Annotated in this window: 84 protein-coding genes and 4 pseudogenes (2 of these 88 only partly in view); 61 read left to right on the top strand and 27 right to left on the bottom strand. The window is 70.0% G+C overall.

Annotation, left to right across the window (positions count from 1 at the left end; translation table 11 throughout):
• A protein-coding gene (fxsT, locus tag OHS70_RS05060) for an FxSxx-COOH system tetratricopeptide repeat protein (RefSeq protein ID WP_328394089.1) crosses the window boundary here: on the top strand, positions 1–633 show its end. The gene continues 1746 nt to the left of window position 1, outside the view; only the last 633 of its 2379 coding nucleotides appear in the window; its start codon lies beyond the left edge, outside the window; it ends in the stop codon at positions 631–633.
• A gap of 1181 nt (positions 634–1814) precedes the next feature.
• Here the strand turns inward: fxsT and OHS70_RS05055 are convergent.
• Positions 1815–2765, bottom strand: a complete 951-nt coding sequence (locus OHS70_RS05055; RefSeq protein ID WP_328394087.1) for a helix-turn-helix transcriptional regulator — start codon at positions 2763–2765, stop codon at positions 1815–1817.
• 65 nt (positions 2766–2830) lie between these two features.
• Here OHS70_RS05055 and OHS70_RS05050 point away from each other — a divergent pair, with 65 nt between their 5' ends.
• The gene (locus tag OHS70_RS05050) at positions 2831–3205 is read left to right on the top strand and encodes a VOC family protein (RefSeq protein WP_328394085.1); all 375 of its coding nucleotides are present in this window, start codon (positions 2831–2833) and stop codon (positions 3203–3205) included.
• Positions 3206–3733: 528 nt separating this feature from the next.
• On the opposite strand, the gene OHS70_RS05045 is transcribed toward OHS70_RS05050, so the two are convergent.
• The gene (locus OHS70_RS05045) at positions 3734–4297 is read right to left on the bottom strand and encodes a hypothetical protein (protein WP_328394083.1); all 564 of its coding nucleotides are present in this window, start codon (positions 4295–4297) and stop codon (positions 3734–3736) included.
• A gap of 693 nt (positions 4298–4990) precedes the next feature.
• On the opposite strand from OHS70_RS05045, the gene OHS70_RS05040 reads away from it, so the two are divergent.
• Positions 4991–6031, top strand: coding sequence for a hypothetical protein (locus OHS70_RS05040; protein WP_328394081.1), 1041 nt, complete (start codon positions 4991–4993; stop codon positions 6029–6031).
• 407 nt (positions 6032–6438) lie between these two features.
• Here the strand turns inward: OHS70_RS05040 and OHS70_RS05035 are convergent, their stop codons facing one another.
• The gene (locus tag OHS70_RS05035) at positions 6439–7404 is read right to left on the bottom strand and encodes an alpha/beta hydrolase family protein (protein WP_328394079.1); all 966 of its coding nucleotides are present in this window, start codon (positions 7402–7404) and stop codon (positions 6439–6441) included.
• 166 nt (positions 7405–7570) lie between these two features.
• Between OHS70_RS05035 and OHS70_RS05030 the strand changes: the two genes are divergently transcribed.
• Positions 7571–8167, top strand: a complete 597-nt coding sequence (locus OHS70_RS05030) for a TetR/AcrR family transcriptional regulator (RefSeq protein WP_328394077.1) — start codon at positions 7571–7573, stop codon at positions 8165–8167.
• A 212-nt stretch (positions 8168–8379) separates the two neighbouring features.
• On the opposite strand, the gene OHS70_RS05025 is transcribed toward OHS70_RS05030, so the two are convergent.
• The gene (locus OHS70_RS05025) at positions 8380–9333 is read right to left on the bottom strand and encodes a C40 family peptidase (RefSeq protein WP_328394075.1); all 954 of its coding nucleotides are present in this window, start codon (positions 9331–9333) and stop codon (positions 8380–8382) included.
• A gap of 413 nt (positions 9334–9746) precedes the next feature.
• Between OHS70_RS05025 and OHS70_RS05020 the strand changes: the two genes are divergently transcribed.
• The 6 genes and pseudogenes from OHS70_RS05020 to OHS70_RS04995 form a co-directional block, all read left to right on the top strand.
• Positions 9747–10181: a hypothetical protein gene (locus tag OHS70_RS05020; protein ID WP_328394073.1), complete on the top strand. Its 435-nt coding sequence runs from the start codon at positions 9747–9749 to the stop codon at positions 10179–10181.
• 210 nt (positions 10182–10391) lie between these two features.
• Positions 10392–10883 carry a hypothetical protein gene (locus OHS70_RS05015; protein WP_328394071.1) on the top strand — a complete coding sequence of 164 codons (492 nt, stop codon included), beginning with the start codon at positions 10392–10394 and terminating at the stop codon, positions 10881–10883.
• A gap of 1254 nt (positions 10884–12137) precedes the next feature.
• The gene (locus OHS70_RS05010) at positions 12138–12935 is read left to right on the top strand and encodes a polysaccharide deacetylase family protein (protein ID WP_328394069.1); all 798 of its coding nucleotides are present in this window, start codon (positions 12138–12140) and stop codon (positions 12933–12935) included.
• A gap of 859 nt (positions 12936–13794) precedes the next feature.
• Complete coding sequence (locus OHS70_RS05005; protein WP_328394067.1) at positions 13795–15681, top strand: AMP-dependent synthetase/ligase; 1887 nt, start codon at positions 13795–13797, stop codon at positions 15679–15681.
• A 966-nt stretch (positions 15682–16647) separates the two neighbouring features.
• Positions 16648–17289, top strand: coding sequence for a DUF6461 domain-containing protein (locus OHS70_RS05000; protein ID WP_328394064.1), 642 nt, complete (start codon positions 16648–16650; stop codon positions 17287–17289).
• 31 nt (positions 17290–17320) lie between these two features.
• Positions 17321–17944, top strand: a pseudogene (locus OHS70_RS04995) (hypothetical protein); the annotation flags it as partial.
• Positions 17945–18346: 402 nt separating this feature from the next.
• Here OHS70_RS04995 and OHS70_RS04990 read toward each other — a convergent pair.
• Complete coding sequence (locus OHS70_RS04990; RefSeq protein ID WP_328394062.1) at positions 18347–19240, bottom strand: LysR family transcriptional regulator; 894 nt, start codon at positions 19238–19240, stop codon at positions 18347–18349.
• A 355-nt stretch (positions 19241–19595) separates the two neighbouring features.
• On the opposite strand from OHS70_RS04990, the gene OHS70_RS04985 reads away from it, so the two are divergent.
• From OHS70_RS04985 to OHS70_RS04900, 18 genes are all read left to right on the top strand, one after another.
• Entirely contained in the window at positions 19596–26345 is a 6750-nt protein-coding gene (locus OHS70_RS04985; RefSeq protein ID WP_443062564.1) for an SDR family NAD(P)-dependent oxidoreductase, read from the top strand.
• On the top strand, positions 26338–30768 hold the full coding sequence (locus OHS70_RS04980) for a beta-ketoacyl synthase N-terminal-like domain-containing protein (RefSeq protein ID WP_328394060.1): 4431 nt from the start codon (positions 26338–26340) through the stop codon (positions 30766–30768). Before OHS70_RS04985 ends, OHS70_RS04980 begins: the two co-directional genes overlap by 8 nt.
• Positions 30765–31067 carry an acyl carrier protein gene (locus OHS70_RS04975; RefSeq protein WP_328394058.1) on the top strand — a complete coding sequence of 101 codons (303 nt, stop codon included), beginning with the start codon at positions 30765–30767 and terminating at the stop codon, positions 31065–31067. The genes OHS70_RS04980 and OHS70_RS04975 overlap by 4 nt, the downstream gene beginning before the upstream one ends.
• Positions 31068–31074: 7 nt before the next feature.
• Positions 31075–31890, top strand: coding sequence for an alpha/beta fold hydrolase (locus OHS70_RS04970; protein WP_328394056.1), 816 nt, complete (start codon positions 31075–31077; stop codon positions 31888–31890).
• Positions 31887–33056: a glycosyltransferase gene (locus tag OHS70_RS04965; protein ID WP_328394054.1), complete on the top strand. Its 1170-nt coding sequence runs from the start codon at positions 31887–31889 to the stop codon at positions 33054–33056. The genes OHS70_RS04970 and OHS70_RS04965 overlap by 4 nt, the downstream gene beginning before the upstream one ends.
• Positions 33053–34912 (top strand): class I SAM-dependent methyltransferase, encoded by a 1860-nt coding sequence (locus tag OHS70_RS04960; protein WP_328394052.1) that lies wholly within the window; start codon positions 33053–33055, stop codon positions 34910–34912. Before OHS70_RS04965 ends, OHS70_RS04960 begins: the two co-directional genes overlap by 4 nt.
• Positions 34913–34917: 5 nt before the next feature.
• Positions 34918–35814, top strand: coding sequence for a galactokinase (locus OHS70_RS04955; protein WP_328394050.1), 897 nt, complete (start codon positions 34918–34920; stop codon positions 35812–35814).
• A gap of 606 nt (positions 35815–36420) precedes the next feature.
• The gene (locus OHS70_RS04950; protein WP_328394045.1) at positions 36421–38937 is read left to right on the top strand and encodes a heavy metal translocating P-type ATPase; all 2517 of its coding nucleotides are present in this window, start codon (positions 36421–36423) and stop codon (positions 38935–38937) included.
• Positions 38938–38958: 21 nt separating this feature from the next.
• Complete coding sequence (locus tag OHS70_RS04945; protein ID WP_328394043.1) at positions 38959–39594, top strand: WD40/YVTN/BNR-like repeat-containing protein; 636 nt, start codon at positions 38959–38961, stop codon at positions 39592–39594.
• 28 nt (positions 39595–39622) lie between these two features.
• Positions 39623–39823, top strand: a complete 201-nt coding sequence (locus tag OHS70_RS04940; protein ID WP_328394041.1) for a hypothetical protein — start codon at positions 39623–39625, stop codon at positions 39821–39823.
• 6 nt (positions 39824–39829) lie between these two features.
• Positions 39830–39985: a hypothetical protein gene (locus OHS70_RS04935; protein WP_328394039.1), complete on the top strand. Its 156-nt coding sequence runs from the start codon at positions 39830–39832 to the stop codon at positions 39983–39985.
• A 527-nt stretch (positions 39986–40512) separates the two neighbouring features.
• Positions 40513–40920 carry a DUF6153 family protein gene (locus OHS70_RS39000; protein ID WP_443062730.1) on the top strand — a complete coding sequence of 136 codons (408 nt, stop codon included), beginning with the start codon at positions 40513–40515 and terminating at the stop codon, positions 40918–40920.
• Between the two features lie 123 nt (positions 40921–41043).
• Positions 41044–41670, top strand: a complete 627-nt coding sequence (locus OHS70_RS04925) for a DUF305 domain-containing protein (protein ID WP_328394035.1) — start codon at positions 41044–41046, stop codon at positions 41668–41670.
• Between the two features lie 265 nt (positions 41671–41935).
• Positions 41936–42229 (top strand): heavy-metal-associated domain-containing protein, encoded by a 294-nt coding sequence (locus tag OHS70_RS04920; protein ID WP_328394033.1) that lies wholly within the window; start codon positions 41936–41938, stop codon positions 42227–42229.
• A gap of 95 nt (positions 42230–42324) precedes the next feature.
• On the top strand, positions 42325–44592 hold the full coding sequence (locus OHS70_RS04915; RefSeq protein ID WP_328394031.1) for a heavy metal translocating P-type ATPase: 2268 nt from the start codon (positions 42325–42327) through the stop codon (positions 44590–44592).
• 385 nt (positions 44593–44977) lie between these two features.
• On the top strand, positions 44978–45589 hold the full coding sequence (locus OHS70_RS04910; RefSeq protein ID WP_328394029.1) for a class I SAM-dependent methyltransferase: 612 nt from the start codon (positions 44978–44980) through the stop codon (positions 45587–45589).
• Complete coding sequence (locus OHS70_RS04905) at positions 45586–46143, top strand: saccharopine dehydrogenase NADP-binding domain-containing protein (RefSeq protein ID WP_328394027.1); 558 nt, start codon at positions 45586–45588, stop codon at positions 46141–46143. Before OHS70_RS04910 ends, OHS70_RS04905 begins: the two co-directional genes overlap by 4 nt.
• A 32-nt stretch (positions 46144–46175) precedes the next feature.
• Positions 46176–46634 (top strand): hypothetical protein, encoded by a 459-nt coding sequence (locus OHS70_RS04900; RefSeq protein ID WP_328394025.1) that lies wholly within the window; start codon positions 46176–46178, stop codon positions 46632–46634.
• Between the two features lie 127 nt (positions 46635–46761).
• Here OHS70_RS04900 and OHS70_RS04895 read toward each other — a convergent pair whose 3' ends face one another.
• Entirely contained in the window at positions 46762–48009 is a 1248-nt protein-coding gene (locus OHS70_RS04895) for a DUF418 domain-containing protein (RefSeq protein ID WP_443062563.1), read from the bottom strand.
• A gap of 172 nt (positions 48010–48181) precedes the next feature.
• The gene (locus OHS70_RS04890; RefSeq protein ID WP_328394021.1) at positions 48182–49486 is read right to left on the bottom strand and encodes a hypothetical protein; all 1305 of its coding nucleotides are present in this window, start codon (positions 49484–49486) and stop codon (positions 48182–48184) included.
• 586 nt (positions 49487–50072) lie between these two features.
• Between OHS70_RS04890 and OHS70_RS04885 the strand changes: the two genes are divergently transcribed.
• The 9 genes and pseudogenes from OHS70_RS04885 to OHS70_RS04845 all read left to right on the top strand — a co-directional run bounded on the left by OHS70_RS04885 (position 50073) and on the right by OHS70_RS04845 (position 57051).
• Entirely contained in the window at positions 50073–51278 is a 1206-nt protein-coding gene (locus OHS70_RS04885; protein ID WP_328394019.1) for an MFS transporter, read from the top strand.
• Positions 51279–51492: 214 nt separating this feature from the next.
• A pseudogene (locus OHS70_RS04880) lies at positions 51493–51657 on the top strand (IS481 family transposase); the annotation flags it as partial.
• 32 nt (positions 51658–51689) lie between these two features.
• Positions 51690–52976, top strand: coding sequence for a hypothetical protein (locus OHS70_RS04875; RefSeq protein ID WP_328394017.1), 1287 nt, complete (start codon positions 51690–51692; stop codon positions 52974–52976).
• 199 nt (positions 52977–53175) lie between these two features.
• Positions 53176–53625, top strand: a pseudogene (locus OHS70_RS04870) (sulfite oxidase); the annotation flags it as partial.
• Between the two features lie 22 nt (positions 53626–53647).
• Entirely contained in the window at positions 53648–53824 is a 177-nt protein-coding gene (locus tag OHS70_RS04865; RefSeq protein WP_328394015.1) for a hypothetical protein, read from the top strand.
• 209 nt (positions 53825–54033) lie between these two features.
• Complete coding sequence (locus tag OHS70_RS04860; protein WP_328394013.1) at positions 54034–55092, top strand: NAD-dependent epimerase/dehydratase family protein; 1059 nt, start codon at positions 54034–54036, stop codon at positions 55090–55092.
• Positions 55089–55766, top strand: a complete 678-nt coding sequence (locus OHS70_RS04855) for a glycosyltransferase family 2 protein (protein ID WP_328394011.1) — start codon at positions 55089–55091, stop codon at positions 55764–55766. Before OHS70_RS04860 ends, OHS70_RS04855 begins: the two co-directional genes overlap by 4 nt.
• Positions 55763–56386 (top strand): TIGR04282 family arsenosugar biosynthesis glycosyltransferase, encoded by a 624-nt coding sequence (locus OHS70_RS04850; protein ID WP_328394009.1) that lies wholly within the window; start codon positions 55763–55765, stop codon positions 56384–56386. The genes OHS70_RS04855 and OHS70_RS04850 overlap by 4 nt, the downstream gene beginning before the upstream one ends.
• Positions 56383–57051, top strand: coding sequence for a methyltransferase domain-containing protein (locus tag OHS70_RS04845; protein WP_328394007.1), 669 nt, complete (start codon positions 56383–56385; stop codon positions 57049–57051). Before OHS70_RS04850 ends, OHS70_RS04845 begins: the two co-directional genes overlap by 4 nt.
• A 36-nt stretch (positions 57052–57087) precedes the next feature.
• Here OHS70_RS04845 and OHS70_RS04840 read toward each other — a convergent pair whose 3' ends face one another.
• The gene (locus tag OHS70_RS04840; protein WP_328394005.1) at positions 57088–57567 is read right to left on the bottom strand and encodes a hypothetical protein; all 480 of its coding nucleotides are present in this window, start codon (positions 57565–57567) and stop codon (positions 57088–57090) included.
• Complete coding sequence (locus tag OHS70_RS04835; RefSeq protein ID WP_328405413.1) at positions 57567–58682, bottom strand: molybdopterin-dependent oxidoreductase; 1116 nt, start codon at positions 58680–58682, stop codon at positions 57567–57569. The genes OHS70_RS04840 and OHS70_RS04835 overlap by 1 nt, the downstream gene beginning before the upstream one ends.
• A 213-nt stretch (positions 58683–58895) precedes the next feature.
• On the opposite strand from OHS70_RS04835, the gene OHS70_RS04830 reads away from it, so the two are divergent.
• On the top strand, positions 58896–60302 hold the full coding sequence (locus OHS70_RS04830) for a glycosyltransferase family 87 protein (RefSeq protein ID WP_328394003.1): 1407 nt from the start codon (positions 58896–58898) through the stop codon (positions 60300–60302).
• Here the strand turns inward: OHS70_RS04830 and OHS70_RS04825 are convergent.
• On the bottom strand, positions 60188–61570 hold the full coding sequence (locus OHS70_RS04825; RefSeq protein ID WP_328394001.1) for a BBE domain-containing protein: 1383 nt from the start codon (positions 61568–61570) through the stop codon (positions 60188–60190). The genes OHS70_RS04830 and OHS70_RS04825 overlap by 115 nt on opposite strands.
• Positions 61571–61632: 62 nt before the next feature.
• Between OHS70_RS04825 and OHS70_RS04820 the strand changes: the two genes are divergently transcribed.
• Positions 61633–61758, top strand: a complete 126-nt coding sequence (locus tag OHS70_RS04820) for a hypothetical protein (RefSeq protein WP_328393999.1) — start codon at positions 61633–61635, stop codon at positions 61756–61758.
• Between the two features lie 574 nt (positions 61759–62332).
• On the opposite strand, the pseudogene OHS70_RS38995 reads toward OHS70_RS04820, so the two are convergent.
• Positions 62333–62575, bottom strand: a pseudogene (locus OHS70_RS38995) (leucine zipper domain-containing protein); the annotation flags it as partial.
• A gap of 317 nt (positions 62576–62892) precedes the next feature.
• Between OHS70_RS38995 and OHS70_RS04810 the strand changes: the two are divergent.
• The 3 genes from OHS70_RS04810 to OHS70_RS04800 all read left to right on the top strand — a co-directional run bounded on the left by OHS70_RS04810 (position 62893) and on the right by OHS70_RS04800 (position 66155).
• Positions 62893–64005: a sugar ABC transporter substrate-binding protein gene (locus tag OHS70_RS04810; protein ID WP_328393995.1), complete on the top strand. Its 1113-nt coding sequence runs from the start codon at positions 62893–62895 to the stop codon at positions 64003–64005.
• 69 nt (positions 64006–64074) lie between these two features.
• Positions 64075–64869, top strand: a complete 795-nt coding sequence (locus tag OHS70_RS04805) for an ATP-binding cassette domain-containing protein (RefSeq protein ID WP_328393993.1) — start codon at positions 64075–64077, stop codon at positions 64867–64869.
• Positions 64866–66155, top strand: a complete 1290-nt coding sequence (locus OHS70_RS04800; RefSeq protein WP_443062562.1) for a sugar ABC transporter permease — start codon at positions 64866–64868, stop codon at positions 66153–66155. Before OHS70_RS04805 ends, OHS70_RS04800 begins: the two co-directional genes overlap by 4 nt.
• A gap of 259 nt (positions 66156–66414) precedes the next feature.
• Here the strand turns inward: OHS70_RS04800 and OHS70_RS04795 are convergent, their stop codons facing one another.
• Together OHS70_RS04795 and OHS70_RS04790 are read right to left on the bottom strand one after the other, a co-directional pair.
• On the bottom strand, positions 66415–68949 hold the full coding sequence (locus OHS70_RS04795) for a WD40 repeat domain-containing protein (RefSeq protein ID WP_328393991.1): 2535 nt from the start codon (positions 68947–68949) through the stop codon (positions 66415–66417).
• Positions 68950–69425: 476 nt separating this feature from the next.
• Positions 69426–70397, bottom strand: a complete 972-nt coding sequence (locus OHS70_RS04790) for a helix-turn-helix transcriptional regulator (protein ID WP_328393989.1) — start codon at positions 70395–70397, stop codon at positions 69426–69428.
• On the opposite strand from OHS70_RS04790, the gene OHS70_RS04785 reads away from it, so the two are divergent.
• Complete coding sequence (locus tag OHS70_RS04785; protein WP_328393987.1) at positions 70396–70575, top strand: hypothetical protein; 180 nt, start codon at positions 70396–70398, stop codon at positions 70573–70575. The two genes, OHS70_RS04790 and OHS70_RS04785, sit on opposite strands and share 2 nt — an antisense overlap.
• A gap of 44 nt (positions 70576–70619) precedes the next feature.
• Here the strand turns inward: OHS70_RS04785 and OHS70_RS04780 are convergent, their stop codons facing one another.
• The 6 genes from OHS70_RS04780 to OHS70_RS04755 form a co-directional block, all read right to left on the bottom strand.
• On the bottom strand, positions 70620–71249 hold the full coding sequence (locus tag OHS70_RS04780) for an ABC transporter permease (protein WP_328393985.1): 630 nt from the start codon (positions 71247–71249) through the stop codon (positions 70620–70622).
• Between the two features lie 210 nt (positions 71250–71459).
• A complete protein-coding gene (locus tag OHS70_RS04775) occupies positions 71460–72821 on the bottom strand; it encodes a carotenoid oxygenase family protein (RefSeq protein WP_328393983.1) in 1362 nt (453 codons plus the stop codon).
• 68 nt (positions 72822–72889) lie between these two features.
• Entirely contained in the window at positions 72890–73330 is a 441-nt protein-coding gene (locus OHS70_RS04770) for an SRPBCC family protein (protein WP_328393981.1), read from the bottom strand.
• 60 nt (positions 73331–73390) lie between these two features.
• Positions 73391–74893 (bottom strand): MFS transporter, encoded by a 1503-nt coding sequence (locus OHS70_RS04765; RefSeq protein WP_328393979.1) that lies wholly within the window; start codon positions 74891–74893, stop codon positions 73391–73393.
• A gap of 274 nt (positions 74894–75167) precedes the next feature.
• On the bottom strand, positions 75168–75593 hold the full coding sequence (locus OHS70_RS04760) for a contact-dependent growth inhibition system immunity protein (RefSeq protein ID WP_328393977.1): 426 nt from the start codon (positions 75591–75593) through the stop codon (positions 75168–75170).
• 463 nt (positions 75594–76056) lie between these two features.
• The gene (locus OHS70_RS04755; RefSeq protein WP_328393975.1) at positions 76057–76542 is read right to left on the bottom strand and encodes a hypothetical protein; all 486 of its coding nucleotides are present in this window, start codon (positions 76540–76542) and stop codon (positions 76057–76059) included.
• Positions 76543–76882: 340 nt separating this feature from the next.
• Here OHS70_RS04755 and OHS70_RS04750 point away from each other — a divergent pair, with 340 nt between their 5' ends.
• Positions 76883–78067, top strand: coding sequence for a cytochrome P450 family protein (locus OHS70_RS04750; protein WP_328393973.1), 1185 nt, complete (start codon positions 76883–76885; stop codon positions 78065–78067).
• A gap of 124 nt (positions 78068–78191) precedes the next feature.
• On the opposite strand, the gene OHS70_RS04745 is transcribed toward OHS70_RS04750, so the two are convergent.
• The 6 genes from OHS70_RS04745 to OHS70_RS04720 form a co-directional block, all read right to left on the bottom strand.
• Complete coding sequence (locus tag OHS70_RS04745; protein WP_328393971.1) at positions 78192–78737, bottom strand: hypothetical protein; 546 nt, start codon at positions 78735–78737, stop codon at positions 78192–78194.
• 361 nt (positions 78738–79098) lie between these two features.
• Entirely contained in the window at positions 79099–79290 is a 192-nt protein-coding gene (locus OHS70_RS04740; RefSeq protein ID WP_328393969.1) for a DUF6381 family protein, read from the bottom strand.
• Positions 79291–79375: 85 nt separating this feature from the next.
• Positions 79376–80083, bottom strand: a complete 708-nt coding sequence (locus OHS70_RS04735; protein ID WP_328393967.1) for a LysR substrate-binding domain-containing protein — start codon at positions 80081–80083, stop codon at positions 79376–79378.
• Positions 80084–80150: 67 nt separating this feature from the next.
• Positions 80151–81284 (bottom strand): ABC transporter substrate-binding protein, encoded by a 1134-nt coding sequence (locus OHS70_RS04730; RefSeq protein ID WP_443062561.1) that lies wholly within the window; start codon positions 81282–81284, stop codon positions 80151–80153.
• Positions 81285–81429: 145 nt separating this feature from the next.
• Positions 81430–84321: a SpoIIE family protein phosphatase gene (locus tag OHS70_RS04725; protein ID WP_443062560.1), complete on the bottom strand. Its 2892-nt coding sequence runs from the start codon at positions 84319–84321 to the stop codon at positions 81430–81432.
• A 484-nt stretch (positions 84322–84805) separates the two neighbouring features.
• Positions 84806–85453 carry a GAP family protein gene (locus OHS70_RS04720; RefSeq protein ID WP_328393963.1) on the bottom strand — a complete coding sequence of 216 codons (648 nt, stop codon included), beginning with the start codon at positions 85451–85453 and terminating at the stop codon, positions 84806–84808.
• A 470-nt stretch (positions 85454–85923) separates the two neighbouring features.
• Here OHS70_RS04720 and OHS70_RS04715 point away from each other — a divergent pair, with 470 nt between their 5' ends.
• The 11 genes from OHS70_RS04715 (at position 85924) to OHS70_RS04665 (ending at position 98851) form a co-directional block, all read left to right on the top strand.
• The gene (locus tag OHS70_RS04715; RefSeq protein WP_443062729.1) at positions 85924–86757 is read left to right on the top strand and encodes a maleylpyruvate isomerase family mycothiol-dependent enzyme; all 834 of its coding nucleotides are present in this window, start codon (positions 85924–85926) and stop codon (positions 86755–86757) included.
• A 33-nt stretch (positions 86758–86790) separates the two neighbouring features.
• A complete protein-coding gene (locus OHS70_RS04710; protein WP_328393959.1) occupies positions 86791–87297 on the top strand; it encodes a hypothetical protein in 507 nt (168 codons plus the stop codon).
• 119 nt (positions 87298–87416) lie between these two features.
• On the top strand, positions 87417–87908 hold the full coding sequence (locus OHS70_RS04705; RefSeq protein ID WP_328393957.1) for a cupin domain-containing protein: 492 nt from the start codon (positions 87417–87419) through the stop codon (positions 87906–87908).
• 417 nt (positions 87909–88325) lie between these two features.
• Positions 88326–90203, top strand: a complete 1878-nt coding sequence (locus tag OHS70_RS04700) for a cellulase family glycosylhydrolase (protein ID WP_328393955.1) — start codon at positions 88326–88328, stop codon at positions 90201–90203.
• Positions 90204–90431: 228 nt separating this feature from the next.
• Complete coding sequence (locus OHS70_RS04695; protein WP_328393953.1) at positions 90432–90968, top strand: class I SAM-dependent methyltransferase; 537 nt, start codon at positions 90432–90434, stop codon at positions 90966–90968.
• A complete protein-coding gene (locus OHS70_RS04690; protein ID WP_328393951.1) occupies positions 90920–91840 on the top strand; it encodes a hypothetical protein in 921 nt (306 codons plus the stop codon). Before OHS70_RS04695 ends, OHS70_RS04690 begins: the two co-directional genes overlap by 49 nt.
• Positions 91780–92463 carry a formylglycine-generating enzyme family protein gene (locus OHS70_RS04685; RefSeq protein ID WP_328393949.1) on the top strand — a complete coding sequence of 228 codons (684 nt, stop codon included), beginning with the start codon at positions 91780–91782 and terminating at the stop codon, positions 92461–92463. Before OHS70_RS04690 ends, OHS70_RS04685 begins: the two co-directional genes overlap by 61 nt.
• On the top strand, positions 92460–92723 hold the full coding sequence (locus OHS70_RS04680; protein WP_328393947.1) for a hypothetical protein: 264 nt from the start codon (positions 92460–92462) through the stop codon (positions 92721–92723). Before OHS70_RS04685 ends, OHS70_RS04680 begins: the two co-directional genes overlap by 4 nt.
• Positions 92720–93997, top strand: coding sequence for a hypothetical protein (locus OHS70_RS04675; RefSeq protein WP_328393945.1), 1278 nt, complete (start codon positions 92720–92722; stop codon positions 93995–93997). The genes OHS70_RS04680 and OHS70_RS04675 overlap by 4 nt, the downstream gene beginning before the upstream one ends.
• A gap of 585 nt (positions 93998–94582) precedes the next feature.
• The gene (locus tag OHS70_RS04670) at positions 94583–96466 is read left to right on the top strand and encodes a DNA/RNA helicase domain-containing protein (RefSeq protein WP_328393943.1); all 1884 of its coding nucleotides are present in this window, start codon (positions 94583–94585) and stop codon (positions 96464–96466) included.
• Between the two features lie 261 nt (positions 96467–96727).
• A complete protein-coding gene (locus OHS70_RS04665) occupies positions 96728–98851 on the top strand; it encodes a DUF2075 domain-containing protein (protein ID WP_328405407.1) in 2124 nt (707 codons plus the stop codon).
• A gap of 56 nt (positions 98852–98907) precedes the next feature.
• On the opposite strand, the gene OHS70_RS04660 is transcribed toward OHS70_RS04665, so the two are convergent.
• Together OHS70_RS04660 and OHS70_RS04655 are read right to left on the bottom strand one after the other, a co-directional pair.
• Positions 98908–99036 carry a DUF6408 family protein gene (locus OHS70_RS04660; RefSeq protein ID WP_328393941.1) on the bottom strand — a complete coding sequence of 43 codons (129 nt, stop codon included), beginning with the start codon at positions 99034–99036 and terminating at the stop codon, positions 98908–98910.
• Positions 99037–99327: 291 nt separating this feature from the next.
• Positions 99328–100617, bottom strand: coding sequence for a PIN domain-containing protein (locus OHS70_RS04655; protein WP_328393939.1), 1290 nt, complete (start codon positions 100615–100617; stop codon positions 99328–99330).
• A gap of 268 nt (positions 100618–100885) precedes the next feature.
• Here OHS70_RS04655 and OHS70_RS04650 point away from each other — a divergent pair, with 268 nt between their 5' ends.
• From OHS70_RS04650 to pglZ, 6 genes are all read left to right on the top strand, one after another.
• Positions 100886–101728, top strand: a complete 843-nt coding sequence (locus OHS70_RS04650) for a helix-turn-helix domain-containing protein (protein WP_328393937.1) — start codon at positions 100886–100888, stop codon at positions 101726–101728.
• The gene (locus OHS70_RS04645) at positions 101707–101892 is read left to right on the top strand and encodes a DUF397 domain-containing protein (RefSeq protein WP_328393935.1); all 186 of its coding nucleotides are present in this window, start codon (positions 101707–101709) and stop codon (positions 101890–101892) included. The genes OHS70_RS04650 and OHS70_RS04645 overlap by 22 nt, the downstream gene beginning before the upstream one ends.
• Before the next feature lie 188 nt (positions 101893–102080).
• Positions 102081–106718 (top strand): BREX system serine/threonine kinase PglW, encoded by a 4638-nt coding sequence (gene pglW / locus OHS70_RS04640; RefSeq protein ID WP_328393933.1) that lies wholly within the window; start codon positions 102081–102083, stop codon positions 106716–106718.
• Positions 106715–110332 carry a BREX-2 system adenine-specific DNA-methyltransferase PglX gene (gene pglX / locus OHS70_RS04635; protein WP_328393931.1) on the top strand — a complete coding sequence of 1206 codons (3618 nt, stop codon included), beginning with the start codon at positions 106715–106717 and terminating at the stop codon, positions 110330–110332. Before pglW ends, pglX begins: the two co-directional genes overlap by 4 nt.
• Before the next feature lie 57 nt (positions 110333–110389).
• Positions 110390–114262 carry a BREX-2 system ATPase PglY gene (pglY, locus tag OHS70_RS04630; protein WP_328393930.1) on the top strand — a complete coding sequence of 1291 codons (3873 nt, stop codon included), beginning with the start codon at positions 110390–110392 and terminating at the stop codon, positions 114260–114262.
• A protein-coding gene (gene pglZ, locus OHS70_RS04625) for a BREX-2 system phosphatase PglZ (protein WP_328393928.1) crosses the window boundary here: on the top strand, positions 114259–115343 show its start. Its footprint extends 1813 nt past the window's final position; only the first 1085 of its 2898 coding nucleotides appear in the window; it begins with the start codon at positions 114259–114261; the stop codon falls past the right edge of the window. The genes pglY and pglZ overlap by 4 nt, the downstream gene beginning before the upstream one ends.

The raw sequence follows: 115343 nt of genomic DNA, 5'->3' as shown, positions 1-115343 counted from the left end.
CCCGACCACCCCGAGACCCTGCGAAGCCGGAACAACCTTGCCAACACCATGCACGAATTGGGTGAGTACCGGGAGGCGGAACGGTTGCACCGACAGACTCTTCAGGACCGCATCCGCGTCCTGGGGCCCGACCACCCCGACACTCTGCGAAGCCGGAACAACCTTGCCACCGCCCTATGGGTCGTGCGTATGTACCGGGAGGCAGAAGACCTGCATCGGCAGAACCTGCAAGACCGCATCCGCGTCCTGGGACCCGACCATCCCGACACTCTGACGAGTCGCAACGGAATCGCCATGGCCTTGCACTTCCTGGGTGAGTATCAGGGTGCGGAACAGCTGCATCGGCAGAACCTGCAAGACCGCATCCGCGTCCTGGGACCCGACCATCCCGACACCCTGATCACCCGCTACAACCTCGCCAGCGCCCTGTTCAGGCGGGGCGAGTACCGGGAGGCGGAAGACCTGCATCGGCAGAACCTCGACGACTTCACTCGCGTCCTGGGTGCCGACCATCCCCACACTCTGGACAGCCGCCGTGGGCTGGAGCGGATCGTGGCCGCCTCGCGCACCAGCAGCCCACGCCGACTGCGCCGGCCACCACGGCCGCACCGCAGAACACCACCCACCCCGTGACCCGCCCGGCTAGCCTGTTCGACACGTCGACGGCGAGCACACGCCGCCCGTCGGCAGCCGCGGTCCCAGGCGTGGAGCGCGCCGTGCCCCCGCCGCCCGTCCGCGCACAGCAGCGCGCTGACGTCCCGCCCGGTCGACCCTCCGGACAGGAGGTGAAACAGGACGGGAAGCGGGTCGTGACGGAGAGCACGCGAGAGGCCTGGCTGTTACGTCCGCCAGCGGGCCTGACCGGCCGCTGCTGCCCCACGGCGACTACGCTTTCATCGGTCTGAGCACCGCGGAACAGGACTCCGCGCGGGAGATGTTCCTCCGTATGGTCGTCTCCGGGGACGACCCCACCGGCGTGCGCGGCACCGTCCGCAGAGTCGCTCTTGAGGAGCTGTCTGACCGCGGCGCACCGGGTCGCGCGGCATCTCTGCACGGCTCGATCAGCGAGTATCGTGCGTGCCGGGAACGGTAGTGCAGCGGGCGGGTGTGGGTAGGACGGCGCAACTCGATTGATGGGTTCCTGAAGACTGGCCGTGTCGTGATGGGCAGGAGCCAGTTCTCACAAGGAGACGGTGGGACCACCCGGAGGGTCTTGCAGCCCGAGACGTCCTTGGGCGATCACGACCGTATCGTTAGTGGTCGAATCGCCCCTCGGACACTCGCTGTCTCGCTATAACGATACGGATGCGAGGGCCTCGACCTTACGGTTGCGGTCCTCCCAGCTAGCCGCTTCCGGTCTCGGGGCACGGATGGAACGCCGAGCTCGGGCCCTGTTTCACCGCCCCGTGGCCCGCACCATTTGAACGGCTAGAGGCAAGCCCCGCGGGGTGATTTTCCGCCACCGGTCAGAGAGAAACCCAGCCGCAGCTTCGCCGCCGCCCAGCCGTGGGCGCGGCGACTCCAGGCTGCTGCCTGGACGGTCTCGACGGGAGGAAACCGGGTGCCTGCACGCAAGGTTGCGTAGGGGTGCCCAGGAGGGTGTGAGCCCTCTGGTGCTGGGATGCTGCTCCCGTGCTGGGATGGTCGGTATCAGACGCGTGATCAACGCGGTGCTGCGGGCGCTGAACTGGCGCCGAGCTGCCCTTCCTCGGAAGACGCCGAGCCCTTGTCGAACCGCCCTGCTACTGACTGCACCGTTTCAAGGTGAGGAGCGGTGAAGTCCCTCCGTCTCTTCGCCTTGATGTTCGTCGCTGTCAGCGATTGGCTGTCAGGAGAGCGTGGGCGTGGCGGATGAGTGCCTGGCGTACCTCGTCTGGGGACAGCACTGTGAGCGGTGTGGCCAGGCTGAGGAGGTAGGCGGCGAGGCGGTCGGTGCTGTTGCCGCCGATCTCGACCACGGTGGCTTCGGGGCCGTCAGGGTTGTGTGTGCCGATGGTGGGTGGGACTTTTTGCAGGGCGCGGTCGAGGGGGAGCGGAAGGCGGATCGTCGTGTATACGGGGTAGACGACGCTCGCGATTCCCCGGGAGACCAGTGCTGCGGCGTCGGGCGGATCGGTCAGGTCGGCTGGTTCGGTGGTGGGGCGTACGCTCACCACCCGGTCGGCGCGGAATGTGCGCCATTCCTGTTTGGTGACGTCCCGGGCGACCAGGTACCAGCGCAGGCCGGTGTGGACCAGGCGGTATGGGTCGACGGCTCGCACGGAGGCCCGGCCGGTGTGGTCCCGGTAGGAGAGGGTGGTGCGCAGTGCGCTGTGGCAGGCTCGCGCCAGTTCCAGCAGCAGAAGCGTGTCGATCTGCGGTTCGCCGGAGCGGGGGGTGTGTTCGAGTGTGCCGTCCAGTGTGTTCAGCTGGTCCGCGAGGTGTGTGGGCAGGCTCTGGCGGAGCTTGAGCAGCGCGGAGAGGGCGGCTTGCCCGGTGCCGAGGACTCCGCTGAGCGCGGCTTCGCGCAGGGCGACGGCGACGGCCAGGGCCTCCTCGTCGTCCAGTACCAGCGGCGGCATCCGGGCTCCGGGGCTGAGCCGGTAGCCGCCCCAGGGGCCGGGCGCGGATTCGACTCCGTAGCCCAGGTCCCGCAGCCGGGCGATGTCCCGGCGGACTGTGCGGTCGGTGACCGCCATGCGTTCGGCCAGTTCACGGCAGGTCCATTCGGGGCGCGCGGACAGCAGCGACACCAAGCGCAGCAGACGGGAGGAGGTCCTGATCACAGTTCGCCAGTGTTCCGTATGACCAGGACACGTCCTGTCAGGGTCGTGGCCTACGGTCCGGTCCCATGAGCACCCCCGAGATCCGTCTGCTTTCCTTCGACTTCGACTGTCCTGACCCAGCTGATCTGGCCCGCTTCTACGGCGATGCCCTGGACCTGCCCGTGCTGTACCGCAGTGACGACTTCGTCCTGCTGGGGCGGGAGGGAGCCCCGGGGCTCGGCTTCGTCCGCCAGGCCGGCTTCCAGCCTCCGGCCTGGCCTGATCCCGCTCACAGCAAGCAGGCCCACCTCGAACTGGGCGTCGACGATCTGGACGCCGCGCAGGAGCGAATGCTCGCCCTGGGTGCCGTCCTGCCTTCCTTCCAGCCGCGGCCCGACGTATGGCGGGTGCTCCTGGACCCGGCGGGTCATCCCTTCTGCCTGTCGACGCACGGAATCTGAGCCCGTCCCGCACCGCCTTCGGCTCTCAGCGTGCTGGTGGCGGAAGGCCGAGGGAGAGTCCGGTTCCGGTGAGGAACCCGTCAAGGACGTCGACGCGGTGGAGGCGGCGTGCACCTGGGCGGACGCATCCACCGTCGCGCCGGTGAGCCAGGTTCTCCGCTCCAACGTCAAGCCCGAAGACGTGGACCTTGACTCCTTCGCCACGGAGGTGGACGGCATCCGCAAGGACGTACGGGCAACCTGAGATCGCGGCCCCGACACCCCGCGCGGCGGCTTCCACGGCGACGTCGACGTCGAGGTGCGCATCTACGGCAACGGCGGCTGGGACTTCGCTTTCGACCAGGACGGGGGCGTCGGTCATGTCCATCGTCGCTCCGGCCTCCGAGGCCGGCGCCTCTCAGGTTGCCGAGGTTATCCGCGCCTTCATCCGTGGTGAGCCCGGCGATCCGTGTCCCTGGACAATGAAGTCAGCTGCTCGGCCAACGAATCCAGCCGCGTGACGAGTCCTCAGGAGCGGGAAGGGGTCCTTCAACGCCCAGCGGATTGCTCTTTCGGGTGCCAGTCCGCTTCAGACCAGTCGTCCTCCACGAACTCGTCGGGAACCTGCGCACAGGGGGCGTAGACGCTGATGAACAGAGTCGTGGTCGAGTTGTTCCACCGTACGTCGACCTGGTCGCCGCCTTCCGGGTTTTCGAATCGGAAGCCCAGTTGGCGGAAGGCTGCGCCTGCACGGTCGCCTTCGTGGGTGAGTTTCCAACCCTTCTGCACCAGCTGTCGGCGCACGCGTCGCTGCGCGTCTCGGGCGGTTGCTTCGGGGACGTCGGGCACGCTCCAATCGAGACCGAAGCTGCGGACGTCGCTTCGTGCCTCGTCAATGTGGGCGATGCTCCTCAGCCCGCGGTGGTAACAGGCACCGGTATCGACCCTGCCCGGGTCCGCGGCGTACTTTTCGGGCAGCGCGAAGCCGTCGTACACCTCGTCGGACCGGGCCTTGAGCCGTTGCGCGACCGCGTCGGGGTCGGCCGAAGGATACGGCGCGCCGTTCCACACGACGTTCCCCGCCACCACGGCAGCGACGAGCAGCGCCATCATCACGAGCCCTGTGACGGCATACAGGACGGACCGCCGGGAGGCCCCGGCTCTGGATACAAGGCTCTTGAACATGCATGTGACGGTAGGCGTCAGCATTGCGCGACGCATGAGTAGCCGTACCCAGGAGAGTTCTGGAGCACTCACGAAGGCGGGAGCCGAAGCGACCAAGGCAGGGAGCCACTGGCAGCGGCTTCTACGAGTTCGACGTCGCTCACGGCGCGGCCTCGCAGCGCCGGTGTCATGCGCAGAAGGCGGATCCCGGGTCCTGGCGCTGGGCGTTCTCATCGACCCGACGTCGGTGGGGCAGGGGATCCCGGACTTCTTACGGCAGCTCGGCAGCGGCTTTTCTCAGGCCAGCCGCTGTACAGGGTGCCGCCCTGCCGTACACGGACGCCTACGGGCGGTGAGCGAGGACGTTGTCGAAGCGGCAGGTACCGACCGGCTGATCCACGCCGAACTGGCGCGACACCTGACGCCCGAACCAAACACCCCGGCCAGGACGGAACACCCTTCCATGCGGGGCAAGAGTCCGACACCGCTTCGCCCGGTTGGCGTTCGAGAGAACCGGCCGGGTGAAGGCCTTGTCGTGTCCTAAGCTGCCTGAGGATCACTGAGTTCTGACAATGGATACGGGGGACAGGGGTGGACGGGGGGATGCCGCGGCCGCATGACGCCGAGGAATCTGCGCAATTCGTGGCGGTGATGCGTCAGTTACGCCAGTGGGCGGACGTGAGCTATCGCGAGTTGGAACGCCGGGCCGGGGCGGTGGGGGACGTGCTGCCGCGTGCCACGCTCTCCGGCGCGCTGAGCAGGCAGGAGCTGCCTCGGGAGGAGTTGCTCGCTGCCTTTGTCCGGGCCTGCGGCGGTGACGAGGCCACGGTCGAGGACTGGGTTAAAGTCCGCAAGCGTCTGGCTGTCGAGCTCGAGCAGCACTCCTCTGCCCTCATGCCCGCTGCGGAAGAACCGTCTGCCGCACAGAGCCTGCAGGGAGACCCGGACCCGCGCAGCGGCTCGGAGGAAGTCACCCCGGACGGTGCCGACCACCACGGCGAGGTTGCCGATGCGGACGCTTCGGGAGAGGCGGTCGAATCCGAGACGCCTGCTGCTCGTACGGAGGCTGTGGCGGGCGCGCCGCATCCGCTCGGGGTTGAGGGATCGAGGGTCGCGGAGCCTGTGGCTGACGCCGACGCGGTTTCCCCGGCCGCGGACTTGGTGCAGGAGGGATCCTCCGTTGCGCTGCCGGCAATGAACCCTGTCCGGGCGGGGCCGAGGGCGGCCCTGCGTGTTCTTCGGCGACCGGGCGTGGTCATTACGGCCGCTGTCGCGATCGTGCTTCTTACCGCTTCGGCCACCGGGATTCTGCGTTCGGGCGGCGACCAGGACGAGCCGCAAGTGGGCCGGTCGGGCGCTCCGGCAGCCACGGACTCCCCGTCGAGCACGCCGCGCCCTCCCGGGGATGGTGCGGCTTCCAGCGCCGCTGTCACCAAGCCTGTCAAGGACAAGCCGGCGCCGGGCGGAACGCGGGAGGTCTCGCCTTCGGTTCCGTCCAAGAAGACGACCGTCCCCAGGGACCCGGAGCCGGAGCGGAGTTCGTGGACCCCGGAGCCGGAGCCTTATGAGCCGCCGCCGGCCCCGTATGAACCGCCGTCCTCGACGAGCACACCGCCCCCGGGCGGTGGTGGTGATCCCTTCCCGGAGGAGACCTGCTGGGACGTCACCAACGACTGTTTGTGATCCGGGCGTCGTCCGGCCGGCTCTGTTCACGAGTACCAGCAGCAGTTGTTCGCCGGCTTGAGCAGTGTCCGCAGTCGGCTGCGATCCGAACAGTGCAGGAGTCTGGGCAGCGCCGCGGCAGCTGACTACGGCTGAGGGTCCTGGGTTCCGAGGCGCTACACACCGTGGCGGTCGGCTGCCCAGACACCGTCGTCGAGTTCCAGCCCGCTGACTGACCCCTTGCACCCCTTCAGCCTCGCGCGGCAGGGGGGCTTTGCTGCGCCGCCCCGTTCCTCGCGACTCCCGGGCCCGGGCATTTCACCACGTTCGGGCCGCGCGAGGGGCTGCGGCCCCTGCGCGGCCCAGACGCGGCGAGCTGAACGACGACGACGCGGGCTGTCCGATGCGGGACGTCGCCCGGGGCTGGGTTACTTGGCTTCGACTCGTCCGACGGGGTCGGGACCGGTCGTCAGCGTCTCGCGCGCGGTCTGCCAGGCGTTGTCGCCGGGGTGGAGCTGGGTGCGGAGGTAGGCCGCGGTGAGCCGGGCGAGGGCGGCGACCCGCTCGGGGTTCTCGTCGGTGGTCTCGGCGGCGTCGTATCCGGCGATCCCGCCGAGTCCGTGCTCCGCTTCGAACAGGGTGAGCAGGGTCTTGGGGCCGGGGGCGAGGGTGTAGGGGTCGGCGTGCCAGTCCGGCCCCATGTCCGTGAAGTGCCGGGGGTCGTCCTTGTCGCCGGCGACGACCAGGGCGGGTGTGGTCATGGTGGAGAAGTCGACGGCCCCGATGATCGGCCACTGCTCGGCCATGGGCCCGTTGAGGACGTCGCCGCCCCTGCCGGGCGCGGCGAGCAGTACGCCCGCCTTGATCCGGGGCTCGACGAGGTGCACCACGTTCCCGGTGTCGGGGTCGGTGAGTCCGGCGCCCAGCAGGAGGGCGGCGGTGAAGCCGCCGAGCGAGTGTCCGGCGAGGGCGACCTTGGTGGGGTCGATCCGTCCGGCGAGCTGCGGCACGGCGTTCTCGATCACGTCGAGCCGGTCGAGGATGTGGGGCATGTCCTCGGCGCGGGAGCGCCAGAAGTCGGGTGCGCCGGGGGCGTCGGCGACCAGGTGGCTCAGTGTCCTGGAGGTGAGGTGGGTGGGCTGGACGACGACGAATCCGTGGGCCGCCCAGACGTTGGCGAGCGGCGCGTAGCCGTTCAGCGAGGAGAGGTTGTTCGAGGGGCCGTGGCCGTGGGAGAGGAGGATGACGGGGAGGCCGGTTCCGGTCGCGGGTGCGGAGACACGTACCTGGAGGTCCACGGGACGTCCCGGTACGGACAGCACCACCGGACTGAAGGACAGGACCGGGACGGGCGCGCCCAAGGCGTCGGCGGTGGTGGCGGTGGATGTGCTCACGATGTGGGTTCCCTTTCGGTGGCACCTGCCGTCCGCGGTTTTGTGCGACCGGCGACGGACAAGGCGGTCAGGCGCGGCCGTTTCGGCTAAGCTGAAACGGAACGTCGCTCCATTTACTGTCCGGAGCAGCGCTCCGTTTTGTCAAGCGGTGTCGAAGGAGAACGTGATGCCCGCCGAGAGCCCCACGGGGAAGGCGCCGGCCAGAAGCGAGCGGGCCGACGCCCAGCGCAACCGGCAGACGGTGCTCACGGCTGCCGCCGAGGTGTTCGTCGCCTCCGGCGTCGACGCACCGATCCGACAGATCGCGGCCCGGGCGGGCGTCGGAATGGCCACGATCTACCGCCACTTCCCGACCCGGGCAGATCTCGTCACCGCGGTCTACCGCCACCAGATCGAGGCATGCGCCGAAGCCGGCCCGGACCTGCTGGCCAGCGCCGACTCCCCGCTCGACGCACTGCGCCAGTGGATCGACCTCTTCGTCGACTTCCTGGTTACCAAGCACGGACTCGCCGACGCCCTGCAGTCCGACAGCGACCGCTTCGCCACGCTGCACACCTACTTCCTCGACCGCCTGCTGCCCGTCTGCGCCCAACTGCTCGACGCAGCCGTCAACAGCGGTGACATCAAGCCCGGCACGCAGCCCTACGAGCTGATGCGCGGCATCGGCAACCTCTGCATCGGACGCGACAACGACCCCCGCTACGACCCCCGGCGCCTCATCGCCCTCCTGCTCCAGGGACTCCGGCAACCTCACGCGTCCTGATGTCGACGAGCGACACCGCAACCTGGTCCCTCCGCGACTTCCACGCAATCTGAGCGCCCGCCTCTCAGCAGCGGGTGACACCGGCAAGCAACAAGTGCCTCTGAGCTGGTGCTGTGATTTCTCATAAACATCGAACACGGCATCATCAGGACGCTGCTCAACGTCGTGAACATCCACTGTCGTAACTCGTGAATGAACAAAGCCAGCCGGCCTCATGTGGTGATGTGGCGGTAGGCGACGACCTGTGAGGCGGGCGGTAGCGGGGCGATCGTGACGGTGCTGCCGGTGCGGGGTGCGTGGACGACCTTGCCGTTACCGATGTAGAGGGCGACGTGGCCGCCGCCGTTGCTGATGACCAGGTCGCTGGGGAGGAGCTTGGCGCGGGTGGTGGCCTTGCCGGCGTCGACCTGGCCCCAAGTGGTGCGCGGCAGGTGCACCCCGGCCTTCTGCCACGCGCGCATCACGAGTCCTGAGCAGTCGTATCCGCGGGGCCCGGTGCCGCCCCAGATGTAGGGCTTGCCGACCTGGGCCTTGGCGAAGGCGACCGCTGCGGCGCCGCCCTTCGCAGGCCTCTTCTTGCTAAGGGTGTCCGTGTCCTTCGGTGCCGGCGCGGGCCGGTGGTGTGAATCGGCCCTCGGCTCGTGGCCGGTGGGGCTGGGCGTGGAGGGTACGCGCAGGGTGTCGCAGGCGTAGATCAGGGTCGAGGTGCCCAGGTTGTTCAGCTTCTGGAGGGCTTTGACGGTCGTGTCGTGCTCGTGGGCGAGGGAGTAGAGGGTGTCACCGGGCCGCAGCAGGACCTTCTTCACTCCCGTCGGCCTGGCGGCATCCCGGCCGGGGCGCGGCTCAGCCGGCTCGGCAGGCTTCTGCACCCGCTGCGACGGGAGAGTGGGCCGCGTCTGAGGCGGCTCGGGGGCGGCGGGGTGCTGGGGCACGAGACTCGCCGGCGGCCGCGACGCCGACGATGACCCGTTCGGTTCGTTCACGATCAAGCCTGCACCGAGCAGCACGAACAGCGCGAACAGCACCATCATGAACGGAAGGGCCCACCACACCTCCCGCTCGCCGCTCCTGCGCGGGGTACGGGTGCGGGGGCGCCTGTGGGAAACCGGGGCCCCTGCCCGCCTCGGTGCCTGCCTGCCGGGCAGGGTCAACGTCTGCTGAGCCATCACAACCTCCTTCAGAGGCCGCGGAGTTCGCGGCCCTCACAGGAGGCTCATCCGGCGTGAAGGTGTCCCGCCAGATCTTCCTGAGTCCGGGACAGTCCGGGTGCGTCCGCCGCCACCAAACCGCTCGGCGTGAGCAGCGAAACCTGCCCAGGACACCAGGGCTGACCAGCACAGACAACTCCGGACTGTCCCGTCCGCCGTGATCCGTTGCCTAGTCCTGGTTGGCCGGGCAACGCTTCTTCCACCGCCCCGCACCGCCGGGCGGCGCCCCAGTCGAAGGCGCCGTCACGCGCTGCCGGGCCGGCCCTGCCGCCCACTGGTGTCGACGACCGCAGGCAGGCGCAACCGCAGCCGAGGCCCACGGGAACAAGCTCGGCTCGATCCACCCGTCTCTCAGCTCAAGGAGATTCAGCATGCGTATCGCACGATCACGATCAACCCGGTCGCTGGCGGTGGCCGTTGCTGCCGCGGGCCTGCTGGCCGGCGGCGTCACCGCCGCTGCCACAGGTGTCTACACCACCGAAAGGGCAACCGACACGGTCGCTGTCGCGGCGGCGGAGCACTCGCAGAAGCAGTCCAAGATCATCGGAAGGTTCGAGGTCTGGGACACGTGCCCCTACCTCGTGACCCCGGGCGGCAAGCACTACTACCTGCCCGGCTACACCGTCGGCGGCAACGGCGCCCTGTACAAGAAGTCGACCGGTGGCTTCATCGCTCATCGGGGCTGGAAGATCCAGGCCAACGGAACCAAGTACTACAAGTCCCTGGACCGCCGCACCACGCTCTGCACGACCTGGGGCGACCAGTGGCGCATCAAGGCGAAGTCGATCTACGCCCTGCAGCACTGAGCCAGGCGGCAACCGGGGTCCCCGCCGCTGCGAGGGACCCCCGAGGCCGTCACCCCCGACCTGTCGCCACGGGGCGGGGACACGCCTTCACCGGCACGGCGTGACAGCAGCCCGAGCCGCCACCGGCACATCTCGGCTCGCGCCACTCATCCATGAACTGAAAGGCACATCAGCATGCATCTCACACGACCCCGTGTCTCCCGTCCGTTAGTGATCGCCGCGGCCCTCACCAGCACGCTTGGCGTGGCCACCGGAGTGACCGCATTCAACGGCACGGACAGCAGCTCGGCCCAGCGGACCACCGTGGCAAACGCCGCCAGCGAATCCCGCCCCAGCACCGCGGCACAGAAGAAGAGCGCGGCCGGCACCAAGGGCGACTGCCCCTTCAATGTGGAACGGCCCTTCGTACAGAACGGGCGGCTCTACGCGCGCGCCACCGTCACCTGCAAGACGAAGCACACCATCGTCTTGAACGTCTATCTGCGCCGCCCCACATGGATCGGCAGCACCCACATCGCCCACGGCAGGGTGCAGCTGAACAACTGGAAGGGCACCAAGTCCCTGACGACATCCATCGCCTGCAACGAAGTCAGTCCTCGAACGACCTACACAGCCGACGCGGTCCTGTACGACGTACGCTTCCTCGGTTACCCCATCGAGGTCGATGAAAAGGACAGCCCCGGCGGGGCCAAGGGCTGCTGACGCTGACGCACGGCACACTCCTGCGGGCTCGCCCTTTCACCAAGGGCGAGCCCGCACCCTTCGGTGCCACAGCCGCTGCCTGGCTCCCGGTGAGTCTCGCCCACCGGGAGCCAGGCTCGTTCACGGTCCAGGAGGCGAAATGAACTGCGCAGCCAGTATGGGGTCGGTGCGAACTCACCGACTGCCTCATCCACGCCGCCCTCCCCACCAGGCAGCTACACCGACGACATCGCGCTACTCCTGATGCGAACCCTGCCGACCGCCCCGTAAGCCGCCGCCACCTCGGCCCGGGCGCAGATCCAGGTGAGGTGTCCTTACGGGCCCGCCGCCGTACCGTTCTCAGGGCACGTCGACGATGCGGACTGCACGGCAACCGCCGGAGCTGGTGCCTGCGGTCAGCCCAGGAACAGGGCGAGGAACAGGCGCCACGGAGACGGAGCTCCACGGGTCGTCAGTGCCGTACCGCGCCGAAGTACCGCAACCACAGCGACTGATGGCGGGAGACCTAGACCCTCAATGGCCCGGAAGCGGCCGTAATGACCCTGAAGGACCGATCTATCTCGAGCCGGACTTGCTCACGCCGAGCCCGTTCCTCAGCCGTCAATCCACCGCCATCGGGATACCTCGTTCTCCCGGCATAGCGCGGACCACGGCAGCCGTCACGGCCCGACGTAACCCGCACCATCAAAGATCTCTGGCCGGACCACGAGGTGCCGTTGAAGGTGGACCACCAGATGTGGTTGTCAGGCTAGGCTCCGCGCCAGGCCATGTAGGCGGTGTCCGGCGCCCCGGCCGCGGCGACGGCGCCCTCCGGCGCCGCCCCCATCAATGCGCTCAACGCGAGCAGCGCGCCGACGCAGGCCATTCGTCGCGTGATGTTCTACGCCATGATCGTGTCTCGTCTCTCTTTCGTTTGTTGAGTGCTGACGGAGTGCGTCACAAGTGGCAGGGGGCCTGTTGACGTGTCACCGCACCCCGGGGTCTGCGGGCACCGGGCCAGGGTGTGTCGCGCGTGTGGCGGTCCTCCGGTCCGCGCACACGCTGCGTCTACCTGCCTTTCTGGCCATCCGCCTCGTACTTGGCCCTGCCGGTTACGGGGTAAGCGCTGGGACAGCGGGCGATCCTCCTTGCCGACGCCGAGAGGGGCGGCCCCGTCGACGGAAATGTTCGGGATCGGTAACGAGCGGATCCGTCACGTCGTCGCTCCCGTCCTCCCGGGTGCAAGTCAGGCGCAGGGGAGAGCGGAGAGCGGACATGGGGCGGCATCGAAGCCTGGGAATGAACGGTCGCATAATGGCGGCGGCCATCGGCGTGGCGGGGGTCGCCGCCCTGGCAGCGGCATGGACGACCCAAGCCGCCCCTCCCGCGACCGAGTCGGCCGCGCCTTCGAAGCCGAAGCCGATCGTGAGCCAGACCTCCGTTCCAGACCCCCAGCTCCCCGCCCCCACCGTCAGCATGGACATCGCGCACGCATCCGAGATGGGTGCCAAGGGCGTCAACATCACGATCGACGATGGTCCGGACCCGACCTGGACACCTGAAGTCCTCGCCGTGCTCGAGGACAACGGCGTCAAGGCGACCTTCTGCATGGTCGGAACGCAGGCCAAGGCTCATCCCGACCTGGTCAAGGCCGTGGTCGCGGACGGACACCGGCTGTGTGACCACTCCGTCTCCCACGACACGACGATGGGCACCGCGTCACGTGCCCGCCAGTCCCAGGAGATCCTGGACGCGGCGCAGATGATCAGCGAGGCCTCAGGGGGCGTCAAGCCGCTCTACTACCGTGCTCCGGGCGGCGCCTTCACTCCCTACAGCCGTCAGCTCGCCGCCTCGCACGGAATGCGACCCCTGGGCTGGAACGTGGACTCCAAAGACTTCAAGCAACCGGGGGCAGCCACGATGGTGGAGACCGTGAAGAACGAGATCTCCAACGGTCCCACCATTCTGTTCCACGACGCGGGCGGAGACCGCAGCCAGACAGTTGCTGCTCTGCGCCAGATCCTGCCGTGGCTCCGGCAGCAGGGATACAGCTTCGGCTTTCCGGTGCGATGAGACCGGCCAGTCGGACACCACCCCGTCCGTCGGTGCCCCGCCGGCGCTGAACAAACCGTCGCCCCCGTTCCGGGCCCGCTCCTGCCGCTGTCGGCCGGGGTGGGCCCGGTCGTGTTCCCACCCCCGTCTTTGTGGGGGGAACCGACGAAATGCGCTTCGTGAGGTGACGGAATGGCCTGGAACGGGTCAGCGGACCGGAGCCGCCGCCGCCCTGGGTGCGTCGTCGCAAATCCTACGGTGCGGTCGCGCGCTCACACACCGAGCACCACGTCGCGGGTGAGACGACTCCGGTCGGCTGGGCAGCTGGTGTTGCCTTCCGAAACGAGGAGAGGTCCGTCCCGTGACCGGTGCGCTCCGGACCAGCCCGAGGCTGACCAGCCCGAGGCTGAGGAGTGGACTTGCCGGATTCGGGGAGTGGAGGTGGACAGCGGTCTCCAATGCCGTCCGTCAGTGATCGGCAGAGCTTTACCTGCCCGATCCGAGCACCAGCATGTTCGAATCTGCGCAGGAACGCCTGCCGGCGCAGGCCGACGTCCTCGCCTTACAGGCCGGTGGCCGACGTCCACAGCCAGACCGGCTGCGTGAAGACCAGTCTGTCGATGCCGGACAGGTGTCCCCGGCCCCTGTCATCGCCCTGTACTCGGCTACCACGCCAGAGGATCACCTGTATGTCGCCGAGGCGCCGGAGCCCCGGCGAGGGAGGCTCCTTGTGCGCGTGCCCAAGGTTCGACATTGCGGCTTGTGCAGCGTCTTCCTCCCTTACGCGTCGGCGGGCTCACCCCCTACTCTGACCACTGCTTGCGAGTTACCTGTCAGTCAACAAGTCGTTTGATGGGCGCACCCGGGCCCGGAGGCCAATGTGAGTTCCGCGCAGTTCCCTCTTGAAAATCGCCCGGCTTCCGTGGCGCACCTCTTTCTCTCAAGAGTCGAGGCCACACCCGACCGGGAGGCTTACCGCTATCCCGCGCCGGCCGCCGACGGTGATCCCGGAACCGAGCAGTGGCGCTCGCTGACATGGGCGCAGACCGCTGAGCGCGTCATGGCGATCGCAGCCGGCCTGCTTGCCCTCGGACTGCAGCCCCAGGAAAGGGTGGCGATCTCCTCCTCCACCCGAGTTGAGTGGATCCTGGCCGACCTGGGCGTCATGTGCGCGGGCGGGGCGGCCACCGCCGTCTACCCCAGCACCAATGCCGACGAGACGGTGTACATCCTCTCCGACTCCGGCAGCCGGGCGATCTTCGTCGAGAACGCCGCCCAGCTGGCCAAGGTGGTCGCCCACGTCGACCGCCTGCCCGAGCTGGGCCACGCGATCCTCTTCGACCCTGAGGCGGACATCCCGCAGGTGGAGGGGCTGGAGGTGCTGTCCCTCGCTGAGCTGGAGAAGCGGGGCACGGCGTACCTCGAAGAGCACCCGGACGCGATCGAGAAGACGGTCCGGGCAATCGACCCGGAGCAGCTCGCCACCCTGATCTACACCTCCGGCACCACCGGCCGACCGAAGGGCGTGCGCCTGGTGCACGACTGCTGGTCGTACCAGGCCGTGGCACAGGAGGCCGGCGGGCTGCTGCGCTCCGACGATGTGCAGTTCCTGTGGCTGCCGCTGTCCCACGTCTTCGGCAAGGCCCTGATCTCCGGTCAGATCAGGACCGGCCACGTGATGGCCGTGGACGGGCGGGTCGACCACATCATCACCAACCTGCCTGCCGTACGCCCCACCCTGATGGCGTCCGCCCCGCGGATCTTCGAGAAGGTCTACAACGGCATCGCGGGAAAGGCGAGAGCCGAGGGCGGCGCCAAGTACAAGATCTTCCTCTGGGCGGCGAAGGTCGCCCGCGACTATGCCAGGGCCGGGCAGCAGAGCATGGCGGCAACCGGAAGACGCAGCGTGCCTCTGTCGCTCGCGTTGCAGCACGCCATCGCTGACAGGCTGGTGTACGGCAAGATCCGCGCGGCCTTCGGAGGCAATCTGCGCGCCAGCGTTTCGGGCAGTGCCGCACTCGCCCCCGATATCGGCTACTTCTTCTCCGGCGCCGGCGTGCACGTCCTCGAGGGATACGGTCTGACGGAGACCAGCGCGGGCTGCATCGTCAACCCCGCCGACGACAACCGGGTCGGCACGGTCGGCACACCGCTGCCCGGCACCGAGGTCCGCATCGCCGAGGACGGCGAGATCCTGTTGCGGGGCCCCGGCATCATGCGCGGCTACCACAACCTCCCCGAGAAGACCGCAGAGGTGCTGGAGAGTGACGGCTGGTTGCACACCGGCGACATCGGCGAGATGGACAAGGACGGCTTCGTCCGGATCACAGACCGCAAGAAGGACGTGTTCAAGACCTCGGGCGGCAAGTACGTGGCGCCCACCGAGATCGAAGGCCGCTTCAAGGCCGTCTGCCCGTTCGTCAGCAACATCCTGGTCATCGGCAACGGCCGCAACTTCTGCAGCGCCCTGATCACCCTGGACGAGACCGTGATCATGCCCTGGGCGGCGTCTCACGGCCTAGGCGGCCGCAGCTACGCCGAGGTCGTCTCCTCGCCACAGGTCCACGAGCTGATCGACGGCTTCGTTCAGCGGGTCAACGGCGACCTGCAACGGTGGCAGACAATCAAGAAGTTCTCGGTGCTGTCGCGCGACCTCGACATCGAGCACGGTGAACTCACCCCGAGCCTCAAAGTCAAGCGGCCTGTCGTGGAGCGCGAGTACGCCGAGGTCATCGAGGGGATGTACGACGGCTCGCGCGAGGCCTGATCTCCATCTGTCCGGTACGGCACTTTCCACAGCCGTACCGGACTCTGGGCTCACCTGTCCGAGAAGGGCATTCGGCTCGCCGGATACCAAAGCAGTCGTCCGGTGGGCATTGGGGCAACGGGGGGAGGCAGGGCCAGCACGGCCGGGGAGTTCCTCCGGCCAGGCGACGCGGAACACCAACGGCACCGCTGTGTACGGGCCCCCCGCGCGATCCGCGCGGTCAGAGGCGGGACTTGCTCACCGGAACGGGGGCGGAGGGACAACGGGCACCTCGACAGCTGCATCGGTCATCGGAACGACCGAGCACGCCCGTTGATCATGCTGCCGCACCGCGAAACTCCAAGATCCCCGACAGAGTCAAGCTAAGTCCGTACGCTGACAGTCGGCCTTGTTGTCGCCAGTGATGTCGCGGCCGGGGTACTGATCGGTGCCGGTACTGCCGATGGTTCAGCGATCTCCCCCGCACCCTTGCCTCACCGTGGCCCTCACCACGACCGGTACCGCCGGCGCCGCTGACGGACAGGCCGCACCGGCCCGTACGCCTCTTGCCGGGGCGGCGGACGAGACCGCGGACGGTGCTGCCGCCGCTACCGCCACGACCATGCAAAGCGCTGCCTTCGCCGCCGAGGACTTCTGCTCCCGGCTCGTCCGCCCCGGCGACCTGGCCCACCCGTCCGGCCTCGGGCAACGAGACCTGTCTGCGGCTCCACATCACCCAGCGTGCCAACAGCTCGGCGGGCGGGGTCCTCGGCTCTCTTCGTAAGTACCAGCGTCTCGTGGAGGGTGACCCGTTCCGTATCGAGTTCACGGCGTAGGACCCCACAGGGCATCCCGCCCCGTAAGCCGGTCCCGCTGCCTGAACCAGGCATCATGAACCGGGCTTTCCGCCGCGCCTCGCTCGCTGCGGGGAGCCCGGAAGGTTCGACCCCGGCAGACGATGCCAGGTGTGAATGACGGAGGCAGAACATGGAAGCAGGCACGGACGCGCGTTCGCTCGAGTGGGCGACGGCCTGGATGTGCATCACCTTCACACGAGGGCTGGGCCCCGAGGAGGTGTTCGCCCGGTACGGAGCCGATCCGGAGCAGGCGCGTCCGCTCGATGCGGACGAGGCCTCGGATCTTCCCTCGGGCGACTCCGGCGACGGAGCGGTTTCGCTGCTGCGATCCGGGAGGCTCGGCGACTGGGCCTTCTGTCTCGAGGAGGACGGTGTCATCGGATCCTGGAACGAACCGCTCGCGGAACTGTCCCGGGGCACCGAGACGTACAACGTGCTGACCACTGAAGGGCTCGACGTCTTCCAGTACTGGCGCGACGGCGAGTGCGTCGTGAACTTCGAGCCCGGCATGGAGCACACCCGGCCCGCGCGGACCGAACCCTGGTGGGACCGGGTGGCAGCGGCGCTCGCCGCGCACGAGGGTGAGGACGCCGGGATGGCGCCGGTGGTGGCCCTGGTCCTCGACCACCTCGGCATCACCCTGGACGACACCGCCCTCGCCGGGCCCTGGCCCAGCCTGACGCTCGCCGAGGACGACGCCCCCTCGGCACCGCGAGGCGACACCTATGCGGGCGAGGGACCGGTTCCGCCCCAGCCGCCGCTCGGGAACTGATCTCAGCTGATTCACACCATCGGGAGCCGGAATGAGTCGCGCCACCCCGCCGCGGCCGTTCGACGTCACCGCGCTCTTCCCTCAACTGGCCCCGCTGGCGCGCACGGCGACCCGGCTGCACCCCCGGCCGGGGTCGCCGACCGCGCGACAGCTCCGTCGGCGGGCCGCTGCTGTGGCCCGCCGACGAGCCGTGGCCGCACTGCGAAGGACCGCACGACAGCCGCGCGGCGCTGGTGGTCCACTCCCGGACGACATCCGGCTCCTGCGCCGCAACCGCGCCGCAGCCACCGAGCGGCTGCGCCTCGACCCCGAGGCACCCGAGTGGACCCCCGAGGACCTGGAGACCGAGAAGCGGATCAACGCGGGCCGCCCGTGGTTCGACGGCCCGATCCTCCTCCTCCCCGTGGCCCAGCTGTACACCCGCGACGTCCCCTTCCCCTGCCCGCCCGCCGCGGACCTCCTCCAAGTCCTGTGGTGCCCCTTCGGCCACCCGATCGACGAGGCGATCCACCCCAGGACCGCACTCTTCTGGCGCTCCTCCGCCACCGTCACCGACGTCCTCGACGCACCGCCCGAGCCGCCGATCGTCCAACTCGGCGACTACCTCCCGGAGCCGTGCCTGCTCTCACCGGAGCAGGTCACCGAGTTCCCCCACCGTTCCTCGACCGCGGGGACGTCAACGGACCGCGCGGGTCGTGGTCCTGGCCGATGAGCCGTACTCCTCCTGCGCCATCCGCGAACATCTGCGCGAGCCGCGGCATCCGCGAGGATGGTCTCGAGCCGTGCCGTCGCAGATGGTCCAGCAGCCTGCCGTACTCCACGCCTTTGCTGTCCAGCGTTCCCACCAGTGCAACCGTCGCCATGGCCTTCCATGCTCGTAGCCGTCGGCAGTCGCGGTAAGAAACAGATCTCGACACGGCGTCACAACGCCAAGAGCCTGGTCAGAAGCGGGCCGTCGGGGCGCCGAACCATCAGCAACGTCGAGCACTCCAGGCCCCAAGCGTGTACCGCCGGTTGGGCATGGGGCGATGCCCGGCAGGCACGAGGACCCGTCGCCCTATCTCGCGGGCTCCCGCACCGCTGCGTTGTGCCGGGCGTGCGAGAGGAACGCGCGGGCGGCGCGGCTGAGCGGGCGGCGCGGGTGCACGATGTCGACGGCACGCAGCAACGGCGTTGTGAACGACCGGACTTCCACGCGACTGCCGAAAGCCCGTAGGACCATGTCCCGGTACCAGATCAGCGAGCCACGACCGTCCGCGACGCCGGTCACCCACGCCGGCCGCTCGTCCGACTCGACCACCGCGACGGGCCGTACACCGAGCCGGCCGAACATCGCGTCGAGCTCCGCGCGAGCGCCGGTACCGGGCGTCGGCAGCACCATCCGCAGACCGTCGAGCATGCGGAACGGAACCGGATCGGGCAGCCCCGAGCCGGGCGGCGAGATCAGCACGATCTCCCGGTCCTGCAGACGGTGCGTGAACAGTTCTTTGTCGACCGGCAGGTCGACCAGCGCCAGCTCCGCCGCGCCGTCGGTCAGGGCCCGTACGAGCGCCTCGCGGCTGTCGTGCTGGAGCAGGCGTACGTCGATGGCGGGATGGCGCTCGGCGAAGGAGGGCACCAGGTCGGCGGCGAGATCCAGTGAGAGGGTCGGCGTCGCGGCGACCGCCAGCGAGGCGCGCGAGCAGCCCGTATGCGCCGGACGGATGTCCTCGATCGCCTCCACGGCGTCAAGGACCGTGCGGGCCAGCCGCACGACGCGAGCGCCTTCCGGCGTGAGCGTCGCGCCCGAGGCCGTGCGCTCGAGGAGCTCCACCCCTAAGTCACGTTCGAGCGACTGGATGGACCGGGAGAGCGCGGGCTGGGCGACGTAGACCGAGTGCGCCGCGGCCGTGATGGATCGGCAGTCCGCAACGGCGACGAGGTAACGCAGCTGCTGAAGTGTGGGGGTCATATGCGGACGGTAGCCCTGGGGTGTTGCAGGTGTAAGAGCGCGAATGGGAACAAATTCCCGTCAATACCGGGGAGTTGAGAGTAGTTCCACAGGCGACAGGCCATACCTCTGTGGCATGGCCGGCGGCTGAGCGTTGACTCTGACGGCCGACCGCCGCAGGATTCAACGCGGCATGGCGGGTTACCGCCCGGTACCGCCCTGACGAACAGGAGCCCGTACCTCCTGGGACCCGTCGCGGTGCGCCTTGTCATGCCTGCGTATCCGCGGTGCCGTGCCACCGGTACTCCGTGGACATGAGGCACATGCGCCACGTTCGCTCCCTCGCCCGGCCCTGCTCGGAACCCAAGGAGAGCCCGTGATCCCTCACCCCACCCTCCGGCACGCCGTACGGGATCTCGTCGTCGTGGTGAGCCCGTTCGAGGAGCCCGACGCGCGGATGGTCGCGGCCGCGGAACGTGCCGGCGCGCTGGGCATGCTCGACCTCGGCAGGGATCGTGAACGGGCACGGGCCGCCATGGACTCACTGCGGGGACGGGGGTACGGCGTACGAATACCGGCCGGATGCCTCGTCGCACCGGACGAACTGCCCGACACGGTGGACACCGTCCTGCTCGCCGCAGAGCACTGGCGCACCGGAACGACAGGGTGGGGGGCGCGCACGGCCACGCGCAGGGTATGGGCCGAGGTCGTCGACATCGCCGAGGCCCGTGCCGCCGTCACCGCCGGAGCGTCCGGACTCGTCGCCAAAGGACACGAGGCGGGCGGCCGCGTCGGCGAACTGACCACCTTTGTCCTGCTCCAACTACTCCTTGCCGACCCGGAGTTGACCGTGCCGATCCATGCGGCAGGGGGCATCGGAACACACACGGCCGCCGCAGCCGTCGCGGGCGGGGCCGCCGGCGTCGTACTCGACACCCAGCTCGCGCTCACCACCGAAGGCGTGAACGGACTGCCCGCCGACGTCGAGGCCGCGATCCGGGCCATGGACGGCAGCGAAACCACTGTCGTCGGGGGCCACCGCATCTACACCCGCCCCGATCTGGCACCCGTTCACGGCGAAGTCGCCGAACAGCTCGGCGCCCGCGGTCTGCGCACGCAGCCGCTGCCCGTCGGCCAGGACGGAGCCGCCGCCGCCCGGCTCGCCGCGCGCCACCGCACCACCGGCTCCGTCGTTCAGGCGGTGCGAGCGGCCATCACCGGCCACCTCGAAGCGGCCGTACTGGCCCGTCCGCTCCAGCCTCGCCGCGGCGAAGGCCATCTGCCCGTCGCCCAAGGGCCCATGACCCGCGTCAGCGACCGGCCCGCCTTCGCCTGCGCCGTGGCGCAGTCGGGCGGGCTGCCCTTTGTCGCGCTGGCCGTGATGAACGGCTCCGAGGTGCGCGAACTGCTCACCGAGACCGCCGCACGCCTGGCCGGCCGCGACTGGGGCGTCGGCCTGCTCGGCTTCGCGCCCGACGAACTGCGCCGCGAACAGCTCGCCGCCGTCGCCGACGCCCGACCCTCGTACGCGATCATCGCCGGCGGCCGGCCTGCGCAGGCCGCCGAGCTGGAGGCCGCAGGCACCCGGACCTATCTGCATGTGCCCTCACCAGGACTGCTGGAGCAGTTTCTCGCCGAAGGCGCGCGGCGGTTCGTCTTCGAAGGGCTGGAGTGCGGCGGCCACATCGGCCCGCGCGCCGCCTTCCCGCTCTGGGAGGAGCAGATCGACCGGCTGCTCGCGTGCCCGTACGCCGCCGAACTCGACGTGCTGTTCGCCGGCGGCATCCACGACGAGCGGTCCGCCGCGATGGCCATGACCGCCGCAGGCCCGCTGGCCGAGCGCGGAGCCCGGACAGGGGTCCTCATGGGCACCGCCTATCTGTTCACCGAGGATGCCGTCACCGCCGGAGCCATCCTGCCCGGCTTCCAGCAGGAAGCCATCGGCTGCGAGGCCACCAGCCTGCTGCACACCTCCCCGGGCCATGCGACCCGGTGCGCCACCACGCCGTACGTCGACGCCTTCACCGCCACGGCGGAACGGCTGCGGCAAGGCGGCGCGAGCCAGAGCGAGGTCTGGGCCGAACTGGAGAAGCTCAACCTCGGACGGCTGCGGCTCGCCAGCAAGGGCCTGCGCCGCACCGAGACGGGACTCGTGCCGGTGGACGAGGCCGTGCAGCGCGATGAGGGCCTGTACATGCTCGGCCAGATCGCCACCGCACGCACCGCCGTCACCACCGTCGCCGAACTGCACACCAAGGTCACCGACGGCGCAACACGGCTGCTCGAAGAGCGACTCGAGGAGCTGCGAGCGGGCGCGCCGACGTCCGGGCCCGAGGAACCGCTGGACATCGCCGTCGTCGGCATGGCCTGCCGCTATCCCGGCGCGGACGACCTCGCCGCGTACTGGTCCAACATCGTCGCCGGCACCGACTCCGTCACCGAAGTCCCGGCCGACCGCTGGGACCCCGAGATCCACTACGACCCCGACCCGGCACGCGCGGGGGAGCGCACCCCGTCACGGTGGGGCGGTTTCCTGTCGGCCGCACCGTTCGACGCGCTCGCACACGGCATCGCTCCCGCTTCACTCGGCAGCATCGAGCCGGTGCAGCTGCTCGCACTCGACGTAGCCGCCCGCGCACTGACCGACGCCGGATACGCGGGCCGGCGGCAGTTCGACCGCTCCCGCACCTCCGTCGTCTTCGGCGCCGAAGCGGGCACCGACCTGGCCGGGGCGTACGGCTTCCGCGCCCTGCACCCCGGCTATCTCGGCCGGCTGCCGCCCGAACTCGACGAGCAGTTGCCCAAGCTGACCGAGGACTCCTTCCCCGGAGTCCTCGCGAACGTCATCGCCGGACGCGTCGCCAACCGACTCGACCTCGGCGGCGCCAACTGCACCATCGACGCCGCCTGCGCGTCCTCGCTCGCCGCACTCGACCTGGCCTGCAAGCAGCTGCGCGACCGGGACAGCGACATGGTGCTCTGCGGCGGCGCCGATGTGCACAACAGCATCAACGACTACCTGATGTTCGCCTCCGTACGAGCCCTGTCGCCCACCGGCCGCTGTCGGCCCTTCGACGCATCCGCCGACGGCATCGCACTCGGCGAAGGCGTCGCCTGCGTCGTACTCAAACGCCTCGCGGACGCCGAACGCGACGGTGACCGCATCTACGCCGTCGTCAAGGCCGTCGGCGCGTCCAGCGACGGACGATCCCTCGGCCTCACCGCGCCCCGGCCCGAAGGACAGCGACGGGCCCTGGAACGCGCCTACCGGCGCGCGGGAATCGCACCCGCCGAGATCGGCCTGGTGGAAGCACACGGCACCGGAACCGTCGTCGGCGACAGCACCGAGCTGGCCGTCCTCACCGAGGTCTTCGCAGACTCCGGGGCGGGTTCCTGCTCGCTCGGATCCGTGAAGTCGCAGCTCGGCCACACCAAATGCGCCGCGGGCCTGGCCGGGCTGATCAAGGCGGCACGGGCCGTGCACTCCGGCGTACGGCCGCCGACGCTGCATCTGGCCTGCCCCAACCCCGACTGGAAGCCCGACGCCAGCCCCTTCTGCTTCGACACCGAGGCCAGGCCGTGGACCGCGCCCCCGGGAAAGCGGTTCGCGGGCGTCAGCGCCTTCGGCTTCGGCGGCACCAACTACCACGCAGTGCTCTCGGGTCATGAGGACGCACCCTACGGCGGCGGTGAGCCCGAGCACGGCCTGGACGCCTGGCCCGCCGAGCTGTTCTGCTTCCGCGGAGCCGACCGGGACGCCGCGCTCGGCGCCATCGACCGCCTCGCCGCGCGTCTGGAGCAGAACGACGCGGCCGGCCGGCCCTGGCCCCTGCGCGACCTCGCCGCGGAGACCTCGCGCGGCGAGGGAGCCATCCGGATCGCGGTCGTCGCCACGGGCCTGGACGACCTGCCCGCGAAGCTGGACCGGGCCCGGACTCACGCCTGTGGCGAGGGCGTCTACGTGCACGACGCCGCGCCCGCTTCGGGCGGCCGGTCCGCCTTCCTCTTCCCCGGCCAGGGCAGCCAGCGCCCGGGCATGCTGAACGACCTGTTCATCGCCTTCCCCCACCTGCGCGGGCTGCTGTACGAGGCGGATCCACGTCTCGCGGCCGCGATGTTCCCGCCCGCCGCCTTCACCCCCGAGGAGCGAGCCGCCCAGCGCGCCGCCGTCACCGACACCCGCACCGCCCAGCCCGCCCTCGGCATCGCGGGCGCCGCCGCTCACCAGTTGCTCACCTCACTCGGCATACGTCCCGACTGCACCGCAGGCCACTCGTACGGCGAACTCGTCGCGCTCTGGGCCGCAGGCGCGTACGACACCGAGACTCTGCTGCGGCTCAGCGACCGGCGTGCCCATGCGATCCTCGCCGCCGCAGGCGACGACCCGGGAACGATGGCAGCCGTGTCCGCGGCGCCGAGCGAGCTGCCCGAACTGCCGCCCGGATGCGTCCTCGCCAACCACAACGCACCGGCGCAGAGCGTCATCTCCGGCCCGACCGCGGCGGTCGACGCCGCGATCGGAGCGCTGCGGGACGCGGGAATCAGGGCCGAACGCATCCCGGTCGCCTGCGCGTTCCACAGCGAGGTCGTCGCGGCGGCAGCGGATGCGCTGGCCTCCGAGCTGGCCGCTGCATCCGTCACCGAGCCCGCCATCCCTGTGTGGTCCAACACGACCGCGAGCCCCTATCCGGTCGAGGCGGCGTCCGTACGGGCGCTCCTCGCGCGTCAACTCGCCGAACCCGTGCGATTCGCCGAGCAGATCGAAGCGATGTACGCCTCGGGAGTGAGGACCTTTGTGGAGGCCGGCCCGGGCCGGGTGCTCACGGGCCTCGTCGGCCGCATTCTGGGCGACCGGCCGCACACCGCGGTGCCGATCGACATCGTGGGCGCGCACGGCCTGGCCCGCCTGGTGAACGCGCTGGGCGAACTCGCCGCCGCCGGGGTCCCGTTCGACCCGGAGCCCTTGTTCGCCGGCCGCGCCTCCGCCCTGCCTGCTGAGCCGCCCCGCCGAGCCGGATGGCTGGTCGACGGCCACCTCGTCCGCACGGCGGACGGCGTTCCGGTGGCGGGCGGACTGCTCCCTGCACGGCGCGTGACCCCGGTTCGTGCGGCGGCGGAGGCCGTGGACCGGCGGGAGGACGCAGTGCTGGAGTACCTGCGTGGGGCACGGGAACTCGTGGCCGCGCAGCGGGACGTACTGCTGGGGTACTTGGGCGCCGAGGCCGGTCCGACAGCTGTGTCGGAGCCGCTGCCGGAGCCGCAGGCGGTGCCTGCGCCGGTGCGGGTCGACTCCGATGAGCCCGCCGCCGGTCATCCACCGCTGACGCCCGATCAACTCCTGGACGCGGTCCTGGAAATCGTCCACGTCAGGACCGGCTACCCGAGGGAGATGCTCGACCCCACGCTGGATCTGGAGGCCGATCTCTCGGTCGACTCCATCAAGCGAGTGGAGATCATCGGGGCGCTGGCCGACCGGATCGGGCTGCCGCGGGGAGCGGACGGCCCGGCCGATTCGGCCGTCGAGGAACTGTCCCGGCTGAAGACGATCGGCGGGATCGTCGACTGGATCGTGACACGGGACGCGGCGGCGGAAGCCGTGTCGGCCGACGGGCCGGTGCGGGCCTCCGGGCCCCCGGCCCCCGAGGAAGTGGCGGCGGCCCCGGTGCCGCTGCCGGACAGGCTGCTCGTCGAGGTCGCCCCCATCGGGCCGGCCAACACCCGCGACCCCGCCGACGTACTCCCCGGACTGCGGCTCGCCGTCGTCGACGACGGGCTCGGTGTCGCCGCCGCCCTCGCCGCCGCGCTGGAGTCCCACGGCGCAGAGGTGCGCACACTCCACCCGGACCGGCTCGCGGACGCTGCAGGAGCAGACGGCGTCGTGGACCTCAGCGCCCTGCGACCCGCCCCCGCGCCCGTGCTTCCGGAGAACTTCGCCGCGCTGCGCGACATTCTGACCGAAGGAACGCACCGGCTCCTGCTCGTCACCGGCCGCGGCGGCGACTTCGGCCGGAGCGGCTCGCCCGACCCCGTCCCCGGCGCCGGACTGTACGGCTTCGCCCGCACCGCGGCGATCGAACACCCCGGCACCGCAGTGCGCGCCGTCGACGTCGACCCCAAGGACCGCCCCGAGCGGATCGCCGCCCATCTGATCGCCGAACTGTGCGCGCCCGAGGAGCCCTTGGTCATCGGCTACACCAACGGCACCCGCAACACTCTGCGGACCGTGTCCGCGCCCCTGCCGGTCACCGAAGCGATGCCACCGCTCCCGATCGGCCGTGACGCCGTCGTCCTCCTCACCGGGGGAGCCCGTGGCATCACCGCGCGCACGGCCCTCGCCCTCGCCAAGACGACCGGCTGCCACATCGAAGTTGTCGGCCGCACCTCACGGCCCGAGGAAGCCGAGGACCCGGCCGTCGCCCACGCCCACGACCGTGTATCCCTGCGTGCCGCCCTGTTCGGGAAGGGCCTGCGCACACCCGCCGAAATCGAGATCGAGGCGACCCGCATCCTCGCCGCGCGTGAGGTGCGGGCCACGCTCGCCGCCCTCGACAGCACAGCCGCCTCGGTGCGCTACCACGTCGCCGACGTGACCGACGCCGAAGCCGTACGCGCCGTCGTGCACGACATCCGTACGCGCCACGGCCGTCTCGACGGCATCGTGCACGGCGCCGGAACCATCGAGGACCGCCGGCTCGCCGACAAGGACCCGGCATCCTTCGCGCGGGTCTTCGCCACCAAGGTCGACGGCGCCCGCCATCTCGCCCACGCCGCCGCCGACCACGGCGAGGATCCGGCCCCCGCCTTCCTCGCTCTCTTCGGCAGCGTCGCCGGTGTCTTCGGCAACCGCGGCCAGGCCGACTACGCGGCTGCCAATGAAGCCTTGGACACGCTCGCCACCAACCCTGCCTGGTCACGCCGGTTCCCAGGCCGTGTGCTGAGTGTCGACTGGGGCCCGTGGGCAGCCGAAGCCGGCGGCATGGTCACACCCGAGCTGGAACGGATGTACGCGAGCCGCGGAATCCCGGTCCTTGATCCGGCAGCGGGGACCGCGGCGTTCCTCGCCGAACTGGCGCACGGCACCGCGGGGCAGGTCGTGCTCATGGCGGGGGAGACCTCCCATGGCTGACGGCGGGCCACGCCCGACCGACGCCGCCATCGTCGGCATGGGCGCGGTCTTCCCCGGTGCCGGGGACCTGGCCGCCTACCGGCGCAATCTCTTCGCCGGCACCGACGCCATCAGCGATGTACCGCCCGAGCGCTGGGACCCTGAGGTCTACTACGACCCGGGCGGGTCACAGGGCCTCGCCCGCAGCGACCACTTCTACTGCCGGCGCGGCGGATTCATCGACGACCTCACCGCGTTCGATCCGACCCGCTTCGGCATCATGCCCGCGGCCGTGGCGGGCGCGGAGCCCGATCAGCTGCTCGCGCTGCGCGTCATCGCCGAGGCCGTGGCCGACGCGGGAGGCGAGGAGCGGCTGCCCGCCGACCGTTCCCGCATCGGCGTGATCCTCGGCCGCGGCGGGTTCATGGGCGTCGCCACCGCCCGCCTGGACCAGCGCGTACGCACCGCCCATCAGCTCGCCGCGACCCTGCGTGAACTCGCACCCGAACTCGGCGACGAGCGGATCGCCGCCGTACGCGACGCCTTCCAGGCCGGGCTCGGGCCCGAGCAGCCGGAGGCCTCGATCGGCCTCGTACCGAGCTTCACCGCGGCCAGGGCCGCCAACCGGCTCGACTTCCGGGGCCCCGCCTACACACTCGACGCCGCCTGCGCGTCGTCGCTGATCGCCGTCGAGCAGGCGGTCGGTCTGCTGGCGAGCGGCAGTTGCGACGTGGTGGCCGCCGGAGCCGTGCATCACTGCCATATCGCTACGCTCTGGAGCGTTTTCACCCAGCTGCGGGCGCTGAGCCCGAGCCAGCACATCCGCCCGTTCGACCGCCGCGCCGACGGCACGCTGTTGTCCGAGGGCACCGGAGTCGTACTCCTCAAACGCCTGGCCGATGCCGAGCGCGACGGCGACCGCGTCTATGCCGTCGTACGGGGAGTGGGCGTCGCGGGCGACGGGCGGGCCGCGAGCCTGATGAGCCCGCTGGTCGACGGCCAGGTCCGTGCTCTGCGGAAAGCCTGGTCGCGGGCCGGCCTCGACCCGACAGCGCCCGACGCGCTCGGTCTGCTCGAGGCGCACGGCACCGGAACGCCGGTCGGCGACGAGGCCGAACTCGCCACGCTCGGTGAGGTGTTCGGGCGGCGCACGCCAGGCGCCGAACCGGTGGCGATGGGCTCGGTGAAGTCGATGCTCGGCCACACCATGCAGGCGTCCGGGATGGCCGGGCTGATCAAGGCGGTACTCGCCGTGCACCACGGGACGCTGCCGCCGACCCTCCATCTGGAAGAGCCGCACGAGGGCTTTGCCGGGACACGGATGCGTCCGGTGACGGAGGCGGAGCCCTGGCGGCGTGGGAGCGGGCCGCGGCGGGCGGGGGTGAACGCGTTCGGGTTCGGCGGGATCAACGCGCATGTGGTGCTGGAGGAGGCACCGGGAGCGGTCGTCCCGGCCGGCCGTGTCCGACGGTCCGTGTCGGCCGATGTCACGCTGTTGGCCGCCACGACTCCTGCCGAACTCGGCCGTCTGGTCGAGGCGCTGCCTGGAGAGGTCATGCCGTCGACGGCCGGACCCTGCCGCCTCGCCGTCCTCGGACTGACCCCCAAGCGCCAGGCGCTGGCCGCGGCGGTCGTGGCTCGTGGCAGGCCGTGGCGTGGTCGCGGCGGCGTCTGGTTCAGCCCCAGCCCGCTGCTCGCGCACGACGGCCGGCTGGCGTTCGTCTTCCCGGGCCTGGAGCCGGACTTCGCGCCGTACGTCGCCGACGTCGCCGACCACTTCGGCCTGCCCCGGCCCGCCCTGACCGACGGCGGCACGCTTGTGGAGCGAGCGGTGGACGCCATCGCCGTCGGTCGGTTCTTCGCCCGCGTCCTGCCCGAACTCGGCATAAAGGCCGATCTGTTGGCGGGGCACAGTCTGGGCGAGTGGACCGCGATGGTGGTCGCCGGGATGTATCCACAGCGGGCCGTCGACACGTTCCTCGACTCGCTGCGGCCGGGCGACCTCGATGTTCCGGATCTGGTGTACGCGGCCATCGGCTGCGGATCCCGGCAGGCGGCCGAGGTGTTGGAAGGCATGGACGGGGTGGCCGTCAGCCACGACAACTGCCCCCACCAGTCGGTGCTCTGCGGAGAGCCCCGCCCGGTGGGGGAAGCGCTGCGGCGGCTGGCCGGGCAGGGTGTGATCACACAGGAGCTACCGTTCCGTTCGGGTTTTCACACGCCGATGTGGGCCCCGTACCTCGACCAGGTCCGCGCCGCGTTCGGCCGCCTGCCGCTGAGGCCCCCGACGGTGCCGGTCTGGTCGGCGACCACGGTCGCGCCGTACCCCGCCGACGAGCGCGAGGTACGGGACGTGGTGCTCCGCCACCTGCAGGAGCCGGTGCGCTTTCGGGAGCTGACGAACCGCCTGTACGCGGAGGGCGTGCGCGCCTTCGTCCAGCTGGGCCCGGGCAGCCTCCCGGGCTTCGTCTCGGACACCCTGCACGGCCACCCCCACCTGGCGGTCTCGGCGGGTGCGTCCCGGGGAGCCACAGGCATCGCCCAACTACGCGCGTTGGCGGCGGCGTTGTGGACGGAAGGCCGGGACGTCCGCTGGGACGCTCTGGTCGAAGGCGAGCCGGAATCCGTTGCCCTGATGAGCACCGAGCCGGTGGAGCCGACAGCTGCAGCCGACTCCGCGAAGCCCGCCGGCCCCGCGCCCCGCTCCATGCCCCTCGATCTCGGCTCGCCCCTCATCCGCCTCGGTCCCGCCGCGCCTACGCTCCAACTGGCCGGACCGCCCCGGACCGCCCGCACGCACCTCGCCGATCGGCCGCGACTGCAGTCTGCCCTCGACGCCGTGCTCGACGAGGCCGAAGAAGCGGCGCGCGCCGTCGCCGACCGCTGGCGTACCCCGCCGGCGTCCGGGGCCACCACCCGACGGCTGTCCCTCGACACCATGCCCTACGTCCGCGACCACTGCGTCTACCTCCAGCCCGACGCCTGGCCCGAGCCCTCCGACCGCTTCCCCGTCGTCCCCATGACCACCCTGCTCGACCTCGCTGCGGACGCCGCCCTCCAAGCGGTGCCGCAGACCACCGTGACCGGTTTCGACGACGTACGGGCTCTGCGCTGGCTGCCCGTCGCGCCCCCCGTCGACGCGGAGTTCACCGTCACTCCAGAGGCCGGCGGGCGTGTACGCGTGGAGATCGGCGGGTGCGCGAGCGTCACCGTCGTGCTCGGATCCCGCCACCCCTCCCCTCCCGCACCCGATCCTTCCGCACTGAACCGCGAAGGCCCGGCTCCCGTCAGCGCCGAGGCCCTCTACCGCGACCGGTGGATGTTCCACGGTCCCGGCTTCGCCGGTGTCCACGAGGTGTCCGCCGTCGCCGACGACGGCATCCGCGGGGTGCTGCGCGCCCTGCCCGCGCCCGGCGCGCTGCTCGACGCCGCCGGTCAACTCCTCGGCCACTGGATGCAGTTGCGGCTGCCGGTCGACCGGCTGGTGTTCCCCGCGTCGCTGGAGCGGGTCAGCCTGTATGCACCGGTGCCCCGCGACGGCTCGCTGATCCGCGCCACCGCCCGCATCCGCAGCGTGCGGCCGGACGCCGTACAGGGCGACGTGGAGCTCGTCCGCGCGGACGGCACCGTACTGGCCCGGCTGGACGGCTGGACGTACCGGCGCTTTGCCGCCGACGAGCGGGTATGGCCGATGAAGTTCACGCCGGAGATCTGCGGCATCGGCGAGCCGCAGCCCGGCGGCTGGTGTCTCGCCCGGCGTCGCTGGACCGATCCCGCCTCGCAGGAGCTGGTGATGCGGCGCTATCTCGGTGCCGCCGAGCGGGCGGCGTACGAGCAGCGCGCGCCGCGAGCCCGCGCGGCCTGGCTACTCGGGCGGATCGCCGCGAAGGACGCCGTACGCCAGCTCCTCTGGGACCGTGGTGCCGGACCCCTGTTCCCCGTGGAGGTCACGGTCGGCAATGACGAGGCGGGCCGCCCGCACCCCGAGGGTCCGCTCACCGCCGGGCTGCGGATGTCGCTGGCCCACAAGGACCGCCTCGCGGTGGCGTATGCCCACCCCACCCACGCCGTCGGCATCGACATCGAGACCGTCACCGAGGACCCCGCCGCCCTGAGTCGTGTCGCGCTCACCGCCGACGAACGACGGCTCGCCGAACAGATCGCCGCCCGTGACGGACACGGCGCGGCGCACGCGCTCACCACGCTCTGGTGCGCAAAGGAAGCCGCGGCCAAGGCGGAGGGCACCGGCCTGGGCGGACGCCTTCGGCAGTGGACCGTCACCGACGCAGCGGCCGGGCTCCGCGTGGTTTCTCCGGACGGCCGCGCCCACCTCGTACGAACCGAAACCGTGCACGACCTGTCCGGACCGGACACCGCACCCACCCCGCACGTCGTCGCCTGGACCGTACCTCCCACCCCCGACCCGGACGGAGCCCAGCCATGACAACCGACCCCACGGCGATGCGCATACTCGCCGAGATCACCGCCATGCTCGTGCAGACCGTCGGCGACGAGTTCCTCCTCGCGGAAGAGGTCACGTTCGAGACCACCTTCAACGAGGACCTGGCGCTGGAGAGCATCGAGTTCGTCGCGCTCGCCGAACTGCTCCAGCAGCGGTACGGCGCCGAGGTGGACCTGATCTCCTTCCTGGCCGAGAAGGACATGGAGGAGATCCTGGCGCTGACGGTCGGCGACCTCGTGGCCCATATCTCCGGCACACCCGTGTCGGCTCCGGTCGGCTGAGCACGCGATGGCCGAGATACTCGCCAACTCCCTGAGTTTCCATGTCCACCGGCTGCCGGCCGCCGACACACGGGGTGAGGCGGGCGCGACCGCCGTCTTCCTCCACGGTCTGGTCGTCGACAACCTCTCCAGCTTCTACGCCACCCTCGCCGTCCCGGCCGCACGGGACGGGCACGACATCGTCCTGTACGACCTGCGCGGCCACGGCCGTACCGAACGCCCGCCCACCGGCTACGACACCGCCACAGCCGTACAGGACCTGACCGCCCTGCTCGGGGCCCTCGGCCTCGACACCCGCCCGGTGACCCTCATCGGCAACAGCTACGGCGGCACGATCGCCCTGCGCACCGCACTGGCGCGGCCCGATCTCGTCGCCGGGCTGATCCTGATCGAGGCACCGCTCAGCGGCCCGTGGATCGAGAACATGCTGGATACGCTCTCCGTTGCGGCTCTCGACCTCGAAGGCAGCAAGGTACCGAAGGAACTCGCTTCGCTCGGAGCGCGCAAGGCGGCCCGGCTGACGGCGACCGCCGACGAACTCCTCAACCGGACGTCGCTGATCGACGACATCGCGGCGGGCCGGGTGTTCACGACCGAGGACTTCGCGCAGCTGCGCTGTCCGGTGCTGGCCGTGTGCGGTGAGCACTCCGAACTCGTCCCCGGTGCGGAGGAACTGGCCCGTCACGCACCCGACTGCACTGTCCGGGTCCTGCCCGGCCTGGGTCACGACGTACTGCAGGGCGGCACCGACGAGCTCCGCCGGGTCGTGCTCGACCGGCTGGCCGCAGCCGCCCGCCGACAGCGCGAGGCGGTGACGGTATGAGGGCGCTGTTCGTCGTGCCGCCGCTCGCCGGGCACGTCAACCCCACCGTCGCAGTCGCCGCCGAACTCACCGCGCGCGGGCACGAGGTCGCGTGGACCGGCCCCGCCGAGGTCCTGTCCGCGCTGCTGCCCGCCCACGTCGCGCTCTTCCCGTCCGGCGACCACGCCGGACCCGGAGGGTACGGCGCGCTGCACGGCCGCTGGCGCGATCTGCGCGGCGTCGCCGCGCTGCGCTTCCTCTGGCAGGAGGCGTTGATCCCGCTCGCCCACGCGATGGTTCCCGGAGTGGAGGCGGCGATCGACACGTACGACCCCGATGTACTCGTCGTCGACCAGCAGGCGCCGGCCGGGGCCGTGGTCGCGCGGCGGCGCGGACTGCCATGGGTGACATCCGCGACGACAACGGCCGAGTTCACCGGGCCGTTCGCCGGATTCCCGAAGGTGGGGGAGTGGGTGACGGACCGGATCGCCGGATTCCTGGCCGACTGCGGCGTGCCCGCCGACTGGGATCCGCGGTTCTCGGACCGGCTGGTCCTGGTCTTCTCCACTCGTGAACTGGTCGGCGGGGACGGCGCGTTCCCCGATCACCATGCCTGGGTGGGCCCCGCCCTGGGTTCCCGTCCGTCCGACGCCGCGTCGTTCCCGTGGCAGCGACTGGATCCCGCACGGCGCCGGGTGCTGGTCTCGCTCGGCACGCTCAACCGGGAGGCAGGCGTCCGCTTCTACGCCACTGTCCTGAAGGCCGCGGAACGGCTGGCCGGGCAGGTGCAGCTGATCGTCGCAGCGCCCGCCGACGTGGTCGGCGAGGTGCGCGAGGACCATGTCCTGCTTCAGGAGTACGTTCCCCAACTCGCCCTGCTGCCGCATCTCGACGCCGTGATCTGCCACGGCGGGCACAACACCGTCTGCGAGACCCTCGCCCACGGTCTGCCGCTGGTCGTCGCGCCGGTCCGGGACGACCAGCCGATCATCGCCCAGCAGGTCGCGGCGGCCGGGGCCGGAGTCCGGGTGCGCTTCGGCCGGCCTCGCGCCGACGAGATCCAGGCCGCGCTCACCGCGGTGCTCGACGATCCGGATCACCGGCGGGCCGCCCGCCGTGTCCAAGCATCCTTCGCGGCGGCCGGCGGCGCCGCGGCCGCGGCCGACAGGTTGGAGAAGCTCGCATGACACCGTCTCGTACCCGCCGCGTCCCCTGGACCGCCGTCGCCGTCTTGGCTGGCCTCACCGCGGGCACGGTGCGCGCCCGCCGCCGGCTGGCCGCTGTACCCGTCCTGGACATGACCGTCGAGAGTCACCCCACGGACGGCTGGCACGTGATCGCGGCCCGGGGCGTCGAAGTCGACAAAGCGACAGTGAGTGCCGCAGTCGCCCACGCGGAACGAACCGGTCTCGAAGTCCTCGACCTGCTGCCGGGCAGCCTCGACGCGGAACGCGCGCTGGGCCTCCTGCGCCTGCTGGACATCAGCGACGGGCGCTGCGCCCGCACGGCGCAGCCACGCGGCGCGGGCCATGCCGTCCTGGTCACGGAGGACGTCCGCACGCGAGCGGGAATCGAGACCGACGACGACCTCACCACCGCCGAACTGCACACTCTGCTCGGCCGGTTGAAGGACTACGCACCGGCCTCCACCGGCATCGCCATCGCTCCGGGACTGGCCGTCCCGGCCCGTGAACCCGCCCGGCGGGCAGCAGAGTTACGCGCCCAAGGGCTGCCGCCGGGCGTGGTTACCGCGGCCCAGCTGGCAGGTCTTGCCCTGCTGGCGCGCGCGGCGGTCAAGGACGGCCGGTGGGGCGCGGCGGCGCTCGCGCTGTACTGGCTGCAGCCCTCGCTGATCCTGGGCCGTCCGGACAGCCCGCTGCGACCGGCCGATCTGCCGCGCGCCACTGCGGCGCGGCCGCTGCACTCCGTCCGCACCGTGCTGCGAACGGCCACCAGCAGGGGCCCGTCCCAGTCCGGTCCGACTTCGGAAATGGAGGCGCTGCGGCCCCTCTACGCGGCCGAACTCAAGGCCGGCACCGACCGGTTCTTCGAACCGCGCCGCCCCGACTGCCCCTGGTGCGGCTCCGCCGACCTGTCCGTACGCACCCGGATGCCGGATCTGTTCCAGGCCAAGCCGGGCAGCTTCACCCTCGAGGAGTGCGGGGTGTGCGGGCATGTGTTCCAGAACCCGCGCCTGTCCCTGGACGGACTCGACTTCTACTACCGCGACTTCTACGACGGCCTCAGCGTGAGCAGCGCGTCCCACGTGTTCGGCCGGATGAGCCGCTCGTATCTGGCCCGCGCGGAAATGCTCAAGCCGTACGGCACCCCGTCCGCCTGGCTCGATGTGGGCACCGGGCACGGTCACTTCTGCAACAGCGCGCGCGACGTCTGGCCCGACACGCGCTTCGACGGGCTCGACATGGCCGCGGAGGTGCGGGGCGCGGAGGACCGCGGCTGGATCGGCACGGCTCACTGCGGCCAGTTCCCGGAGCTGGCTGCCGGGCTGGTGCACCGCTACGACACGATCAGTATGTACCACTACCTCGAACACACCCGGGACCCGTTCGCCGAACTCGACGCCGCCGCCAAGGTGTTGCCGTCCGGCGGGCATCTTCTGATCGAACTCCCGGACCCCGAATCACGCCTCGGCCGCATGCTCGGCCCGTACTGGCTGCCGTGGTTCCAGCCCCAGCACCAGCACCTGATCCCGGTCGGCAACCTCCGCGATGCGCTGGCCGACCGCGGCTTCACGGTGCTGGCCGAGGAACACGGCGCGGCCCACCAGTCCTGCGACTTCGTCGGCGCGGTCCTGCTCGCCGCGAACCGGATCGCGCCCAGTCCGTACGCCCCGTGGGGCCCGGGCAGCGCGACCCTGACCAGCCGGGCGATCCGCCGTGGCGTCTGGACGGCTTCGCTGCCGTGCTTCGCCGCCGCGGCTGTCCTGGACAAGGTCCGCGCGGCCGCGGCCCGCGTCACCGACGGCGGCAACGCCTACCGTCTGCTGGCCCGCCGCACACCGACGCTCCACGAGCCGAGGTGACGGAGGTGAGCCCCGAGCCGGTCGCGCTGCTCGGCATCGCCCGGCGGCACACCGCAGACCCCCTCTTCCGGCTGGTCGCCTACGCCCTGGAGGCCGCCCACGACCGGCCACCGGCCACCGTGTGGAGCGCTCCGCACGCCTTCCACCTCGGGTCACCGCGACTTGTTGCCGCGGCCGGGTGGCCCGTGGCCGCCGCTGCCGCGCCGCGCGACGACGGGATCGTACGGCTGAGTTCCCTCGCCCATCCCGCGCACAGCTGCGAACTCCCGCTCACCGGACCGCCGCTGCCGCACCCCGAGTGGGCGGCTCGCACCTACGCCCTGCTGCGCGCCCTGGCCGGCGCCGGATACGGCAGAGGCGGCCTCGATCTCCACATCCACTCCACGCTGACCGCCGCGACCGGGCTGTCCAGCGCCGAGCCGCTGGAGTGCGCCGTGGCGCTGGCGGTCGCCGACCTGCACGCCGGCCGCGCCGGACCACGGCTGCCGCGCGGCCGACTGGCCGCCCTGGCCCGGGCGGCCGTCCCCGAAGGGGACGAAGTGCTGCGCGAGGCGGCGCTGTTCACGCGGCCCGGACAAGCACTGATGCTCGGCCGAGGCACACGGCGCCGGGTCCGCTTCGACCCGGACGCACATGGTTCGCGGCTGACGCTGCTGGTGACCCGTGGCGACGAGCCCGCGCCGGAGGAGATCGAGCGCGCGGTGGCCTGCGCCCGGCGCGCCGGTGCGACGGCCGCCTGGTGGCCCGGGCGGCGGCCGGAGCGCAGCGCCATGGTCCTGCTACCGCAGGAGCGGCTGACGGATGTACGTACCGCCGTGACCGAGGAGTTCCGCGACCGCGGGCTGCGCGTACCGCGGCTGGTGAACATCACCGTGGCGGGCGCGGCCCGCCGCGAGGAGTGAACGGCCGGCGCCGCCGTCGGGGTTCGACTTGCCCTGGATCAGGCCGTGGTCGCGGAAGAGGGGCGATCCATGAATCCAGCGCCCGGCACACGACGTCTTCGAGCAGGTTGACGGTCCGCGGGTGGTCGAGCCCGGGACGGAGCGCGGCTTCCTGCTCCTTGAATTCGCACCGGTAGTGGACACGGTCGCGGATGGCGGCGGGCTGCATCTTGCGCCCGCACAGCGCGCACCGCACCCGCCCCCTCTAGGATCCGCGACTTGATGCGCACTGGGTCCTGCGGAGACACAGCAATCCGGGCTGGGCGAGCAACCCTGCTGTCGGTTGGAAGTGAGCAATCCCGGTCTGAGGAGCCGTTTCAGCGGTGACTCTGAGTGACTCCCTCCAGACCTGCACAATCCGCCGCGCTGCCGTATCCGGCGGCGGTCGAGGCGGCTGGGCTGGATGTTCCAGATACTGCCCTGATCCTTGGCCCGGACACCCTGGGGCTGACCGGCGTGTTCCTACGCCGAGCGCGACACTGGTCCTGAGCGCGAGCCACTGTCGCGGTGCTCAGGTTGGGCGTGCGTCCTTGGCGGGCGGTGCCGCGGCCGTAAGGAGCTGTGACCATGTCCGACCTCCCAGGCGACCATCAGCAGAACCAGTTGGCGGAGCCCAAGGAGCGCAGCACAGCCGTGCTCGATGTGCGAGGTCTGAACTGGGCGTCGCAGCAGAGCACGGTCCAATCGGTGCTCGGCCGGCGGCCTGGCGTGGTGGATGTCGAGGTCAACCCTGTCGCGCAGGCGGCCACGGTCGTCTTCGACCCGCGGCAGACCTCGCTGGCCGAGCTACGGCGGTGGGTGACTGAGTGCGGCTATCACTGCGCGGGCCAAGTGGTGCCGTCCCATATCTGCGATCCCATGGTCGAGCCCGATCCGCCGGGACTTCTGTCCGCTGCCGCAGCGGTAAAGACAGAACCCGAGGCTCACCCGCTTCCCGAACCGCCGTCTGAGGCACCTGCGGCTTCGGAGGACCTACGGTCTCCGGACGAGATGATGGGCCACGGCGGCCATGGCGGCATGTCGATGGCGGCCATGGTCGCCGACATGCGCAACCGCTTTCTGGTGGCCGCGCTCTTCTCCGTCCCGATCGTGATCTGGTCGCCGATCGGTGAGGAGGTGTTCGGGCTGGAGGCGCCGGTGCCCTTCGGCCTGCGGCAGGACGTGTGGGCGCTGCTGCTGAGCCTCCCGGTGATCTTCTATTCGTGCACGATCTTCTTCAAAGGGGCGGTGCGGGCCCTGCGCGCCCGGACGCTCGACATGATGGTGCTCGTCGCGGTCGCCGTCGGGGCCGGATGGCTGTACTCCCTGGTCATCACCTTGAGCGGGGGCGGCGACGTCTTCTACGAGGCGGCCACGGTGCTGGCGTCGTTCGTGCTGCTCGGTCACTGGTTCGAGATGCGGGCCCGGGGCGGTGCCAACGACGCGATCCGCACCCTGCTCGATCTTGCTCCGCCGCGCGCGGTGGTGGTGCGTGGCGGTGAGCCCGTCGAGGTGCCGACCTCGGACGTCGCTGTCGGTGATCTGCTGCTGGTCCGTCCCGGTACGAAGATCGCCGCGGACGGGGTCGTGGAGGAGGGCGAGAGCGAGGTCGACGAGTCGACGGTGACCGGTGAGAGCCTGCCGGTTCACAAGTCCCCCGGTTCATCGGCGGTCGGCGCCACCCTCAACGCCAACGGCACGCTTCGGGTCCGCGCCACCCGGGTCGGCTCCGACACCGCGCTCGCCCAGATCGTCAAGCTGGTCCAGGAGGCGCAGAACTCCAAGGCGCCGGGCCAGCGGCTGGCTGACCGGGCCGCTTTCTGGCTGGTGCTCGTCGCCCTCGTCGGAGGTGCCCTGACCCTGGCGGTGTGGCTGTTCGCCACCGACCGGCCGTTCAGCGCCGCGATGCTGTTTGCGATCACGGTCGTGGTCATCACCTGCCCGGACGCGCTGGGGCTCGCCACCCCTACCGCGATCATGGTGGGTACGGGTCTGGGCGCCCGCCGCGGCGTCTTGTTCAAGAACGCGGCAGCCCTGGAGGCGTCCGCCGGCATCCAGACCGTCGTCATGGACAAGACCAGCACGCTCACCAAGGGGGAGCCCGAGGTGACGGAGGTGGTCACCGCGCCGGGAAAAGACGAGCGCGAAGTGCTGCGTCTGGTGGCGGCCGTGGAGCGCGAGTCCGAACACCCGCTGGCGGAAGCCGTCGTCCGGTACGCGCAGGCAAAAGGGGTTGCGGCGGCCGGTGCGCACCATTTCGAGAACGTTCCCGGTCACGGCGCCACCGCCGTCGTCGACGGCCACCGCATCACGGTCGGCAACCGCCGCCTGGCCCTGCGCGAGAGTGTTGACCTCGGCCCTCTCACCGCCCGCCGTGACGAACTGGCCGCAACGGGCCGCACCGTGATCATCGCGGCCGTCGACGCACGAGCGGCAGCGCTGATCGCCATCGCTGACGCACCCCGGGAGACCTCGGCCGCCGCCGTGTCCGAGCTCCACACCCTCGGCGTTCAGGTCGTCATGCTCACCGGAGACAACAAGGCCACGGCCGAGCGGATCGCCCATCAGCTGGGCATCGACACGGTCATCGCCGAGATCCTTCCCGGCGACAAGGCGGCCAAGGTCGCCGAACTGCAGCAGGAGGGCAGGAAGGTGGCCATGGTCGGGGACGGCGTCAACGACGCCCCAGCCCTCGCCCAGGCCGACCTCGGCATCGCCATCGGGGCCGGGACCGACGTCGCCATCGAGACGGCCGACGTCGTACTCATGCGCTCCGACCCTCTCGACGTGCCGACTGCCCTGCGCATCGGCCGAGGCACCCTGCGCAAGATGCGGCAGAACCTCGGCTGGGCCATCGGCTACAACGCCATCGCCCTTCCCATCGCCGCCGGCGTCTTCGAGCCCACCACAGGGCTCGTGCTTCGCCCGGAGATCGCGGCCCTGACCATGTCCGGCTCCAGCATCATCGTGGCCGTCAACGCACTCGCCCTCAAACGCCTCCGGCTCCCCCGGGAAGCGTCCAGCCGCCCACCGGTGGGGGCTGATCGGCCCACCAACCGGGAACCGTCCGGCCCCGGCCCACCGCCTTCCGCAGCAAGACAATGAAAGGGCCACAGCAACCACGGGTTGATCGAGAGCACCGATTCCGGCAAGACGTGGAGGACCCGCTCTTTCGCCGGGGAAGCCGACTTCCACTCCCTCGACTACGCTCACGGCACCATCTACAGGTACGACAGCACCAACGCCCTGCTACGCGTCAGCAAGGACGGAGCCACCTGGGTGGCCCGGGCCAGCCTTCAGGCACTGGACATCGCCGTCAGCCCCGACGATCCGGACACCGGGTTCGCCACCACCGCCGACGGCGTCGCCAAGAGCACCGACGGCGGACGCACCTTCGCCCCGGGGAAGCAGCCCATGATGGCTTTCCTGTCGTGGGTGACGCCCGAGGCGCTGTACGGAATCGACGACTCGGGCACACTCAGCCGCTGCACCGATGGCGGCTCCACATGGGCCAAGGCGGGCTCGGTGCCGGGCGGTCAGGCTCAGGCGCTCACTGCGGTCGACGACCAGCACATCCTGGCTGCCACCCAGAGCGGCGTCTACGAGTCGCGGGACGGCGGCAAGACCTCAAGCGGTTCGCGGTCGAGGCAGGAGACGGCCACTGATCACCACGCAGCGCTGAACGGCACACGGCGTAAGGCGAAAGTCGCGTCCGTGCCGCCCGCCGGACGTCCTCGAGCAGCTGCGGCTCACGTTCGTTAGCTTCATCAGCGGCGGAGGAGCAGCGCCCTTGTCGCCCGGCGGGTTTCTGGCGTTCGAGCATGCCTTCGCCCTGCCGGCGGCGGTGGCGCTGCATGAGCAGCTGGGCCGAGCACGCGTTGCCACCCGCATCACACAGCTGTCGACCCGGGTGAAACAAGGGCTGAGCCGCATCCCCGGGGTCACCGTGCACACCCCTGCCGACCCGGAACTGTCAGCGGGCATCACCTGATTCAGCGTGGCAGGCCACACCCGTCAGCAGGTCGTCGACCACGCCGCCACCCACCACGTGCGGCTGTCCACCTCGACCTACAACCGCATCGGCACCGCCGTCATCAACACTCCAGCAGAGATCGACACCGCACTCAACAGCCTGGCTGACCTCAGCCGCTGAAAACCGCCGGGCCCCGACCTTCGACGATCTCCGTTGCCTAGGTGCAGGGCCGGCCCACGAACCTCCGTAGCCGACCACCGCCAGAGCGGCCCCGCAAAGGCCGACTTGAGGACCCAGGACAAGTCAGGTTGAGCTCGGCCACCGCCATGCCGACGATGATCCAGCGGATCATGGGCGATGACCGCGTCGGCCCAGCCACCGCCCTCGACGGCCGCCCGCAGCAGATACAGGACCGCGGGCACCACGACTGCGGCTTCGAGGCGGCGATGACCGCCGGAGACCCTGCACGCAGCCGGTACAGCGGCAGCACGCGTGACCGGAACCGCCCCGCCGACCGACTGGACCGCCCCGTCTCCGTGACGGTAGTCCGCGAGGGCGGCAGCCATGGGCGGCGACTGGACCTCCACGAACAAGCGGTCGTCCGGTCGTCCTCGATTCGAGGCATCTGCCCGTTGAGGTGTCGAGTTCGTCGCTCTCCTTCGCCGACCGCCTACGGGCAAAGGGGCCCCGATGATGGGACCCGTACCATGGGCCTCGTGTCCTTTGCCGCGCAGCCGACGAGCCGCCGTGCCGGGCGCGTATTCGCGCTCTTGGTGATGGCGGTGCTGGCTGGTGTGCTGGGCATGCACGCGCTGGTTCCCGGCGGTGCGCCCGGGGCGCAGGCTGCCTCCGGTCACGACATGGTGACCCATCACTCACCGGCGGTACCTGAAGCGAGCCCGGGATGCTCGCACACCGACGGCGGGACGAATCACCTCGACCACGCGGACTCGACCTGCGCGGCGGCCGGTATCGGTTCTCCGTACGCGCCGCCCGCGTTGCCCGTCGCAGTGGAAGTCGTGCAGGCCGCCACTGCGCTGAACCGCATCGACGAGACGGGCGTGACCAGCCGGGCGCCGCCTGACCTGTCCGAACTGCAACTTCTGCGGATCTAGAGCGGCCCGCACGGCACCCTATGGCCCCAGACCTTCCTGGGATCGGAGCTGTGCCTGTGCATGCCCTCATTCCGTCAATCCGTGCGCCCTGCCGTGGGCTGCGCGTCAAGGAGTTGCACGACCATGAGCAAGAACCGTTCCCTCATCCGCCGTAGCGCCGCCACGATCGCTGCTGGTGCGGCCGTGCTCGTACTGGCCGCTTGTGGCGGTAGCAGCGACAACTCACCAGGTCACGACGGCCGCACCACCGCCTCCCCGTCCGGCGCGACCTCCGCGGCACAGGGGCAGCACGCCGCTGCAGACGTCGCGTTCGCCAAGGGGATGATCCCGCACCACCGGCAGGCAGTGGACATGGCCGACCTCGCCGCCCCCCGTGCTCAGTCGGCCGAGGTGAAGAAGCTCGCCGCGGACATCAAGAAGGCACAGGACCCGGAGATCCAGACACTGTCCGGGTGGCTGACGTCGTGGGGCGAAGAAGTGCCCGCCGAGGGAGCCATGGACCACTCCATGCACGGCATGGAAGGGATGATGAGCGCCGACGAGATGCAGAAGCTGCACCAAGCCTCGGGCAAGGCCTTCGACACGGCCTTCATGCAGATGATGATCAAGCACCACGAAGGTGCGGTCGCCATGGCCAAGACCGAACAGGCCGGTGGCGCCTACGAGCCCGCCAAGAAGATGGCCGGCGACATCACCACCTCCCAGACCGCGGAGATCACCCAGATGAAGAAGCTGCTCGGCCAGGGCTGACCGGGCGGGGGCGGGCGCCCTGCGGCGCCCGCCCTGCGTACCCAGAATGCACCCCGGTCTGGGCCCAGAGCGTCTGACGGCGCAGCAGCGCCCGCCTCCCGGGTGTGGTGCCGATCGCAGGGTCTCCGGATACGGGGGCGTGTGAGGTCCCAAACTGAGAGAGGGATCGGGAATACCCCTGGGGGGTATCAGGTTATGGTGGTGCGAGGAGACGGGCGGGCCCGTCGACTCCGGAACGCACAGATCGATGAGTGAGGAAGAAGCCATGACATCCCAGGCGAACACCGGTTCCTGCTGCGGCACCAGCTCCTGCGCCTCGGGCGCCACCGTGGACGTCCAGACCGCGGGCGTCGTTACCGTCTACAAGGTGTCCGGCATGACCTGCGGCCACTGCGAAGGCGCCGTGTCCCGGGAGATCTCCGCCCTCGACGGAGTGACCTCGGTCAAGGCCGTCGCTGCCACTGGGGAGGTGACAGTCAACTCCGCCACTCCTCTCGACGACGATGCCGTCCGGGCGGCCATAGACGAGGCGGGCTACGAGCTCGTCAGCCGGGTCTGAACCACCTGTCACAGGCACTTCGCCCGGTCCACCCCGGACGTACCGCTCCGCTGATACGGACGCCGTACGCCCGGACTTCCCCAGGAGAGACGCACATGACCAGCACGGCCCCTGAACCAGCGGCGACGTCCGCGACCCAGGTGGAGCTCTCCATAGGCGGCATGACCTGCGCCTCGTGCGCAGCGCGCATCGAGAAGAAGCTCAACCGCATGGACGGCGTCACGGCGACGGTGAACTTCGCGACGGAGAAGGCGAAGGTCTCCTACGGCGACGGCGTCCGGGTCGACGACCTGATCGCCACCGTGGAGGCGACCGGTTACACGGCCGAGGAACCTGCGCCGCCCGCGCGTGAGGAGGAGGCTGCCGGTGCGGCGGCCGCGCCCCCGGCGACCGACGCCGACCTGCACGCGCTGCGGCACCGTCTGCTCGTTTCCGTGGCCCTGTCCGTGCCGGTCGTTCTGATGGCCATGATCCCGGCGCTGCAGTTCGACAACTGGCAGTGGCTGTCGCTGACGCTCGCTGCGCCCGTCGTCGTCTGGGGCGCGTACCCGTTCCACAAGGCTGCCTGGACGAACGCCCGGCACGGTGCGGCCACCATGGACACTCTGGTGTCCATCGGGACGCTGGCCGCCCTGGGCTGGTCGGTCTGGGCCCTGTTCTTCGGCCACGCCGGCATGACGGGGATGCGCCACGGATTCGATCTCACCGTCTCCCGCACCGACGGCTCGTCCTCCATCTACCTGGAGGCCGCGGCCGGCGTGACCGCCTTCATCCTCGCCGGGCGCTATCTCGAGGCGAAGTCCAAGCGCAAGGCGGGCGCGGCACTGCGCGCGCTGATGGAGCTGGGCGCCAAGGACGTCTCGGTGCTTCGCGGCGGCAAGGAAGTGCGCATACCGGTCGCGGAGCTCGCCGTCGGTGACCGCTTCGTCCTCCGCCCCGGCGAGAAGGTCGCCACTGACGGAACGGTCGTCGTAGGAGCCTCGGCCGTCGATGCGTCCATGCTCACGGGTGAGTCCGTGCCCGTGGACGTCACTGTGGGCGACCCGGTCACCGGAGCAACCGTCAACGCCGGTGGGCGACTGGTCGTCGAGGCGACCAGGGTCGGCGCGGACACCCAGCTGGCCCGCATGGCCAAACTCGTCGAGGACGCCCAGAACGGCAAGGCCGAGGTGCAGCGGCTCGCGGACCGTATCTCAGCAGTGTTCGTCCCTGCGGTGATCGTCATCGCGTTGGGCACGCTGCTGACCTGGCTCCTCGTCACAGGTGACGCAACCGCCGCGTTCACGGCGGCCGTCGCCGTGCTGATCATCGCCTGCCCCTGTGCGCTCGGCCTCGCGACGCCGACCGCCCTCATGGTGGGAACCGGCCGCGGCGCCCAGCTCGGCATCCTGATCAAGGGCCCGGAGGTATTGGAGTCCACCCGCCGCGTCGACACCGTGGTCCTGGACAAGACCGGCACCGTCACCACCGGCCGCATGGAGCTGCACGACGTCGTCGCAGCGCCCGAAGTGGACGAGGCCGAACTGCTCACGCTGGCGGGCTCGCTGGAACACGCTTCCGAGCACCCGGTCGCCCAGGCGATCTCTGTGGGGGCCGTCGCCCGGGTCGGGCGGCTGCCGGTTCCCGAGAGCTTCGAGAACGTCCCCGGCCTCGGCGTCCAGGGCGTCGTCGACGGCCACGCCGTACTCGTCGGGCGGGAAAAGCTCTTGAAGGAATGGGCCATCAAGCTCCCCCGGGAGCTTGCCGAGGCGAAGGCCGCCGCGGAGGCCGAGGGACGCACCGCCGTGGCCGTGGCCTGGGACGGCGAGGCGCGTGGTGTGCTGACGGTGGCCGACGCCGTCAAGGAGACCAGTGCCGAAGCGGTGGCGCAGATGCGGCGCCTCGGGCTGAACCCGGTTCTCCTGACGGGCGACAACCAGGCCGTCGCCGAGTCCGTCGCCCGCTCGGTCGGTATCGACGAGGTGATCGCCGAGGTCCTCCCGGAGGACAAGGTCGAGGTCGTCAAGCGGCTTCAGGGCGACGGGCGCACCGTCGCGATGGTCGGTGACGGCGTCAACGACGCCGCCGCGCTCGCCACCGCCGACCTGGGACTGGCGATGGGCACGGGCACGGACGCGGCCATCGAGGCCGGCGACCTGACCCTGGTGCGCGGTGACCTCCGCGTGGCCGCCGACGCGATCCGCCTGTCCCGCAAGACCCTGACCACCATCAAGGGCAACCTGTTCTGGGCGTTCGGTTACAACGTGGCCGCCCTGCCGCTCGCCGCCGCCGGCATGCTGAACCCGATGATCGCCGGAGCCGCCATGGCGTTCTCGTCCGTCTTCGTGGTCACCAACAGCCTCCGGCTGCGCTCCTTCAAGTAAGAAGCCGAGAACCTACGGCTCCCGGTCCGCTGGACCGGGAGCCGACGCGTCTGTGGGCCACCCACCAGCTGCTCACGCGGCCTGGCGCTCTCGGACACTCTGCGCACGCTGACGACGGCGGCCGTACCGGGTCATCCTGCGCGGCTTGAACACCGACAGCCCGGCGGCCGTGAGCAAAGCCACGGTGGCCGCGACAGCGCTGGGCGCGCAACCAGACCCGGTGGGATGTCATCAATGACGGCTTCAACCAGCCGCTCCTCAAGGCGGCTGAGGTCGGTGACCGGGACCATGTTGTGGACATCGGCTGCGGAGTCGGCCAGACCACCGGGCTGGCCGCCGACCGGGCCCGCAACGGCCGGGCCTGGGCGTGGACCTGTCGGAGCCCATGCTGGAACAAGCTCGCGCGAGCGCGCGGCACGAGGGGCTGGCCAACGTGCCGTTCAGTCAAGGGGACGCTCAGGTCTACCCCTTCACGCCTGCCGAGTTCGACGTGGCTCTCAGCCGCTACGGCGTCATGTTCTTCGCCGACCCCGTCGCTGCTTTCACCAACATCGGACGGGCACTGCGTCCCGGTGGCCGCGCGGCGTTCATCTGCGCGTCGGAACCTGAGGGAAACGAGTGGATCCAGGCCTTTGACGCGCTGCGTGGCATCTTGCCGGTCGGGGACTTCGGCAAGCCGGGAGCGCCGGGAATGTTCTCACTCGCGGACCGCGATCGCCCGCTCAGCATCCTGGCTGCCGCCGGCTTCGAGGGTGCTGAAGCCGTGCGCGTGGAGGCGGCTGGGAACTGGGGGCGGGACGCAGAGGACGCGGCAGCGTTCATGCTGAACTCGGGTCCGGGACGCCACATGCTCGCCCGGGCGGGAACGGAGCTGCAGGAGCTCGCTTCCCGCACCCTGACCGACGTATTGCGTGCCCACGAAGCGGACGACGCCGTATGGCTGCGCAGTGTCGCGTGGCTGGTCACCGCCAGCCGCCCTGGGGACCGCCGGGCATGAGCGAGAACCGACTCAATGCGGTGGCTCCAGTGAAATCGGGTCGCCTCAACAGCGAACGGATCTTGGTGGTCGGCGGATACGGAGCCGTCGGTGCGACGGTGACGACCGTGCTCGGCGAGTGGTTTCCCGGCCGGGTGGTTGTCGGGGGACGCAGCGAGGCCAGGGCCCGGCAGGGTGGCGTACGCATCGATGTCACCGATCCGACCGGATTCCGGCAGACGCTGGAAGGGCTGGGCGACGTGGCCGTGGTGGTGCTGTGCGTCGAGCCACCCGACAGTGGCGTGGCGCGTACCTGCCTGGAACGCGGCATCCATCTGGTCGACATCGGCGCCACCTGGGGGCTGCTGGAGGGCGTGGCCGCCCTGCACGACCTCGCGGTCCGTGCCCGAGCGACAGCGGTGCTCAGTGTCGGTGTCGCCCCGGGGCTGACCAACCTCCTCGCCCGCCGGGCGCACGAAGCCGTCCAGGGCGCGGAGCGGATCGACCTCACGGTGCGCTGGGCAGTGGCGAGCGGCACGGTCTGGACGCTGTTCGCTGGACGGTCGAGGGCCTGACCGAACCGCCGGTCGACCGCCCGGAGCGGACCATGCTGCCCGGATACGGGCTGCGTACGGCCCACGCGTTCCCGTTCTCCGACCAGCACACGCTGCCCCGAACACTCGGAGTGGGGCAGGTGACCACCCGTCTGTGCCTGGACTCGCGGGTGTTGAGCTCAGCGCTCTTCGGGCTGCGGCGTGCCGGGCTGCTGCGGGCCGCTCGTCGACCGGGTGTGCAACGGGCTCTGACCAGCATCTTCAGCCGGGCCCACGTGGGTGGCGACGGATTCGCCATCCGAGCCGACGCCTGGCGCGGCGATCACCACGCGGCGTATGCGCTCACCGGACGAGAGCAAAGCCGTGTCACCGGACTCGTCGCAGCGCACGTCACCCGGGAATTGCTCACCGGCACCCCGCCCGCCGGCGTCCATCACATCGAGCAGCTCCCCGCCCTGGCCTCGCTCCCCGAGGCGCTGACGCCCCACGGCGTCTCCCTCCGGCACCTGTGAGGCCTGAAACGCCCTCAGAGAGGGTGGCAGTTGAACCGCTCGAACTACTCGGCTTCGTGAGCGGCTTCTGAGCTGCTTGGCTACCCGGCGGCGCTGTCTCTCTGTATCACCGTTGACCCATGAATGATCACTTGATCAGAAGGGCCGGTCTCGTTGCCACGTGCATCAGGTACTCCAGCGGCCCGCGCCGGAAGAACCTCGTCCAGATGAGCGCCAGCAGCATGGCAGCGAGCGCGAAGCCCACGTAGACCGGCAGGGCAGCGGAGCCGGGCAGGTCGTCGGTGCCGAGCGCCTTGATGGCGAGGATGTGGCCGACGTACGCGGTGAGGGCTATCGAGCCGACCGCAGCGACGGGAGCGGCCGGCCGCCGTATGCGTGGCGAGCGGTCCATGGCGATGAAACAGACGGCCAGCACGGCCAGTGCCACGCCGGTGTTGGCCAGGATGGACCACGTCGTCTGGCTGTGCGGCGCGGCAACAAGCAGCCAGGCCGGTACTCCGGTGTCGGGGTCCTCGCCGACGGCATCGGACCACCAGGCGGATGCCGCCGCCTCGGTCCCCGTGGCCTCGTTCACAGCCGCCTGCGCACCGGGGACGAAATGCAGCGCCAGCCAGGAGGTGCCGTAGCCGAACACGGCCAGCGCCCCACCGGCCAGAGCCACCCTGCCCACGACCTCAGGACGGGTGAAGTCCAGCTTGGCCACCGCCATGCCGGTGACAATGAACGGCAGCCACGTCAGGACCGGGTACGGGCCCGTGACGAACAACTCGGAGAACCCGTCGGAGTCGGTGATCCGGGCCAGCGGGTCGTATTCGATCATCGTGTCGGCCCAGCTTCCCCCGTCGGCCGCGGCACGGAGCAGATACAGAACCTGCGGCATGACGAGCGCCGCCGTCGCGGCAACGACCGCCAGAGTTCCCGCTCGCAGCCGGTACAGCGGAAGGGCGAGGACGAAGAGCATCCCGTAGTAGGAAAGGATCACGTCGACGTCGGTGTCGAGAGCCGTCAGGGCATATCCCAGCGCGATCAGGATGACGGAGCGGATCAGCACGATCGCGACGGCCTGCCGTCCCGGGCGACCGGTCCGCGGTTCAGGTCGTCCGGTGACGATGACCAGGGAGAAGCCCGCGAGCAGGGCGAACAGGGTTGCGGACCGGCCGCGCGCAGCCTCCATCAGCCACCCCAGCAGTCCACCCTCCGACGGTTCTGGGCCGACGTGCGCCGCAAACATCCCCAGGATGGCCAGGCCGCGCGCCAGATCGAGTGCAATCAGGCGCCCTGCCGACGACGTACGGGGCAGGCCGCCCGCTACAGCAGACGCTGCTGCCTCGGGTGACGCGGCAGGTGCTGCCTCACATCCCATATTTTCCAGCATCGGGGAAAGAGACCGGTCGCAACCATCCGCCAGGTGACTGGTACGGCCCCCGCCGACCGGTGGCCGGCGACCTGGGCCCGATGCCTCTCGGGTGCCCAGACAATCGCCGATTCACGGCTTACCGACGCTGACATCCTCCGGCACCGTCGACACCGAGCGCCCATGTCGGGCCTCATGCTCGCGGTGTTGCCAGGCTGATGATGAGGTTCCCAGCCCGCCACAGGAACGCCTGGCCGCGCGCCGTTGCGGTGAGAGGATGGGTGCGTTCGATGATCGTGAAGCCGGCCACGCGCTCGATCCTGCGGAGGCTGTGTCTGAGGCTCCGGGCTCCGAGAGCTCGTTCAGCCGCCGCCAGGCTCGGAAGACCCGGAAGTGCAACGATCAGCCGGAGCTGGTCCAGTCCGTTGGCGGAGACCAGAACCCGGTGGAGGTCTGGTGCCAGTGGTTGGGGAAGTGAGGCAAGCTGCGCGGGGAGCGGGCGATCGAAGTCCGTCCAGGCACAGATGCCCCCATGCTCTGCCATGCGCCGCAGCTCTCGGACAGAAAGTCCGCACTCCTTCGATATGCCACGGAGCGTCCTGTTTCGGACGGTGCACTGTTCTACGAGCCAGGCTCGCGTGACCTTTACGGGACGGTCGGGCGGAGGCTCTAGGAGGCCGGCATGGGCGAGGGCGCTGACGATCGTGGTGTTGCTGCAGCCGATGCGCTCGGCGATTCGCTGGTAGGACAGCCCCTGATCGAAATACAGGTGCTCGAGCCGCTCCGGTGACAGGTCCCCCGTGCGCGGAATGAGGCGTCCTCTCGCGCGTTGTGGCAGTCGTCGCTCGGGTGCCGTCATGCCGCTCAGATCGGCGAAGAGCCGGACGTGTTCTGCGGTCATGCCGAGTGCGGCTGCCGTTTTCGCCGGGGTCTTGTGGGTCGTGATGCTGTTGTGGAAGCAGGTGCGCTCGACAGCGTCTGGTTCCCCTCCAGGCCAGGGCACGTCCGTGACCCACTGACTGGGCGGCTCCCACTGCACCGGTTCGCTGATGCCGTGCTCGGCGAGGTTGGCCTGAGCCCGGTCCAGCAGAAAGCTGCGTAGCCAGGTGGGGAGCGTGAAGACGAACTTACGGTACTCGTGGACGTACTTGACGCTGCCGTCGACGGGGTGGTTGCCGGTGGCAGCTCTGAGGAGATGCAGCAGGTAGGCCCGTATGTGACGCTCCCGGCCCGGGCCCGGTCTCCAGCCGTGTTCCCTGAACAGGCGTTCGTAGGCGCGGCGTTCGATGCGGAGAGTGTCAAGGGTGAGGAGCCGGCGTCGGCGCGCGTAGTCGATCAGACTGCCACGCGGAGACAGGCCAGCCAGGCGGGCCCGGGTGAGCTGCTCGGGCTGGATGCGGCCTGGGCCGTTGACCTCCTGCAGCCACCCCGGCAGGCGCGTGGGCGAGTACTGGCGGTCATCGCCCTCGAACGGCTCGGCGCCGTCGGCGGTCCTCAACGGCTCTTCCCAATGTCGGCGTAGTAGTCTCCGTGAAGTCCGCCAACCGCAGCTGCCGGACCGGCACTTCACGTACCGAAGCGTTCTCGTACCGGATCGACGCCGTCGGAACCTTGCCCGTACGGCGGGCGCTGTCCGCGCTCCGTCCTGCCCTGCCGGCAACCGTACGACGGACGAGCAAGGCAGCCCGAGCGAAGCACGAAAAGGCCTCTAACGGGATCGCTACTGAACGTAGCCATTGTCAACGAGACCACGGATTTGCTAATCCGCTGCTAATCATTCGCCTTCATTGCTAACGAAGTCGCGGATCCTAGATCCCCGCAGGGCGTCGACCCGCCGCTGGACCACGAGGACAACGACTGGCCGTCCGACCATGCGGCGGTGATCACCACGTTCGTGCTGGGCACGGCCGGCGAGGAGTGATCGCCGATTTCCACAGGGGCCTCGATATTCGCTGGGCCGCACGGCACCGCCCGCCTACCATCGGTGCCATGACCTGGCGACATTGATCCACCAGCCGTGCCACCCGAGGGCCGCCTCGGACGCCGTTCGTCCGACGTCCGAATCGCCCCTGCGGGAAGGCATCATGACTCTCTCACCTGCGTGTGCGCCCGGCGCCGGCAACACCGGAAGCACCGGTGTCCGGCAGCTGACGGCCACGCTCTACGGCTACGCGTTCCTTGACGACTTCGTGCTGCTCTACCCGGTGTACGCGCTGCTGTTCAGCGACACCGGTCTGTCGATCGGGCAGATCTCCTCGCTGTTCGCCCTGTGGTCGATCACCGGGATCCTGCTGGAAGTCCCCTCTGGCGCCTGGGCCGATGCTGTCTCCCGGCGGCTGCTGCTGTGGCTGGGCCCGCTGCTCACCGCCGCCGGCTTCGCCCTGTGGGTGATTGTGCCGTCGTACTGGGCCTTCGCGCTCGGCTTCGTGCTCTGGGGGGTGCGCGGCGCGCTCGGCTCCGGTGCGCTGGAAGCACTGGTGTACGACGAGCTCGACCGGTTGGGAGCTGCCGACCGGTACGCGCGTGTCATCGGCCGGGCCCAGGCGGTCGGGATGGTCGCCGTGATGGCGGCGACGGGACTGGCCGGTCCGGTGCTCGACTTCGGCGGCTACCCGGCCGTGGGCGCGGCGAGCGTGCTGGTCTGTGTGCTGACCTCGGTGGTGGCGACCCGGTTCCCTGAGCATCGGGAAGAGGTGTCTCACGGTGATGACCGGGTCTCTACCCTCACCACCCTGCGGGCCGGGCTCGTCGAGGTCCGCAGGGACCGGTCCGTACGCAGGGCGCTGCTGCTCGTTCCGGCCGTCGGTGCGGTGTGGGGTGCGCTCGACGAGTACACGCCGCTGCTGGTCTGGGACACCGGTGTGGCCCAGCAGACGATTCCGTATCTGCTGCTGGTGATCTGGGTGGGCCCCGCGATCGGCAGCCTGCTGACCGGGGCGGGGGAGCGGCTGAGCACGACGGGGCTCGGAGTGGTGCTTGCGGGCTCGGCGTTCGCCCTGGCCGCGGGTTCGCTGATGGGCACTCCGGCCGGCATCGGTCTTGTCGCGGTCGCCTTCGGTGGCTTCCAGTTGGTCAACGTCCTTGCTGACGCGCGGCTCCAGGACCGGATCGAGGGGACCCGCCGGGCGACTCTGACCTCCGTCGCGAGCATGGGGACCGAGCTGGCCACGGTTGGGGTGTTCGCCGCGTACGCCTCGGTCGGTGCGTCGTACGCGCACGGGATCGCGTTCGCTGTGTTCGCGGTGCCGTATCTGGTGACGGCGCTCGTGTTGGTGCGGAGGGCCGCCTGACGAGCTCGTGCATGGTTGGCGGTCGTGCGTCACGCCCGTGATCGTCCTGAAGAGCCTGAAAATCGCGATCGGGATGCTCACCGGACTATTGTGCCGTTCACACTCCGACCCTTTCCGCCGTCCCGTCGCCCTCGACCCGCCCACCGGGGGCCGGCCCGGCGTCGTGGCCGCCATGACGTACAGACCGGGCGGCATCGCGACCAACGCCTGCGGCCCGGGCGAGGTGCTGTTCCGGAACTGCCGTGAGAATGGGGTCGTGCACCGGCTGACCGAGCCCCGGTCGCCGACGGCCGCAGGGAAGATCGAGCGGTTCCACCTGACCCTGCGGTGTGAACTCCTCGACGGCTGCGAGCCGTTCACGGAAGTTGCGTCGCGCCAGTACGCTCCGGCGATGGACCCATACTTGCCGATGTGATTACCCGCTACTTCGCCCATCAGAGCTGCGAGCCCGACGACGAACTCACCGCCGACGAGGCCGCGCGCCGGACCCACCACGTGCGGCGGATCGACGCCGGGGCCGGGTCGATTGTCGAGCGGATCCGCGAGGGCGCGATCCACGAGGTGGTCTACGACGGTGTCGAGCCGGCCGGGCACGCCGCGCGCTACGGTGCGGTCCCGTACCAGGTGGTGTGCACGACCCGAACCGCGACCGGCCGGGTGATCGAGCGCGGCTACCACCGCGCCGACGGCACCCTGACCGCGCGGGCCCGCACCGAGATCGATCTCGACGGCCGGCCCCAGGTCGAGGAGCACTTCGACGGCGCCGGGGCGCCGACCACGCGCGACGTCTATGCCTGGCACGGCGAGCGGCTTCGCCAGGTGGTCACCCACCAGCCCGACGGGCGCAGCCACGTGACCTACCGGTCCGACGACGACGGTGACGACGACGCCCCGGTCGCCGCAATGCGCGTGCCTGCGGTGCGCACGGTGCCGTGCCGGCCGTGTGACCGCACCGGCATCTGCGCGACCTGCCGCGGCACCGGCGTCTCGTGCGATCTGCCAGGGGTCGCGTCGGCCGACGGCCGCTGCCGCTCGTGCAAGGGGAGCGGGCGCTGCAACCAGTGCAAAAGCCAGGGACGCTGGCACCCGGTCGGCCCGCCTCGGTCGGCGCGCGAGGGTGCCGACCCCGGCTTCGCGCTGTGCTACGAGTGTCACGGAACCCGTGGTTGCGCGTTGTGCGAGGGCACCACCTTCGACGACGATGCCCTGCCCTGCAGGGCCTGCGACTACGGCACCTGCAGCACCTGCGAGGGCGAGGGCCAGGTCGCGGCCGCGCTTGGTACGACCTCGGCGCTGCGCACGATCACCTTCGAGCAGGGCCACCCGACCGCGGCCGACGCCCCGTGGGGCCGGCAGATCCTGACCTTGGCGACCGACGGCACGCTCGGCTACCAGCAGCAGGTCAAGGGCGAGGTCCGCAGCGTGCGCGGCCGGGTCGATCCCACGCGGATCGAGGGGCTGCTGCTGGCGCTCGCCCGCACCGGCTTTCCGGCCGCGCCCCAGCAGACGTTCCTGCCCGGCGCGTCGGTGATCACGCTCGTGGTGGAGCCCGGTGGCCGCGTGGTGATCGACCACTTCGTCGCGCTCGAGCTCGACGGCTACCGCGAGGTGATCCGCGCGCTCGGCGATCTCAACACCGCGCTGCGCAGCCGCGCCGAGGCGGCGCTCACGGCCTGGCGCTTCACGCCGCGCGCGTGAGGCTCACCCGCACTGTCGCCGGCCAGGGGCGGACAGGGCGGCGGCGAAGTCGTCCAGGGCCGCGAAGTTGTGGGCGCTGACGACGGCGTCGCAGTAGCGCAACGCGGCGGCCATGCCGCCGACGAGCGGACGGTTTGGGGAGTGGGACGCCGGCTGCCGCTTCGACTTCCCCGCCTTCGTCGGCCGCCGCGAGCCGTGCGGGCGCCTGCAGGAGGTGGCGTATCGCATCCGGCAGACGCGCGACGAGCCGGGCGAGCCGGTCACGCGGATCGTCCCGCGCGCGCTGATGATTCCGCCCGGCTTCCCGGACTTCATGTCCCGTACCCGCGTGGTACGCCCCGGCCCGCTCGTACTGGAGGGCCGTGCGTGGTCCGGGCACGCGCCGGTGACCGCGGTCGAGGTGAGCACCGACGACGGCCGGTCCTGGAACGCCGCCGAGCTCGACCCCGCGCAGGGGCGGCACCCCTGGGCATGGCGGCGCCGGCACACGGTGTGGAGTGCGGCGCCGGGACGTCATGTGCTCAGTGCACGCGCCACCGACGCGGCGGGCAACACCCAGCCGCTGGCGGACCCTTGGAACCGCGGCGGATTCGCCAACAACATGGTCCAGCGGATCGATGTGCTCTGCGCTCGCACGCCGGACGCGTAGAGACGGATACGGTCCGGAGACCGTGGCAACCCGCGTACCGCACGGTCGCGCCGCCGCCGAGGTGGTGGTCCACGGGCACCGGCCCGCCCTCTCGCGGCACGGCATCGCGGCGACGAGCAGCGCGAACGCGGCGAGGGCGAGCAGGGTGCGCAGCAGGTGGAGCCGGTTCCACCGGGATTCGAACGCCCTGCACACCTGATGCATCTCGCCGCCATGCCCAAGCAGGCCGGAGGCATCCCGGCGCACGGCAACCAGCGCTCCGAGTGGGACGCTGCCGGTTCGACCACCCGAACCCCGAACACCGGTGAGCGAGCGGCGGGCGTCAGGCCGGCAGGAGGTCCTTACGGACCTGTGACGGCCCGGCGCGGGTCAGGGGCGGACAGTGATCCGCACCGTAGCGTCGGTGACATGCGAGTACTCATCACTGGGGGAGCGGGCTTCATCGGTACGCACGTCGTGGACGTGCTCACCACGCGGGGCCACGATCCGGCCGTCCTCGATGCCCTGCTCCCCTCGGTCCACCCCGGTTCCCCGCCGACGGCCGCCGGCGCCGACTGGATCCAGGGGGACATCAGGGACCGCGAAGTCGTCAGGCGGGCGCTGCGAGGCGTGGACGCGGTGTGCCATCAGGCGGCGATGGTCGGCCTCGGCAAGGACTTCGCCGATGCGCCGGAGTACGTTGCCTGCAACGACCTGGGCACGGCCGTGCTGCTCTCGGCGATGGCGGAGGCCGGGGTCCGCGATCTGGTGCTGGCCTCTTCGATGGTGGTGTACGGCGAGGGCCGCTACGACTGCCCGGTCCATGGGCGGGTGCGGCCCGGCCCACGGCCGGTGGTCGCCCTGGAGGCGGGTCGGTTCGAGCCCGAGTGCCCTGTCTGTGGGCAGGAGTTGGTGCCCGGTCCGGTGGACGAGGACGCCCCGGTCGACCCGCGCAATGTCTACGCGACGACGAAGCTCGCCCAGGAGCACCTGGCTGCGGCCTGGGCACGGACGACGGGCGGCCGGGCCGTCGCGCTGCGCTACCACAATGTGTACGGTCCGGGGATGCCTCGCGACACTCCGTACGCGGGGGTGGCCTCCTTCTTCCGCTCGGCGCTGGAGCGCGGCGAGGCGCCGCGGGTCTTCGAGGACGGGCGCCAGCGGCGGGACTTCGTCCATGTGCGGGATGTGGCATACGCCAACGCCGTGGCCTTGGAGGCGGTGGGCGGCCGTGCGTCCGGCGTGCTGACCGCTTACAACGCGGGCAGTGGAACTCCGCACACGGTCGGGGAGATGGCGGCCGAGCTGGCTGCCGCGCACGGCGGTCCGGCGCCTGTGGTGACGGGGGAGTTCCGGCTCGGCGACGTACGCCACATCACCGCCGACTCGCGCCGCCTGAAGGCCGAGCTGGGCTGGCAGCCGGAGGTCGCCTTCGCGACAGGCATGGCGGAGTTCGCGACGGCAGGTCTGAGGGGTGCCGTCGCGTGAGCGTGACCGTGGATGTGGTCCTGCCCTGTCTGGACGAGGCGGCGGCGCTCCCCTGGGTCCTGGAACGGATTCCGGTCGGCTGGCGGGCGGTCGTCGTCGACAACGGCTCCACCGACGGGTCCGCGGAGCTTGCACGGTCACTGGGCGCGACGGTGGTGCACGAGCAGCGGCGCGGCTTCGGCGCCGCCTGCCACGCGGGTCTGCTGGCCGCCGAGGCGGAGTACGTCTGCTTCTGCGACTGCGACGCGTCGCTGGATCCGGGGCTGCTGCCGGACTTCGTGCGACGCCTCGCCGACGGCGAGGCGGACTTGGTCCTGGGCCGGCGACGGCCGCAGGCACGCGGCGCCTGGCCCCTGCACGCCCGCGCCGGAAATCTGGTGCTGGCGCACATGCTGCGCCGCCGCACCGGGCTGTCCCTGCGGGACCTCGGCCCGATGCGGGCGGCGCGCCGCAAGGACCTGCTGGGCCTCGGCCTCACGGACCGGCGCAGCGGCTATCCGCTGCAGATGGTCGTCCGGGCAGCCGACGCGGGCTGGCGGGTGACCGAGCTGGACGTGCCGTATCTGACCAGGACCGGCAGGTCCAAGGTGACCGGGACCTGGCGGGGCACGTGGCAGACGGTCCACGACATGCGGGCGGTGCTGGCGGAGACGCCCTTGAAGGAGACGGCATGACCACGCTGCTCGTCATCGCGAAGGAACCCGTGCCGGGACGGGTCAAGACACGGCTCACCCCCTGGTACACGCCCGAGCAGGCCGCCGTGCTGGCCGAGGCGGCACTGACCGACACGCTGGAGGCGGTACGAGCCACCGCCGCGGCGCGGCACGTCCTGGTGCTCGACGGAGTACCGGGCGCCTGGCTGCCGGCCGGAATCGACGTCGTACCGCAGGCCGGGGGCGGCCTGGACGCGCGGCTCGCCGCCGCGTTCGCGGCCTGCTCCGGGCCTGCCCTGCTGATCGGCATGGACACCCCGCAGGTGACACCCGCACTTCTCACCCACGGTCTGGAACTCACCAGGCGCGGGGCCGTGATCGGGCCTGCCGAGGATGGGGGCTTCTGGGCGCTGGGCCTGGCCGAGCCCGATCCCGGGCTGCTGCTCGGGGTCCCGATGTCCGTGCCGGAGACCGGGGCCGTACAGCGGCGGCGACTGGTCGAGGCGGGGCTGACGGTGCGGGATCTTCCCCAGCTGCGGGACGTCGACACACCCGACGACGTCCGTCTGGTGGCCGCCCGAACGCCGGGCAGCCGCTTCGCCGCGGCAGTGGAGCGGCTGACCGGGGCGGGGGCTCGTTGACGACGACGGTTCCCACGGGAACGCCGCCTGCCACGGCGTGGCGGGCCGACCCGTACACCGACGCCCTGCGCACCGGGCGCGGTCCGCTGTTCCTGCGCCGCGCCGACGGCTGGATGCTGCCGCTGGAGGTCGAGCGCTGGTGCGCTGACCCGGACGAAGCCGACCTCACCGTGCTGGAACACTGCCGGGGGCCGGTCCTGGACATCGGCTGCGGCCCCGGCCGGCTCGTGGCCGCGCTGGCCGGGCTGGGCCGGCCGACCCTGGGAGTCGACGTCAGCCCGGCAGCGGTCGCGCGCACCGTCGGCTCGGGCGGCAGCGCGCTGTGCCGGTCGGTCTTCGATCCGCTGCCGAGGGAGGGCAGTTGGGGTACGGCGCTGCTCATCGACGGCAACATCGGGATCGGCGGCGACCCCCGTGCCCTGCTGTCCCGGGTCGCCCAACTCGTCGCCCCGAACGGCCTGCTGATAGCCGAGGCGGCCCCGGTGGACGTCGACGAGCGTGTGGAGGTCCGTGTTGTGGACGGCGAGGGGACCCTCGGAGTGGCTTTCCCCTGGGCACGGTTGGGCCTGCGCGCGCTCCTCGTCTGCGCCACTGAGACAGGCTGGAGCCACGCAGTGCCGTGGACGGTCGCCGGGCGCACCTTCGCGGCCCTGTCCCGCGGGTGACCGAACGCCGAAGCCGTACCCACGGCCCGCGAAGATCTAAGGCATACCGTCCCCGGTCTCCTGGTCGCCCTTGCTCCCATGGGTCTCCTCGCGACGGCGGGAACGCCAGCGCGCCGGCCACGCGGCCAGTGCCCGGCCGGCCCGGGGCAGGATCAGCACGGCGGCAGCCAGGGCTGCGACGGCGCCCAGGGTGAGCAGCCAATTGCGGAGGTAGTCCAGCGGGAGCGCCGACGGGTTGGTGGGGGCGCCCGGGCGCAGCAGCGGGGGCAGGGCGACCAGGGTCAGTGCGCCGCAGACGATCAGGACCGCCCGGAGCGTGCCGCGCGCGGGAAGGGCCGCCAGCAGGAAGCCCACCGCCAGGACCACAGGCGCGATGATGAGGTCGTGGAGGACGATCGCTCCTCCCAGCCACACCACTGCGTCCCACGGATCCCGCACGTCGCCCGCTCCGAACAGCAGCCAGGCTCCGAAGCCCATCAACGCGACGCCGACAGTGCCCACCGCGAACCGCAGCATCACAGCACCTCCAGTCGGGTGACCCACTTGGTCTGGAGCACGCCGGGCCGGTTCGGGGCGATGATGCGGGCAGGGAAGCCGTGGTCAAGGGAGAGGAGCTCACCGTTCAGCCGCAGCGCGAGCAGAGTCACCGGGTCGCGTGCGTAACCCCGGCCCATCTCCATGATCCGGTACGCTCCGCGCTTCTCCAGCGAGACCACGCGCAGTAGCGCGCCGGGCGGTGCCCCGGCCCGGTCCAGGAGGTCCCGGATGCGTACGCCCGTCCACTGCGCGGACTTGCTCCAGCCTTCCACGCAGGCGATGGGCAGGGTCACGGTGTGCTGGGGCATGGCCCGCAGCTCGTCGAGCGTGAGGTCGTACGGGCGGGGCCCGGCCACCGTAAGCCGCCAGTGCTCGGTGCTCACCGTGGTGACGCGGGCCGCAGCCGCGGTGCGGTTGACCGGAAGCCCCTGCGGACCGTGGTCCGGATGGCGCGGCGCCAGCAGGTCGAACCGCTTCAGCGGGGTGAACGACTGGCCCACCGTGACCAGGGTGACCGCGCCGACGGCCGCCGCGACTCCCGCGAGGAACGAGCGCCGGTCCGGCCCGTCCTCGGCCGGGAGTTCCAGCGTCCCTGGCGAGCGACGGCTCCAGTGGGCCTTGATCTCCGGGGCCTTCACGGCGATGTGCAGCAGCAGCGCGCCCACCAGCACCCATGCCACGGCGAAGTGCACCGGCACGAAGGCGAACGGCCACGGATACCACTGCACGGTGTTCAAGAGCCCGCTGAACAGCTGGAACACGGCTGCTGCCACCAACACGGCGATCGACAGGCGCTCCAGAGCGTGCCGCACGGAGCGGGCCGGAGGCCAGACGAAGAGCCGCGGGTACACGGTCCACAGTTTCGCCATCAGCAGCGGGATCGCGGCGATCCCGCTCGCGACATGCAGCCCCTGTGTCAGCCGGTAGCCCCAGACCGGGCGGGGCGGCAGCTCCTGCTGCAGCCAGTCCGGCGGCTTCTGCAGCAAGTGGCTGATCACCCCGGTCACGAAGCACACCGCGATCGCGACACCCAGCCAGCGCCCGACGGCCGTCGCGGTACGCGGATCGTGCAGCCGCCCCTTGAAGGACGGCAACCACGCCCCGACGGACGGCAGTCGCCCCGTGAACCCGCGCAGCCGGCCCCTGAGGGATGTCACGGCACCACGCCTCAGCCCCGTTCGTCGCAATCTCATGTCTCCATCACACCCCCACACGGGGCGTACGGCGCTGCCTCGACACCTTACGGATCGCTGACACCGGGCGTTGCCGGCCTGTCCGCGGGGGCGCCGGCTGCCACGCTGAGCAGTGTGATCAACCCGCGCACACTCGGCACCGGCCTGCTGCTGGCCGCCCTGGCCACCACACTCGTCCTGACCGTCCGCCACGACGGCTACTACACGGATTCCGTCGGCCTGGCCTGCCGGTACGCGGCCTGCTGGCTGCTGTTCGCACTGGCGGTCCGGTCCCTGAGGAAGGTCCCCGTCCGTCATGCAGCGGCGATGATCCTCGGCGGCTCCGTCATCGTCGCGGCGACCGGCCTCCTCGCTCCTCCACGCACCAGCAGCGACGCGTACCGCTACGCCTGGGACGGCCGGGTGCAGGCGGCCGGGATCTCCCCGTACGACCACACGCCCGCCGACCCCGCCCTCGCCCCGCTGCGAGATCCCTGGCTCTTCCCGACCGGCCCGGGCTGCGTAGGACCGGAGCGCGCACGGATACCCGGCCCCGCAGGCGAGACCCACTGCACCCGGCTCAACCGGCCGAGCGTCCACACCATCTACCCGCCAGTGGCGGAGGGCTACTTCCTGCTGGTCCACGCGCTCTCCCCCGATGACTCCCGGCACAAGCCGCTCCAGACCGGGGGCGCGCTGCTGTCCGTGGGCGTGACCGGCGCGCTGCTGCTGGTGCTGCGCCGACGTGGCAACCCGCGAGACGCCGCGTACTGGGCCTGGTGTCCGGCCGTGCCCGTCGAAGCGGTCAACAACGCCCACGCCGACGTCCTCGGTGTGCTCCTGGCTGTGGCCGGTCTCGCCGTCGTCGTACGGCACCGCGCGGTGGGTGGCGCCCTCCTAGGAGCCGCCACTGCCACCAAGCTGCTGCCCGCGATCGTGCTGCCCGGCGCGCTGTCCGGGGTGCGCAGATGGCGTGACGCCGCCGCCGTCCTGCTGCCCGCCGCTGCGGTCGTCGCCCTCACCTATCTCCCGTACGTTCTGCTCTCCGACGGTTCGGTCCTGGGCTATCTGACCGGCTATGTCGAGGAGGAGGGGTACGAGGACGCTTCGGCCCGCAACCGCTACGCCCTGCTGCGGGTTGTGCTGCCCGACGGCTGGGCAGTCCCGGCGGTCGCCGTCGTCATGCTGTGCGTCGTCGGATACGTGCTGCTGCGCGGCGACCCCGGGCGGCCGTGGCGCGGCGCCCTGTTGGTCACCGGCACGGCGTTCCTCCTGCTGACACCCGGCTACTCGTGGTACGCGCTGCTCCTCGTCGCGCTCGTGGCCCTGGACGGCCGCTGGGAGTGGCTGACGGTCGCCGCGGCCGGTGCCGCCAAATACGTCACGACCCAGTCGGGGGGCGACGCCGACGTCATCGGCACCACGGCCTACGCCGTCGCAGCCGCTGCGGTGCTCACCGGCTGCGTCCTACGGCGCGTGCGACACCCCCACGGCCGCGACGAACGGGCCGGCACCGACACCGCCCAGTGGATCCCCTCCTGACTCGAAGGATCGTTGTGTCTGCGTTCACTGCTCCGGCTCCGGTGCTGTTCCTGAAGCGTGGTCGGCACATGACGGGCGCACGGGCGAGGATCACCATCCGCTGCTCGCCCGTGCAGGCGTCCCGGGCGGCGAACAGCTTTCGCGCGAACTGCCGGTACCGGTCCACGATGGAGGCTACGGTCGACGTGAGGGTACGGGCCACGCCGTAGAACCCGTACGCGGCCAGGATCTCCGACCGGTGCCGCGTGATCACCCGCCGCGCCCGGTCGCACGAGGCCCACAGCTCGGACGGCACCTTCACCTGCTGGACCTTGTACGACAGGGCGGCCGCGGCCGGTGACCGATACGGCGCACAGACCGCACCCGAACCTACGGCTCTGTCGCGTTAATTCAGACACTTCTGTGCCGATCGCCTGTGGGTAGCTGAAAAAGCCGGTCGGGTCGTACTTCTGCTTCACACGGACCAAGCGGGGGTAGTTCGCGCCGTAGTAGGCCCGCCGCCACTCCTTCAACGTCGGATCGGGAAAGTTCTGGTACGCGTGTTCGGGTGGCCTGTCGCGGAAGATGCCGGCGTAGAACTCCTTGAGCCAGTGCAGGTTGGCCTCGGCGACACCGGGGTGATCGTAATCTGCCCATGAGGTCTCGGCGGCGAAGACGAAGAGGCCGTTTCGGTGCACGAAGGCGGTCGCGTTTGGCGGTACCCGGTTGATCTCACCGCCGAGGGCGAACATTGCGAACCCGGCTCCATCCTCGTTGCCGCTGCCCGGCCAGTCCAGCAGGCGCTCAGCTGCCGCGCTGACCTGCTGATCGGTCAGGAGTGTCCGGGAGTGAAGGATCGCCGACTTGGCGGCGAAGCGTTCCACCGGCGTGGTGGCACTGAGCAGCACGCTCGCCTCGCCTGGGGTGACCTCACGGACGGACGCGCTGTTTCGGGCGCGCTCCTCAGCCGTGCCGATCTCGAGCAGCGGGGCGAGGATGGCACGCAGTTCCTCGACAGTGCCGTAGTACTGGCCGATGGCGTTGACGTTGGCGTCCGCATGGATCTGCGTCCTGGTCAGCCCTTTGGTCCCGATACCGAGACGCAGATGGAACCGCTTGTCGTTCAGGGTGTCCTGGGCGATCTGCTGCGCGGTGGCGATCACCGGCAGTGCGGAGTCCAGGCTCCAGCGGAACCGGTAGATCCCCACGGTGCCCTCGAACCGCTCGTACCGGAAGGTGAACGAGCACCGTCCGGCCGCGCCTGTTGTAGGCCCGGTGCGGTGGGCCATTCGGACGCGGCGGCCACGGCGCCGTCGCGCAGCTCACCACCGAGTGGCGGAACACCGCCGAGGTGCACGCCGACCCCGAGGTGTACGCCGCGCTCACCACCGACTCCGGCGAGAACTACGACGGGCCCGAAGACGATGCGGAGGCAGGGGGCGTAAGGGCCACGCAGACGGCCACGCCCAAGAGATGAGGGACGGATGGCACAGGAGGACACGCCACCCACCCGTGAACGACGAGGGACTGTAGATCACAGGCGGCGGCCCCAGGGATTCCTCGGGGCCGCCGCCTGTGCACGCGCGTGGAACAACCGCGCCAAGCACCCGGATTGCCCGCCGTCACCACCGCTTATGGAGCGTGAACGGGGCAAGCCGTCTCGGCCAGGAGCAGCGGAACGGTCAGCACCAAGTGCCCTGCCCCTGACGTCACAATGGGATTCACCGTGTCGCCCCAAGAGCGCCGCCGCACCATCCGACCTGCGGGCGGGGAAGACCTTGATGATCTCCAGACTCTCGCACGTGGCCGTGCCGGCAGCGCGGAGTGCCGGTCGGCGAGCTGTGCCTGCCACTTGCCCGGGCGCGGGCTGCAGCTCGAAGGCAATCCGCACCTGGCTGCGGCGCCGGAACCATGTCATACCGCGCACAGGCGCCCTCCCAGGCTGGAGCCGCCGCCGTTCTGGTCACATGACGTGATGGATCCTTGATGCTCCGTGTCCTTCTCGAGGCGGTCAGCCGTGCAGCGCAAGGAGCTACAGGGGCCTGTTCAGGCCGGGCCGGTCCGAGCTTGCGGTCCTGGCCCGGTCGGCACACGCGGGCCTGGTGTCGGCGGGGTCCGGTGCGACCTGTCCCGCAGCCCGGGCTCGCCCTCGGCAGCGAGCGCCGCCATGTGTGGGCCGTGTCGCGGGAGACACCCGTCTCGGCCGCGACACGAGCTACCGGACGGCCGGAACGGACACGATCACCTAGCAGCCGCCTGCCACAAACGGTCAGCCGGGCATTACGGTGGGGCACGAAGGCCTCCGTGCGGTGAAGATTCGACACCTCCACCACACGCGGAGGCCTTCACCACGATCAAGACCCGTGCGCGTCGACAACGCTCGTGACCAATACAGCTGGACCGGCGCCCTGCACGGTGACCGGCAGCCATCCCGGTAGCGCAGCAGGCCGCAGCCGGCATCGGGACCCGTGGTGCTGGGCTTGATCACCCTGTCGGTGCGCGAGGGCCGCCGTATCCGTCCGGCCGCCACTGCTTGAGAATTTCCCATACATTGGGGTCTATGCCGGTTCGGCTCCAGACGGTGGACAGTCTCCGGAGACGTGGCAGGAAGATGTCTCGGACGAAGAAGTGTCCGGGCCGCACTGCCGTCGCCGTGGCGGCGGGATGCGCGCTCGCCGTTCTTACCGCCTGCGGCGGCGAGGCAGGCGAGGACGCGGGCGGGGGAACCTCCGGCAGCGACGGCTTCACGGTCGGGCTGCTGCTCCCGGACACCCACACCGCTCGCTGGGCGACCGCGGACAAACCCCTGATCGTGAAGAGGGTCAAGGAACTGTGCCCCGATTGCAGGGTGACTCACGCCTACGCCTCGGCGGACGTGGCCACTCAGCAGCAGCAGATCGAGTCCATGATCGCGGACGGTGCCAAGGTCCTGATCCTTGATCCCGTCGACGACAAGGCACTCCGCTCCTCGATCACCAGAGCCCGCGACGCGCATGTCCCGGTGGTCTCCTACGACCGCCTCGCCGAGGGCCCCGTCTCGGCCTACTCAAGCTACGACTCGGAGGAGATCGGCAGGATCCAGGCCGAGGAGCTCCTCAAGGCGATGGGTCCCAAGGCGCGTGGCGGCCAGATCGTCATGATGAACGGTGACCCCACCGACCCCAACACAAGAGACCTGATGAAAGGCGCGCTCTCGGTTCTCGAGGGCAAGGTGAAGATCGCCAGGTCGTACTACACCGCCGAGTGGATTCCGGAGAACGCCTTCAGGAACATGTCGGCCGCCATCGCCGAGCTGGGCGCGAACCGTATCGACGGCGTCCTGTCGGCCAACGACGGGCTCGCGGGCGGCGTGGTCACCGCGCTCAAGGCCGCCGGCAGCGAACCGCTGCCTCCCGTCACCGGTCAGGACGCCGACCTCTCGGCCGTGCGGCGGATCGTCAAGGGCGAGCAATACGTCACCGTCTACAAGTCCTTCGAGGCAGAAGCCGCGGCCGCCGCCGAGATGGCCGTCGCGCTGGGCCGCGGCGAAAAGCTCGACACCATCGCGAAGGACCGCGTCAGCAACGACACGAACAAGGAGATCCCGGCCGTCCTGGGCCCCCTCGTCCCGGTGACCCGCGACACGGTCAAGGACACCGTCGTCAAGAGCGGTCACCACACGGTCAGCCAGATCTGCACCCCCGCGCTCGAAGCAGCCTGCCGGAATATCGGACTCATCGAATAGGCGCCTGACGCCGCCCCTCCCGCAACGCCGTGCCACTTCATCTGCGGCCGGACGGGACGGGCGAAGGAGGTGGTTCACGTGCCGAACGCACCCTTGCTGGCACTCCGCGGAATCTCCAAGCGGTTCGGCGCCGTCTGGGCGCTCACGGACGTCGAGCTGGAGATCCACGCCGGGGAGGTCGTCGCGCTGGTGGGCGACAACGGTGCGGGCAAGTCCACCCTCGTCAAGGTGATCACCGGCGTCGCCCCCGCCGACGAGGGCGTCATCAAGTGGGACGGCAGTCCCGTCCGGATCTCCCGCCCCCGCGATGCCCAGGGCCTGGGCATCGCAGGTGTCTACCAGGACCTCGCGCTGTGCGAGACCCTCGATGTCGTCGGCAATCTCTTCCTCGGCCATGAGATCGGCAGGACCGGAGTCCTGGACGAGGTGTCCATGGAGCGCCGTGCCCGTGAACTGGAACTGCTGGACACCCTTTCCATACGCATCCCCAGCGTCCGCGTCCCCGTCGCCTCTCTCTCCGCGGGCCAGCGCCAGACGGTCGCGATCGCGCGCGCTCTGCTGAACGAGCCCAGGATGCTCATCCTCGACGAGCCGACGGCTGCTCTGGGCGTCACACAGACCACCCACTTCCTCGACCTGATCGACCGGATGCGGGAACGCGGGGTCGGCGTTCTCCTCGTCAGCCACAACCTGGGGGATGTCAAGGCCATCGCGGACCAGGTCGCGGTGCTCCATCTCGGTCGAAACAACGGCTTCTTCAGCGTGCCGACCACGTCCCAGGAGCAGATCGTCTCCTCGATCACCGGCGCCACCGACAACGCCGTCGCCCATCGCAGGACCCGCGCGTGGGAGGGAGCGATGTGAAAAGGACACGCGCCTCCGCGAACCTCGATCCCACCGAGGCGGGTGGCGGATCTGCCCCCGCCGCACCCGAGGCCGTCGACCAGCACCGGACGGCGGGTGACAGGGGCTTCAGGACCTACGCCGGCGATTTCATCGCCAAACTGCGCAGCGGCGAACTCGGATCACTGCCCGGCATCATCCTCGTCATCCTGCTCTGGGCCATTTTCCAGGGTCTTCACCCACAGTTCCTCTCGCCCCGCAACCTGTCCAACCTCAGCGTGGACATCGTCGGCACGGGCATGATCGCCCTCGGTATCGCCTTCGTCCTGCTGATAGGCCAGGTGGATCTGTCGGTCGCCTCGGTCAGCGGGTTCACGGCGGCGGTGTTCGCCGTGCTGAACGTGAACAACGGCGTGCCGGAGTGGCTGGCGATTGTCGCCGCCCTGCTCGCCGGAGCGGCGATCGGTGCCGTACAGGGCTTCTTCTCGGCCAAAATCGGCGTACCGGCGTTCGTCGTCACACTGGCCGGACTGCTGGCCTGGAACGGCCTCATGCTCTACATCCTGGGTGCGAGCGGCACCATCAACCTCCACGAGGAGGGTCTGGTCCACGCACTGACCACGTACTACTTCCACGACCCGGCAGTCGCGTACGGGCTGGCCGCACTCAGTGTGGCCGCGTTCCTCCTCATGTCCTACCGGGACACACGCCGCCGCAGGGCCTTCGGCGTACTGTCCCGGCCGCTCAGCGTCATCGCCGTGCGCACCGGCGCCGTGGCGCTGGTCGCGTTCGCCGCCGCCTACGTGCTGAACCGGTTCGAGGGTCTGCCGCTCGCCGTTCTGATCTTTCTGCTGTTCGTCGTCGTCCTGGACTTCGTCCTCCGCCGGACGTTCTACGGACGGAAGATCTTCTCCATCGGCGGAGGCGCCGAGGCCGCCCGTCGCGCCGGCATCGGTGTGGTGTGGCTGCGGATCTCCGCGTTCATGGTGTCCGGGACACTGGCCGCTGTCGGCGGGCTCTTCCTGGCCTCACGCGTCGCCGCGGTGGGCCAGACCTCGGGCTCCGTCATCCTGCTGATCAACGCCGTCGCCGCGGCCGTCATCGGCGGTGTCAGCCTGTTCGGCGGCCGGGGCACGACCTGGTCCGTTGTGCTCGGCATGCTGGTCATCCAGTCGATCGCGTCGGGCATGGTCCTTCTGGGCATCCCCACGCCCATGCAATCCGTGATCACCGGCGGTGTGCTCCTCGCCGCCGTGGCCCTCGACTCGCTGTCACGCATCTCGCAGAAGGCCCACGGCAGGGCTTGACCGCGCAGGCGCCCGGACAGGGTCCATGAACCGCGGGCGCGCTCCCCACAGGGGCATACCGTCGCATCGCGAGTGTGGTCATCGTTGTGCGCGAGTTCGACGGTGGCCGACGGGGACGTAGCGCGCGGCGGTGCCGTCGGTGATGCGTTCGCCGCAGCCCGGCAGGCCGCGTCCCCGGCCCACTCGTACTGCGGGACAGTGCCAACGAAGAACGACGCCTTGCCGGGACCGGTGGCAGGACCGGCCCCTCTGGTGCAGGTCAGACGTCGTCGCGAGTGAGCACAACCACGTCGTCGCCCATCCCGATGACGAGGTCCGGCCCGACGGCCGCCACGCACTGGGCTCGCGCCGGTAGTTCGACCTTCTCCCGGAGCCGGACCTCGGCGAGTTCCCAGACGTACACCGTGCCGCCGTTGTCGAGGGTGATGGCCTCCGTGCGGCCGTCCCGCGTGGTACACGCCACCGCCAGCACCCCCGAGGCGTGCCCGGGGAGGGTGGCCCGCAGGGTGCCGTCCGTGAGATCCCAAACCTGTACGACGGTGTCGTTCCCGCCTACGGTCAGGGCGTGCGGGCGGCCGTCGATGACGGTGTGTGCGAGCGTGCGGATCGAGTGGTGCCCGGTGGGCACGGTGGCGGTGACGCGCCGGCTCTTGGCGGTGAACCTCCACACTCGCAGCGCGGCGTCATCGCTCCCTGTGACCAGGTGGGGGCGGCCGTCGATGGCGACGGACTCCATGCCGCGCACCGCAGAACGGGTGCGGTCGGTGAGGAACGGACGGCCGGTGTCGTCCTCCAGGTCCCACACCCGCACGGTGCGGTCCTGGTCGCAGGTGACCACGTGCGGACGGCCGTTGACGTCGGCCCACGCCAACGTCTCCACCCGATGGTTGTGTCCCGGCAGGCTCCGTAGCCCGGTCCCGGCGGCAAGGTCCCACACCCGGACGTCTCCGCAGCAGGCCCCGGTGACTGCGTGAGGGCGGTCGTCCACCGTCGCGCACGCCAGCACCTCCACCCTGTGCTGGTGGGTAAGGGTGAGTCGTTCCGTCCCGTCGGCAAGGTCCCATACCCGCACCGTGGTGTCCCCGCCGGTGACTGCGTGAGGGCGGCCCTCGATCGTCACCGCATGCACGGCTTCCACGGTTCCGCTGTGACCCTTCCGCGCGACAGGCTGCCGGAGGGCGTCACTCAGATCCCATACACGGGGGCGCGAGGAATGCCCGCCGCTCACCGCGTAGGGGCGGCCCTCGACCTCCGCGCAGGCCAGCACGTCCACATAGCCGTCGTGTCCGGTCAGGACCGCGCGCTGCGAGTCGTCGGTCAGGTCCCATACGCGGACCGTGCGGTCGCCACCGGTGGTCAGCGCGTGCGGGCGGCCGTCCAGGCTGACGCAGTTCACCGCGGAGATCCATGAGGTGTGCCCGCTCAGCAGGGCGCGCTCCGAGCCGTCGGTGAGGCACCACACGCGTGCCGTGTGCTCCCCGCCGCTCCCGGTGACGGCGTGGGGAACACCGTCGATCACCGTACAGGCCACCGAGTAGACGGCGGACGTGTGGCCGGTGAGCACGGCCTGTTCGACACCGTCCTCCAGGTCCCAGACCCGCACGGTGTTGTCATAACCCCCCGTCACGGCCACGGGGCGGCCGCCGACTTCGGCGAACGCCACCGCCCGTACCTCGTCGGTGTGGCCGGGCATCCGCGCATGCTCCGAACCGTCGACCAGATCCCACATCCGGACGACGCAGTCCTCGCCCGCCGTGACCGCGTAGGGCCGACCGCCGATCACCGTACAGCCGACAGCGCGTACCCAGCCCTTGTGTCCGCCGAGGGCCATTCGCACGGTCCCGGTGTTCAGGTCCCACACCCGTACACCGCCGGAACAGGTCCCGGTCACCACGTGGGGGCGCCCGTCGATCTCGACGCAGTCCAGGGCGTAGACGCCGTCGTCCTCGGTGATCACGAGGTGTTCGGTACCGTCCACCAGGTCCCACACGCGGACGTTCGAGTCGTAGCAGCCGGTCACCGCGTGGGGCCGTCCGCCGATGACAGCGCAGGCGGCGGTGTTCACGCCCCGTCCCGCCTTGGTGAGGCGCAGCGCGAGGTGGACCATCGTCCCGGTCGCCCAGCGTGGCCGCAACGGTCGGACGCGGGAAAGCTCCTGGGCGAGGCCGAGCTCGCCGTGGCGGGCGGCGTCGACGGCGAGGATGTCCCGCCTCTGCGACAGGCCGACGGTGGCATGGACGTCTGCCGAGGCTCGGTAGACGCTCCGCCGTATCTGCCCCGCGGCCGAGCCGGGGACGTTGAGGGCGCGCAGAAGTCCGCCGGGGTCGGCGTGGACCAGGTAGTCGGCATCCGCCAGCAGCTCGTCCAGGACACCGCCCGCGCCTGCGTGCGTGGCGAGGTGCCGGACGATGTACGGGGCGGCGGCCGACCAGTCGCGGCGCCCGGTGCCGCCGTCCGCGGGCACCTCGGCCAGCAGCGCGGCAGTGATTGCGCGTTGAGTCTCCTGCTCGCCGGCCCGATCTCCCCGGTCGCGCAGCCGCAGGGCCTCCGCCGGATCCCGGAGCCGGTAGTCGGAGGCCGTCGGCGTCACCGTCTCGTCCAGGCGTTCGGCCCACCGGTCCCGGAACACACTCACATCCTGAGTCGTCCACGGGTGACCCGACAGGGCGCTGGCCAGCACCGCCCACAGGGCCGGAGGCAGACCGGCGCCCTCCGCGAAAGCCAAGGGCCGCAACAGTGCCGACAGGTCGTCCGCCTCCACCGTGCACTCATCAGATCCGCTCCCCACCGTCACCGCACGCTCCTCGCCGGTCCACCCCGTCCGACCCGACCGCAAGGCGGCGGGGTCACTTCCTGTCCGCGGACCCTACCGACGGCCACCGACACCGGCGGCGGTCCTGCCCCGACCGGCCATGTGACTCCGGCTCGCACGCTCGTTCCTCCACACGCTTCCTGACAGCGATCGCGCGCGCCTCGCTGGCCGCGACCGCCGCCGCCTTGGCGTCCTTGCGGGCCGGGTCCGGGGCCGGCGCCACGCGTTCCGGCGTCCTGAACACGCCCACCACGGCGTCTCGGTGATCGTCGACGACGCCGGTGTCGGCATGGCCGCCGACGAACGGGCCGCCGCCCAGCGGATGGTGGCCGGCAAGGACCCCATCCTGTTGTCAGCCGGCTCGTGGACGGTTCACGAGTTCCCGTCCGATCGCTTCGATCGGACGGGATCTCGGAGTGGGCCCGGCAGAAGGCCTGGGTGCGCGCGGCGGGCGTGGTTCAGCAGTAGAGCATCGCCATGGACCGGATCGTCGCATCGATGCGGCTGCGCAGCGCGGGCGGTGTGAGGACCTCCACCTCTGCGCCCAGCCGAAGCAGTTGGGACGCCGCGTGGTCGAGGTCTTCGATCGGGATCACTGCCCGGCACCAGCCGTCAGGCTCCCGGATTCCCCGGCGCACGCCGTCGATCACGGCCTGAGCGGCGAAGTCCGCGAGGCGGGTGATGCCGACCGGAGAGATCCGGATCTCCGCCTTGCCCCGCCACAGCCGCTCCTGGAGCCGGGCGGTGTGCTCCTGCCAGTGCCGGGCCAGGTCGAAGCCGGCCGGCGGGGTGAACTCCTCGTCCAACTGCTCCAGGGAGAGGATCTGCCCGATCCGATACGTCCGCGGCTCGCCGCCCGTACCGGCAGCGGCGACGGTGTACCAGCGTCCGGCCTTCAGCACGACGCCGTACGGCTCCAGCCTCCGCTCCACCACCTGCGGTGCCTGCCATCGGCGGTAGCGCACCCGCAGAGCCCGCCGTTGCCACACCGCAGCCGCCACCGCTGACAGATGGGGCGCCTCGTCCGCCTCCCGGTACCAGCCCGGAGCATCCAGCAGGAACCGCTCTCGGATACGCCGACTCTGGTACCGCAGCTCCGCCGGGAGCGCCGCCTCCAGCTTCAGCTCCGCCGCTGCCAGCACCGACCCCAGGCCCAGTTCGGCGGCCGGTCCGGGCAGCCCGGCCAGGGACAGGGCCTCCGCCTCCGGTGCCGTCAGCCCCGTCAACCGGGTGCGGTAGCCGTCCAACAGGGCGTAGCCACCGTCGTGTCCCGACTCGCCATAGACGGGGACCCCCGCGGCACCCAGCGCCTCCACGTCCCGGTAGACCGTGCGCACCGACACCTCGAGCTCCTCGGCCAACTCGGCGGCGGTCATCCGTCCGCGGTTCTGCAGCAGGAGGAGGAGAGAGACGAGTCGACTGGCACGCATGGCCGCAAACGTACGTCGACCTCCAGGCGGACGCCGCCCGGGCCGTCCTCTCCGCCTCACCGACCCCCTGAAGAACCGAGGGTGGAAACTCACCAAGGACATCAACCCGGAGCAAGACCTCGCGATCCTCGGCGCCCGTCAGGCGCGCCAGGAGCGGATGGAGTCGGCCGCCTGGTAGACGGTTGACTCGGCCGCCTGGATGTCGCGGAGAAGTGGGTGCCGTCAGTGCTGGGGATGCCCTGCGTGCTGTACGAGGCGGCGGCGTTCGAGGGCCGCGGCGAGCGCGTATGCGCCGCCGACTGCGATGGCGAGGACCCAGTAGAGGCCGGGGGTGCCGAGGAAGAGCGCCGCGGCGGAGGTCAGAGCCAGCCAGACACCGAGGCTGTAGTGCAGCAGGTTGCGGCGTGCGGCACCTTCGGCGAGGTAGAGCAGACCGACGATGAGGCCGGAGCCGGCGGGCCAGAGGATGGGCTGCAGTTCTGGCATGTCCAGGGCGGAGGTCAGGCCGGTGATGGCGAGGAACAGGGCGGTGAAGGCGGCGATCCAGGAGGCGCCGAGCAGTTTGCCGGAAAGGACGTCCGGCCCGGATGCCCCGCGCTGGGCCTGCAGGGCGGCGACGGTGGCCTGGGTGATGCCGGTTGCCAGCCCGATTCCGAGGAGTGTGGTGGGCAGCCAGCCGGGCAGGGCGAGCAAGGGGCTCTCGCCCTGGGAGACTGCGGCGGCGCCGTGTCCTAGCAGGTTGGCGAGTCCGAAGCTGACGTAGGCCGCGCGGTTGTCGACCTCGTTCACGAGACGACTCGGGGTGGCACTGGCAATGGCAGCGACAGGAGAGTCGGGGGCTGCGATGGACATGAGGAATCCTCCAGGGTGGCTTACGGATGTGAGTGAGGGGTTCGGGAACAGCACGGGCGGCTCGGGCCGGTGTGCAGCCGCCGGGCCGTGCGGGGGCGGTGACCTGACCGGCAGTCAACGCCCCGAAGGGGGCGGTGGGCGGCTCTGGGAGGTCGGCCCGGAGCCGCCCACCGGTGGTCGTCCCCGGCTGTGCCGCGGAACGGTTTGGGTTCAGTCCTCGCCGTTGTCCAGGGCGCTGTCGGGGATCCAGGAGCCGTGGATCCCGGCGGTCACCCGGCGGGGAAGGTGGACGGTGGCGATCCGGTCGAGGCCGGCGGCGTCCAGGACCAGCAGCTGCGAGGCGTCCTGCTTGAGGTCGGAGATGACGGTGAGCAGGTAACCGTCGTCCTCGTTTGTGGCGCCGGCCGCGGGGACGAACACCGCTTCGCTGGGCAGCCGCGCGTCGCCGACCTGGTGGATGCGGCGGGCGCCGGTGGTGCGGTCGTACTTGACGACGCCGTAGCCACCGAACCCTTCCTGGTCGGGGAAGGACACCGCGTACTGGTAGCGGTGCTCGGCGCCCAGGTAGTTCTCGTTGAGGGTCGGAAACTCCACGGCGAGGTCGTCGATGATCCGCTCGTCGACGGTGCCGGCCGCAGTGTCGATCACCCAGCGGCGGGTGTAGGAGCGGGTGTTGGGCTCGGTTCCCCGCTCGGGCGCGCCGACCCACCAGTTCCAGGAGAGCTGGAACCCTTCGCGGTCCACGGTGGGGCCTTCCAGGACGATGCGGCCCTGGCCGTCCTCGTAGGCGTTGGCGACGTGCAGCATGTTGCCGGGCTCTATGGAGAACCAGCGGACGTGCCGGGCACCATCGCCTGTGCGGGGCATGACGCCGATGCGGGAGGGCTGCCGGTCGCTCCAGCCGTAGGGGATGCCGGAGTGCTCGGCGGGGTCGAAGGTGACGTTGCCCTCGATGAAGACGACATGGCGGCGGGTGATGGCGAAGTCGTGCTTGAGCGAGGCGGTCGCGCCCGGTATTTCGGTGCTGTGGACGATCTCGCCCTTGGCGTCGGAGACGTGGTACACGAGGTAGGGCGGGAACGGCGAGGAGCCGAAGAAGTGGAGTTCCCCCGTCACCGGGTCCTCCTTGGGATGTGCGGTCATGGCCGTGCGCAGCCGGCCGTTGAAGTCATGGGCCCCGACCGTCTCCAGGTCCGGGGTGAGCTCGAACGGGAAGTTCGCCTCGCACAGGGCGAGCAGTCGTCCGGCGTGCTCGATGACGTGGGTTCCGGCGGTGCTCGCGGTCAGGTCCGGGCCGCGCTCGGTCATGTAGGGAGCGCCGTCCAGGGCGGGGGTGTGCACCCAGCGGTTGCGGTACCACTCGGCGCGGCCCTCGCGGAGCCGGATGCCGTGGACCATGCCGCTGCCCTTGAACCAATGGGTCGGTGTGACGCCGGGCTTCGGGTTGTGGCTGTTGCGGATCAGCCGGCCGGTCAGTTCGGGGGGCAGGGTGCCCTCGACGGTGAGGCCGGTGGCGGTGATCTCGTCGGTGACGGGGGTGTAGTGGCCGGTCAGATAGGGAGTGCTGCTCATGCTCAGGTCCTCGGATTTCGTCGTCGTTGTCATGCGTGGTGTGTTTTGCGCGCTGTGATGAGGGCGCCTCAGGTCGACTGCTCGGCACGGGCCTTGAGGCATTCGAGCCAGCTCTCCAGGGAGGTCCTCAGAGCCGTGGCGAGTTCGTCGGCCGCTGCGTCGACGGGATCTCCGCTCCAGGACTCCTCGGTGTGGACGACGACGTGGTCGCCGGTCCGCTCGAAGGTCCATGCATGGATGCCGACGATGCCCTCGACGGTCCCGCCCCAGACGATCCGCTGTCCGGGGAGGAGTTCGTGGATGGTGGAGGTGATGTTCATCCCGTGGGTGCGCCAGGTGAAGTCGGTGCCGACCGCCGCCGGTCCGCCGAGCCTGGCCTGGTCGATGTCGGCGTTCCAGACCGGCCAGTTGTCGATGTCGGTGTGGAGCGACCAGACGGTGGCGAGCGGGGCGTCGATGACCGTCGTCACGCTGACGACGACGGGCGCGGTGGAGTCAATGGTGTGCATGTGATGGCCTCATCAGTGGTGGTGGATCGGGTTGCGTCGGGTTGGCTGTTGGATCCGGGATCAGGCGGTGGGTGCGCAGTGGGGCGCCCGGTCCTGTTGGGGCGGCGTCGTGGAAGTGGCCGCGGTGGGCGGGAGGATGCCGCGGGTACTGCGCCTGTGACGGGTGAGCGGCAGCGCGAGGAGTGCGGCGGCGGCCAGAACCGCGGACGAGACGGAGAAGGCGGCTCGGTAACCGGCGCTGAGCGCCTCCACGTGGGGCTGGTGGATGGATGCCTGGGCGGTGACGGAGCCGGCCAGGGTGGCCAGGGCGGCGAGACCGATCGCGCCGCCGACCTGGCGGGTGGTGTTCACCAGCCCGCCGGCCAGACCCGCGTCCTGTGGCGGGACACCGTCCACGGCGAGTGCGGTGAGCTGGACGAAGGCGATGCTCAGGCCGAGTCCGACGAGGATGCTCGGACCGAGGACGTCGACGAGGTAGCTCCCGTCGGCGCTGAGCCGTGACAGCCACAGCAGTCCGGCGGCCTCGGTGAGCAGGGCCGCGGTCACTGTCGCGGTGCCGCCGATGCGCCGGGAGATGCGAGGTGCGACGGCGGCGCCGAGCATATTGGCCACGGCAAGCGGGAGTTGGCCCGCTCCGGTGGCCAACGGGCCCATTCCGAGGACCTGCTGCTGGTAGAGCGGCAGGAAGAAGAAAAGGGCGATCCACACGGACCCCAGAAGGGCCATCAGCAGGTTTCCCGCGGCGACGCGACCGGTGGTGAGCAGCCGCGGGGGTATCAGCGCGTTCGGCCGGCGGATCTCGATCACGGCGAAGGCCGCGAGCAGCGTGCCGGCACCGGCGAGGGCACCGAGCACTCGGGCATCCGTCCAGCCGGTGCCGCGTGCGGTGGTCAAGCCCCAGACCAGGCAGGTCAGGGCGACGGTGACAGTGGCGGTGCCCAGGAGGTCGAATCGCGCGGACTCCCGAACGGCAGCCTCTGGCACGAGGACCGCCACGGAGACGAGGACCAGCACCGCCCCGAGCGCGACGGAGTGGAAGATCCAGGGCCAGCCCCATGCCTGGGTGAGTACGCCGCCCAGCAGGACGCCTCCCGCTCCTCCCGCGCCGGAGACCGCGCCCCACACGCCCAGGGCTCTGCCGCGGCCGGCGCCGGAGGGGAACAGGCCCATTGCCACGGCGAGTGCGGCCGGGGCGATGGCGGCGGCGCCGAGCCCCTGAACCGCGCGGGCTGCGATCAGGACGCCCGTGGAGGTGGCCAGTCCAGCTGCCAGTGAGGCCCCCGCGAACAGCGCGAGGCCGGCGATCAGCACCCGGCGGCGACCGAGGAGGTCGGCCGCCCGCCCCCCGGCCAGAAGCAGTGCCCCGAACGCCAGGCCATAGGCGTTGATCACCCAGGTGGTGCCGTCGGCCGACAGGTTCACCCCGGCACGGATCTGCGGCAGCGCCACGTTCACGATCGAGGTGGCGAGCATGACGGTGAACTGCGCGGCGGCGAGCGCCGCGAGCACCGCCCCTGGCCGGCGAGCGGGGGATGCCTGGTCCTTCGTGCGTCCAAGGTTCATGGCGCACAGCCTCATGTCGGGCGGTGTCCACTTTCCATGCCCTGCAGGGGCGCTGACTGTCCAGTCCTGTCCGCACCTGTCCACGAGGAGCCCTGCCCCGGATGCACGCCGGCGCGAGTGCTCAGCCCTCCATGGCTCCGGATCCACGCACGGCATCACGGACGAGCCCGCACGACACGACGGCCCGGTCCTCTCCTTCTCCGCCGCTGCGTCGCCCGGATCGCCATTGAGGGAAGCACCGGCTTGCGAACCCCTCGCCGGCATCTTGATCAGGTCAGCCAGGTGATCCGGGCCGCGCGACGAAGCGGGTGAGTTTCTCGGCGGCGCCGCGCGGCAGTTCGGCGACTGCCGCCTCCGGCAGAGTCGTGATCACGGCGCGCAGCCGCGCGGCGAGGTCCGGCAGCGCCGCCCAGGCCGAGGCCGGGGCTTCGACCGCCGCCAGCAGCAGATCCCCCTCGTAGAAGTATGCGTCCAAGAGCGGCGCCTCGAGCAGCAAGCGCACCGCGAGTGGCAGGACGTGCGGCAGGGCCACCCGCTGCGAGATGAGCGTGCGCAGATCCGCCGGGCGGAGTTCGCTCAGCGGCACACACCGCAACTCATGCACCTTGCGGACCAGGTGGGTCGCGTCGACGGCCGGGGCCGTCCAGCGGGGCGGGTCCAGCTCGTCGAGGGTGCGGTCGAGGTGCAGCAGGCGGTCCATGGGTTCATTCTCGGCCCTGAACCGGCAGGGTCCGCTGCGCCGGCCGCCGCCCCAGGTGGCAAGTGGCCACGGCGGACGGGCGAAGGTCAAAGTGGCACAGGCAGGCCCCGCGTCGTCCGGTGCCGTGCATCGTGAGGCAGAGGTCCGGTCGAGTACTGGACGTACTTGGGCGGTGCGACGATGAAGCGAGGTACGGCGCAGGCCAGGCGGGACTTTGACGAAAGAACCTGGCGGGTCCCCTGCTACCCGGGGAGGCGGAAGCCGTTGAACAGGTCGTCCATGCCGCGCAGGGCCGGGCGAGCAGGCGTGACACGGACCGCGAGGTCGCGGGCCGCTGCCGCGAGCGGGTTACGGAGGGCGCCCAGGCGGCCGACCCGGCGGGCGCGGACCCTGGACCCTGGTCCTCTCCGCGTGGGCGAAGGTGAACCGGGTCCGGCGCGTTGGCTGTTGTTCTGCAGCCCGGTCAGCTACTGGGGTGCAGTACGGCGTTGGCCTCGACGACAAAGGCGTCGCAGGCATGCTGGGCGGTCTCACCGCGTCTGAGCATGTCGGCTCTGTCAGAGGTGCGTACGATCGCGCTGGTCAGTTCAAGGACCGTATTGGCCTGATCGGCGAGCTGTTGCACGTCTGCCCGGCTGCTGGCGAGCCTGAGGCGGCAGGCGCTGCTGCGGGTTTCGACATGGAGCCGGTAGGACTCGGCCCGGGCGACAGCGGCTGCTTCTCCGTCAGGGTCTTCGTCATGGCGTGACCAGCGGTCGAACTGGGCCCGGCGGTAATCCTCGGCGAGGCCGATGAAATTGGCGCAGGTGTCAAACAGCCGCTCGTGCTGGAGGTAGGTGCGGGCGCGTCCCTCGGCTCGGCTGGTGGCCTTTTCCTGGAAACGGTGTGCTGTCACAGAGCCGAGCAAGGTGCCTATGACGGCCAAGGCGCCGGCGATGATCCCCTCCACGGCGACAGACCACCACACGGACGGGTGGCCGCGCGAGCCGCATTTCGGTCATTTGCACTGATCAAAGCTGTGCAGGGAGGGGCGGAGCGTGATTGAGGCTCGTTCCTCGGCCCGTACGGGCCCCTACGTGCGGGGCTGACGATCGGGGGAGCTTCCGGACGGGTTGTGGGAGGTCACCGAGCCGCTGGTCCCACTGTCGATGGTTCGGCCACAAGGTCATACAAAGGCCGAGGTCAATGACCACCTGGACGCTCTGGTGGTCGCTGACGCTTCTGATGGTCCGTCAGTTGACGGAGGGGTACGGGGAGCGGCCCCGGATGATCGTCCTAGGCTGCCCGCCATGGCTACCACTCTTCCTGACCCGCGCGCCCTGGTCGCTGACCCTCACGCGGCGTACGCCCGGCTTCGCGAGGCGGGGCCGGTGCACCGGGTCACCGGGCCGGACGGGCTGCCGGTTTGGATCGTCACCCGCTATGCCGACGTGCGGCAACTCCTGGCCGACCCGCGGCTTTCCCTGGACAAGGTGTACCGGCTTCCCGGCAACTACCGAGGCTTCTCGCTTCCCCCGGCCCTCGACCGCAACCTGCTGAACATGGACCCGCCGGACCACACCCGGATCAGGCGCCTTGTCAGCAAGGCCTTCACGCCCGGCCGGGTGGAGCGGATGCGTCCGGGCGTGCAGACCTTGGCCGACCAGCTGTTGGAGGGCGTAGCCGGCCGGGGGCGCGCCGACCTTGTCGCGGAGTTCGCTGCGCCGCTGCCGATCGCCGTCATCTGCGACCTGCTGGGCGTGCCGCACGACTCGCGCCGGGACTTCCGGGCCTGGACCGATGCGTTGGTCGCCCCGGATCCCGAGAATCCCGGCGCGGCGAAGCAGGCCGTGCCCGCCATGCTGGCGTACTTCACCCAATTCGTTGCCGAGAAACGGCGCACGCCGGGCAACGACCTGCTGACGGATCTGATCGACGTGCGCGACGAGGGTGACAAGCTCAGCGAGGACGAGCTGACATCACTCGCGTTCCTCATGCTGTTCGCCGGCTACGAGAACACGGTGCAACTCATCGGCACCGCTGTGCTGGCGCTTCTTGACCACCCGGAGCAACTGGCCGCGCTCCGCGACGACCCGGCCAAGGTCGAAGGCGCAGTGGAGGAGTTCGCCCGCTACGACGGTCCGGCGCTTCTTGCCATTCGCCGTTTCCCTGTCGAAGACGTGGAGATCGACGGGGTGACGATCCCGGCCGGGGAAACGGTGATGCTGTCGCTGGCCTCCGCCAACCGTGATCCCGACCGGTTTCCCGACCCCGACCGTCTCGATGTGGACAGGCGGGACGGTGGGCACCTGGCCCTCGGTCACGGCATCCACTACTGCGTCGGCGCCCCTCTGGCACGGCTGGAAACGCAGATCGCCGTGAGTGCGCTGCTGCAGCGGTTCCCCGCTCTGGCGTTGGACGTGCCGCGCGACGAGTTGAGGTGGCGGCCGTCGATGCGTGCCCGCGGACTGGTCGCGCTGCCCGTGAGGTTCTGACCGCGAGTGCCGGTAGCTGCATCGACAGGCTGTCCGCGTCCCTCCCGCGGGCGCTACGAGTCCCGGGCGGGGCCTTCGCTCCTCCCGGCTCCCCGAGGGAGGGCCGAGGCCGCGGTTGACCCCGTCATACGGCCGCCGAGACGCCTCGCCTGGCCGCGGAGGCCACGTGGTGGCGGGTGACACGGGCGACCTCGTCCCAGAACGGCTTGGCGGTCAGATACGCGCCGAGTACGGACAGGAAGCCCAGGGAGACGTCCACACTGAGCCGCCCCTGCTTGTCCCAGTAGACGTCGCTCAGGTCCAGCAGCAGGGCGAACTCATCCGTGATCAGAGCTGTTCCGGCGCCGTAGGCAGCCGCGACCGCGGGGTGCCCGATGGCCCGTTCGTCGCCGCGTACGGCGACCAGGCCGACGCCGGCGAGGGTGGCGATGCCGAGGTTGTAGTGGTGCAGGTGTTGGCCGCCGGCCGAGATGTTCCCCCACGGCAGCCACCCGCCCCGGATGCCGTGCGTGATCAGCCGCACGACGCCCCATGTCGTGCCGAAGGAGATCCACGTGACGATCAGCGACCGTTTCGTGGGGGTGAGGTTCCGGTCCGCCGACTCGCGCCATCGCTCGACGATCCGCGGCCTGACCCGGGTGTGCTGCCGTGAGGTGTCAGGGCGACTCACGTGGACCTCTCGCCGAGGGAATACGCTGCTGCCGTGGCAACGGCGTTCATGGAGAAGGTGCAGGAGCTGCCTCGGCCGCACAAGGCAGTACCGTCGCGGTCGAGAGCGTGCCGCACCACTCCAAGGCCGGCCTTCGTCGCCAGCGGTTCGGCGCGCATGCTGTACATCGGGCACCTCCGTCCGAACGCGGTAGTGGTCAAGCCCATGAGACGGCACCAGCACCCGAAATATCGCCCTAAACCCACCAAATGGGCTAAATCGGCACGAGTAGGTTCCCGCCCTGCTCAGGTTCCGCAGAGATCCAGCCGGCAGCCATCGCGTCCTGGGACGAGAAGGCTGCCGGCCGGTGTCAGCGGGCCCGCTACTTCATGGGGTCCAGGCCCTGGCTGCCCTTGCGGATCTCCTGCTCGCTCTGCTCCTGCATGCGGCGCGCCTTCTCCTGAAGCTTCTGGCGCTCCTGCGGGTCGGTGGCACGCTCCGCCGCTTCCTTCAGTTCCTGCGCCTTCGCACGCATCTGCTGGGCACGGCCGCCGGATTCACCTGCAACGCTCATGATCACTCCTAGAGATCGGGGGAGAGCGGGCCCCATCAGCGAAGCAGTGTCGCCGCGAACGCGCATATCGAACGGTCACCCGCCGCTATCCGCGCAGCTCCTGGCCCTCATCGCCAAGCCCTCGGTGGAGCAGCGTCGCCTTCGTTCCCTGGTTCGCCGTGGAAGCGGCGGGTGGACATGCCCGCACCGTATCGGTGCGGGCAAGGGCCTCGACGAACGCGGCGGAGGCCTCGGAAGGTGCCGAGTGGCGCTCCTGGACCACCGCGTAGACGCTGCGGTACGGGGGTTCACGCAGGCGGCGGACGGCCAGGTCGGGGCGGAGGGCCGGGAGGAGGAGAGCGGGTGCCAGGAGGACGCCGAGGCCGGCGGCCACGAATGCCCGTTTGCCGAGCCGGCCGCCGCACGGGATGTCGATGCGGGGCGTGAACCCGGCGCGGGCGCATGCCGCGGCGAGGGCGGAGGCCGAACCCGCGTAGTCCTCGACCCAGGACTCGTCGGCCAGTTCGGCGAGGTCGAGGTCCCCGGCGTCCGGGTCCGCGTTCGCCAGGCGGTGGCTGCTCGGCAGCGCGCACAGCAGTTCGTCGTCCAGGAGGTGGGTCGCGTGCAGGCCCTCGCGCGCCGGCAGGCCCGGCGGGTAGTCGGTGAGGACGGCGACGTCGAGTTCGCCGTCGAGGAGACGGGGCAGCAGACGCGGGGAGACGTCCTCGGTGAACTCGACGCGTACGGCAGGGCGTTCGGTCGTGAAGGCGGCCAGGGCCTTCAGGCTCGTCCGGGACACCTTGATCGAGTGCACCGGGTGATCTGTGTTCCGGACGGCCGGGCCAGGACAAGGGGTTCGGAGCGCATCGGACGCGACGTGTTCAGCCGCCCACGGCCTTCGCCCAGCCCCGTTCGACCGTCACCCTCGCCTTCTCCAGTTGCGCGTCCGTGGGGAACTGGGGCTCCCCCTCGACCGTCGGCAGTATTGCCGCGGCGGTCTCGTCGAGGGTGCCGTCCTCGCGCATGGTCTCCATCAGCACAGGGCGGGCGAAGCCCTTGAGCCGGAGGTTCTGGCCCGCCACGCTGAAGAGGTACTCCTGCCACAGGCGGGCTGCCGCCGGGTGCGGGGCGTTCCTGTTGACGGCCAGGGCGTAGTACTGGGCATAGCTGCCGTCGAAGGGGATGGCGACCCGCCAGTCCACGCCCTTGGCGCGGAACCGGTCCGCGTAGTCGAGGTTGACGTAGTCCCAGTCGATGCTGATGGGGGTCCTGCCGGTCTCGACCGCGGCCGAGGTGGACTCGACGGGGTTGAAGTTGCCTCGGTCGTTGAGCTCGGCGAAGAAGTCGAGGCCGGGGCGGATGTCGTCGAAGGACCCCCCGTTCGCGAGGGCGGCGGCGTAGACGCCGGCGAAGGCGGTGCTGGAACGGGTGGGGTCGCCGTCGAGCGAGACCTTCCCCTTGTACCGGGGGTCCAGCAGATCGGCGAAGGTCCGGGGGCAGGGCTTGACGCGGCCGGCGTCGCAGCCGATGGAGATGTAGCCGCCGTAGTTGTTGTACCAGCGCGCCTTGTCGTCCTTCTGGTTGTCAGGGATCGAGTCGTACGCGGCGACCCGGTACGGCGCGAGCAGGTTCTGCCGGGCCGCTGTCCGCGCGAATGTGTCCCCCACGTCGATGACGTCGGGGGCGTCGGCGCGTTTCCCGCTCTTCTTGATGGCGTCGATCTCGTCCTGGCTGGAGCCCTGGGGATCTGCGACCGTGACGTCGATCCCGTACTTCTTCTCGAAGCCGTCGATCAGACCGCCGTAGTTGGCCCAGTCCCGGGGAAGCGCGATCGCGTTGAGCGCGCCCTCTTTCATCGCCGCGGCGATCAGCATGCCCATGCCCCCCGCCTCCTCTGCGGAGGTGGCGACCGCCGGCTTCACGGGCGTGGCCTTCGGCGTCTCGGTGCAGCCGCTCAGGAGCAGGAGAGTGAGGCAGCCTGCGACGGCCGCTGTCCGGACACGAGGTGCAGTCACGATTGCTCCAGGACACAGGGGGTCAGGAACGAGCAAGGTCGGGAACCGGCCGCCCCGGCCGGGGGAGCGGCGGCGGGCCGGAAGCCGTGACCCGGCCCGTGGGGCGTGCCGGGCGAGCGTTCGTACGGCGACTTCGCGATGCCCCTCACCCTGCCGCGCCGTCCTGCTCCCGGCCTTCGCCGGAAAGCGCTTCCTCCTCGTCGAGCAGGATCTCGGCGAGTCCCTCCACCGACGGGCCGGCGCCGCCGTGGAGGGGCAGTTCGGCCCAGATGACCTTGCCGGTGGGCGTGTAGCGGGTGCCCCAGCGTTCGGTGAACCGGGCCACCAGGAAGAGTCCGCGGCCGCCCTCGTCGGTGACCTTGGCCCGCCGCAGTCGTGGCGAGGTGCTGCTGCCGTCGGAGACCTCGCAGATCAGGGCCCGGTCGCGGAGGAGCCGAACGGTGACGGGATCGGTGCCGTAGTGGATGGCGTTGGTGATCAGCTCGCTGAGGACGAGCTCGGCGGCGAAGTCGACCTGCCCGAGGCCCCATTGATGGAGCCGGCGGACGCAGGCGGCGCGGACCGGGGCGACCGCCGCCGGGTCGCGGGGCACCTGCCATTCGGCGATCCGGGTGGGGTCGAGCCGGTGCGTGCGGGCCACCAGCAGCGCGATGTCGTCCCGGGGCCGGTCGGGCATCATGGCCTCGACGACCGCGGCACAGGTGTCCTCCGGGGAGCGGCCGGGCCCGGCCAGCGCGTCGCGCAGGGCCGCCAGGCCGACGTCCAGGTCTCGGTCCCGGTCCTCGATCAGCCCGTCGGTGTAGAGGACCAGCCGGGACCCCTCGGGCACGGTCAGCTCGGCGCTCTCGCCGGGCAGTCCGGCCCCGAGGCCCAGCGGCGGGGAGATCGGCAGCTGGGGGAAGTCCACGGTCCCGTCGGGGTGGACCACCGCCGGCCCGGGATGGCCGGCGGTGGCGACCGCCAGCTGCCCGGAGGCGGGATCGTAGACGGCGTACAGGCAGGTCGCGCCGGTGATCCCCTGGCCTTCCCCGTCGGCGGCGCCCTCGTCGTTGTCGATCTGGGCCACCAGGTCGTCGACCCGGCCCAGCAGTTCCTCCGGCGGGACGTCCAGGACGGAGAAGTTGTGCACGGCGGTGCGCAGTCGGCCCATGGTGGCGGCCGCGTGCAGGCCGTGACCCACGACGTCACCGACGACCAGCGCGACCCGGGCACCGGACAGCGGGATGATGTCGAACCAGTCCCCGCCCACCCCGGCCCGGGCGGGCAGATAGCGGTAGGCCACATCCAGGGCCGTCTGCTCGGGCACCCGGCTGGGCAGCAGACTGCGCTGCAGCGTGACGGCCATGGTGTGCTCGCGGGTGTAGCGGCGGGCGTTGTCGATGCACACCGCCGCCCGGGCGCCCAGCTCCTCGGCGAAGGACACGTCCTCCTCCTCGAACGGCGGGGAGGCGTTCGCCCGCCAGTAGTGGGCCGTTCCGAGCACCACTCCCCGGGCGCGCAGCGGGACCACGATCAGGGAGTGGATACCGTGGTCCAGGACCCGGCGGGCGCGGTCGGGGTCCTGGGCCCGCCAGCCCTCGGAGGCGCTCAGGTCCTCCACCAGGACCGCTCGGCCGTCGGTCGCGCCCGCGGCCGCGGGGTGGGCGGCGACGAAGCGGATCAGCTTGCCGGCCGGGTAGAGGAGATGGTCCCCCTCCAGGCCGACGACGGCGGTGCGGCGCATCTCGGTGCTCACGCCGGAGGGCTCCTCGCCGTGCAGGACCGGGTCCAGGAGCTCGACGGTGACGACGTCGGCGAAGCGGGGGACCGCGACCTCCGCGAGTTCCTGGGCGGTGCGCGTGACATCCAGGGTGGTCCCGATCCGCACACCGGCGTCGTAGAGCAGTTGCAGCCGCTGGCGGGCCGTCTCGGCCCGGCCGGAGAGGGCCTGCAGCTCGGTGGTGTCCCGCAGCGTCACCACCCTGCTCGCCGGTCCCTGGGAGGCGGTGAACCGCTTGTTGACTGCGAGGAGCCGGTCGGCCGCCAGGTGCACCTCGTCGGTGGCCGGGCGATCGGATGTGAGCAGCTCGGCGAGGTCGGCGTTCTGCCCCAGCGCGCTCACATGGCGGTGTTCCGCGTCCTTCGGCAGGTCCAGCAGGCGGCGGGCCTCGTCGTTGGCCAGCAGCAGCCGGCCGTCGCCCCCGATGATCAGCACCCCTTCCCGTACGGCGTGCAGGACCGCGTCGTGGTGCTCGTACATCCGGGTCATCTCGGCCGGGCCCAGGCCGTGGGTCTGCCTCTGGAGGCGACGGCTCACCAGTGCCGACCCGCCCGCGGCGAGGGCGAGTGACCCGGCCGCGACCCCGAAAAGGACCGGCAGTTGCTGGTTCACCCTGTCCTGCACCTTTCCCACCGTGACGACGGAGGAGACGATGGCGACGACCGAACCGCCGGTGTCCCTGACGGGGACGGCCGAGATCACGGAAAGCCCCAGGGCCCCGTGGAAGGTTCTGGTGAAGGACTTTCCTGCCGCCGCTTCCGCGTAGGGGCCGATGACGTGCTTCCCGATCTGGTTCGGGTCGCTGTGGGTGAGGGCGATCCCGTCCTGCCGGTAGACGATGATGGCGTCGACGCCGGCGGCCCTGCGGACCGCCTCGGCGCTCGGCTGCAGCGCCGCGGAGGGGTCGGAACTCTCCAATGCCGTCAGGATCCCCGGTGATTTCGCGAACGTCTGGGCCGCGGTGAGCGTCCGGTGCCGGGCCTCCGCCATGCTGTCGCGGCGCGCCTGTACGACGAGGGCCACCAGCGCGGCGGCGACGACCAGCACCACGACCGTCAGTTGCAGCAGGAACACCTGGCCGGCGAGGCTGCGCACGCTCAGCAGGGAACGCAGACGCCGCAGCCACCGCCGCGCGCTCCACCGGCCGGGCGGCACGCCGTGCTTCGGTTCCTGCTGCTCCTGACGGCCTTGTCCCGGACGGTCCGGCCGACCGGACGCGTGATCACTCCCGGGCGACTTCGGCGATCCACGCCTGATTCGCCCAAAAAATTCCTGCATAGAACATTTCTATCGTTTTCGGCTACCGATCACGGGACGATCTGTGTGAGGGCCGGTCGCGGTGGAGCCGCCGGGCGTTTCGGCCCGCCGCGCCCGGACGGCGTCCGGCCTTCAAAGCCGGACGCCGCGAGTCGGGCGCGCGCGGTGTGGTACTGCCTGCAACTTTCAGCGGGGCAGCGGCTGTTCGCGCTGCCCGCCGCTCGCCGCCCGCCCCGGCCCCGTGCAGCGCCTGCTGCTCCGAGACCGGGCTCCCGCTCCCCGCGCCGGCGCCCACGGCTTCCGTCGCCGGCCGTCCCTTGCCGCCGCGTCCGGGCCGACGCCCGCTTCGGGACCGTCCGCTCGGGGATGCGTCCCATGCCCCACCGTGTCTGCGTTATGAGGGTGCCTGCCAGGGCCACGTCCGCGTCAGTCTCGGTTGCGCATGAGGACGTTGAACACGGCAAGGCCGACGAAGACCAGGACCGGGCGACGGGAGGAGTGCCTCTCAGAGCCTGACGACTCCTTCGCAGAGCACGAGAACCCCGATGGCGGCGATCACCACGGCCATCACTCCGGCTGCCCGCTTCTCCAACCACAGTCTGACCCTGCTCAGGGGGGCGAGGACCCGCTCGCCCAGCAGCACATGGAGCACCACGGGCAGGGCCACGGTGCTGGCGGCGCAGACGGTGAACACCGCGAAGGCCACCACGGCGTTCGTGGTCGGGGGCTCGGCCGCCCCGACCGCAAGGCCGGCGGCAGCGGAGAGAAGGAGAATCTTCGGGTTGGCCACCGAGAGCAGCAGTCCGAGCCGGAACGCCTTGGACGGGCTTGCATCGGCGAGAAGCCGCATCCAGCCCGGCGCCGCCCTGCCGTGCCTGGTCAGCCACTGCCGGAGCCCGAAGAGGATCAGAAGCGACCCCAGCACCACTCTGGCCCAGGCGACCCAGGCAGGCCCCTCCGCGGGACGCTGGACGACGGAAGCCAGCACGGCGCACGCGCCCGCGGGCACGACGATCCCGATGACCCAGCCGGCCAGGAAGGCACTGCTGGCCGCTCGGGGGCGGGGGGTGAACTGCATGAAGAGCGCGGGGATAAGAGTGAACGGCGACACGGCGATCACCGCCGCGAAGAACACGACCTCACCGGACGCCACGGGTACCGCCTTCTGCCGCCTTTGTCATACGTGTGTGCACGAACCAGCCGCCTTGTCGCGCGTGTGCTCGCCTGTGCCGGGTCGGGAGCTCCGGGCAGGGGCCCGGGCGATTTCCCCGAGGATGCCACACGGCTCGGTGGATCCGGCGGCGTCGCCCGCCGTGGATTTCCTCGTGCTCCCCGGCGTGCGGAAAGCATCGGCACCGTGACCAGTGTCAGCGTCACGATCACCAACGTCGCACCCTTGTCGAGACCCCAGCTGGGCTGGGGTCTTTTGCGTCTCGGGGTCACAGCGGGGAGCGGTTGCCTCCCTGTACGGCCACGCCTCGCCGCGTCGGTGGATGCTTCGCTCCGCCTGCCCCGATTTCGTCGCTGACACCCTTGTCACCAGCCCCGTGACCTGGTCTTGTGTACGCGGCAGCCGACGAGGGCCCTGCCGACGAGTTGCACGCGTCCGCGTGGCCGAGGGTGATGGGGAGCAGCGTGGAATCAGTGACCGGCCAGGACGTACGAGGCACCCTGCCCGACGGACTCGCGGACGCGATACGCAACACCGCCGAGGACATCGCCGCGCTGCTGCGCGGGGTCGCCGACACAGGGGCGCCGGTGCCCCGGTCGGAGTGGACCATCGGGGAGGCGGCGGCGCATCTGGCGCAGGCCAACGAGCTGATGGCCGACATCGCGGCCGGCAGCGAGCGCAGCCACGGCGACGGCACGCCGCAGAGCCTGGCCGAGGCCAATGAGCGCGCCCTCGCCGAGTTCGCGGAGCGCGGGGCCGAACCGCTGGCCGAGATGATCGTGGCGCAGGCGGAGGCGTACCTCACCGCGATGGACCAGGGCGGGACTGACGGGACCGTGCGCACTCCGCTGGGCGCGATGAGCCGGGTGGAGCTGGGCTCGTACCTGCTGACACACATGCTCGGTCACGGCTACGACCTCGCACGCGCGGCGGGCCGCCCGCACATGATCGACGCCGCCCGGGTGGAGCTCACCCTGCCCTTCATGATCACGGCCATGCCCCGGGTGACGAACCCCGCCGCCACGGCCGGCCTGAATGCCCGCTACCGGGTCCGCATGCGGGGCGGCGCCGGCTTCGGCGCCACGTTCACGGACGGTGCCGTCGTCGTGAGCAGCGACGCCCCGAGCCACCCCGACTGCACGATCCTGATCGAGCCGGTCACGTTCCTGCTGATGGCACTGGGCCGCTGCGAGCAGTGGGGCGCGATCGCCCGGGGTCGGGTGCTGGCATGGGGGCGCAAGCCGTGGCTGGCTCCCAGGTTCCCGACGCTGTTCACGGCGCCGTGAGCTCACCCGGGCTGTACTTGGCAGACTCCACCCATGTTCGATTTCGGGATCGCGGACTTCCGCCCGCTGTGGCTGAGCGGCCACAAGGCCGTCACGGCTGCCCACGCCGATCGGCTGCGTGGCCTCGTAGGCCGCACACTCACCCGCACCTGGCTGGTCTGGGACGTCGAGGACGACGAGTGGTTCTGCGACTGTCCCGTTCTGCTGGACTTCGCAGGTGAGCAGATTGAGATCAACCACTGGAAGTTCGACGATGTCTCGATCACCTGGAACGCGATCGATCCCCACGCGGCCGTCCGCTGGCCCGGCTTCGAGCTGCAGTGGCGCGAGAACCCGCTCACCGAGCTGAGGCGCTTGCAAGGGCAGACTCTCGAGAGCGTCGAACTCCTTGAGTTGACCGGGAAGGGCATGGCTCAAGGAGCGGTCGATGTCAGCTTCGTCTTCCCCCACGGGCGGGTCACTGTGTACAACGCCCTCGATGAGAACGGCCTGATGTTCGAGCCACCGGACGTGAAGCAACGGCGACACCCCCTCCGATGAGGCGCGGTCCGGCGGCGAGGTCACCGGCCGCCTCGACTGCCGTGACCCAGCAGGCTCACCGGACTTGTGCGGGGGATTCACCCCGCGTCGGTCGAGGACGGCTGGGCCACAATGCAGCCATGACTGATCAGGTCCGAACCCATGTACGCCCGCTCCTTCGCCGTCCTCAGGACGGCGAACTCATCGACGTCGCCGGTGTCGAGCATTTCTTCCGGCTCACCGCCGAGCACACAGACGGGCACTTCGCCTTCGAGGAGTTCAGCCTCGCCCCCGGCACCATCGGTGCCAGGCCACACGTGCACGAAGGACACGACGAGTACTTCTACGTCCTCGAGGGCGAACTGACACTCCACACCGGAGACGGCGAGGTGACGGTCGGCCCCGGGCATGTGCTCGCCGCCACCCGCGGCACCCCGCACGGCTTCCGCAACGCGGGCGCGGTCCCCGCACGTGCCCTGTGCCTCTACACTCCGGCCGGCTACGAAAACTACTTCCGCGACGTCCACGCCGCCGTGAGCGCCGGTGCCAAGGCGACCGACGAGCTCCTGGCCGAACTCCGCAGCCGTTACCGCACCAGCTCCTGCCCAACTCCCTCGGACATACCGCAGTAGCCTGCCGGCCGGACTGTGAGCGGAGACATGCACCGGGCTCGCCGTCAGGCGGTGAGCGCGCCGTGGCGCTCACCGCCTGACGGCGCCCGACCCGCACGCTTCGCACCGTGATAGGGGACGCCCTCGTCACCGCCACCCAGAAGGCAGGCTCCAGGTACCGACGTCCAGCCCGGACAGTGGAATTCGACCGCCAGGCCGGGTCGGCGCCCGCAAGCACCGCGAACACGGCTGCTGTCCACGCCCGCCAACTGCTGCGTGGTCTGCTGTCTTCCCTGTCCTCACCCCGCCGGTACCAGTACCGCCTCCTCCCCAGAGGCGACGCACGGGAGGCTGACCGCAGGCGCACCGGCCTGATCACGTCAGCTGGTACCGCAGCGCACATTGACACCTGACGGTCAGTCAGTAAACGTGAGGCGCATGGCAAAGCTGCCCGTGCGACTGCTCGGTGTCCTCATCCTCGTGACCGCGTCGCTGGCTGTGTCCGCGGCGGCCGGAGTCTCGTCGTCCGCCGCTGAACCGCCGCCCGGCCGGCTCTGGTTCGACGACCGGGCCGCGGCCTCGTTCACCGTCGAGGACGGCCGCTTCGTCGACGGTCTCGGCCGCGAAGTCGTCCTGCGCGGCTACAACGTCTCCGGCGAGACCAAGCTCGAGGAGAACGGCGGCCTCCCCTTCGCATCCGTCGCCGACGCCGAGAAGTCCGCGGCCGCGCTGCGCACCCTCGGCGGCGGAAACGCCGCTCGCTTCCTTCTCTCCTGGGCCCATGCCGAACCCGCACGCGGTCAGATCGACCACGCCTACCTCGCCGCCGTCACGGCGCAGATGCGTGCCTTCCTCCGGGCGGGCATCCGCGTGTACCCCGACTTCCACCAGGACCTCTTCTCCCGACACCTCTTCCACGGGGGCAGCTGGTACACGGGCGACGGAGCGCCCAAGTGGGTCGTCGAGGCGGGCGGTTACCCGCGAGAGTCGTGCGGGATCTGCCTTTTCTGGGGCCAGAACATCACCCAGAACCAGGCCGTGACGCGGGCGACATACGACTTCTGGCACAACAGGGGCGGCATCCAGGACGCCTTTTTGACCACGGCCCAGACCACGATGTCGTATCTCGCCGAGCACCTCACGCCCGCAGAGTTCGCGGGGGTCGTCGGCTTCGACCCGTACAACGAACCGCACGCGGGGACATACGACTCCGGCCAGAGCAGCCGCGCCTGGGAACGGGACCTGCTCTGGCCGTTCTACGAGAAGTTCCGCGCCCGGATGGACGCGGCAGGGTGGCACGACAAGCCCGCCTTCGTCGAGCCGAACCTCTTCTGGAACGCCAACCTCGACTTCCAGAAACAGGAAGGCGGCCTCCTCGACGCCGGATCGGCCCTCGGCCCGCGCTATGTTTTCAACACCCACTTCTACGACCAGAAAGCCATCTCCGGCATCTTCATGTGGGGCAAGGCGAAGGACGGCCAGTACGCCGGTGACTTCGGTACGGTCCGCGACCGCGCGGCGGGCGCCGGGACGGCGGCGATCGTCAGCGAGTTCGGCCACCCCCTCACCGGCACGGTCTCCGACAAGGCGCCCACGGTCCTGAAGGCCATGTACCAGGCCATCGACTCCCGTCAGCCCGGCGCGAGTTGGTGGTCACGCCCCCAGGACTCGGGAGCCGTCCTGTCCAGCACCCAATGGCAGTGGGACATCTACAACGGCCGCCACCACGAACTCATGAACGGCAACCCGGACAAGGTCCTGACGGCAGGCGATGCCTGGAACGACGAGGATCTGTCCGCGGTCCGCCTCGACGACACGGGCGCCCCGGTCCTCCGCCAGGACGCACGCCTCCTGGACCGCCTCTACCCGAGCGCCACCGCGGGCCGCGTGCTGGCCTTCACATACGAGGACCGCTCCCGCGACGGCTCGACCACCCTGACGTGGAACCCGGTCCCGGCCTCGCTGCCGCACGTCCGCGAGCTGGTGGGTTCGGGTCAGTACGGGCTGCTGCTGTGGCGCTCGGACGGCTCGGCGTCCCCGACGGAACTGCACCTGCCGGCATCCTTCGCGCCGGAGCGGACGACGGTCGTCTCGGATCTGGGGGCGCTGCACGGACTTCCGCCGTACGAAGCGGGCAAGCCGATTGCGGTGGCCCCCGAGCCGGGCGGCACAGGCAGCCGCCGCCTGCTCCTCACTTCGTCCGCCTCGAGTAACCTCCACTTCGCGCTGATAACCAACGGCACGACGGCCCCCTCACCGGACGCGCTTCAGTCGACACGCGCCGAACTGGCAGCGTGGGCCGCGAACGGCGGCTGAGTCCTCCGGGCGCTGGCCAATGGATCGGGCTACAAGCCGCCACAGATGCCGGTGGGGCCGGGGGAGCACTGCGGTGCGCCGCAGTCAATTGTCCGAACGCATCCTGCAGTGGCTCGCGTTCCGAGCAAGGTCACCTTGGCGGCGCATTACGCGCTGTTGCCGAATCGGCACCCCGCGATAGCCTGTCGCTGGTCGGTACAGCAGAAGCAGTGACGCACGAGGGGGATCGTGGAGCGGCGCGATGTGCGGGGCCACTACGAGGAGCTTGCCGCCGAGTACGACGAGCACTGGGTCTACGGGCCCGACTACATCCCGTGGATGTCCGCCCGTATCGCCGAGGCGCTGCGCCTCACCCCGGCCGACCGGATCGCCGACATCGGCTCCGGCACGGGCCTGTTCGCCCGCGAGGTCCTCAACGTGCTGCAACCCCGCCACCCGATCCTGTGCGTTGACCCGTCCTCCGCGATGCTGCGCCGGCTCGGCACACCGCCACCGGACGGCCTGACGCCCGTCGTCGCCTCTGCCGAGGACATCGCCGAGCAGCGCTGTGCCCTCCCGTACGAGCAGCTCGCCGCCCCGGCAGCGGCAAGAGCACCCTGCTGCGCTCCCTCGCTGTCGACTCCGAGACCCGCCGCTTCCGCTTCTACTTCGACCTCGGCCTCAAACCGAAGGACGAACCCTTCGCGGAGTACGCGGGCCGTCTCCTCGCCCCGTCGATGGCGGCCGAGGACCGCCCCCGTGCCTACGACCTCTTTCTCTACCTGATCCGCTCCGGCACCGCGCTCTGCGTCCTCGATGCCGTCGACGAGGGAGTCCAGGAACCGAGCCCCGCCGGCTTCCTGCGGCTCTTCGCGGATCTCGCGGCCGTCCTGTCCGCCGAGTCCGCGGTGGTCATGAGCTCACGGGTGTCGTTCCTGGCCGACTCGCCGCAGGTCCGCCAACTGCTGGACAGTGGCGCGGGCCGCTCCGAGCAGCTGGTCGAGCAGCTGTACGCCAATGGGGTCGACCCGGCGCTCGTTCCGCACTTCCATGTCGTGCGTCTCGCCGAACCCGACGCCACACCACTGGAGAAGCACCTCACCGCGGCACTCGACCTGCCCGGTGGCCGGCCGCTCGCCGACATCCTGGGCACCCACATCAACCGCATCCTTGCCGACGCGGGCCGACCTGATCTCGGGCAGCTCCTGCCTGAGGCGTTCGGCCGGGCCTTCCTCGCGGACCGGACGGTCTTCTCGCTCCTCGACCTGCACCGACTGCTCGGAGCATCGGCGTTCACGGACGGCCGCCTGGAGTTCGACGCTTGCGTACTCGCCCCGCTGCTGCGCCCGGCCGGGCCCGAACACGTCGCCTTCGTCCACACCGCCTACCAGGAACTCCTGGCCGCCCGCTATCTTGCGGAACCCGCGCACCGGGATGCGGCCGCCGAGATTCCGGGCAGCGCGTTCCTCACCGAGCAGGTCCGGGCCTTCCTTGCCGGGTCGCCTGCCGCACCCGCCGGTGAGGACTGCGTACTGCCCGCGGGGACGTATCTCGTCGGCCCAGCGGAGCGGCGCTGCTCCGCCGCGTGGACCGACCGGTGCGCTTCGACCGGAACGCCGTCACCGTCGGACGCTACCGCCGCTTCCTCGAAGCGCTGAACAGCGACGGCAGGTCCGCCTGGGACCACCCCGAACAGCCGGCCAACGTCACGCACCATCCTTGGACGGACCGCCTGCGCGTCCCCGACTACTACGAGAACCCGCGCTACGAGTCCCACCCGGCCGTCTGCGTCAGCTGGTGGAGTGCCTACGCCTTCGCCGCCTTCGAAGGCAAGCGTCTGCCGACGTCCCTCGAATGGGAGGCCGCCGCACGCGGCGGCGACGGCCGCCTCTTCCCCTGGGGCGACGAACCCGACGCCGCACGCGTCAACTGCGCGGACTTCTGGGTCGGCCGCCCGGTCGTCACCTACCAGGCCTGGTACCGCGACTTCGCCCAGGACGCGGTACGCCGCGCCGGGGTCACACCCGCCGACCAACGGGCTGGTAACAGCTCGCCGTTCGGCGTCGCCGACATGGTCGGCAACTGCTGGGAATGGACGTCCACCAGCCTCGGTGACGCAGGCGAAGGGGTGATCTGCGGCGGCAGCTACGACAACCCCATGCGGGCCGTGCAGACCGGCAGCAAGGGCCTCTACCGCAAACGCGGAGGCAGTAACGCGGTCGGCTTCCGCTGCGTCGAGGACGTCACCGAACCCCCGAGCACACAGAAGGCGGAACGATGAGCGCCGGGCCGCGCCACGGCACGATCGTCGACCGGCGGGCGAGTGGCGGAGGCCTCAACGGCAGCGTCGGTTCGTACACCGTCCAGGACGACGAGGACCAGCGTTACTACAGCTTCGACTACCGGCAGATCGTGACCGAGGGATTCCGTACGATTCGCACGGGGGAGCGGGTCCGCTTCCACATCTCCGCCGAAGGCTACGGCAGGGCGGAGTTCGTGATCCGACTCGACCAGCCCGACCCCTCGGAGTACTACGCATGACAGCTTCCACGCAGGCGCTCGACACTGTCACCGGCGCCCGCCAGGAACTGACCGTCGTCCTGCCCGTCCGGCTGCGGCACACACCGGACTGGGAGGAAGGCCCCTTCCCGTTCGAGCTGGGGAGCCGCCGCACCGACGCCGTGACACGGTCGACGTACTTCGCCCCCGCCTCCGCCCGCGTCCTGTACGGGGCGCCCGGTCGGCCCCGGCGATGGCATCAGCCGCTGGCGGTCGAGCACGACGGGCTGCGGCTGCTCGGCATGGAGCTCCTGCGCACGGCCACGGCCCGGAACCCTGATCATGCCCTGGCCGTACTGCACCTGAGCGTGGACCGGCCCCTGCTGCCCGTGCTGCGTGCCATAGCGACAAGGGGACCGGCCCCTGTGACCGCCCCGCTCTCAGGCCCCTTGGTCCCGTCCGAGCTTCTCGCGGGCATCGCCGAAGTACGGCACGGGGACGGACCGTTCGCGATTGCCCGCCCATACACAGTCGCCTTCATGACACCCGGCCCCGAACATACGCCGGTGCACCGCCTCGGACCCGAAGGAGAGCTGCCCGCCGGAGCCGACCGCTGGCTGTGGCAGCTGGCCTCCCGCTCGAACCCGGACGACTTCCCCCTGGCCCCCGAGACAGCCGCCGAGCAACTCGCCGGTGCCGGCCGCATCTCGGCCGACTGGAGTGCACTCGTACTGCGTCAGGGAGCAGCTTTCCTCGGCCACCGGTCCGACGCGGGTCCGGACGACTTCTTCGAGTTCGGCGCACTGCACTCGCGCACGGTCTACCTCGACGCACTGCTGCTCGGTTCGCTGCAGAGGGATCACATCGACGAGTTGACGGACGAACTCTCCGACGTCTTCGACTCGCCACGCCTCGCGCGCCGCGTGGCAGCCCTGGAGCGGAACATCGCCGTGTTCCGCAGCACCTATTGGCGCCAGCATCTGACTGCCCACGGCCCTGCGAACGAACTGCTGCTCGCCTTCCAGGACCAGCACCGCCTGCCTGCCCGCTTCGGCGAGATTCTCGCGGAAGCCGCCGACTACAGCCGACTCGTCCAGACACGCGAGAGCCTGCAGATCAGCGGCGCCCTCGGCATCCTGACCACCCTGGGCCTGCCGCTCGGAACAGCGATCGGCGTACTCCAGGTGCTCGGTGACGAGGCGCCCTCGCATCTGTTCCTGGCACTCGGCCTGTCCGTTCTTGCCACGGGAGCTGCACTCACGACCCGGTACGGACGGCTCGTGCTGTCGTCCCTGCGGGGTGGTGGGAAGCTCTGAGCGCCTCAGCCGCCGACCCTGGGACCGTGCCGAAATCCCGAGTGAGAACACGGGCCGCACCCCTGTTGAACGATCTCCAACCACAAATGCGTCGCCTGCCTGATGCGGGCCATCGGGCTCGCCGGTATGCGGCTGCGGTGCAAGCACCGCACCACGACCCGGACCGGGCCGCGGCGAAGGCCCCGGACCTGAGCGGCCGCGACTTCACCGCTGAGGCAGTGAGCACCAAGTACGTCGGGCAATATCACGTATCTCCCGCTGACCAGCGGGAAGTTCCTCCACCTGACCACCGTGATCGACCTCGTCTCCCGCCGCAACCCTGGCCCAGCCGCATAAACCGTGTCCAAAATCAATGGTCAAGCCCACGGCGGTTCGTGACACGCGCGGTGTCGACAAGGGGTGTACGCGCCGCAGTGGGTGGGCAGCGTCTGCTACCCGATGCAAGCCTCTGTTGCTCACGTCTCGCACAGGTATTCTTGATCACATCGTCATCGCGGCCCGACGGGCTTCCGCTCCACCTTGGTGGAGTCTCGAAGGACATGCCCCCACCCGCACGAGTCACTTCGTGCTGCCTGGGGGAAGTCCTTGTTGCTGCGTGCTTCAGCCACGTCGGTCGCGGCGATGGCGCTGGACAGCTCTCTGTTCCTTCACCTCACCGAGCAGTTCTTCCATATGCATGGTTACCGACCTGGCTCCTCCGAGGTCCGCTCCTGGGAGCGCAGCATCCCGACGCTGGTCAACGCCCTGAACGAAGCCGGCCTCGGGGACGTGGAGGTCATGCTCGAGTACGCGCTGCCGCTGAACAGCAAGCGGGCGGACGTTGTGCTGGCGGGCGTGCACCCGGTCACCGGGGAACCGTCGTACGTCGTGGTCGAGCTCAAGCAGTGGAGCCAGGCCACCCCTGACGAGGACGACCCAGCCCTATGCCGCATCGACGCCTACGCGCGCCCTGTCCTCAACCCCATCGAGCAGGTGCGGCGGTACTGCGAGTACCTCGTCAACTTCAACGGCGCGCTCGCAGGGCACCCCGAACGCGTTGCGGGCGTCGCCTTCCTCCACAACGCCACTGAGTTCGGTGTCACCGGACTGCGTGAGATCGAAGTCGACGACCGGGGCCAGCTCTTCACTGCTGAGCGCCGGGGCCAGTTCCTGGACCACCTCCGCACCAAGCTGAGCGACAGACACCCGGGCGCAGACGCGGCCGACGAACTCCTCGCCGGCAAGCCTGTCCCCTCCAAGCAGCTGATGGCCGTCGCGGCCGAAGAGGTCCGCGATCGCGAACAGTTTGTCCTGCTGGACGAGCAGCAGGTCGCGTACCGCATGGTGCTCAACGCCGTCAGCAAGGCGAAGCGGTCCGACCACAAGGAGGTCGTGATCGTCACGGGAGGACCCGGCACCGGCAAGAGCGTCATCGCACTCTCGCTGCTCGGAGAGCTCTACCGGCAGGGCGTCCCAGCCTTGCACGCCACCGGGTCCCAGTCGTTCACCAAGACGATGCGCAAGGTTGCGGGCGCCCGCAAGCGCGAAGTGCAGGACCTTTTCAAGTACTTCAACAGCTTCATGACAGCCGAAAAGAATACCCTCGACGTACTGATCTGCGACGAAGCCCACCGTATCCGCGAGACTTCCGCCAACCGCTACACCCCGGCCTCCCACCGTACCGGCCGGCCGCAGATAGAAGAACTGATCGACGTGGCTCGCGTTCCGGTCTTCCTCCTCGACGAGCACCAGGTGGTGAGGCCAGGCGAGATGGGCACGGTGGCCGAGATCAAGGCGGTCGCCGCGAAGAAGGGCTTCGCCTGCCATGTCGTCCCGCTGGACAGCCAATTCCGCTGCGGCGGTAGCGACGCCTACCTCCGGTGGGTGGTACGACTGCTCGGCCTGGAGCCGGGCGGCCCGGTCCGCTGGGAACCCGACGACCGTATGCAACTCCTGATCGCCGACAGCCCGGAGGAGGTGGAGGTGTTTCTCGAAGGCCGTCGCGCCCAGGGGTACGGCGCCCGTATGTCCGCCGGCTACTGCTGGCCTTGGTCGAAGGAGCCCAAGCCGGGGGACCCGCTCCCCGCGGATGTGGTGATCGGTGGCTGGACCCGCCCCTGGAACCTCCGTGGTGACCGTGCCGTCTCAGGCGCACCGCCGTCGGCCCTCTGGGCCACCGACCCGGCCGGATTCGGTCAGATCGGCTGCGTGTACACGGCGCAGGGCTTCGAGTACGACTGGTCCGGCGTCATCATCGGCCCGGACCTGGTTTGGCGCAGGGACAAGTGGGTGACCGACCGCACGGCCTCCAAGGACCCGGTGTTCAAGAAGTCCACGCCGGACGCAGACGTGGACCGCCTGATCCGCAACACCTACAAGGTGCTGCTCACACGCGGCATGGTCGGAACGGTCGTGTACTCCACGGACCCGGAGACGCGCGAGAAACTGAGGGAATTGGTGGGGGCTCAGCGTGAGGTCGCCGCGGTATGAGGTGGACGGGAGCGCATGAGGCAGCGGATTCCACACGCCGCGGCGCATCGTGAGTGGCCGTGGGGTACCTCTTGGGCACACGCCGGGGACGGGATCCGGCCAAGGAGCAGGCCGATCAGGACGGTCATGAGCCGACGTCGCCAGTCGGTGTAGCCGCGCCCCTAAGATCATTTCCACCGGTCGCGGCCCGACGGGCTTCCTGCTAGGACACGCCCCCACCCGCACGAGTCACTCGTGCCCTGGGGGAACCACCTCGTGTCCATGCTCCTGCTGAAGCTGGCTGCCCAGGATCTGCTCACTCTGAACTCACGTCATCGTATGGTGCCGCACCTGGCCGCCAGGTGGCGGCACTTTCGTGGTGCGGACGCTTCGGAGTCGGAGCGTGCGGCGTGGGCGGAGAGCCTGGTCAGCTTGGCCACGGAACTGGTTGCCGCCGATCGCGGCAACGTGGAGATGATCGTCGAGTGCGCCGTCACGCTCGACGAAGCGGACCGTCCGGATGGACCTCGGCTCATCGACGTCGTGCTCGTGGGTCGTCACCCGCAGGAGCAGCACATGTCCGTGCAGCTCGTTGAACTGAAGCGCTGGTCGACGGTGACGCGCGTGGAACAGGCCACCGCGGACTGGGTCCGTACGTCCGGGATGGACAAGAAGGAGCATCCGGTCCTGCAGCTTCGCGAGTACTACGAGGCATTCACCGGCAGCAGGGGGCCGTTGGTCGGGGCCGACACCGACTTCGAATGCGGCGGCTTCGCCTTTCTGCACAATGCCACCGAGGACTCCGTCCGGCCTCTTCTCGACGTCGATGCACCGACCGGCCCGTACGCACAGGTGTACACGAACGACCGTCGTGAGGACCTGCGATCCAATCTGCGAAAAGCCTTCGCAGAGGAGGGAGCCGCCTCTGCGGCCGAGAAGCTCATGCGGGGGATGGGACTGCGGAACACACCTCTGCTCGACGCGATGATCTGGGCACGGGGTGACGACACCGTGTTCACGTTGCGTGGACGCCAGAAGGCGGTCGCCGATCAGATCCTGGAAACAGCCGCGAATGTCCTGCCGGATCCCCGGCACCCTGCCCTCGTGCCGGACGAGCGGCGTGTGGTGTTTCTGGTGACCGGAGGTGCCGGGACCGGTAAGAGCGCCATCGGCCTCCAGATCAAGGCCGAGCTGGAGTCGCAGGGCCGGACGGTGAAGTACGCCAGTGGCAGCAGGGCCTTCAACGGCGCGATCCAGGAGCACGTCGGATACGGGGACCGCGAGTTCAGAGAAACGTTCACGTACTTCAGCAGCTTCGTGACGCCCCCCGACCCGCCGCTCGACGTTCTCATCTGCGACGAGGCCCACCGCCTGCGGGACCGCTCGACCAGCCGTTTCTGGAAGCCCGAGCAACAAGGCACACAACCTCAGGTCGACGAGCTCCTGAATGCGTCCCGTCTGACCGTCTTCTTCCTTGACGAAGGGCAGTCCGTGCGGCCGAACGAGGTCGGCACTGTCGAACTGATCAAGGACGCCGCGCAGCGGCACGGCGCACTGCTCAAGCCCTTCGGTCTTCGCGAGCAGTTCCGATGTGGCGGGAGTGACGCCTACATCCGTTGGGTACGTGCCCTGCTCGGGGTTTCTGGCGAGCCGGACGACTGGAAGCCGGACGGCCTGATGCATGTCGAAGTGGCGGAGACGCCGGAAGAGCTGGAACGGATCATCCGTTCCGAGGCACTTGCCGGGGCGTCTGCGCGGATGGTCGCGGGCTACTGCTGGCCTTGGACCAAGCCCCTCGGCGAGGAGAAGAGGTTGGAGGCCGACGTCCGCATCGGCGATTGGCACCGGCCGTGGAATGCGGACAGCGAGTCGTTCTGCGAGAACGATGCGCCGCCTTCGAGGATCTGGTCCGTGCACCCGAACGGGCTCGGTCAGATCGGCTGTGTCTACACAGCTCAGGGCCTCGAATGGGACTGGTGCGGAGTGATCATGGGCGACGACATGGTGCGCCGTGACGGGCGATGGGTGTTCCGCCGGGGAAAGGAGCGCAAACTTGAGGACTCGGACGTCAAGCGTGTCGGACTGCCTGGTTCGTTCGATCCGAAGGTCAAGGCCGGCAGTGTCGACGACGCGGAGTTCGCACGGCTCGTGCGCCACGCCTACCACGTGCTGATGACGCGAGCGAGCCGTGCGACAGTGCTCTATTCCACGGACGAGGAGACCCGGAGATACCTGAAAAAGTTGGTGGGGAAGGTCGAGATCCATGGGCTGCGCCCGACCTGGGAGAACCTTCCGAGGGAGGCGCGCGTGCCGCACCTACCGCGCCCTCGAGCACGAGGGGCCAAGCGCACGCGAAGGAACCGCAAGAAGCCCGGCCCGCCGGAGCCCGAGCTGCGGCTGTTCTGACGCAGCTCAGCCAGTTAGGGAGTGGCGGGCCCTCCCAGGCCCGCCACCTACCTGCCTCAGAAGAGCAGGTTCGCTGCCGCCGTCAGAGCCGCCACCATGAGATTGGCGACGATTCCTACGGCGATGTCGTTCAGGATCCTGCGGAGCCTGTGACGACGTGCCGGCGCGTACTCAACGGGGTTCATGCGTGACCACTCCTTGGCGTGAGCTGGGAATGGCAGGGACGGCCCTACCGGGCATCCGCACCCACACCACGTGAAGTCACGCGATGGAAACCACTCGTCAGTCACGGCCGAGGACCGGCACCTGAACGCCGCCTAGCACTCCTGGGGAGCAGCACAGCGCCAACGACTCTAATGCACTGATCAGTTGCCATCACCTGAACAGACGTTGGCATCAAGATCCAGACAAGAGATGGGCCAGAACCCATCTCTCATCCGGTAGTTCCACGATGCATGGATGCCCTGAGGGACTCGCTACTCCTCCGCGTCATCCGTCGGGTCGTTGACGAGCGGGACAACCAGAGGGTGGACACTGAAGCCGGAGGCCCGGCCTGGCCCGTTCCTGTATTCAGCCTTGAGCACCGGTACCGCGTGATCCGGGAGGAGCCCTTGCCTTTGCAGGTTGCTGCTGATCCGCTTGACCGGTTTGGTGAAGCCCCTGAGGCTGCGGTCGTCGTCATAGTCACAGATGTCGTACACGGACACAGCTTCAATGTGCCCGTCCATCTCAGCCGCGTAGCGGATGACTTCAACGCGATCACCGTAGCCCTCATAGGTGAGCCCGCGGAAAAGCTCATCCAGAGCCGTGGCGGTCCATCCCCCGTGTGTGTCCTCAGCCTCGATGCTCTCGACGCGTTCGATGTCCTTGACCGAGTCGGCTTGGAGGCTGAACTGCAGGATGGGAGCAGCGGCCTCCAGGAACTGCTTGGGCGTCAAGAGAAAGAGCCGACTGCCGGCCCGGGCTCGCAACTCCGCTGTCAGTTCGGGACGAGGGCCGCGATTGATCCCGCGTTCCTTCCTCCACCAGTCCTCCTTGGCGTCCGCAGTGACGAAGAGAACGTCGCAGCGGCGTCGAGCGGCTTCGCGCAGCAGTTGTTCCCACACGAAGAAGTCCCCGACGGGGCCGTCACCGTCCTTCTTGGCATCCATGTAGCCAGGTGGAACACGGAGCTTGACGCGTTCCTTCCCCCTCTCCACGAGCTTGGGGACTTCATCGAGGACGAACGGTGCGCCGACTCTGCCGTCGAGTGCTCGTTTCAGAATGTTGACCACGGGATCGGCCCCCGTGTCATGGGTGATGCTCTGCCACTCACCTTCACCGACCTCGGCGATCTTCTTCCGCGTCTCGTCGAAGATTTCGGTCAAGCGGTCACGGAGTTCATCGAACTCTTCATCGCTCAAAGCGACGCGATTCGCCCAGGTCCGCAGTGTCTGTATGGCTTGTGCGGAGTGCCCGCTCATCTCCTGCGCGGCCTTCGTACTGGTCGACCGGGCATCCGAGATCGTCGTCTCCCGATTCCGCCAGAACTCCAGAAGCACCTGGTGAGGGATCCACAGGCGGTCGCCCAGGGAGTGAAGCGCTCCGAGAAGATCGGCGCGAGCTTGCTCCGTGTACCGGTAGAGGTTGAGCAACACGTTCGCGTCGGTCGCGACCAACCCACTCGTCAGGACCGTGGTGAAGTCTGCTGTGGTCGGCGAATGGAAGGCCCCGAAGTCGTCGAAGATTCCACGGCCGTTGGAGTCCGTCGCTGCTTTGCTCGTCATGCTGGCCCCCACCTGCCTGGCGTTCGCCGACACATCGGGTCGGCGCAATCGTTGACGACGCTAGCGCTTCATCCATTCCGGGGGACGTCGAATAGGGGAAGTGAATCGTGGCGTGTACGTGCTGCCCTGCGAGGCTCGGGCAGGCCCACTCGTACTCCTGATCCTTGTACCGGCTCACTCTCTGGACTGTACGAGTAACCCCAGGCGACCGTGGACTCGTTGTAACGATGCAAGGAGTGCGACGAGCGCGACGAGGGGGTCGCCGCCCATGGCGAGCATCAGCAGTGCACCCGAACAGTCCGACAGCCTCAAGGCGTTCGGGGCGGCATTGAAAATCTTTAGGGAACGGGCCTTACTGACGCAGGAGCAGCTCGCCGAGCGGTTGAACTACTCGATCGCCTCGGTCGCGTCGATCGAGCAGGGCCGGCGAATGCCGACCGCCCACTTCATCGAGCGGGCCGAGGAGTCCCTGGACTCGTTCGGCGTGCTGCGGGCGGTGGCCCGGCATGTGTCGCGTCGGCCGGGCCTGGCGGCGTGGTTCCGGTTGTGGGCGCAACTGGAGGCGACAGCGGTCAGTCTGTGTACGTACGAGTGCCGGGTGGTGCCCGGTCTGCTTCAGACCGAGGCCTACACACGCGCCGTGATGCTCAACGTCCCGCCGCCGCCCACCGAGGAGGAGGTGACGGAGCGCATCGCCGTACGCATGGAGCGGCAAGAGCTGCTGAGCCGCAGGCCGCCGATCGCGTTCAACTTCATCGTCGAGGAGTCGGTGCTGCTGCGGTACACCGGCGGCGAGGACGTCACGCGGGAACTCCTCGACCACCTCATCGCCCAGGCCGAGTTGTGGAACGTCGAGCTGCAGATCATGCCACTGCGGCAGCCGCACCACGCCGGTTCGGACGGCCCGATGCAGCTTCTGGAGACGCCGGACAACAAGTGGCTCGGCTACTCGGAGGGACAGAAGACGGGACAGCTGATCACTGACCCGAAAGCGGTCAGCGTGCTGCAGATGCGCTATGCCAAGATGCGCTCACAGGCCCTGCCCCCGGCGGACTCGGCGGACCTGTTGAAGCGGATGAGAGGAACGCTATGTGCACCACCGACGAGCTGAACTGGTTCAAGAGCAGCTACAGCGGTTCCGAGGGTGACAGCTGCGTGGAAGTCGCGTGCCGACCCGAGGCCGTCCACGTCCGTGACTCCAAGGAGAAGGACGGGCCGTGCTTCTCGGTATCGCAGGCGGCTTGGGCCGATTTCGTCGGATACGCCAACCTCTGATCCGCCTGCGGTCTTGAGGCTCGCGGCAAGAGCTCAGAGCGCTTGCCGCACGGTTCCGGTCTCCCACTCTTCGGATCTTCGTATTCCCTACTCATCTCCCAACCACTAGGATCTGTAAGGGGGTTCGGTCCTCCGAGGCGGGTGGTCCCCGGATGCCCGAACGGCGGATCGATGAGCGGGGACAGTGCATGCGGGTAGGCCGGTGGACGACGGTCACCGAGTCCGAGTTCGATCACGAACGCCGCGGCCTGGAGGCCATTCGCGAGAGACTCCAGGACTCCGACCCGTGGCGGGCTTGGTCGAACTTCACGTTCACCGCGAACACCGGGCATGTCCGCGAGGTCGATCTGCTCGTCGTTGCCCCCGGTGGTGTGTACGTGATCGAGCTGAAGGACTGGCACGGCTCGATCACCTCCGAGAACGGCACCTGGGTGCAGACCACGCCCGGCGGCTACCGACGCACGCACGGCAACCCGCTGCACCTGGTCAACAAGAAGGCCAAGGAACTGGCCGGCCTGCTCGGCCAGAACGGCAAGCGCGTGTGGGTCGGCGAGGCGGTCTGCTTCACCGACAACTCGCTGCGCGTGCGGCTGCCCGCCCACGACCAGAACGGCGTGTACACGGTCTCCGAACTGGTCGAGATGCTGAAGCGGCCGCCGCGTGACGAGCGGCGCCGGATCACTGCGGTCGGCTCCCGTGAGATCAAGACCGCGCTCGAACGGGTCGGCATCCGCCGCAGCGACGCCGAGTACAAGGTCGGGCCGTACGAGCTGGAGCGTAAGTCCTTCGACTCCGGGCCGACCTGGGCCGACTACCTGGCCCGCCACAGCGAGCTGCCCGAGCATGCCCGTGTCCGCATCTACCTACGGGAACGCGGCTCGGACGCCTCGATCCGCCGGTCCGTGGAAAGCGCCGCCCGGCGTGAAGCGGCGGTCCTGCGCCGCTTCCGTCACCCGGGCGCAGTGCAGCTCAAGCAGTACGACCCGTCCGGGCACTCCGCGGGACCCGCCCTGATCTTCGACTACCAGCCCCAGACCTTGAAGCTGGACGAGTATCTGGTCCGGTTCGGGCAGAAGCTCGACATACTCGGCCGGATGGCGCTCGTACGGCAACTCGCCGAGACGATGCGGTCGGCGCACTCCAGCCGTATATACCACCGGGCCCTCGCCGCCCGTTCCGTGCTCGTCTTGTCCCGCCGACGGGGTCGGCGGGGGGAGACCGTGGAGGAGGAGGCGGCCTGGCTCACCCCGCACCTCCAGGTCTCCGACTGGCAGATCGCCACCCAGCGCAGCAGCGATTCGTCCCAGGGCCAGGGACCAGGCATATCGGGGTTCGCGCCGACCGCCCTGTCGGCCATGCACCTCAGCGAGGAGTCCGACGCCTACCTCGCACCCGAGCTGACCGCGCTCAACGCCGACCCCGTATATCTGGATGTGTACGGGCTCGGAGTCCTCACCTATCTACTGGTCACGGGCAAGGCCCCGGCAGCGAGCCAGGCTGAACTGTTGGCCCGTCTGGAAGCGGGGGAGGGCCTGCGTCCCAGCTCCCTCGTGGATGGTCTGTCCGAGGACATCGACGACCTGGTGCAGGCCGCCACCGCGTACCGGCCGCAGCAGCGTCTGTCCACGGTCGACGAATTCCTGGAAATGCTGGAGATCGTCGAGGACTCCCTCACGGCTCCCGCGTCCGCCACCACCCCCGACGCCCCCGAGAAGGACCCCCTCGAAGCGGTCGCCGGCGATGTGCTCGACCGCCGCTGGGAGGTCCGGCGCCGGCTGGGCACGGGTTCGACCAGCCGCGCCTTCCTCGTACGCGACCTCCAGGCCGATGTGAAGAAGACGCGCCCGCTGGCCGTGCTCAAGGTGGCGCTCTCCGACAACCGCGGCGAGATCCTCGCCCGCGAGGCCGAGGTCATGGGGCGGCTGCGTCCCGACTCGGGCATCATCCGCCTCGTCGAGCCGGAGCCGCTCACCATCGCGGGCCGTACGGTCCTTGCCCTGGAGTACGTCGGCGACGAACGCGATGACAACACCGAGACAGCCGAGGGCAGTTCGCGGAGTCGCCGCCGCGAGGAGACCGTCGCCCGCCAGCTCCGCGAGAGTGGCCGGCTCCCGATCGACCAGCTGGAAGCGTACGGCGACTATCTCTTCGGCGCCGTCGACTTCCTGGAGGGCGAGGGCGTCTGGCACCGCGACATCAAGCCGGACAACATCGCGATTCGCGTCCGCCCCAACCGCACCCGCGAGCTGGTGCTGATCGACTTCTCGCTCGCCGGATACCCGGCGAAGGAGGTCGAGGCGGGCACGGAGGGCTACCTCGACCCGTTCGCCGGCATCCTGACCCGCGGCTCGTACGACTCCCACGCCGAGCGGTACGCCGTGGCCGTCACCCTGCATCAGATGGCGTCCGGCGAACTGCCCAAGTGGGGCGACGGATCCGTACTGCCGCGGATGACGGACCAGAAGGAGTGGCCGTACCCGACCATCGCGGCCGAGGCCTTCGACCCGGCCGTACGGGACGGGCTCGTCGCGTTCTTCCAGAAGGCGCTGCACCGGGACGCGGGCAAGCGGTTCCGCGAGCTGAAGCCGATGCGGGACGCCTGGAGGAAGATCTTCCTCGACGCCTCGCAGGCCGTGCCGTCCAGCCACCGCAGTCGGCACCCTGAGACGGGTGAGACGGCGGCAGCCGTCATCGCGGAAGCCGAGCCGGAGACCGCCGAGCAGCAGCGCGACCGGCTCGCCGCCGAGGTTCAGCGGGACACCCCGCTATCGGTGGCAGGCCTGACGGGTGCGGCCGAGTCGTTCCTCTACGGGCTCGGTGTGACGACGGTCGGCGAACTGCTCGACTACAGCCGCCGCAAGCTCGTCAACGCACCTGGCCTGGGCGCCAAGACCCGCAACGAGGTCCAGCGGCGCCAGCGCGAGTGGGGCGAGAAGCTGCGCGAGGCGCCGGTCTCGCCGCTCACGCCGAAGGGGCGGGCCGAGGCCAAGGAGGAGCTGGAGCAGCTCACCGCCGCCGAGTCCGCGCTCGCCGGCACGCTCGCGACGAGCGATGCGGCGGGTGGCCTGTCGGCCCGGACACTGCGCTCCATCAGCCTCGATACCCTGGCCACGATCTTCGTCCCGGCGATCAACAACAACGGTTCCAACCGCAACAAGGCGGAGATGGTGCGGCTGCTGCTGCGTCTGCCCAACGAGCACGGTGTGCTGCCGGACATCGGTGTGTGGCCCAGGCCGAAGGACGTGGCTGACGGGGTGGGCGTCACATCCCAACGCATTTCGCAGATGCTCATGGAGGAACGCAAGCGGTGGAAGGGCCACGCGGCGGTGCAGGCGCTGCGGACCGAGATCCTGGAGCTCCTGGCCGGGATGGGGCGTGTTGCGTCCGCCGCCGAGATCACGGACGCGCTGGCCGTGCGGCGCGGCACCCAGCTGGTCGAGCGCGAGCAGCGAAGGGCACTGGCGCTCGCGGCTGTGCGGGCTGTGGTGGAGGTCGAGGAACTCGTCCCGGACGAGGCGGAGTTCCAGCACCAGGCGAACCGGAAGGCGACCGAGGAGGCGCTGGGGGCGGGCCTGCTGGCGCTTGACGTACGGGAGGAAGACGCTCCCGACACTCCGACCGCGCCCGGCCTGCTGGACTATGCGATGCGGCTCGGCCGTACCGCCGACCGGTTGGCCAAGCTGGACACCCTGCCGACCGCAGCGACGGTCCTGGCCGAGCTGGGCGTGCTGACTGTGCCGCCGGGCACCATCGACTGGGACGAGCGGCGCATGGTCGAGCTGGCGGCCGCCGCCTCGGTGAACGCGGCCGCGACGCCCCGGCTTGAGGTCTACCCGCGCGACCTGTCGCTGGTACGGGCGCTGCGACTCACGCAGGCGGGCCTGGTGCGGCTCATCCCAGGTGTGCCGGAAGGCCGCCAGCCCGGCCTGACGGGAGACGACGTGCACGAGCGGGTGCGGGCGCGCTTCCCGGAGCTGGTCGTCCCGGACGGGCGGGGCGGCGCCTCACACGAGCTGCCGACGGGCGGCCCGTTGACGAAGGCGTTGCGGGACGCGGGCTTCGACCTGTCGCTGTCCACGCGCGAGGACACGAGGACGCTGCGCTACCTGCCGACGCGCATGGACCACGCGTCCAGCTACCTCACGAGCGGCGTCTGGCGGCAGTCCACGCACGGCGGTTCGGTAACGCGGTACGCGGACGACCCGCAACTGGCGGGCGCTGTGCGCGCGGAGGAACGGCTGCTGGCGTCGGCACGGCGGGACGGCTACCGGGTGCTGACGGTGCCGCAGCGGCTGTCGCGCGATGCGGTAAAGGAGTTGGGCGGCAAGCGGTTCGGGGCGAGCGTCGTCTCGGTGACCGAGTTGTTCCTGGAGGCGATGCACGGGCTGGTCGCGTCGGGTACCAAGCCGACGTGGGAGACGCTGCTCAAGGCGGATGTTGCAGAGGCGGGCTCGCGGGGCGCGATGAAGTTCGCGGAGTACGCGCGCACGGCATGGGGTGCTGTTGAGCCGCGGGTGCGTGAGCTGCTGCTGAGCTCCGGGACCGGGCCTGTGCTGCTGACGGAGGCCGGGGTGTTTGCGCGGTACGGCGCGATGGGCGTGTTGGACCGGCTGGCGGAGGCAGCGCGCCAGGGCGGGCGCGGCCTGTGGCTGCTCGTTCCGCAGGGCGACCCGTCGCGGGAGCCGCGGCTCGGGCAGGTGGCCGTGCCGTACCAGGCCGGCCTGGGGGAGTGGATTCAGCTTCCGGACACCTGGGTGGGCAACGCCCATCGCGGGTCCGGTGAGGGTTTCTTAGGTTTGGCAGGTCGTGAGGGGGACGCGAAGTGATCGACCGTATGGCTCTGTTAAGGGACCTGAAGCAGCAGGTGAAGGCGGTCGAGATCGACTTGGCGCGGCAGGTGCGGGCCGACGGTGAGATCGGGGTGCGACTGAAGACCGAGTACGACCAGGCGCGCAAGCTGGGGCGTACGGCTGCGACCTGGAACTCGTGGCTGGAGGAACGGGTCACGCAGGTCGCGGTGGCGTGGGTGCTGGGGACGGTGTTCATACGGTTCTGCGAGGACAACCGTCTGATTCCGGAGCCGTACCTGACGGGTGCGGACGGGGACCGGCGGGAGCTTGCCGAGGCGCGGTACGACGCGTACGTGGAGTCGGATGCGGATCCGACGTATCGGGGCTGGCTGGAGAAGTCCTTCGAGGAGCTGGGCGCGGGGCAGGCGGGTCGACTGCTGTTCGACCGCAAGCACAACCCGCTGTTCCAGATCCCGCTGTCGCATGACGGGGCGCGGGAGCTGGTGGAGTTCTGGCGGGGGAGGGACGAGGCGGGGGCGCTCGTCCACGACTTCACGGACCCACTGAACGAGGACGGCACGGAGGGGTGGGACACGCGGTTCCTGGGTGACCTGTACCAGGACCTGAGCGAGGCGGCGCGGAAGACGTATGCGCTGCTCCAGACGCCGGAGTTCGTCGAGGAGTTCATCCTCGACCGGACGATGGACCCGGCGGTGCGGGAGTTCGGGTACGAGGGCCTGAAGATGATCGACCCGACGTGCGGGTCGGGGCACTTCGTGCTGGGCGCGTTCCGGCGACTGGTGCGGATGTGGGGTGAGGGGCAGCCGGGGCGTGATGTGTACGAGCGGGTTCGGGCTGCTCTGGACTCCGTACACGGGGTTGACTTGAATCCCTTCGCGGTGGCTATTGCACGGTTCCGGTTGTTGGTTGCGGCTATGGCGACGAGTGGTTTGCGGACGATGACCGATGCTGCGAAGTGCGAGTGGCCGATTCATCTGGCGGTGGGTGATTCGCTTATTAAGGCGCGACAGATGGAATTGCCGCTGGGCGCTGATGAGAAGGGAACGGACCCGCTCGCGGAGTTCTCATTTGCGACGGAGGACGTACGCGATCATCCCGGGATCTTGCAGCAGGGGCGGTATCATGTGGTGGTCGGAAATCCGCCGTATATTCAGGTGGAGGACGCCAGCCTCAATAAGGTCTATCGCGATCTTTACGATGCCTGTGCTGGCAGCTATGCCCTTTCCGTGCCATTTGCTCAAAGGTTTTTCGAGCTGGCAAGGAAGGGGGGTGTCGATGGGTGCGGATACGGCTTGGTTGGGCAGATCACGGCGAATTCCTTCATGAAGCGCGAGTTCGGCACTAAACTCATTGAGAGCTACTTCCGTGACCGAGTCGAGCTGATGGAGGTAATCGATACTTCAGGTGCATATGTTCCGGGACACGGCACGCCGACTGTAATTCTGATCGGTAGGCGGCGTAACGGCAACGTACGCGCAGAGACCATTCGAACCGTGCGGAGTGTACAGGGTGAGCCCGCCACGCCGGAGAACGGCGAGGATGGTCTGGTGTGGAACGCGATTGTGGACCAGATCGATAAGCCAAGTTCCGTGAGTCAGTGGGTCTCCGTGGACGATCTAGAGCGTGATCGTTACTTCGGCAGGCAGCCGTGGATTCTGGCCGATGGGGGCCTTGAGATGGTAGAGCAGCTACGAGCTGCATCGCCTAGGCAGTTGACTCACGCGATTGATGCAATCGGCCGCACTACCAAGTCTGGCGCAGATGACATCTTCTTCCTTCCCGACGCGGCAGCCGCTAGGCGCATGAATCTAGCTGATTCGGTCCGCAAGCTCGTAACTGGACCAAGCGTTCGCGATTACGAAATCACGAATGCCGTTACGCTTTGCAACCCATACATAGACGGGGAAAATTGCAGGTCGCTGCCAGCCGCATCGGTGTTGGTGTCGAGGCATCTTTGGTTGGCGCGTACCGTCCTTTCTCGGCGCAAGCTCTTTGGCAAGACCATCACGGCGCATGGTCGTCCCTGGTTCGTGCATCTGGAGAGTTACCCCAGGAAGCTAGCCTCGCCAGTGGGTATCACGTTCCCCTTCGTGGCTACGCACAATCATTTCGCTCTGGACCGTGATGCGAGGCTGTTCGGCAGTACCTCGCCAGTAATCAAGCTTCGAGAGGGAGCGGGCGAGGAGGAACACCTGCGGCTGCTCGGACTGCTCAATAGCTCTACAGCTGGCTTGTGGCTCAAGATGGTGAGTCACAGCAAAGGGACTGAGGGGCATCAGTCCGGCATCAAGACGGAACTCTGGGAGCAGTTCTACGAGTTCACAGGAACCAAGATTCTAGAGTTCCCGCTGCCCGCTGAATACCCTACCGCCCTTGCAACGACCCTCGACAACCTTGCGCAGCAGCTTGCCGCCACTAGCCCCGTCTCTCTAGTGGCAAATGTAATTCCTACGATCGCCGTACTTCGCGAGGCACGCGTACAGTGGGAATCCGCTCGCGCCCGCATGGTTGCCCTCCAAGAAGAGCTGGACTGGCACGTCTACGCCCTCTACAACCTCCACTCAGGCGATCTGCGTGTCTCAGAGAACCCTGACGACCCCAGCATCCCGGCACTCGCTCTCGGCGAGCGCGCATTCGAGATCGTCCTCGCGCGCCGCGTCGCCGCGGGCGAGGCCAGCGACGAGTGGTTCAAGCGCCATAATTCCACCCCCATCACGGAGATCCCGGCCCACTGGCCCGCCCCCTACCGTGCCATCGTCCAGAAGCGCATCGACGCCATCGAGTCGAACCGCGCCATCGGCATGGTCGAGCGCCCCGAGTACAAGCGTCGCTGGGCTACCGAAGGCTGGGACGCCCTCCAGGAGAAGGCCCTGCGCTCCTGGCTCCTCGACCGCATCGAAACCCGCGACCACTGGTACGACGAGAATGGCCTCCCCGCCCTCGTCACCCTCGCCCGCCTGACGGACGCGCTCTCCCGCGACGAGGACTTCGTCTCCGTCGCCAAGCTCTACGCGCCCCGCAAGGACCTCCCCAAGGTCGTCGCGGAACTGCTCACGGACGAGCACGTCCCGTACCTCCCCGCCCTGCGCTACAAGCCCGCCGGCATGAAGAAGCGCGCCGACTGGGAAGAGGTATGGGACCTCCAGCGCAAGGAGGACGCGGCTCCCGACGAGCTTGCCAAGCGCAAGATCCGCGACACCATTCCCGTACCCCCGAAGTACACCTCGGCCGACTTCCTGCGTGCCTCCTACTGGAAGGCACGCGGCAAGCTCGACGTGCCCAAGGAGCGCTTCATCTCCTACGCGCAGACCAACACCCCCACCCCCGAGCTGTACGGGTGGGCCGGCTGGGATCACCGGGAGCAGGCCCAGGCCCTCGCCACGTACTTCACCAACCACCCGCTCTCCACCGAGGAGATCACCCCGTTCCTCGCGGGCCTGCTCGAACTCCAGCCGTGGCTGTACCAGTGGCACAACGAGTTCGAGGTGAACTACAGCGGCTCCCCAGCAGACTTCTTCGCCGGGTACCGGCAGCAGAAGCAGGGCGAGCACGGCCTCACCGACGACGACCTGCGCAACTGGCGCCCCGCCGCAGCCACCCGCGGTCGTCGCGCCACCACCAAGAAGTAGCAGTCCACCCCCCACCCGACCGCCCCCACGCCGCCCGCAAGGAGAGCGAGACCGAAAATGGCCCAGCAGCCGCTCCTCCGCGATGTCATCGACATCAAGGAGTCCATCTCCACCTCAGACTTCGTGTTGTCCCTCGCCGAGGCGACGACCCCTGCAGGGGCCGACCACGCTCTCAAGGACTACGTGGTCACGGAGCGGCTGCTGGAGAACTTCGACGAGGCCCTCGGCCTCATCAAGTCCGCGCTGGACGGCCACACCTCCAAGGCGGCCTACCTTCATGGCTCGTTCGGTTCCGGTAAGTCGCACTTCATGGCCGTGCTGTACGCGCTGCTCAGCGGCAACTCGACCGCCCGTGCGCGCGGTGAGTTCGACCCCGTACTGACCAAGCACGAGTGGCTCGGCGCGGACGGGAAGAAGTTCCTGCTCGTGCCGTACCACATGCTCGGGGCCAAGGCCCTGGAGCAGCGCGTGCTCGGCGGATACGTGAAGCACGTCAAGAACCTGCGCCCGGACGCGCCCACCCCGCAGGTGTACCGGACCGACTCCCTCTTCGCCGACATCCGCGCGATGCGCGCCAACATCGGCGACGAAGGAGTCATCCGCGGCCTTGGAACCACCGATGACGGTGACGACGAGGACGAGTGGGGCGAGGGCTTCGCCTGGAACACGCAGCTGCTCGACACCGCGCTCGACGCCGAGGAGAACCACGACGCCGACTCGCGGCTCGACCTCGTCCACCCGACCACGCCCGCCGAGCTGCGCGCCAAGCTGGTCAGCGACGCCAGCACCAAGCTTCTCCCCGGTTTTGCCAAGAACGCCGCCGAGGATGAACACGGCTTCATCTCCCTCGACGCCGGCCTGTCCGTCATCGCCGAGCACGCCAAGTCGCTCGGCTACGACGGGCTGATCCTTTTCATGGACGAGCTGATCCTTTGGCTCGCCACGCTCATCCACGACCAGAAGTTCGTCGCCCGCGAAGCCAGCAAGATCACGAACTTTGTTGAGGGCGGCGACGCGCGCCGGGCCATCCCCATCGTGTCCTTCATCGCCCGCCAGCGCGACCTTCGCGAACTCGTCGGCGAGGAGGTGTCCGGCGCGGCCGAGTCGTCCATCCAGGACACTCTCAATCTGGCCTCCGGCCGCTTCGACAAGATCACCCTCGAGGACCGTAACCTCCCGCAGATCGCGCACGCCCGACTCCTCAAGCCGAACCCCGAGTCCGCCCACCTCGTCGACGCAGCCTTTGAGCAGACCAAGAAGGTCGGCACCCAGGTCTGGGACACCCTGCTCGGCTCCGACAAGGGCACGACCGGCGCGGACGCCGAGTCGTTCCGGCTGACGTACCCCTTCTCACCGGCCTTCATGGACACCCTCGTCCACATCTCGTCCGCGCTGCAGCGCTCCCGTACCGGTCTGAAGCTGATGGGCCAGCTCCTCGCCGACCACCGCGACGACCTCCGGCTCGGGCAGCTCGTCCCCGTCGGCGACCTGTACCCCGTCATCGCGCAGGGTGGCGACAAGCCGTTCACCGACAGCCTGAAGGTCGTCTTCGAGGCCGCCGACAAGCTGTACAAGACCAAGCTCCGGCCGTACCTGCTCACCTCGTACGACGTCACCGAGGACGACGTCGAGCAGTTCCTCCACCGGCCCGACACCCTCGCCGACCCGCAACTGGCCAACCGCTGCCGTCTGTTCGTTGGCGACAACCGGCTCGTCTGCACCCTCCTGCTGTCCGCGCTCGCGCCCAGCGTGCCCGCACTCGCCGACCTGACCATCCGCCGGCTCGGCGCGCTCAATCACGGGTCCGTGATGGCGCCCATCCCGGGCAGCGAGGTCGGCATCATCAAGAACAAGGTTGCCGAGTGGGCGGCCCGTTTCCCCGAGATCAAGGAGACCGGCACCGACGCCAACCCGGGCGTACGGCTGGAACTCTCCGGCGTCGACGTGGACTCCGTCATCGCCAACGCCCAGGTCAACGACAACCCCGGCAACCGCCTCGCCCTCGCCAAGCGGCTGCTGTCGGAGGAACTAGGCGTCGAACACGGCCAGTTCAGCGACGAACTGACCTTCGTGTGGCGCGGCACCACCCGCACCGCCGAGATCGTCTTCGGGAACGTCGCCGACGAGGACGAGCTGCCCGACCACGACCTGATGCCTCAGGAGGACGGCCGCTGGCGCATCGCCGTCGACCTGCCCTTCGACGAGACCGAGTACGGGCCCGTCGAGGACGCCGACCGGATGCGGCGACTGCGCGAACGTCAGCAGGGCGAGCGGTCCCGTACCGTCGCCTGGCTGCCCGCACACCTCTCGGCCCAGCGCCTCTCCGACTTCCGGCGCCTCGTCGTCATCGATAAGGCCCTGTCCGACGAGCAGCGCTTCGACACCCAGTACGCAGGCCATCTCAACGCCGACAACCGCAGCCGGGCCAAGGGGCTCCTGGAGACCCAGCGCGAAGCTCTGCTCAAGCAGGTCAAGGGCGCCTTCAAGCAGGCGTACGGCCTTGCGCAGAAGCAGGCCGCCGACGTGGCACTCAACTTCGACGACCACCTGGTGGCCCTGCCCGACGTCGACGACCTCACCCTCTCCTTCGGGCAGTCGCTCCATGACAGCGGCCGGCACGTCGCAGGCAAGCTGCTCGCCCACCAGTACCCGGCCCATCCGAACCTCGACCCCGACGGGACCGAGACCGCGGTCAAGCCCGCCGACGCGCGGAAGGTGTTCACGCACGTACGGGCCGCGGCCGAAGCCCGCGACGGGCGCATCGAGGTCCCCGCCGCCGACCGCAAGCTGATGCAGCGGGTCGCCGGACCGCTCCGGCTCGGGCAGCAGAAGGAGGCGTACTTCGAGCTGTCCCGCTACTGGGCCGACCACTTCCGCCAGCTCGCCAGCGCGCAGGGCGTCACCGGTGACCTCAGCCTGATCACCCTCACCGACTGGACCGACAAGCCCGAACCGCGCGGCCTGCCCGACTTCCTCGCCCGGCTCGTCGTCGCCTCCTTCGCGGAGATGGACGACCGGGTGTGGGTACGCGGCGGCACCGTCCTCGACCCCGCGCCCGAGCTGACGCAGATCAAGGACCACGACGCCCTGCGCAGCCAGCCCCTGCCGAGCGAGAGCGACTGGGAGGCGGCCCGGCAGCGGTACGAAACGGTCTTCGGGCAGAAGGCGCCCACACTGCGACGCGGACGCATGGTCAACCAGTTCGCCCGCCAGATCATCGAGTCCGCCCGCGCTCACCAGGAGCACGCCGCCGACCTCGTACGGCAGCTGGAAGACCACGCCGGCTTCCTTGGCCTCGACGAGACCGACGACACCGGTCGGCTCGCGCTCGCCAGGCGCTCGCTCGAACTCCTCAAGGCCCTCACATCAGCGGCCGGTCAGGGCGCAGCCGGGGCTAAGAAGACCGTGGAGACTCTCGCCTCCTTCGACCTGGGAGCCGTCAGCGCCGACCGGTACGGCACGTCCATCAAGCAGGCCCGTGCCGTCGCGGAAGCGCTCGCGGCCGCCCCCTGGCACACGCTCGAACTCGCCTCCGGCGAAGGCCCCGAGGGTGCCGCGCTGCTCGAATCCCTCCGGAACGTGGCACGTGGAGACCAGCGCACCGGCGACCTGCGCGACGCCCTGACCCGTACGCAACGAGAAATCGTGGCGCTCGTGAAACGGAATCGGGCGGCTGCCACCCCGCCGGCTCCTGCGCCGCCGGTGCCCGCGGGGGATGACGTCTCCCTTGAGACGAAGACGAGCGACCCCCGGATCCCCTTCACCCCACAGCCGTCCACGACCAGCGGCTCGGGCACCGTGCGGCGCTCGGGCGGCGGCCGGACGACGGCAGTCCGAGCGGTGGCCGAACTCCAGGCAGAGCTGGCCGAGTTGGCGTCGCGCGAACCCGACGCCACGATTGAGATCATCTGGCGGGTCGTCGACCGATGAGCACTACCACTGCCGCCGCCGTACCGGGCGCGGTCCGGTTGAACACCGCGACCGTCACCCAGTATCTGTCGTCCCAGGCGTCCCTCGCCGCCTCCCTCACCACCGGGAGCGGCGGCAAGCGGCGCGCCGTGCTGCTGCGGTCCACCCCGCAGTGGGACGGGTCCGCCGAGCCCGCGTGGGGCGAGGGCCTGACCGCGCGTGTGGCGGTCGCGCCGTCCCCGCTCGCCGTGCATGAGCTGGTGCTCGACCACCTCGCCGAGAAAGCCACCGGCCCGGCGGTGCTCGTGGTGCTCACCGACCGCGAGCAGCACGAACTCGACCCGGCCATCCTCGCCCGCGTCCACAAGTGGCGCATAGACACCGTCGACAGCTGGGACGTGGTGCGCGAGGCGTTCGGCGCGGACACGATCGACGGCAGGCTGCGGAACATCAGCTGGGCGGCCGAGGCCCTGCTCGACGCCACACCGCCCGGCGGCTGGCCCGAAGTCCCCGGCGGCTGGCTGACCCGCCAGCACGCACTCACCTCGCTCGCCCTGCGGCGCCTGCGCATCGGCCGGTACGACACCGACGGCGGCTCCCGCCGCCCCGGCGACGACCGACTCGACGCGCACACCCTGCTGCACTGGTCGCTCAGCCCTGGCGGACCGGAACGCCTCCTGGACCTGCGTGGGCCCGAACGCGCAGGCATGACCGAGTTCCTCGGTGAGGAGGACCAGGCGGGCCTCGCGGGCCGGGCTCTGCTGGCACTTGTCCACGCCGAACACGGCACCGACGCCGTGGCCTTCGGCCTCGTGTGCGCCGCACTGTGGCTGCACGCCGAACCCGACGCCGCCACCTACCAGAGCAGAGGCCGGGCCGAGCGGTACCTCGGTGAGCAGCCACCCGCGCAGGGGGACGAGCTGGACGCACTGGTGTCCGTCTTCGCCCGCACCGCCGAGGAGTACACCGGCGCGCTCCTCGCCACCGCGTCACGCCGCGGCGGCACCGATACCGACGCGGCGCGTGAGGCACGCCGGCTCACCACGACCGTGCTCGACAGGGCGTCCTCGCTGGCCCGCCAGTTCGGCGCGGAGTCCGCCGT

Source organism: Streptomyces sp. NBC_00390 (assembly GCF_036057275.1).
Taxonomy (GTDB): domain Bacteria; phylum Actinomycetota; class Actinomycetes; order Streptomycetales; family Streptomycetaceae; genus Streptomyces.
The sequence above is the reverse complement of the archived record's forward strand: the minus strand, read 5'-3'. Positions and strand labels throughout refer to the sequence as shown.

Bases quoted from the DNA above. Each gene is read 5' to 3' on its own strand.
- OHS70_RS04770 (WP_328393981.1), bottom strand. From the start codon at position 73,330: ATGCACACCATTGACTCCACCGCGCCCGTCGTCGTCAGCGTGACGACG.
- OHS70_RS04660 (WP_328393941.1), bottom strand. From the start codon at position 99,036: ATGAACCCCGTTGAGTACGCGCCGGCACGTCGTCACAGGCTCCGCAGG.
- OHS70_RS39000 (WP_443062730.1), top strand. From the start codon at position 40,513: ATGGGCCTCGTGTCCTTTGCCGCGCAGCCGACGAGCCGCCGTGCCGGG.
- pglW (WP_328393933.1), top strand. From the start codon at position 102,081: ATGCGGGTAGGCCGGTGGACGACGGTCACCGAGTCCGAGTTCGATCAC.
- OHS70_RS04775 (WP_328393983.1), bottom strand. From the start codon at position 72,821: ATGAGCAGCACTCCCTATCTGACCGGCCACTACACCCCCGTCACCGAC.
- OHS70_RS05000 (WP_328394064.1), top strand. From the start codon at position 16,648: ATGGAAGCAGGCACGGACGCGCGTTCGCTCGAGTGGGCGACGGCCTGG.
- OHS70_RS04960 (WP_328394052.1), top strand. From the start codon at position 33,053: ATGACACCGTCTCGTACCCGCCGCGTCCCCTGGACCGCCGTCGCCGTC.
- OHS70_RS04965 (WP_328394054.1), top strand. From the start codon at position 31,887: ATGAGGGCGCTGTTCGTCGTGCCGCCGCTCGCCGGGCACGTCAACCCC.
- OHS70_RS04665 (WP_328405407.1), top strand. From the start codon at position 96,728: ATGCTCCTGCTGAAGCTGGCTGCCCAGGATCTGCTCACTCTGAACTCA.
- OHS70_RS04765 (WP_328393979.1), bottom strand. From the start codon at position 74,893: ATGAACCTTGGACGCACGAAGGACCAGGCATCCCCCGCTCGCCGGCCA.
- OHS70_RS05010 (WP_328394069.1), top strand. From the start codon at position 12,138: ATGGGGCGGCATCGAAGCCTGGGAATGAACGGTCGCATAATGGCGGCG.
- OHS70_RS04750 (WP_328393973.1), top strand. From the start codon at position 76,883: ATGGCTACCACTCTTCCTGACCCGCGCGCCCTGGTCGCTGACCCTCAC.
- OHS70_RS04950 (WP_328394045.1), top strand. From the start codon at position 36,421: ATGTCCGACCTCCCAGGCGACCATCAGCAGAACCAGTTGGCGGAGCCC.
- OHS70_RS04725 (WP_443062560.1), bottom strand. From the start codon at position 84,321: ATGCAGGAATTTTTTGGGCGAATCAGGCGTGGATCGCCGAAGTCGCCC.
- OHS70_RS04975 (WP_328394058.1), top strand. From the start codon at position 30,765: ATGACAACCGACCCCACGGCGATGCGCATACTCGCCGAGATCACCGCC.
- OHS70_RS04905 (WP_328394027.1), top strand. From the start codon at position 45,586: ATGAGCGAGAACCGACTCAATGCGGTGGCTCCAGTGAAATCGGGTCGC.
- OHS70_RS04710 (WP_328393959.1), top strand. From the start codon at position 86,791: ATGTTCGATTTCGGGATCGCGGACTTCCGCCCGCTGTGGCTGAGCGGC.
- OHS70_RS05025 (WP_328394075.1), bottom strand. From the start codon at position 9,333: ATGGCTCAGCAGACGTTGACCCTGCCCGGCAGGCAGGCACCGAGGCGG.
- OHS70_RS04990 (WP_328394062.1), bottom strand. From the start codon at position 19,240: ATGACCCCCACACTTCAGCAGCTGCGTTACCTCGTCGCCGTTGCGGAC.
- OHS70_RS05030 (WP_328394077.1), top strand. From the start codon at position 7,571: ATGCCCGCCGAGAGCCCCACGGGGAAGGCGCCGGCCAGAAGCGAGCGG.
- OHS70_RS04840 (WP_328394005.1), bottom strand. From the start codon at position 57,567: ATGCTGCGGTTCGCGGTGGGCACTGTCGGCGTCGCGTTGATGGGCTTC.
- OHS70_RS04655 (WP_328393939.1), bottom strand. From the start codon at position 100,617: ATGACGAGCAAAGCAGCGACGGACTCCAACGGCCGTGGAATCTTCGAC.
- OHS70_RS04850 (WP_328394009.1), top strand. From the start codon at position 55,763: ATGACCACGCTGCTCGTCATCGCGAAGGAACCCGTGCCGGGACGGGTC.
- OHS70_RS04690 (WP_328393951.1), top strand. From the start codon at position 90,920: ATGGCGGCCGAGGACCGCCCCCGTGCCTACGACCTCTTTCTCTACCTG.
- OHS70_RS04705 (WP_328393957.1), top strand. From the start codon at position 87,417: ATGACTGATCAGGTCCGAACCCATGTACGCCCGCTCCTTCGCCGTCCT.
- OHS70_RS04790 (WP_328393989.1), bottom strand. From the start codon at position 70,397: ATGCGTGCCAGTCGACTCGTCTCTCTCCTCCTCCTGCTGCAGAACCGC.
- OHS70_RS04675 (WP_328393945.1), top strand. From the start codon at position 92,720: ATGACAGCTTCCACGCAGGCGCTCGACACTGTCACCGGCGCCCGCCAG.
- OHS70_RS04825 (WP_328394001.1), bottom strand. From the start codon at position 61,570: ATGGCCCACCGCACCGGGCCTACAACAGGCGCGGCCGGACGGTGCTCG.
- OHS70_RS04910 (WP_328394029.1), top strand. From the start codon at position 44,978: ATGCTGGAACAAGCTCGCGCGAGCGCGCGGCACGAGGGGCTGGCCAAC.
- OHS70_RS04700 (WP_328393955.1), top strand. From the start codon at position 88,326: ATGGCAAAGCTGCCCGTGCGACTGCTCGGTGTCCTCATCCTCGTGACC.
- OHS70_RS04925 (WP_328394035.1), top strand. From the start codon at position 41,044: ATGAGCAAGAACCGTTCCCTCATCCGCCGTAGCGCCGCCACGATCGCT.
- OHS70_RS04780 (WP_328393985.1), bottom strand. From the start codon at position 71,249: ATGTCCATCGCAGCCCCCGACTCTCCTGTCGCTGCCATTGCCAGTGCC.
- OHS70_RS04680 (WP_328393947.1), top strand. From the start codon at position 92,460: ATGAGCGCCGGGCCGCGCCACGGCACGATCGTCGACCGGCGGGCGAGT.
- OHS70_RS04915 (WP_328394031.1), top strand. From the start codon at position 42,325: ATGACCAGCACGGCCCCTGAACCAGCGGCGACGTCCGCGACCCAGGTG.
- OHS70_RS05020 (WP_328394073.1), top strand. From the start codon at position 9,747: ATGCGTATCGCACGATCACGATCAACCCGGTCGCTGGCGGTGGCCGTT.
- OHS70_RS04760 (WP_328393977.1), bottom strand. From the start codon at position 75,593: ATGGACCGCCTGCTGCACCTCGACCGCACCCTCGACGAGCTGGACCCG.
- OHS70_RS04970 (WP_328394056.1), top strand. From the start codon at position 31,075: ATGGCCGAGATACTCGCCAACTCCCTGAGTTTCCATGTCCACCGGCTG.
- OHS70_RS04810 (WP_328393995.1), top strand. From the start codon at position 62,893: ATGTCTCGGACGAAGAAGTGTCCGGGCCGCACTGCCGTCGCCGTGGCG.
- OHS70_RS04645 (WP_328393935.1), top strand. From the start codon at position 101,707: ATGTGCACCACCGACGAGCTGAACTGGTTCAAGAGCAGCTACAGCGGT.
- OHS70_RS04920 (WP_328394033.1), top strand. From the start codon at position 41,936: ATGACATCCCAGGCGAACACCGGTTCCTGCTGCGGCACCAGCTCCTGC.
- OHS70_RS04715 (WP_443062729.1), top strand. From the start codon at position 85,924: ATGGGGAGCAGCGTGGAATCAGTGACCGGCCAGGACGTACGAGGCACC.
- OHS70_RS04740 (WP_328393969.1), bottom strand. From the start codon at position 79,290: ATGAGCGTTGCAGGTGAATCCGGCGGCCGTGCCCAGCAGATGCGTGCG.
- OHS70_RS05050 (WP_328394085.1), top strand. From the start codon at position 2,831: ATGAGCACCCCCGAGATCCGTCTGCTTTCCTTCGACTTCGACTGTCCT.
- OHS70_RS04900 (WP_328394025.1), top strand. From the start codon at position 46,176: ATGCTGCCCGGATACGGGCTGCGTACGGCCCACGCGTTCCCGTTCTCC.
- OHS70_RS04885 (WP_328394019.1), top strand. From the start codon at position 50,073: ATGACTCTCTCACCTGCGTGTGCGCCCGGCGCCGGCAACACCGGAAGC.
- OHS70_RS05045 (WP_328394083.1), bottom strand. From the start codon at position 4,297: ATGATGGCGCTGCTCGTCGCTGCCGTGGTGGCGGGGAACGTCGTGTGG.
- OHS70_RS04980 (WP_328394060.1), top strand. From the start codon at position 26,338: ATGGCTGACGGCGGGCCACGCCCGACCGACGCCGCCATCGTCGGCATG.
- pglY (WP_328393930.1), top strand. From the start codon at position 110,390: ATGGCCCAGCAGCCGCTCCTCCGCGATGTCATCGACATCAAGGAGTCC.
- OHS70_RS04650 (WP_328393937.1), top strand. From the start codon at position 100,886: ATGGCGAGCATCAGCAGTGCACCCGAACAGTCCGACAGCCTCAAGGCG.
- OHS70_RS04785 (WP_328393987.1), top strand. From the start codon at position 70,396: ATGGCCGCAAACGTACGTCGACCTCCAGGCGGACGCCGCCCGGGCCGT.
- OHS70_RS04895 (WP_443062563.1), bottom strand. From the start codon at position 48,009: ATGCTGGAAAATATGGGATGTGAGGCAGCACCTGCCGCGTCACCCGAG.
- OHS70_RS04860 (WP_328394013.1), top strand. From the start codon at position 54,034: ATGCGAGTACTCATCACTGGGGGAGCGGGCTTCATCGGTACGCACGTC.